Source organism: Streptomyces sp. NBC_00989 (assembly GCF_045162655.1).
GTDB lineage: Bacteria > Actinomycetota > Actinomycetes > Streptomycetales > Streptomycetaceae > Streptomyces.
Window position 1 is genome coordinate 11,249,662 of the sequence record NZ_CP108728.1, and the last position, 115,343, is coordinate 11,365,004.

The window sequence follows — 115,343 nt, forward strand, 5'->3', positions numbered from 1 at the left end:
CGCCGGACAGACCCCGCCGCCCGAGTACGAGGTGCCGCGCACCGAACAGCCGGTCGTCGCCCGCCACCCGGAGACCGACCGCAAGCTCCTCTTCGTCAACGCCCCCTACACCTCGCACATCACCCAGCTGTCCCGCACCGAGAGCGACGCGTTGCTGGAGATGCTGTACGCGCACATAGCCCGCACCCCGCTGCTGCACTGCCGGGTCCGCTGGCAGGAGCGCACCCTCGTCCTCTGGGACAACCGCAGCGTCCAACACCACGCCGTCTGGGACTACTTCCCGCACACCCGCGAGGGTCGCCGGATCGCCGTCAACGGCAGCCGCCTAGAGGCCTGACCCGGTTCCCCGACGGAAGCGAAGGCGCCCCATGTCCACGACCGCCGCCCCCGAGACGTTCCTCGCCGCGCTACGGAATCCCACCTCCGAACCTCCCCCGGAGGCGCGGCCGGCGTGGCTGTGGTCCGTCGCCAGCACCCTCCACGAGCAGTTGCCGACGGACCGGCGGGAGGTATGGGCGACCCATCTGCACGGCGTGCTGGGCGAAGGCTCGGACATGTGCACCTTGCACGCCGTCCACAGCTGGCACGCCGACACGATCCTGCCGCTCCTCGCCGAGACGTCGCACGACGGGGACTGCACGGAGTTCGCGGCTCTGGCCGACCTGCACCGTGAAGCGGCACAGGGGAGGACAGCGGACCAGGACACCTGGAGGACGGCGCTCACCCCGGTGCTCCTGTACCTCTACGACGCGGCGTACGACCGGACGAGCGCGTACACCGAGGCCCACACGGGCGCTCGCGACTACGCGCTGGCCAACGGTTTCTCCGCGTCCGAGGCCGACGGGTACGGCCACGAGTACGCACGGCTGAGCAGCGACGCGAACGCGCGGGCCTGCACCGAGGCCCACGCGGAGGCGGTCGGCGGGGCGCTGGCACGGGCGTACGCGACCGACGGGTGGGAGGCGTACGGCGACACGTATCCGGACGCCCGACTCCGGGCCGTCGTACGGGCCACGGCAGAACCGGGCGACCCGGTCCCCGTCACGCGCCTGGCCGAGGGACTCCTCGCGGCGCTGAAGGCACACGGCGCCGACCGGAAGTCCGCGAGGTGCCTCACCTGACGCGCTCGATGTCCCACTGCCATCCTCCTCCCCGCCGGAGACGAAGCCGCCTGTCGGTCAGTCCGTCGGCTTCCCGTGCAGAACCTCCAACGCGGTGACGGCCACGTGCAGTTGGGTGCGCTCGGCGCCGGCCTCCAGGTCGGCGCCGAGGAGGCGTTCGATGGTGTGCAGACGCTGGTAGAAGGCCTGCCGGGAGAGCCCCACGCGCTTGGCCGCGATCGACTTGTTGCCGGCGGCGTCGAGGTATTCGCGCAGGGTGCCGAGCAGGTCGCTGCCGTGCCGGGCGTCGTGCTGGACCAGGCGCCCGAGCCGATGTTCCACGTACTTCTGGACCCGTACGTCGTCGCGCAGGGAGTAGAGCAGTTCCGGCAGGCCCACGTCGGAGGCGACGTGGAAGGGGCGGGTGCGGGAGGTGGGACCGATGGCGTCGGCGACCTCCTCGGCCTCGCGGAACGACCTTGTGACCTGGCTGAGTTCGGTGACACCCGGGCCGACCGCTACGACGGCGTCGTCCCCGAACGTGGCCCGCAGATCGAGGGCGATGCGTTCCACGACGGGCTGCCACGCACTAGCGCGGGCCAGCGCCATGAGCAGTCCGGTACGACGCCCCGACAGGTCTCCTACGAGGGCTTTGACGCCGGACGTGAGGAGTCCGTCGGCGAGGTGAGCGCTCACCGTGGTGTCGCCGATCCGCGCCCCCGAGTGGTCGACGACGACGGGCAGGAGGCGATGCCCGGTCGTGGGGAGCCCCAGTGCCTCGGCCCGCAACCGTGCCTCGGTCCGACTGCGGTACCGCCAGTGCAGCAGATCGAGCAGGACGGAACTGTGCGCCCGCCGATCCCACTCCGGGGCGCCGGTGAGCCGGGCCAACGTGAGGGCGGTGGCGGCCTGTTCGAGGATCATCGTGTGCTCAGGACCGAAGGGCGGTCCGCCCGTGAGGGGCAGCATGACCAGTCGCCCCCACCGGCTGCTCCGCTCCTCGACCGGCGCCACGAGCCACCCCTCGGGCCCGCTGGCCGCCGCCCGGTCCGGTGTTCCGGCGGCGCGCGAACGACGCGGCCAGGCATCCAGGACCTGCCCGTCCGCGCGCCCCGCCACGGCCCAACTCACCGCGTGGTGGATCAGGTTCTCCAGCACGACCGGACACCCCGAGAGGTCCGAGGCGGTCTGCACGAACTCCTCCGGTTCGGCGCCACGCAGAGTGAGTGACGTGAACAGCTCGTGCACATGCTGGGCGCGGCGCAGCAACTCGCCCTGCGCGTCCAGGATCAGGGCGTGCACGGTCTGGGTCACCTCGATGAACCGCACCCCGCGCGCCAGCACGATCAGCGGCAACTCCCTCTCACTGCACGCCGTGACGAGATCCGGCGGCGCCTGCTGATACCGGCGCCCCAGCTCCACGACCAGCCCCGCCACCCCGACGTCCGCCAACTGGTCGACGTAGCCGCGCAGTTGTGTCGGATCCGAGGGGTGCGGCATGCCCGTGGTGAGGACCAGCTCCCCACCCTCCAGGAACGAGGCGGGATCGAGCAGCTCGGTGACATGGACCCACCGGACCGTGCGCCCCAACTGCCCCTCACCGGCGGCGACCCGGGGCAGCCCGGCCGCGATGACGGGAAGTCGCAGTACGTCGGCGACCGTGAGAAACGGCATGGGCACGGGCTCCCAAGAGACGTAGTGCCGCCGGTCCCGACACGTGGTTCCACCCCACTCTGAGGGGTGGGAAGCGAGTAACGCAAGGGCAGCCTGCGCTGCTCAAACGCCGTTCAGGACGGCGCCCCGAAAGGGGCGCGGGGCTGTGACATGTGCGGCTCCGCCGCGTGGGCGCGAGCAACCACGACGAACCGCCACCCGCCAACGGACCACCCGCCCCCACGGCGAAAGGGCGAGCGCTCCACCGACCTCAAGGCCGCCGAGCAACAAGATCCGCAACCGTGGCGATCGGAGACGTCCGCGAACGCCCGCTCGCCTCATGCGCATCCGCCAGCCGATAAGCCACGTAAAGCCCCCGTACCCCGAGCCACCGCAACGGCTCCGGCTCCCACGTGCCAGGCCGATGCCCGGTCCACGGCAACCGGGTCAACCGGGACTCACGCCCCAGCACCAGATCGGTCAACGTACGGCCGGCCAGGTTCGTAGAGGTCACCCCGTGCCCCACATACCCCCCGGCCCAGCCGAGCCCGGTACCCCGGTCGAGCCCCACCGTCGCCGACCAGTCACGGGGCACCGCAAGCACCCCGCACCACGCATGGTCGACCCGCGCGCCGGCGGTCTGCGGCAGCACCTTGTACAGGGTCTCGGTCAGCTCGCCGATCGTCCGGTCGGCCACCCGCCCGTCGGAGTCGGTCCGCGACCCGAACCGGTACGGCACCCCCCGCCCCCCGATCGCGATCCGGTCGTCCGGTGTGCGCTGGGCGTACAGATGCCCGTGGGCGGTGTCGCCCAGGGTCTCCCGCCCGGCCCAGCCGATCTCCTCCCACACGCCCGGCGCCAACGGCTCGGTGACGATCATCGAACTGTTCATCGGCAGCCAGGCCCGCCGCAGCCCCTTGAGCGACGCGGTGAACCCCTCCGTGGCCCGCAGGACGACAGGCGCGCTCACCGCACCGTGCGCGGTGACCGCCCGCCCAGGCTCGATGACGGTGACAGGGGACTTCTCGTACAGGGTCACACCGAGCCGTACGACCGTCTCGGCGAGCCCGCGCACCAGGGCCGCCGGCTGCAACCGGGCACAGTGTGGCGTCCAGGCGGCCGCCGTCATCCCCTCGATCCGAATGCGTTCTGCCGCCTCCTCCGGCGTCAGCATCACCGAGTCCGTGACGCCCCACTCGTGGTCGCCCTCGGTCTTGTGCCGCAGCCGGGTCGCCTGCGCCGGGGTCCGGGCCACGCGCAGGGTGCCGCCCTTGACGATGTCGGCGTCGATGCCCTCCCGCTCCGCGACGGCGATGATCTCGTCGACGGCCTCGTTCATCGCGCGCTGATAGTCGAGCACCGCGTCCCGCCCGTACTCCTTGGCGAGCCGGTCACGCGCCCCGGGCACCAGCCCCGAAGCCCAGCCGCCGTTGCGTCCGGACGCGCCGAACCCGGCGAACTCGGCCTCCAGGACGGTGATCCGCAGTGTCGGGTCGGCCAGTTTCAGGTAGTACGCGGTCCACAACCCGGTGAGACCCGCGCCGACGACGCACACATCGGCATCACGGTCCCCGGGCAACGCCGGTCGGGGGGTGGGCAGTTCGGAGAACCAGTGGGAGATCCGGCCGTTGACCGGTCCGGGCCGGCCGAGCGTGGTCGCGCTCACGGGGGTGTTCCTTTCGAAGCGGCGGGCGTGCGGGTGCCGGGAGGGTCAGACGCCGAGCAGGCCGGGCAGCTCGGACAGGTCCTTGATCTCCTCGTACGGCTGGAACGCGGCCGAGCCCGGGAAGCCGTACCGGTTCACCCAGATCCGCCGCATGCCCGGGTACCGCTTGGTCGGCATGATGTCGTACTCCCAGCCCTGGGCCGTGTGGATGATGTCCTCCGGGCCGCGCCCGGTCGCCTTCATCAGGTACTCGAAGGCCTGCGGCAGCGGCTTGTACGCCCCGGCCTGCTCGGCGGTCAGGACGTAGTCCCACTCGACGCCCAGCTCGTCGACGGCGTACGAGATGAGGTCGTCCTCGCTGTTGGAGAGGATGGCGATGTCGTACTCGCTCTTCAACCGGCGCAGCGCGTCCGGGACTTCGCGGAACGGCTTGAACTTCTTGATGGCCTCGATCAGCGCCTCGCCGTCCTCGTCCCGGTACTCCAGACCGTGCAGCAGCATGACGTTGCGCAGCGTGCTGCGGACGATCTCCCGGTAGGGGCGGTACGCGTCGACGACGCCCTGGAAGCGCATCACGTACGCGTCGTGGTGGAACTGGTCCGGGTCGACGCCGAGTTGGGCGAGCCGGTCCTTGACGATCTCGTGCGTGGCGGCACGGGTGTCGAAGTTGATGAGGGTGCGGTAGCAGTCGAAGCTGACGACCTTGCGCATGGGTGAACTCCTGGATGGGGGAGGGGTGTTCGGAGAACTCGGTGGCTTCAGGAACGGCTGACGGCCTTGGCCAGACCCACGTCCTTCAGGGCCAGGTCCTTGGTCTCGGGGGCGAGGAAGTACGACACGACGAGCCCCGCCAGCGTGATCACCACCGCGATGCCCAACGTGCCGCGCACGCCCAGGTCGTCGGCGGCGATGGGGAGGAGGAACGTCGACGTGGCCGAGCCGACCCGGCTCATCGCGGTCGCGATGCCGACTCCTGTGGCCCGCAGATCGGTCGGGAACAGCTCGCTCGGGTAGACGAACTGAAGCCCGCTGCCCGCCGCCTCGAAGAACTGGAACGCGGCGAACAGGGTCACCACCAGGAACGCCCAGTGCAGCGGCAGCACCGCCAGCGCGAGCAACGAGACGCTGATGCAGGCGAAGGTGCTGATGAGCAGCGGGCGGCGGCCGATCCGGTTCACGACCACCAGGCCGAGGGCGATGCCGGCCACGGCGAGCGTGGTGATCAGCGCGCTCGCGCCGTACGTGCTCTCCACGCCGAAGGCCGACAGCATCTGCGGCTGGAAGGAGCGGACCGCGAAGGCGGGCGCGACCTGACAGATCCAGAACACGGAACAGAAGACCACGGGGACCGTGTAGCCGCGTTTGAAGATCTCGACGAGGTTGCCGAGACCCGAACCGCCGCGCTGTTCCCGCTGAGGTTCGGCGAGGAGCTCGTCGGCGTCGATGTCGGGGCCGAGGTGTTCGCGTACGACGGCCCGCGCCTCGTCCATCCGGCCGCGCGAGGCCAGCCAGCGCGGCGACTCGGGGATGCCGGCACGGAAGACGAGGAAGACCAGCGCCGGTACCGCGCCGGAGACCAGCATCCAGCGCCAGGCGTCGTCGCCGAGACCGGTCAGCGCCCAGCCGACCCAGTAGCTCACGCCGTAGCCGATCCACCAGGCCAGCACCAGGCCGGACAGGGCCGGGCCGCGGAGCCGGCGGGGGACCAGTTCGGTGGTGAGCGCGGAGGCGATGGGGTAGTCGGCGCCGATCGCGACGCCGATGAGCAGCCGCAGCAACACCAGCTGCCAGGCCTCCGCGACGAAGAACTGCAACGCCGAGAAGACCACGAAGGCGGCGAGGTTGAGGACGTACATCAGATGACGGCCGACCCGGTCGGTGATCGGGCCGAATACCGCACCGCCGATGAACACGCCGATCAGGACGGACGCGGCGACCAGGCCGGTCCACAGGGTGTCGAGGGCGAGCGCCGGGGTGATGAGGCCGAGGGCGACGCCCATCACGCCGAGCAGATAGCCGTCGCAGAACGGGCCGCCCATGGCGACCGCCATGATCCGACGGTGGAAGGAACTGACGGGCGCGTCGTCGAGCGACGAGCCCCCCGAGGTGGTCGAGGACGAGGTCACGGACATGCTTGAGGCTCCTGGGGACGCAGGGGCGGAGGAGGTCGTGCGTCAAGCATTCGAATGCGTACGCCGCTGTACGCCGGAGAGACCGACGGATCACCGAGGTGAGAGCAGATCACCGAGGGGAGAAGGGGGACGGTGAGGCGGTCCGGGGTTGGCAACACCCTGGTTCAGTGCGCGGCCACCGTCAATGAACACCGTGTTCGCTTCGCCACCGGCGGGTGGACAGTGTGTTCCGCGGACGCGGTCCGGTTGACAGACCGTCCACACCGGGCGGGCCGGGCGGACACGTTGACCGTTGCCCCTTCCGGCGCACCGCCCACAGGGTGAGAGATGTCCCCCGCACCTCCTCACGTCGTGGGAGAACCGCCGTATGAGCCACCTGTCCGAGCACCTGCGCCAGGCCACACCGGTCGTCGTCGAACGCGGCGAGGGGGTGCACCTCTTCGGTACGGACGGCCGCCGCTATCTGGACTTCACCGCCGGCATCGGCGTCACCAGCACCGGCCACTGCCACCCCAAGGTGGTCGCCGCCGCGCAGGAGCAGGTCGCCACGCTGATCCACGGCCAGTACACGACGGTCATGCACCGGCCGTTGCAGCGCCTGGTCGAACGGCTGGGCACGGTCCTGCCCGAGGGACTCGACAGCCTCTTCTTCGCCAATTCCGGCAGCGAGGCCGTCGAGGCCGCGCTGCGGCTCGCCCGCCAGGCCACCGGCCGCCCCAACGTCGTCGTCTGCCACGGCGGTTTCCACGGCCGTACGGTCGCCGCCGCGTCGATGACCACCTCCGGCGCCAAGGTGCGCACCGGGTTCGGCCCGCTCATGGGCGGGGTCGTCGTCACACCGTTCCCGCACGCGTTCCACTACGGCTGGGACGAGGAGACGGCGACCCGGTTCGCGCTGCGCGAGTTCGACCAGCTCCTCCAGACCGTCTCCGATCCCGACGACACCGCCGCGATCTTCGTCGAGCCGGTCCTCGGCGAGGGCGGCTACGTCCCCGCCAACTCCGCCTTCCTGCAAGGCCTCCGGGAACGCGCCGACCGTCACGGCATCCTGCTCGTCCTCGACGAGATCCAGACCGGAGTCGGCCGCACCGGCCGCTTCTGGGGCCACGACCACTTCGGCGTCCGCCCCGACATCCTCATCACGGCCAAGGGCCTGGCCAGCGGCTTCCCGCTGTCCGGCATCGCCGCCTCCGAAGAGCTGATGCGGAAGGCCCGGCCCGGTTCGCAGGGCGGCACGTACGGTGGGAATGCGGTCGCCTGCGCGGCGGCCGTCGCCACGCTCGACGTCGTCGAGGAGGAGAACCTCGTCGCCAACGCCGCCACCATGGGCGCCCGGCTGCGCGCGGGCCTCGACGAGGTCGCCGCGAAGAACCCCGCGATCGGCGACGTGCGCGGGCTCGGTCTGATGCTGGCGAGCGAGTTCGTGACGGAGGCGGGCGAACCCGACCCCGGGACGGCAACTCGCGTGATGAAGGCGGCTGTTGACGAAGGAATGCTCCTGCTGCCCTGTGGCCCGTGGGGCAACGTCGTCCGCATGATCCCGCCGCTGATCGTCGACGCGGGCGCGATCGACGAGGGACTGCGCGCCTGGTCGGCCGCCGTCGCGGTGGGCACCGCCGGATGACCGACGCCCGCTCCCTGGTCGACCTGCTGGCCCGGACGGCTCCGGGCCTGGAGGTCGACACGGGGGAAGGGCGGCGCGCCGCGTACGCGTACGACGCGTCCAACTACCGGGTGCCGCCCCTCGCCGTCGCCTTCCCGCGCTCCGCCGAGGACGTGGCCGCGCTCGTACGGGCCTGCCGCGACCTGCGCGTCCCGCTCACCGCGCGCGGAGCGGGCACCAGCATGGCCGGTAACGCGATCGGACCCGGCGTGGTCCTCGACTTCTCGCGCCACCTGAACAAGGTCATCGCCGTCGCCCCCGGCACCCGCACCGCCGTCGTCGAACCCGGCGTCGTCCTCGACGACCTCCAGCGCGCCGCCGCACCGCACGGCCTGTTCTTCGGCCCCGACCCGTCGTCCCACAGCCGCTGCACCCTCGGCGGGATGATCGGGAACGACGCGTGCGGCAACCACTCGGTGCGCTACGGCCGGACGGTCGAGCACGTCGAGGAACTGGAGATCGTCACGGCCACGGGAGTGCGCGCGGTGGCCGGAGCCGGGGGACTGAGCGCCGTCGAGAGCGAGAACGCGGCCGAAATCGCCAGCCTGGACGCCGAGTTGACCCGGCTCGTCGACGCCAACCTCGCCGCCCTGCGCACCGAACTCGGCCGCATCCCCCGCCAGGTCTCCGGCTATCAGCTCCACCACCTCCTCCCCGAGCACGGCCGACACGCGGCCCGCGCCCTGGTCGGCACCGAGGGCACCTGCGCGATCGTCACCCGCGCGACCGTACGACTGCACCCCGTGCCGGCGGCGACCACGCTGCTGGCGCTCGGCTACCGGGACGTCGTGGACGCCGCCATGGACGTGCCCGCGATCCTGCGCCACCGGCCCACCGCCGTCGAGGGCATGGACGAGGCCATCGTCGCGACCCTCCGCCACCGACGCGGCCCGCAGGCCGTCACCGGTCTGCCCGAGGGCGCCGCCTGGCTCTACGTCGAACTCGACGGCACCGACCAGACCGACGCCGACGCACGGGCCGCCGACGTCCTCGCCGAACTCCGCGCCGGGGAACGGATGGTGGCGGGCCGCGTCATCGACGACCCCGCCGAACGCCGCTCCCTGTGGCGCGTACGCGAGGACGGCGCCGGACTCGCCGCCCGCCTCGTCGACGGCGGAACATCCTGGCCCGGCTGGGAGGACGCGGCCGTCGACCCGCACCAACTCGCCGACTACCTACGGGACTTCCGCACCCTCCTCACCAAGCACGACTTCACCGGCGTGCTGTACGGCCACTTCGGCGCGGGCTGCGTCCACGTCCGCATCGACTTCGACCCCGCGACGCCGGAGGGCGCCGCCGCCATGCGCGCCTTCCTCGCGGAGGCCGCCACGCTGGTCGTCTCGCACGGCGGCACCCTGTCCGGCGAACACGGCGACGGCCGCGCCCGCAGCGAACTCCTCGCCACCATGTACAGCCCGCGCATGCGCGCCGCGTTCGCCTCCTACAAGCGGCTGTACGACCCCGACGGCATCCTCAATCCCGGGGTGATCGTCGATCCGGCGGCCGTCGACGCCGACCTCGCGCTGTACCCGATCACCTCCCGTGCACCGGTCAACTCCTATGTGCGGCAAGGGGGTTTCACCTTCCCCGACGACCCGGGCGGCCTCGCCTCGGCGGCGAGCCGGTGCATCGGCGTGGGGCGTTGCCGCAGCGACACCGGCGGAGCCATGTGCCCGAGCTACCGCGCCACCCACGACGAACGCGACTCCACGCGGGGCCGCGCCCGGCTGTTGCAGGAGATGCTGCGCGACGGCCCGGGCACCGTGATCACCGACGGCGGCCGCTCGACGGAGGTACGGGACGCCCTCGACCTATGCCTGTCCTGCAAGGCCTGCGCCGCCGACTGTCCGGTGGGCGTCGACATGGCGACGTACAAGTCGGAGTTCCTGCACCGGCATTACCGACGTCGGCTGCGCCCGCTGAGTCACTACAGCCTGGGCTGGCTGCCCTGGTGGGCGGCGCTGGCCCGCTGGTTCGCGCGGCCCGTGAACGCCGTGCTCGGTGGGCCTTTGGGCCGGCTGGTGGCACGGCTCGGCGGGGTGACCACCGAGCGCGCCCTGCCGCGCTTCGCCCGACGCCGTGACCTCCCGGCGCACCTGCCCCCGCAACCGGCGACTCCGGCCGCCGTCCTGCTCGTCGACTCCTTCACCCGCGCCTTCCGCCCCGACGTCGCCGGAGCCGCCGCCCGCGTCCTGGCCGACGCCGGGGTGCCCGCGACCGTGCGCGACGGACTGTGCTGCGGGCTCACCTGGATCAGCACCGGCCAACTGGGCATCGCCCGGCGGGTGTTGACCCGTACCGTCGAACGACTCGACGCCGAGGGCTCGGGCGAGTTGCCCATCGTCGTACCCGAACCGAGCTGCGCCGCCGCACTCCGCCACGACGCACCCGCGCTCCTCGGCACCGACACCGCACGCCGGGTCGCCGCACGCGTCCACACCTTCTCCGGCGCGCTGACCGAACTCGCCGACCCCGACTGGAAACCCGAGGCCGTCCCCGACCAGGTCACGCTCCAGACCCACTGCCACGAGTACGCCGTCTTCGGCGAGTCCACCCAGAGCGCACTCCTGCGCCGCCTCGGCGTCGGACAGGTCGACGAGGCGAACGGCTGCTGCGGCCTGGCCGGCAACTTCGGCTTCGAAGCGGAGCACTACGACACGTCGATGGCTGTCGGTGCCCTCTCCCTCGCCCCGAAGCTCGCCGCGCTCGACCCGAACGCCACCGTCCTCGCGGACGGCTTCAGTTGCCGTACCCAGGCGGCCCATCTGACCGGCCCGGACGGCCCGCAGGCCCGGCACCTGGCCCAACTGCTCGACCCGAACCCGCCCGGAGGCACCCGCTGATGACCACCACCACGACGTCCACGTCCGCCGTCGACACCGTGTCCGTCGTCGACACCGTCCCCAAGCAGTTGTTCATCGGCGGGAGTTGGCAGGACGCGACCGACGGCGGCCGCTTCGCCGTCGACGACCCGGCGACCGGCGAGCGGCTGTGCGAGGTCGCCGACGCCGCACCGGCCGACGGGCAACTCGCCCTCGACGCGGCGGTGGCGGCACAGGACGCCTGGGCGGCCACCGCACCCCGCGCCCGCAGCGAGATCCTGCGCCGCGCCTACGAGATCATCCTCGAACGGCGGGAAGAACTCGCCCTGTTGATGACTCTGGAGATGGGCAAACCCCTCGCGGAGGCACGCGGCGAGGTCGGCTACGCGGCGGAGTTCTTCCGCTGGTTCTCCGAGGAGGCCGTACGGATCGACGGCGGGTTCACCCGGACCCCCGACGGAGCCAACCGCGTCCTGGTCATGCGGCAGCCGGTGGGCCCCTGTCTCCTCATCACCCCGTGGAACTTCCCCCTTGCCATGGGCACCCGCAAGATAGGCCCCGCGATCGCGGCGGGCTGCACCATGGTCCTCAAGCCCGCCCCGCAGACCCCGCTCTCCAGCCTGGCCCTCGCCGGAATCCTCACCGAGGCGGGACTGCCCGAGGGTGTCCTCAACGTCGTGACCACGACCGACGCCGCCGGAGTGATCGAACCCCTGCTGCGCGGCGGAGGCGTGCGTAAACTCTCCTTCACCGGGTCGACTCAGGTCGGGCGGCTGCTCCTCGCCCAGTGCGCCGACACCGTCGTCCGCACCTCCATGGAGCTGGGCGGCAACGCGCCCTTCATCGTCTTCGAGGACGCCGACCTCGACCGGGCCGTCGACGGCGCCATGGTCGCGAAGATGCGGAACATGGGCGAGGCGTGCACCGCCGCCAACCGCTTCTTCGTGCACCGCGACGTCGCCGAGGCGTTCGCCGCGCGGCTCGCCGAGCGCATGTCCGCACTGTCCGTCGGTCCCGGTACCCAACCCGGCTCCCAGGTGGGCCCGTTGATCGACGCCGCCGGACGCGCCAAGGCCGACGGCCTCGTCCAGGACGCCGTCACACGCGGCGCCAAGGTGCTGACCGGCGGCGAAGTCCCGGACGGGCCGGGCCACTTCTACCCGCCGACGGTCATCACCGAGGTCCGCGCGGACTCGGAGCTGATGCGCGCGGAGATCTTCGGCCCGGTCGCCGCCATCCTCACCTTCGACACCGAGGACGAGGTCGTCCGCGCCGCCAACGACACCGAATGGGGCCTGGTCGGCTACCTGTTCACCCGCGACCTCGACCGCGCTCTGCGCGTGGGGGAGCGGCTGGAGACCGGAATGGTCGGTATCAACACCGGCCTGGTGTCCAACCCCGCCGCGCCCTTCGGCGGCGTCAAGCAGTCCGGTCTCGGCCGTGAGGGCGGACGGGTCGGCATCGACGAGTTCCTGGAATACAAGTACCTCGCCATCCCCGTGGTTCCCGTGGCGGCGGACGGCCGTGGCTGACCTACTCGTCGTCCTGCACCAGGGGACCCTGCCGCCGAACGCCGAGGACATCGAACGCCTCGCGGACACGGTGTACGCCACCGAGGAGGAACTCCCGCTCCTCCTGCCCGGCGCGGACATCCTCCTGTGCTGGCACTCCATCACCCCGGCGGTCGCGGCGAGTTGGCCGAAGAATCCGGCCCTGGCCCCGGGCTGGGTCCACGTGGCCGCCGCCGGAGTGGACTCGCTGCTCTTCCCCGCGCTGGTCGACCACCCGGACGTGGTGCTCACCAACTCACGGGGCGTCTACGACCGGGCCATCGCCGAATACGTCCTCGGCCTGATCCTCGCCCTCGCCAAGGACTTCCCCGGCAGCTGGGAACACCAGCGGCGCCGCGAGTGGCGGCCCCGCGACAGCGAACGCATCGGCGGCCGTACGGCGCTGGTGTGGGGGACCGGGCCCATCGGCCGCGCCGTCGCCCGCATGCTGCGCGCCGTCGGCATGCGGGTCTGCGGCGCCGGACGCACCGCACGCACCGACGACCCGGACTTCGGGACGGTGCACGAGGGCACGAGCCTGCGAGGAGCGCTGGCCGAGGCGGACTACGTGATCCTCGCGGCCCCGCTCACCCCGGCCACCCGCTGCATGGTCGACGCCTCCGCCCTCGGCGCGATGAAACCCGGAGCGCGGCTCGTCAACGTCGGCAGGGGCGGCCTCGTGGACGAAGAGGCGCTCGTCAAGCACCTCGCGGACGGGCGCCTGGCCGGAGCCGCCCTGGACGTCTTCGCGCAGGAGCCGCTGCCCGCCGCCTCACCGCTGTGGGACATGCCCGGCGTGATCGTCTCCCCGCACACGGCGGGCGAAGTCACCGGCTGGCGCGCCGAGTTGGCGGACCTCTTCCTGGAGAACCTCACCCGCAGGGCGGAGGGCCGTCCGCTGCGGAACGTGGTCGACAAGGAGAAGGGCTACGTCAGGGACCCAACCGCCGTGGAGCCGCGCTGAGTTGTCGCCGGGGTCATGGACGGCCACCGGAGGCCAACCCCTGGCGCGGCCTCGGCTTCCCGAAGGTCCCCGTGCCGCCCTTCTCCAACGGCACCGCCTGGTTCCTGCCCTTCGGCGGCGCCTACTACAAAGCCCAAGGACCGGCTGCGCCGAGCCCTCACCACGGGTCCGTCAGTCCTCGTCCCCGAACGGCAGCGAGTCGAGATCCCCGGTGAAGTCCACCACGGTCGGGAACATCAACTCCAGGGTGTCGTCAGGGAGTTCCTGCCGGGCCTCGGGGGCGCCCAGGGTCTGCTCCGTCCAGATGCACTTGCCCGTCGGCGTGTAGCGGGTGCCCCAGCGCTGGGAGAGGGCGGTGATCAGCTGCAGACCGCGACCGCCCTCGTCCGTCTCCGTGGCACGGCGGATACGGGGCATCGTCAGACTGCCGTCGAAGACCTCGCAGATCAGCTCGGCGCCGTGCAACAGACGCAGACTGACCGGACCCTTGGCATGGCGTACGACGTTGCCGACCAGCTCGCTCGCCAGGAGTTCCGTGGTCGGGGTCAGGTCCTCCAGGCCCCAGGTGCGCAACTGCTCCCGGACGTGACGGCGGGCCTGACCGGCGGCGCGTGGGTCTTGGGGGAGCGGCCAGGAGGCGATCTTGTCGCTCGTCAGGGCGTGGAGGCGGGCGACGAGGAGGGCGGCGTCGTCGGCCGTCGAGTGCTCGGCGGGGAGCAGGCCCGCCGTGAGGGTGTCGCAGAGGTCCTCCAGGTCCGCCTCCGCGCCGGACTCGGTCCGGTACGCCGAACTCAACAGGCGGGCCAGGTCCGCCATGCCCTCGTCCATCTCACGCTTCGACGACTCCACCAGCCCGTCGGTGTACAGCACGAGGAGACTGCCCTCCGGCACCTTCAGCTCGACCGTCTCGAAAGGGGGTTCCGCCGCGCCGAGGGGCGGATCGGCAGACAGTTCCGGGAAGTGCACGGTGCCGTCCGGGTGGACCACGGCCGGCGGCGGATGACCGGCCCCGGCGATGGAACAGATCTGCGTCGTCGAGTCGTAGAGCGCGTACAGACACGTCACGTACGACTCCTCGCCCATCCCGGCGACGAGTTCGTTCAGGTGGCTCATGATCTCGTCGGGCGGCAGCTCCAGGTCGGCGAGGGTGTGCAGCGCGGTGCGCAGCCGGCCCATCGTCGCCGCCTCCGGGAGGCCGTGGCCCATGACGTCGCCGACCACCAGGGCGACCTGGCCGCCGGAGAGCGGGATGATGTCGTACCAGTCGCCGCCCACGTCCATGCCCTGGCCCGCGGGCAGGTAACGGGCGGCCGCGGTGCACGCCGGCAGCTCGGGCAGGGCCCGGGGGAGCAGACTGCGCTGGAGTTCGCGGGAACGGGTGTGCTCGGCGTCGTAGAGCCGCGCCCGTTCCAGGGCCTGGGCGACGAGGGCGCTGATCGTGGTCAGCAGGGTGCGTTCCTCGTCGGTGAGCCGGCGGGCGCGGTCGAAGGCGACGACGCAGACGCCGAAGGTGTTGCCGGACGCGGTCAGCGGGAGGAACGCCCACGCCTCCTTCCCCGCCCGTTCCGGCCGGGCGGCCAGCTCCGGGTAGTGGGCCGCGTACTCCTCGGTCGAGGAGAGGAACATCGGCAGACCGGACGCGATCACGTCCCAGCCCGGCTCACCGGGCGTCCGGATGTGGCCGTCGACGGTGGCCAGGAAGTCGTCCGGGTAGCCGTCCGCGCCCACGGTGTGCAGCCGGTCGCCCTCGACGGCCTGCACCAGGAGCCCGGCGGCGGCGAACGGCGGCAGCACCCGGCGGGCCACCGCGGTCACCACGTCCTGCGAGGTCGTCGCCTTGGCGAGGGCGGCCGTCAACTCGCCCATCCGGACCGCGCGGCGGGCCACCGCCAGTTCGGACGCCCGGCGCTCCTCCTCGTGCTGCCGCTTCTCCGTCACGTCGGTGAGATAGAGGGTGACTCCGTCGGGACCCGGGACCAGCCGCAGGTGGTGGCGACGGCCCGTGCCCTCCAGCTGGGCGTCGAAGCCGACGGGCGTCTCCTCGGCCGCGGCCTTCCGGCAGCGGTCCTCCAGGCCGGGGACGTTCCGTACCGTGGGCAGCTCCCACAGCAGGCGCCCGAACAGCTCCTCCTCGGACAGGCCCAGCGTGCGCTCCGCCTCCAGGTTGGCGAAGGTGATCCGCCACTCCTCGTCCACGGCGAGGAACCCGTCGCTCATGTGGCGCAGGGCCCGGCTCAGCGCGTCCCGGGCCGACCGCGACTCGTTGCTCTCCCAGCCCACGCCGATCATCCGGAGGGGCTCGCCCTGCTCGTCGTAGGTCGCCCGGCCGCGGGCCTGCGTCCAGCCGTACGTGCCGTCCAGGCGCCGTACCCGGTACTCGGCCTCGAACACGCCGTGCTCGCGGATCGCCCGGTCCACCGCGTCCAGCGTCGGCGCCAGGTCGTCGGGGTGGACGCACGCCATCCAGTTCTCCACCCTGGCGGTGTAGTCCTCGGGTCTGGTGCCGTAGAGCTCCAGGGCCGCCTCGTCCCAGAGCAGCTCGCCGCCCTGGATGTCCCAGTCCCACGAGCCGACGCTGACCTCCTTCAGAGCCTGCCGAAGCCGCTCGCGGTGGCCGCTCGGCTCGCTCTGGGAAGGTCTGGAGGGCGGGGGCGCCTGCCTCATCCGCTCCTCGGTCCAGGCGACCAGATCCCGGAGGAAGTCCCACTGCCGGGGGGTGGGCTCGCCCTGCCCGCCCATCAGGACCGTGAGCGCGCCGATGCTGCGGTCCCCGCCGGACACCGGTACGGCGGCGAGACCGGTGCCGGGCCAGGCGAGCTCCTGGCCCGTGAGCGTGGCGGACACGGGCACCCACACGCCACTGCCCTGGTGCACGGCCCTGGCCGGGGCCGTCGGGCCCTCCTGGTCGATGATCTCCCACGGGCGGGTGAGAGCGGGCGGCAGACCGGTCGAGGACACCAGCCGCAGCGCGGACATCGGCCCGCGCAGGTGAATCGCTCCCCCGAGCGCGCCCAGCTCGCCCACCGCGTGCTGCAGTGCCAACCGGAACACTTCGCTCTCGGTGACGCCGGGGTCCACGGTGCCGAGCAGAGCCAGACGTGCGTTCATACCGTAAATTTTACCGTTCCCGCCTCATATAACGCGGTGCTGCGCAGGACTCTCACCTTTGACTCCCGCTCTCGCACACGGCTCTCAACAGGCAGCGCTCCAGACCGAGTTGCCCCGGCGTTCCACCCGTGCCGGCTCGGGTGACAATACTCGGCATCCGGGGGAACGGGGCGTCGTGAACGGGGTATGGAACCCCTTGATCATGTCCGGACGTTGTCACCCCGTCAGACTCTCCCCCTCCCACCCGTCAAAGCAGGAGCGGCATGGACATCGGCGTATTCATCCCCATCGGCAACAACGGCTGGCTCATATCGAAGAGTTCACCTCAGTACCTGCCGAGCTTCGAGCTGAACAAGGCCATCGTGCAGAAGGCCGAGGAGCACGGGCTCGACTTCGCGCTCTCGATGATCAAACTCAAGGGATTCGGCGGCGAGACCGAGTTCTGGGACCACAACCTGGAGTCGTTCACGCTGATGGCGGGCCTGGCCGCCGTGACGGAACGGATCAAGCTGTACGCCTCCACCCCGATCCTCGTCCTGCCCCCGGCGATCGTCGCCCGCATGGCCACGACCATCGACTCGATCGCCCCCGGCCGCTTCGGCATCAACATCGTCACCGGCTGGGCACCCGGCGAGTACTCCCAGATGGACCTGTGGCCCGGCGACGAACACTTCGGCAACCGCTACGCCCGCGCCGCCGAGTACGTCACCGTGATGAAGGAGCTGTGGAGCGAGGGCGTCAGCAACTTCAAGGGCGAGTTCTACGAGATGGACGACTGCGTGCTCTCGCCGCGCCCGGCGGACGGGCACATCGACATCGTCGCGGCCGGGCAGAGTCCCACGGGCATCCGGTTCGCCGCCGAGCACGCCGAGTACAACTTCATCCTGGGCAGCGGGGTCAACACCCCGCTCGCGCTGTCGGACACCACGGCCTCGCTCGTGGACGCGGCGGAGGGCACGGGCCGTGACGTCGGCGCACTCTCCCTCTTCATGATCATCGCCGACGAGACCGACGAGGCCGCCCGGGCGAAATGGCAGGACTACCACGACAACGCGGACCACGCGGCGCTGGCGTACATGGCCGGTGAGTCCGCCACGGACACCACCGCCGACGACACCTCCACCGCCCGCACCATCGTGCTGCCCGAAGGCGCGGTCAACTTCAACATGGGCACGCTGGTCGGGTCGTACGAGACCGTCGCGAAGCTGCTCGACGAGGTCGCCGAGGTCGACGGCACCAAGGGGATCATGCTCGTCTTCGACGACTTCCTCGAAGGCCTGGAGAACTTCGGCACCCGCATCCAGCCGTTGATGAAGTCCCGCTCGCTGCCCGCGTGACCGAGCACGCCGTCCGTGGTCCGTGGCGGGTGTTCGCCGCCACCGCGGTCGGCGTGGTCGCCGTGTTCCTCAACATGAGCGGTCTCGCCGTCGCACTGCCCACGATCACCCGGGAGCTGGGGGCAGAACCCGGGCAGGCCGACTGGATCCTGCTCGGCTACATGCTGGTCACCACCGCCCTGATCCTCGTCTTCGGCCGGCTCGCCGACATCGTCGGCCGCCGCAGCCTGTACCTCGCCGGGCTCGTCGTCTTCACGGCCGGGACCGGGCTCGCGGCGCTCTCCCCGTCGGCGGGGTTCCTGATCGCGGCCCGGGTCGTGCAGGGCGTCGGTGCCGCCGCCGTGATCACCAACAACACGGCCCTGCTCACCGACGTGTTCCCCGCGCGCACGCTAGGCCGGGCCCTCGGCTGGAACGTCACGGTCGCCGCGACGGCCCAGGTCGCCGGACCGGTCGTCGGCGGCGCGGCGACCCAACTGCTCGGCTGGCGTGGGCTGTTCGTCGTCTGCGTACCGATCGGACTGGTCGCGCTCGGCGCGTCGGTACTGGCCGTTCCCGCGACCGGAGAGCGGGGCGGCCGGGCCCGTGAACCGTTCGACCTGCCGGGCGCGCTGCTGTCCACGGCGATGCTCACCGCCCTCGTCCTCACCCTCACACCCGGCGTCACATCCACCGTCGCCGACTGGCTGCCGTGGGCCTGCGGCGCCGCGACCCTCGCACTGTTCGCGGCCTTCGTCGTCGTCCAGACGCGACGCTCTCACCCCCTGGTCGACGTGGCGCTGCTGCGCACCCGTGCGATCGCCCTGGTGCTTGCGGCCGTCCTCGCCAACGCGGTCGGGAGCTACGCCGTCGTCCTCCTGGCGTCCTTGCACGAGCAGGCGGTCGGCGGCGCCACGTCCCTGGAGGCGGGGGTGCTGGTGACACCGGTCGCGGCCGGCACGCTGATCACCTCGGCCGCCGCCGGCTCCCTGTTCGACCGCTTCACCCCACGCACACTCACGACCACGGGCATGGCGGTCACGGCATGCGGTCTGCTGGGCTTCTCCCTGACCCTCTCGACGACGACCGTGCCGTTCCTGGCCGTGGCCCCGTTCCTCTTCCTCGTCGGCGCCGGCACCGGACTGTTCATGACGCCCAGCACCAGCGCGCTGATGCTCGGCGTCCCGGCCGACCGACGCGGCATGGCCAACGGCCTGCGCTCGACCACACAGAACGTGGGCTACCTGCTCAGCACGGCCCTCGCCCTCGCGTTCACGACGACGGGGCTGAGCGAACCGGCCCGCCAGGCCGCCTACGACGGGACACTGAACACGCTCAACGTGCTCGCCTCGGGCCAGCTGGACCGCTTCGTCGCCAACATCCGCGCCACGGGGTTCGTCCTCACGGGCATCGTCGCGGTCGGCGGGCTGATCTGCCTGGCGTTCCCCACATCGCTGCGGGCGGCCCCGTACCGCCGACGCCGCCACCGTCAACACCCCACCGGAGAAAGCCACTTCACGAAGGACGTCACCATGACCGATTCCGCACAGGAGGACTACGAGCGCGCCGGGTTCGACGGCCATCTCACCCCCGGCGCGTCCCCGGCCCTGATCCTGGTGGACCCCGCCCGCGCCTACACCGACCCGGACTGCCCGCTCTACGCCGGCGTCGAACCGGCGGTCGACGCGATGAGGCTCCTCCTGGCCGCCGCCCGCCGGGCCGGGATCCCGGTGATCGTCACGCGGGTGCTGCTGCGGGCCGACGGCAGCGACGGCGGTCTCTTCCTCCGCAAGGTGCCGGTCCTGCGGGCGTTCGCGGAGGGCAGCCCCTTCGGCGAGTTCATCGACGGACTGGCCCCGGAGCCGCACGAGCTGACCGTGGCGAAGCAGTGCCCGAGCGCCTTCTTCGGCACCGAACTGGCCGCCCACCTCACGGCCGACGGAATCGACACCCTGCTCATCGGCGGACTGTCGACCAGCGGCTGCGTCCGGGCCACCGCCCTGGACGCCATGCAGCACGGATTCGTACCGATCGTGGTCGAGGAGGCCGTGGGCGACCGGGACCCGGACATCCACGCGGCCAACCTCTTCGACATCAAGCACAAGATCGGCGAGGTGTGGCCGCTCGGGCGGGCCCGGGAGTACCTCGCGTCTGTCGGCTGAGCGTCGGGGCGGTCGGGGCCGGCGGGGACGGCTCGGCGTGCGGTGGTCCGGCGATTCCCGACACCGTGTCCGAGCCGTGTCCGCGACAACCGGTCCGCTCAGTGGAACCGCGCGTGACAGGGCCGGGAGGGGGCGATGACGCTGGGGCGCTCCTGGTGCCGACTGTGGTGGGAGACGTCGTGGAGATGGGCTTGGAGCCGGTGGAGGAAGTCGTCGGCATCGATGGTCGGTTCCAGTGGGAGTTCCCTCCGCCCGGAGGTAGCGGACCCGGTTCGGGTTCCGGACCTGACCCCGGCTCCGCCGCCCTGTCCGTCTGGTACTTCGCCCTGCCGCTCACCTCCGCCCACCGCGGCGGCCACTCCGGCGGCGGTGCCCTCGTGGACGGCGTGGACGGCCAGGAGCGGTACCGGAACGAGGGAACGGTCTACCCCCACTCCGGCCTGGTCGAGATGATCACCTACCAGGAGCGGTACCTCCCCGAACTCTCCTGGAAATACCTCGACTTGAGCCATGTCCCGTGGGACGACGTACGCGCCGCCATCGCCGCGGACCCCCCGGACGTGGCGGCGTTCACCGTCTACACCGCCACCGCGCTGTGGGCCTTCATCGTCGCCGCGGAGATCAAGCGAGTGAACCCCGACGCGGTCGTCGTCTTCGGCAACGACCATGCGGGAATCCTCCACCGCGAAATACTCACCGGCCACTACGGCCGACGGCTCGTCGATTTCGTCAGCACGGGAAACAACGGACCGTTCACCATGCTCGGCCTCCTGTACGCATTACGGGGGCAACTCGATCTGAAACGTGTCCCGTCCCTCGCCTATCGTCGGCATCTCCAGGTGGTCAACCAGCCCGCCCCCACCTATCCGCTCGACCGCCGCATCCTCCCCGACTACACACTCATCGAGGATCAACTGGAGCGGTATTACGACAAGGCGTTCGCCGTCTGGTACGCCCATCACTACGACCTGAAACGCATGGTCACGCTTCCCCTGGACGCCGGCTGCACCTGGGGAATGCGCCCCGGACGCCGATGCAAACACTGCTCGATCCAGGGGCTCACTCCGAAATTCGCCCGGATGGACACGATCGTTCCCGCACTCGAGACGGCGGTCGGCGGCCTCGGCGCCAATGTCTACGCAGCCGGCGACTCCACCCTCGGCTTCTCCAGGGCACAGTGGTCCGGCGACATCGGCTACCTCGACGAACTCGCCGAACGCTGCGCCGCCTCACCGGTCCTCCGGGACCACCGGTTCCTCCTCGCCTACGGCCTGGTCTTCGAGTTCCTCCAGTCGGCCAAGCTGTGCCAGGGCTTCGTACGCACGTGGAACGTCGGCCTGGAGGCTTTCGACCCCAAACTCCTCAAGGGCGACTCCAAGGGCATCAACAAAGGGCCCGACCGGGTTCATGAGGCACTCGAACTGGCCCAGGAGCTGGACTACAAGATCTACGCCTCGGGAATTCTCGGGCTGCCCGGTACGACCCGGAAACAACTCCACGAAGAGGTCGACTCCTGGCTCTCCCTCGCGGAGACCTATCGGGACACCATCACCACCGTGTCGGTCGCGGCCCCCGGTGTGATCCCGGGTTCGCGGATGTACTGGGAGAGTTTCCGCACCCACCCCGAAGTACGTGCCGCGCACGGCGAGATCATTCCGGCCCGCCGCCTCACCGAGTTGTACGTCCACGAGAACACAGAGGTCGAACTCGTGGACGTGGAAGCCGCCATCGCCGATATCGGCCGGGGCGTGATCGCCCTCGGCCGGGAGCGCGGACACATGAAGTTCGGCGGCTACATGCTCGGCGGAGTCGACGACGACGAGGCGGCCGAGCGACGACTGCTCGACGAGATCTGTGCCCGGCTCTGACCCGGGCGACGGGCTCAAGAGGGCGACGACACCGGCGAAGGCAGTGAACATGACCGCGAATACGACCGCGAATACGACTGTGAACAAGGCTCGGACGACGTCCGTACCCGCAGCATGGGCCCCGCGTGTGATCGTCGTCGGCGCCGGTGGCGCGGGCCTGGCCGCCGCCATCGAGGCCGCAGTTGAGGGCGCACAGGTCGTCCTCGTCACGAAGGCCCTCTACGAGCATGCCCGGCACCGCTGGGCATCGGCGGGCGGCTGCACCTGGAAGACCCACGCCTTCAACGCGGCCGTCGCGCCGGACGACAGCGTCGCGGCCCACATCGAGGACACCCTCGCGGGCGGGGCGTTCGCCGGCGACGAGGACATCGTACGGACGCTCTGCGAGGGCGCGTTGGGCCTGGTGGAGTGGCTGGAAGGCCTCGGGCTGCGCTTCGAGAAAGGCGGTGACGGCCGGTTCGCCACCCGCCCCTTCGGCGGCAACGGCGCGCCCCGAGCCGTCCACCTGGAGGACCGGCTCGGCTTCCACATCCAGCGGGTGCTCGGTGACCGACTGGCGCGGCTCGTGCAGGAGGGCCGCGTCGAGGTCCGCTCGGGGCTGCGCGCCACGGAGGTCCTGCTCGACGCCGACGGACACGTACGCGGGTTGGAGATGTTGTCCGTCGAGAGCCTGGAGATTCTGGAGATCGCCGCGGACTCCGTGATCCTCGCGGACGGCGGCGGCACCTCGATGTACGCACCGTCGGCCGCCTCCACGGACAAGACCTGCGACGGTCTGGCACTCGGCCTGTGGGCCGGCGCCGAGGCCATCGACATGGAGTACGTCCAGTTCCATCCCACGGGGCTCGCGTCGGACGTACCGACGTACGACGGCATGCCGGTCGAGGAGGCCGTACGGTTCGACGGCGCGACCCTGCTCAACGGTGACGGCGAGCGGTTCATGCTGCGCTACGACCCGCTGGGCGAACAGGCCACCCGGGACAAGGTGTCGCGCGGCGCCTACCGCGAGATCATGGAGGGGCGCGGTTTCCCGGACGCGACGGTCCGGCTCGATCTCGGCGCCTGCGCGCAGGTCGTACCGGAGCGCTATCCGGCCCTGTACGAACGTCTCTGCCTGATCAGCCCGGGATTCGGCGTCTCGGCGGCCACCTCGGTACTCGCCGTGCGGCCCACCGCCCACTTCCTGATGGGCGGACTCCGGATCGACAGCACGGCCCGCACCACGATTCCCGGCCTGTACGCCGCGGGCGAGACCGCGGGCGGCGCCCACGGCGCCAACCGCCTCGGCGGGAACGGCCTCTCGGAAGCCCTCGTCTTCGGCCGGACCGCCGGTCGGCACGCGGCGACCCACGGCGCCGGTACGGGGTCGCCGACAGAACCGCGGGAACAGCACATCCGGGTCACCGGGCCCTACCGCATGGACGTCTCCCCGGACGGTGCCTGCCCCGAGGTCCTGCTCCAACTCCTGCGCCGGGAGATGTACTTGAAGGCCGGCCCGATCCGTACGGCCCGTGACCTCCTGGCGATGACCGAGACGATCGCGGCGCTGGACGAGCGCCGGGAGAAGCTGGACATCGCCTCCGGGCCTCGGGCGGCAGTCCAGGTGCAGACGTGCCTGGACCTGGAGAACCTCCTGCTGGCCTCCCGGCTGATCGTCGAGTCCGCGCTGCTCCGCGAGGAATCGCGAGGGGCGCACCACCGCGAGGACTTTCCCTCGACGGCCGATCACATCACCGGCAACGCCGTCGTGCACGACTCCGGGAAACTCCTCTGGAAGCCCGTTCGCCGTGGCGGACCCCGGCCTTCCGGCAATGAGGGGGAGCACTCCCCGGACCACACCGGGGAGCACCGACGATGAACCTGGGCAACGGGATCAGCGTGGCCGCGATATCCCTCGGCGTCGTGGTCACTCCCGGGCCGAACATGATGTACATGGTCTCGCGGAGCATCGCCCAGGGCCGCCGCGCCGGGGTGGTGTCGCTGGGCGGGGTCGCGGTCGGCGCCCTGGTCTTCGTGGTGGTGACGAACCTCGGCCTGATGGCTGTGCTGAGAACCGTCCCCGTGCTGTACACGTCCTTCAAGATCGCGGGCGCCGCCTATCTGGGCTGGCTGGCCTGGCAGGCCTTCAGATCGGACGGCGCGTCCGTATTCGCCCCGCGCGAGGTGGCGGACACCTCCACCCGCCGGCTCTTCGTCATGGGGCTGGTCACGAACCTCCTCAACCCCAAGATCGCCCTGCTGTACCTCTCCCTGATCCCGCAGTTCGTGGACACCCGGGCGGGCGACGTCCTGCTCCAGGGCTTCGTCTTCGGCGGCATCCAGGTCGTCGTGAGCGAGTGCGCGAACCTGGTCATCATCATGGCCGCGGGGACCCTGTCGGACTTCCTCGCCGCGCGCCCCGCCTGGCTGCGGGTACAGCGGTACGCCACGGGATCCGCCCTCGGCGTCCTCGCCCTGCTGCTGGCGACGGACCAGTCGCACCCGGGCGCCTCTGCCTGAGGACCGATGACGAACCGTCGGCACCTCCTGTAAGGCACGGGAGTGAAGAACGGCGCAGGAGCGGCCGCATCCCGTACACGCACCTCCGAACTACCCCCGCACGCCCTCCTGTTCGAGGCCGACCCCTGATGAGCTCGTCGTCCGTACAACTAGGGGGAAAAGGACATGCGCCATCGTCTTGCGCAACGGCTCGCCGTACTGTGCGCGTCGGCCGCGCTGCTCATCGGGTCAGGTCTGGCGACCGGTACGACAGCTCACGCGTCATCGTCATCGCTCGGTGGATGCAGGCATCCGTACGTCTGTCTGTACGAGCGTCACGAGGTCATGGTGGGCGCCTACAAAGACGTCACCGGCTACTGGCAGACCTTCAGCCGCACCGACGTCAGGTACGCCTACAACGCCCGGCACCACGGTGTCGCGTACTTCCTCTACAGCAGTGGCTACACCAGCTGCGTCGAACCAGGGCGCCAGGCCTCACTGCGCATCCAGGGCTACGGCAACGTGACCGGCATCCGCATCGGCACCCGCTCGCGCTGCTACGCCTGACCTGTATTCAGGGGGCCACAATTCCCGAGGCCGTTTCCGCCCTGCCATCATGTTCTGCGGAAGGGGTCGGCATGGCACAGGACAAACGGCCTTGGGAGCGATCGCGACAGCCGAGCGGGGCCGCTGATCTGCCCCAGACCGAGGACGTCATCGGCGTGTTCCGGTACAAGGGCGCCGACGTCCTCAACATGAACGACGCGCAGGTCCGCGCCTTCTGCCTGGAGCGGGCCAGGTTCTTCCTCTACGAGGCCCAGGTCAAGGCCGCGGACACCCTTGGCGGGCCCGACCTGAACCTCGCGGCCCAGTACGCGGCGATCGCCGAGGCCTTCAGGTCTTCGTCCGTGCCGCCTGGGGGCCAGGCGGACGGGCCCGTTGAGAGCGCCACCTGAGCCACTGGTGCAGCACCACGGTCAGGAGGCGAGCGGGCCCTGCATCACGAGGGCGAGGCCCTGTTCGGCGTCATGATGCAGGGCGTTGGTGAAGGCCTTGTCGTAGGCGTCGTCCCCGACCGACTTGCGGGCCTGGAGTTCCCACTGGTCGCGGACCTCGGAGAGTTCGGGTGTGCCGTGGTTCGGGTGACCGAGCATGCGCCAGAACGTGTTGCCGGTGCCGGACGTGCGCGCGGCCGCGATGCCGTTGCCCTGGACCGCGTTCGCTCCGGTGAGGAGGTCGAGGGCGAGGGCGATGCCGAGATTGTCGTTGAGGTTGTGCTTGCTGGTGAGCATGGCCCGGGCATGGAGTTCGGCGTCGTGCGCACGGCCCTGGAGGAGGTCTATGAACGCGAGTTGGTGGAACGCGTACGACCGCGCCCAGTGCTCGCCGTACCGGACGCTGAGACGGCGCAGCGCGATGGCCGCTTCGTAGGCCTCGGCCAGCCGGCCCAGCGCGGAGTGGGCGAAGGTCCGGATCACCATGCAGCAGAGCTGCGGCGCACCCGACGGCGGTGACGTGCCGTGGGCGATCAGGGCGTGATCGCACACGTCGTACGCGGCCTCCGGGCGGCCGGCCATGAGGTGGGTGAGGCCGAGGGTGTGGGCGGCGAAGAGCTCGGACTGCGGGGTGCCGTCCTCCCGCGCAGCTTCGGTGCACTCCTCGCCGATGCGCAGGGCGGTCCGGTGGTCGCCCTGGAGGGTGAGCGTGATGCCGAGGGCCCAGAGCGCGCGGGTGCGGGACGGGCCCTTGGGAGTGTCGAGGGCGAGGACGCGTTCGAGATAGTCGCGGGATTCGTGGAGGTGCCCGCAGCAGGGCCAGAACAGGCCCGTACGACCGGCCATCTCGACGGCCGCGTCGGGATCCGCCTCGATGAGATGGTCGAGTGCGGCGCGTACGTCGGCGTGGGTCGCGGAGATCCGCGCGTACCAGGCGACCTGCTGGTCACTGAGCCAACCGGCCTCGGCGTCGGCCAACATGGCGGCGAAGTGCGCGGCATGGAGCCGGGCGAGGGCGTCCTCCTCGCCGAGTTCCGCGAGCCACATGGCTCCGTACTCGCACAGCGTGTCGAGCATTCGGTAGCGGGTGCCCACCTGTTGGAGCACCGACTGGTCGACCAGTCGCTCGAGGAGCCACGGGATGTCGTCGGCATCGAGCGGGCCGCCCGCGCAGACGGACTGCGCGTCGGCCATGTCGAGCGGTCCTCGGAAGACGGAGAGCCTGGCCCACAGCAACCGCTCGAGCGGAGAGCACAGTTCATGGCTCCAGCCGATCGCTGTACGAAGCGCTCGGTGCCGCCTGGGCCACACCGTCTCGTCCACGAGCGTGTCCAGCCGTGAGCCGAGGCGCTCGGCGATCTCCGTGAGACTGCTCTCCCGCAGGCGCGCACAGGCGAGTTCGACCGCGAGCGGGATGCCCTCCAGCCGGCGGCAGATGGCGTCGACGGCTTCGGCGGAGCCGGGGGAGTCGAGCGACACCGCGGGCGCGGCCGTGGCACAACGCTCCCGGAACAGCCGTACGGCATCTCCGTCGCCACCCTCGTCCATGGAGAGCGGCGCCACCTCGATGCGGCGCTCACCCCGGACACCGATGGCCTGTCTGCTGGTGGCGAGGACGGTCAACTGCGGTGCGGCGGCGAGGAGTTCACTCACCAGGAGCAGGCAGGAGGCCAACACGCGTTCGCAGCAGTCGAAGACGAGCAGGATCTGCCGCCCGGTCAGCCACTCGCACAGCGCCTCGACCGGGGCACGCGGATTGTGGTCCAGGAGATCGACGGCGTCGCAGACCGTGGCGGTGAACAACCGGTCGTCGTAGAGGTTGGACAGGTCGACCCACCAGACCCCGTCGGCGTACTGCCCCCGGATCTCCTCCGCGGCACGCAGCGCCAGCCGGCTCTTCCCGACACCGCCACCACCGGTGAGCGTGACGCACCGCTGCTGCGCCAACGCCGTTTTGACTGTGTCGAGTTCGCTGTCGCGGCCGACAAAGCTGGTTGTCATCACTGGGAGGTTGCCTAACACGGTCCCATCCTGCACGGCCCGGGCGAGGGGCTAAACCCTCTCATTGGAAACGGTCACAAGTGATCGGAGTTGACAAATTTCCGATCGGACGGTTTCCGTCGCCGACGAGGTGAAGTGCTGTGGTGGGTGTATCGATTCGGCGGGCCGTCATCGGCCTCGTGGGACGCGCGGTCGCGCGAGGTGGAACGGCTCGGCGGTCGCCGAGGGGTGCGAATGAGGGCACGGATTTTCGGAGCGTGATTCCTCCATCTCCCGCTGACCGGCGGGCAGTTCCCGCACCTCCCTGCTCGACCGGATCCAGATAGAAGTTCGCCTGCGCGACCCGGTCGACCTCGGTGCGCGCGACGACCACACCCCTCACCAGCAAGGGCGTGTCGTCGACAGCGGTGCCGGCCATCAGATTCGTCTGTGGAGGCTCCGGCGTTTACGCCGGAGAGGGAAACGGCCTCCTGCGGAGCAGGGCAGGGGGAGGTGTCGCCCGCAGGGCGAGACCTCGTGCCGTGACCGCAGGTTGGGCCTTAAGAACTCCTAACGAAATGAGTGGGCGCAGGTCCGGGTCACTGGTCAGCTGACCGGACGTGCGTCAAGATCGCTGCATGCTGATGGGACGCGACTTGGAGACGGCAGCGCAGCTGGATCTGGCGCTGTTCTGTGACGACGAGGGCAACAGCGTTCGCATCACGGTGCTCGGCGCTCTGCAGGGTGTGGCTGGAGGGCTCGCCGCGGAGGTCGTCGTTGACACGCCATTCGTCGCCGGACGCGTGAATCTCTCGCTGTGGCGGTCACGGCTGACTTCGTGGGGCGATGCCCTGGATCGTCTTGAGGCCGGCGAGGACATCGCCTGGTTGCATGTCCAGCGTGGACCGTCCATCTTCATCCATCTCAGCAGCGAGCGTGACTGTCCTGAGGTGGTGGTTGAAGACGATCTCGCCTCCATGGTGACCGTTCGGGTGCCGATTGACCTACCGGCCGACTGGATCGCGACCCACCGGTGTCTACTCGGCGCCGTACTCCGTGCTTGGGATGACCACTTGTCACCGGGGTGAGCAGAGCTTCCGCCAGCAGATGAGGGAGCATCCAAGGCTTCCCGCAGTCATGGCTGCGGGAACGGGGCATGTCGCGTTCAGGCATGGGACAGGAGCCCATCCTCCCCGGCTCTGAGCCCAGCCGCATCCGCCAGAGGCGGGTTCGCGCCGGGCACTGAGCAGGTCAGGGCGGCGACGCGAGCGGCGAAGGTGCAGGCGTCGGCGAGGTCTTCGGGGTTCAGTGCGTCGAGTCGGCCGCCGAGGTGTCCGAGGGCGGCGAGTCGGTGGAGCAGGCCGGCGGTGAAGGAGTCTCCGGCGCCGACGGTGTCGACGACGTCCACGGTCGGCGCCGGGACGGCGACGCGGAGACCGTCGAGGGAGGCGAGGGCGCCCCTCCCGCCGAAGGTGATGACGACGAGGCGCGCGCCGGCGGCATGCCAGGTGTCGCACGCCTCCTCGGGGTTGACGCCGGGCAGGAGCAGCGCGAGGTCGTCCTCGCTGAGGCGGAGGATGTCGGCGAGGGCGCACCAGTGGGGGAGCCGTTCGCGGTAGGCGGCGGGTGGTACGAGCAGGGGACGGACGTTGGGGTCGATGGACACGGTGACGTGCTCGCGGGCCTTGGCGAGGTGGTCCTCGATGCGGGTGCCGCCGGGTTGGCGTATGAGGGCCAGGGAGCCGGTGTGCAGGCAGGCCGCGCTCTCCGGCCCCGTGGCGGTGAGTTCTTCGTCGGTCCACTGCCAGTCGGCCGCGCTGTCGGCGTAGAAGGTGTACGTGGCCTGGCCGCTCTCGTCGAGGTCGGCGACGGCGAGGGTGCTGGGCTCGGGGGCGGTCACGCTGCCGGTCAGGTCGACGCCGGAGGCGCTGAGGCGGGCACGGAAGAGGGTGCCGAAGACATCCGTGGAGAAGCGCCCGAGGAAGCGGGTGGGGGTGCCGAGCCGGGCGAGAGCGACAGCGGTGTTGGCGGGGCCACCACCGGGCAGGGCTCGCAGCGCGAGCTCGCTGGCGCTGGACCGGACGGGGTCGGTGAAGGCGTCGGCGACGCACTCGCCGAGGACGGTGACACTGACGGGGGCCTGGGGTCGGGCCATGGTGACTGTCTGCCTCTCTCAGAAGGAGTGCGGGTGCGAGGGCACCGGGATCGATGGCCTGATGCAGCCCTTGCGCAGGTATTGACATGCCGCTCAAGACGGACGTAACTTCCCTGCCACAAGGAAGTAACGCGCGTTATTAAAGCGCGAAACCGGAGGCGTTGTCTCGCTCTCGGCTGGCCGAAAGGAACTGGAAGTGGCCACGAACAGCACGCAGCGCGTGACCATGAGCGATGTGGCGCGCCATGCGGGTGTCTCGCGGACCACCGTCTCCTTCGTCCTCAACGACAAGCCCGGCGCCGCCATCCCCGAGGAGACCCGTCGGCGGATCCTGGCGGCGATAGACGAGCTCGGCTACCGGCCCAACGCCGGGGCGCGGGCGCTGGCCGCGAACCGCAGCGGGTGGTTCGGGCTGATCACCGAGATCGTGACCGGCCCGTTCGCGGGGGAGATGATCACGGGCGCGCAGAGTCGTGCCTGGGGTGACCGGAGGTTCCTGCTGATCGCCGCGAGCGAGGGCGATCCCGCCCAGGAAGCCGCCGCGCTCGATCAGATGCTGGAGCACCGGGTGGAAGGGCTGCTGTACGCCACGACCTGGCACCGCGCCGTCACGCTCCCCAAGGCCGCCCGGGAGGTGCCGACGGTGCTCGTCAACTGCTACGACGCGGCAGGTGAAGTGCCGTGCATCCTGCCCGACGAGGTGTCGGGCGGATACAAGGCGACCCGCCGGCTCCTGGACGCCGGTCACACCCGCATCGGGTTCATCAACCTCGACCCGGCGATCCCGGCCGCCATCGGCAGGCGCGAGGGATACGAACGTGCCCTGCGCGAGGCCGGGATCACCCCCGACCCCTCCCTCGTCATCCCCGGTTGGGCCACCGCCGACAGCGCCTATACCGCCGCCTGTGAACTGCTTGACCGCCCGGCCGGTGACCGGCCGACCGCGCTGTTCTGCGGCAACGACCGGATGGCGATGGGCGCGTACGACGCGATCAAGGAACGTGGGCTGCGCATCCCGCACGACGTGGCCGTGGTGGGGTTCGACAACCAGGAACTCATCGCCGCCTATCTGCGGCCGAAGCTGACGACGCTCGCCCTGCCCTTCGAGGCCATGGGCACCAAGGGCATCGACATGCTCGCCGCTCTCGCAGCGGGGCAGCCGCTCGACACCCATCAGGTGACGATCGACTGCCCGCTGCTCGAACGCTCGTCGGTCTGACTGCGAATCAGTCCGCCGAGGAATCCCGTCCCGTCTTCGTCCTGTGTGTTGAAGAGAGGAAGAGAGTCTCCATTATGGCACCCTCCCGCATATCTTCACGGCGGCCCCGAGCCGTCCTGAGAGCGGTCACCGCTACCGCCGGCGCAGCCCTGGTCCTGTCCGCCTGTACGGGTGGCTCGGGCGCCTCCGGCGCCGGTGACACCTCCGGCAACCAGCTGCTCACCATCCCGCGCGAGGATCTGGCGACGTTCACGCGCAACTTCAACCCGCTCTCCCCGCAGGCCGCCCCCATGACCCTCCAAGCGGTCTACGAGCCGCTGGTCGTGCACAGCATGGCGGATGCCAAGGACACGCCGTGGCTGGCCACCAAGTGGGAGCAGGCAAAGGACGGCAAGTCCCTCACCTTCACGCTGCGCGACGGCGTCAAGTGGTCGGACGGCCAGGCGCTCACCGCCGACGACGTCGTCTACACCTTCCAGCTCCAGAAGAAGGTGCTGGGCGGCTTCGACTACCTGGACAAGGTCACCGCGGTCGACGCCCACACGGTGAAGTTCTCCTTCAACAAGGCGTTCTCGACCGCCTTCTACGAGATCAGTAACCACTACATCCTGCCGAAGCACATCTGGTCCAAGGTGAAGGACCCGGCGAAGTTCACCAACCCGAATCCGGTCGGCACCGGCCCGTACACCAAGATCGAGAAGTTCCAGAGCCAGTCGTACGAGCTGCGCAAGAACCCCGACTACTGGCAGCCCGCGAAGCAGCGGATCGCCGGTATCCAGATGCTCGCCTTCTCCGGCAACGACAGCGCCAACATCGCCTTCACCAGCGGCGAGGTGGACTGGACGCAGTCGTTCATCCCGGACATCGAGAAGTCCTTCGTCGCCAAGGACAAGAAGCACAACCACTACTGGTTCCCGGCCACCGGCGCCATGATCAACTGGCAGTTGAACACCACCAGGGCGCCGTTCGACGACCCGGCCGTCCGCAAGGCGCTCAGCATGGCCGTCGACCGCGACCAGATCACCGAGGTCGCGATGAACGGCTACGCCGAACCCGCCGACTGCACGGGCCTGGCCCGCACGTACGACAAGTGGCGTGACACCTCGCTGGCATCCTCCTGCACCTGGACGAAGTACGACAGCGCCGCGGCGGCCAAGGCCCTCGACGCGGCCGGCTACAAGGAGAGCGGCGGCAAGCGGAAGCTGAAGAACGGCAAGAACTTCACGCTCGACATCTCCGTCGGCTCCGCCTCCTCCGACTGGATCTCGGTCGCCAACATCATCAAGCAGGACCTCGCGAAGGTCGGCATCACCGCCACCGTGAAGACGCCCGACTGGTCGGCGGTCCAGTCTTCGTACAACACCGGCACGTTCGACACCGGCATCGTGTGGAGCAACAACGGCGCCACCCCGTACGAGTACTTCCGCGGAGTGATGTCGACCAAGATGGTCCAGCCGGTCGGCAAGCAGGCCACGGAGAACTACCACCGCTTCGGCGACAAGAAGGCCGACAAGCTCATCGACGCCTTCGCCGCCGCCACGGACGAGAAGACGCAGGCCGCGCAGATGAACGGCCTGCAGGAGCTGTACAACAAGGACGCGCCCGTCGTCCCGCTGTTCACCGGCCCCGAGTGGGGCGCGTACACGGACGCCCGCTTCACCGGCTGGCCCACCGAGAAGAACCCGTACGCCACCCTCGGCAACCGCAACGGCAGCACGATCCTCGTGCTCACCTCGCTGAAGCCCGTCAAGAGCTGACGCCGCCCGCGGACCGGCGGCCGCCCTCCTCCCCGGACGGCCGCCCCCGCGCACCGAGCCACACGTTCACCCCCCATCGACAGGGAGCACGACCCGTGCGTCTCATCCTGCGCAACCTGGGGTTCTATCTGCTCGCCTTCTGGGCCTCCATCACCCTGAACTTCGTTCTCCCGCGCTTCATGCCGGGCGACCCGGTCTCCCGGATGTTCGCGCAGGCCCAGGGCACCATGCAGCCCGACCAGATAGCCCAGTTGCGGAAACTCTTCGGCCTCGACAACCGCCCTCTCTGGGAGCAGTACGTCTCCTACGTCAAGAGTGTCTTCACCGGAGACCTCGGCATCTCCATCTCCCGCTTCCCGACCCCGGTCTCCGACGTGATCGGCTCGCAGATCGGCTGGACCCTGCTGCTCGGTGGCGTCGCGCTCGTCATCGCGGCCGTGCTCGGCAACCTGCTCGGCATCGTCGCCGCCTGGCGGCGCGGCGGCGTCCTCGACTCCGCCTTCCCACCCCTGCTGATCTTCGTCGGCTCGTTCCCGTACTTCTGGCTGGCGATGGGCGCGCTGTACCTGTTCGGGGTGAGCCTCGGCTGGTTCCCCATGCGGCACGCCTACGACGTCGGACTGACCCCCGGCTTCAACGCCGAGTTCGTCTCCAACGTCGCCACCCACCTGGTGCTGCCCGGGCTGACCATCGTGCTGGTCTCCATCGGCGGCTGGATGCTCGGTATGCGCAACACCATGATCGCCACGGCGGCCGAGGACTACATCACGATGGCCGAGGCGAAGGGGCTCAGCCCTTCGCGGATCATGTTCCGCTACGCCGCCCGCAACGCCCTGCTGCCCTCCGTCACCAACTTCGGCATGGCACTCGGCTTCGTCGTCGGCGGCGCCCTGCTCACCGAGGTCGTGTTCGCCTACCCCGGCATCGGCTACCAGCTGCTGATCGCCGTCCAAGGCCTGGACTACCCGCTGATGCAGGGCATCTTCCTGACGATCACGGCGGCGGTGCTGATCGCGAACTTCCTCGTCGACCTCGTCTACGTCCGCCTCGACCCGCGCGTCCGCGTCCGCTGAGGAGGCTGCCGACATGACCGCCATAGACATCGCGACGGCCACCACGCCGACCACCCCCGCGCGCACGTCCCGCCGGCGCGGGCTGCTGCGCCAGCTCGTCGACAGCAAGAAGGCGCTGGCGGGGCTGATCCTGCTCGTCCTCTTCGCGCTGCTGGCGCTGCTCGCACCCGTCCTCGCCCCGGGTGACCCGTCGTTCATCAACTCCTCGGGCAGCCAGGCTCCTTCGGCCGCGCACTGGCTCGGTACGACCGCCAAGGGACAGGACGTGCTCGCCCTCACCCTGTGGGGTGCGCGCAGTTCCCTCTTCGTCGGCTTCACCGTGGGGCTCGTGGCGACCGCGGTCGCCATCGTCGTCGGTCTAGCGGCCGCGTACTTCGGCCGCGTCGTCGACGACGCGCTGACCCTGGTCACCAACATCTTCCTGCTGCTGCCCGGCCTCCCGCTGCTCATCATCCTGGCCGCGTTCCTGCCGCCCGGGACCTCCACCGTGATCCTGGTCCTCGTCGTCACCGGCTGGGCGGGCTCGGCCCGGGTCCTGCGCGCGCAGGCCAAGTCGATCCGCGGCAAGGACTTCGTGGCCGCCGCCGTCGTCACCGGCGAGCGCCCCTTGCGGATCATGTTCCGCGAGATCCTGCCCAACATGGCGTCCGTGGTGATGACCACGCTGCTCGGCTGCGTGATCTTCGGCATCGGCGCCCAGGCCGGCCTGGAGTTCCTCGGCCTCGGCGACAGCAGCGTCGTCAGCTGGGGCACCAACCTGTACTGGGCCAGCAACGACGGCGCGCTGATGACCGGCGCGTGGTGGGCCTTCGTCCCCTCCGGACTGTGCATCGCCCTCGTCGCCTTCGCCATCGCGCTGGTCAACTACGCGGTCGACGAGATCACCAACCCCAGGCTGCGCAACCGCCGTGCCCGCCGTGAGAGGAGGGGCTGAGCCATGGAACCCGTACTTGAGGTGAACGGCCTCCGTGTCGAATACCGCGGCGACGGACGCACCGTCGTGGGCGCCGACGGCGTCTCCTTCTCCATCGGCGCCGGAGAGGTCTTCGGCCTCGCCGGAGAATCCGGCTGCGGCAAGTCGACCATCGCCAACGCGGTGATGCGACTGCTCAAGCCCCCGGCGGAGATCACCGCGGGCAGCATCCGCTTCCAGGGCCGTGACGTCCTCGCCCTGGACGCACGGGAGCTGCGCGCCTTCCGGTGGCGGGAGATCGCCATGGTCTTCCAGTCGGCGATGAACTCGCTCAACCCCGTCCTGACCATCGGCGAGCAGATCGTCGACATCTTCACCACCCACGAGCGGATGAGGAAGCGGGCCGCGCGGGAGCGGGCCGGCGAGCTGCTCCAGCTGGTCGGCATCGACCCGGGAAGGCTGAAGGCGTACCCGCACCAGCTCTCCGGCGGTATGCGCCAGCGCGTGGTCATCGCCATGGCCGTGGCCCTGAAGCCAAGGCTGCTGATCATGGACGAGCCGACCACCGCGCTCGACGTGGTCGTGCAGCAGGAGATCATGGCGCAGATCCGCGACCTCCAGCGGGAGCTGGGCTTCTCCATCCTCTTCATCACCCACGACATGTCCCTGATGATCGAGCTGTCGGACCGCATGGGCGTGATGTACGGCGGACGGATCGTCGAACTCGCCGACGCCAAGGACCTGTTCGCGGGACCGCTCCACCCCTACACCGAGGCGCTGATGAACGCCTTCCCGCCGCTGACCGGCCCGCGCCAGGAGCTCACCGGCCTCTTCGACGCCCCGCGCACCGCCGACAGCTGCGGCTTCCACGTCCGCTGTCCCGAGGACCGCTCGGACTGCTCCATGAACATCCCCGACCTGCGCGAGATCGCCACCGGCCGGTGGGTGGCCCAGAGTGCCCAGGGAGCCTCCCGATGACCGAACCCCTGCTGTCCGTCCGCGGTTTGACCAAGGACTTCCAGGTCGGCACCGTCTTCTCCCGGCGCCGTGTCCGAGCCGTCAACGACGTCTCCTTCGATCTCCCCGCCGGCCGGATCACCGCCCTGGTCGGCGAGTCGGGCAGCGGCAAGTCCACCATCGCCCGCTGCCTCGCCCGCCTCGAACAGCCCTCCGCCGGACAGGTGCTGCTCGACGGCGAGGACATCCTGCGCACCGAGCGGCACCGGGTGTCACGGGCGTACCGCCACAAGGTCCAGATGGTCTTCCAGGACCCCTTCGGCTCACTCAACCCCGTCCACCGTATCGAGCACTTCCTCACCCGGGCGCTCGTCCTGCACGGCCACTCCGCCGCACCGGAGGCGCTGCGCGAGCTGATGAAAACGGTCGGCCTGACCGAGGACATGCTCCAGTCCTACCCGCACGAACTCTCCGGCGGCCAGCGTCAGCGCGTCTCCATCGCCCGCGCGCTGGCGGTGGAACCGCGCCTCATCCTGGCCGACGAACCGACGTCCATGCTGGACGTCTCCGTGCGCGTCGGCGTGCTCAACCTGATGCGGCGCCTGCGCGACGAGCGGAACATCGCCATGCTCTACATCACGCACGACCTGGGCTCCGCCCGCTATCTCGCCGACACCACGATGGTCATGTTCGCCGGCGAACTCGTCGAGGGCGGCGACGCGTTGGCCGTCATGGACGCCCCCGCCCACCCCTACACCCGCCTGCTGCTGTCCGCCGTACCCGACCCCGAACGGACCGGCAGCTACGACCCCGTCGAGCGCGCCCGCCTGCGCGAGGCGATCCTCAACCCCACGTCCTGCCCCTACGGCGACGACGGCACGTGCAGCCGTACCGAAACCGTCCGCCACATCGTCGGCGAGAACGACGGACAGCCCCACTGGGTGCGCTGCCACCTGCGCGCACCCGCCTCCGACATCGCCCGCCGCGTCCTGAAGGCCACCGACCGGCCGGACGGCGAGGCCACCGACGCCACCGAGAAAGCGGAGACCACCGCCGCATGACCCACGAAGTCACCCTCCCCTCCGGCAGCCACACCGCCGAGGGGCTGGCCGAACGCGCCCTGCGCGACCCCCACCGCCCCCGCTTCCACTTCACCTCGCCCGGCGGCTGGCTTAACGACCCCAACGGCCTGAGCCACTGGAACGGCGTCTACCACCTCTTCTACCAGTACAACCCGCTCGCCGCCGCCCACCACCGCATCCACTGGGGCCACGCCACCAGTACCGACCTTGTGCACTGGGCCGATGAGCCGGTCGCCCTCGTCCCCGGCACCACCGGCCCCGACCGCGACGGCTGCTGGTCCGGTGTCCTGGTCGACGACGGGGGAGTGCCCACGCTCGTCTACTCGGGCAGGCACGGCGAGCATGAACTCCCCTGCGTGGCCAGGGGATCGGCCGACCTGCGGTACTGGACCAAGGACCCGGCCAACCCGGTCATCGCCGCCCCACCGGAGGGCACCGACATCACGGCTTTCCGCGACCACTGCGTGTGGCGGGAGGGCGAGGTGTGGCGGCAACTGGTGGGCTCGGGAATCCGGGGCGCCGGCGGAACGGCATTCCTGTACGAATCCGACGACCTGCGCGGCTGGCGCTACGTCGGCCCCCTGCTGACCGGTGACGCCTCGCAGAACCGTGGCGAGCTCGACTGGACCGGCACGATGTGGGAGTGCGTCGACCTCTTCCGGCTCGGCGAGGACGAGGAGACCGGCAGCACCGACGTGCTGGCCTTCTCCGCCTGGGACGAGGGCACCACCCACCACCCCCTGTACTGGACCGGCCACTACAAGAGCGACACGTTCACCCCGACCGCCCTCCACCGCCTCGACTACGGCGGCCGCTACTTCTACGCCCCCCAGTCCACCCGCGACGAGCACGGCCGCCGCATCATGTTCGGCTGGCTCCAGGAGGGCCGCACCGACGAGGCGGCCGCGGAGGCCGGCTGGAGCGGAGTGATGTCCCTGCCGCGGGTCGTCAGGCTCGGTGCGGACGGCCGCCTGGACCAGGCGCCGGTGCCGGAGTTGACCGAGTTGCGGAGGGAGTGCGAGGAGGTGGCGCCGGGCGCGCTGACCGAGCCGTACACCCGACTTGGCGCCGTACGCGGGGACCAGCTGGACATCGAGACCACGCTGCGCCTCGCCCCCGGATCGACCGCCCGGCTCGTGGTCCGCGAGACACCGGACGGCGCGGAACGCACAGTCGTGGAGGTGAGCCGGACGCACGACGGGGGCGGCACTCTCCTGCTGCACCGCGAGACGAGCAGCCTCGATCCGACGGTCGACATCGAACCCCGGTACGGCGAGCTCCCGCTGGGCGAGGACGGCCGGGTGGACCTGCGCGTCCTCGTCGACCACTCCGCGCTGGAGATCTTCGCCAACGGCCGCTCTCTCACCGCCCGCATCTATCCCACCCACCCGGACGAGGCGACGGGCGTCGGTATCGGTGCCGACGGCGACGTGACCCTGGAGCGGTTCGACGCCTGGCAGATGGCGTCGGCCTTCACCGACGGACCCCGGCCGCTGTGGCCGTGACGGTCTTACACACGGCCACGGCCCGCGGGGTGAACGTCCCCCCGGGCCGTGGCCCACCTTCCCCCGCTCTCCTCAGGAGCTGCCATGAGCGTGTCCCGCCGTACCCTCCTGCTCGCCGGAGGAACCGCCGCCACCCTGCTGCCTCTCGGAGGCATCCTCCCCGCAGCACAGGCCGCCGGAGCGACCTCCGCCGCCACCCCGATTCCTGACCCCGTCCCCGTCACCGGCAGCTGGACCCGCACCTCCGACGGAGGCCAGCAGGCGACCGCCGGCCGTCGCGGGCCCGCCCTCGTCCTGTCCGAGCAGCAACTCGCGGCCAAGGGCACGTACGCGGCCCGCGTCACGCCCCAATCCTCTTCCTCCACAGGTGCGTTGGTGTTCAGGGCAGCCCTGGACGGCTCGACCGGGTACGCGGTCGCCCTCGACCCGGGCCGCTCCCGTGTACGGCTCTACGACCTGGCCGGCGGCGACACACTCGCCACCGCTCCACTTCCGGGCGCGCGGGCCGGCAAGCCCCATGACCTCGAAGTGGCAGTCGACGGACCCGAGTTGACGGTGCAAGTCGACGGCAAGCGGCTCCTCCACATCGAGGACCACCGCCACGACACCGGCTCGGTGGGCCTGCTCGCCCAGGGCGGCAAGGTCACCTTCGGCCCGCCCTCCCTCTCCTCGGTCACCACCGACCTCACCGGCTGGACCACGAGCGGCGGCACCTGGACGGCGAGTCCGCTGGGCTGGCGCGCGGCCCCGACCCAGGGAGCCATCGCCCGCGCCATCACCACGACCAAGTCGTACGACACCGCGCTCCAGGCCGACCTGCTCCTGCACGACGCTTCCGCCATCGCCTCACTGCTGGTGCGCACCGACGCCACGGCCACGCACGGCTACGGCGTCCAGGTCGACGCGGACCAGGGCAGGCTGAGGCTCTACCGCATCGACGGCAACGTCACCCTCGGCACGTACGCGACCACCATCAAGGCCGACACGGTCTACCGCCTGCGCCTCGAAGCCGAACGCGACGAACTGCGCGTGCACTGGCAGACCAACTTCCTCTCTCCCGACGGCTACAGCCCCGTCGTCACCGCCCAGGACTCCACCCACGCCAAGGGCCGACTCGCCGTCACGGCATCGGCCGGAGCAGTGTCCTTCGAGAACATCGCCGCGGCCGACCTCGCCACCGACCTCCAGGGCTGGACCGCCCGCTCCGGCACCTGGACCCCCGACCTGCGCGGCATCCGCGGCGAGGACGGCCTGCGCACGGCCCCCTTCACCGACGGCGACCTGGTGGCGAGGGCAGACATCACACCCGGTGGCCCCTCCTCCTCGGCCGGCCTCGTCCTGCGCGCGTCCGCGAACGGCTCCGGCGGCTACGAAGCCCGCCTGGAAGCCGGCCGCAACTCCGTCGTCCTGCTGGACCGCTCCTCCGGTGCCCGCCTCGCCTCCGCCGCTGGCCCGGTCCGGCGCATCGCCTCCGGCGGCACCTACCGCGTCGAGGCCCGAGCCACAAGCAAGACCATCGAGGTGTACGTGGACGGCGTACGGGCGCTGAAAACCCGTGTGTCCCGCACCACGTGCGCCACCGTCGGCACCACGGCCGCGCACGGGACGTCGTACTTCCAGAACGTCGAAGTCCACAGCACCGCCGACTACTTCACCGAGCCGTATCGCCCCACGTACCACTACTCCCAGCTCACCGGCTCCACCAGCGACCCCAACGGCCTGGTCCGCTACGACGGCGAATACCACCTCTTCCACCAGGACGAGGGCCGCTGGGCGCACGCCGTGAGCACGGACCTTGTCCACTGGCAGGCCCTGCCGATCGCCCTGCCCTGGAACGACTACGGCAACTGCTGGTCGGGATCGGCGGTGGTGGACGCGGACGACACCTCCGGCCTCTTCGACGGTGGCTCGGGCCTGATCGCGTACTACACCAGCTATCACCCGGACAAGCCGGGCGGAAATGCCGGCGTGCGCATCGCCTACAGCGGGGACAGGGGCCGCTCGTGGCAGTGGCACGGCGGCTCGACCCCGGCCGTGCAGAACCCGGGAGGCCCCGACGCCGGCTGGACCTTCCGCGACCCGAAGGTCATCCGCGACGAGGCTCACGACCAGTGGCTGATGGTCGTCTCCGGCGGCGACCACATCCGCTTCTTCACCTCCACCGACCTCCTCACCTGGACCCAGGTCAGCTCCTTCGGCTACGGCGACTGGGCCACGCCAGGCGTCTGGGAGTGCCCCGACTTCTTCCCGCTGCCGGTCGACGGCGACAAGGACAAGGTGAAGTGGGTCCTCACCCTGAGCACAGGTGCCGTACGCGCCACGAACGGCTCGGCCGCCCAGTGCTTCACGGGTGAGTGGAACGGCATCGCTTTCACTCCCGACCAGAAGGCCGGCACGGTCCTGCGCGCCGACTCCGGCCGTGACTACTACGCCGCCATGTCCTTCTACGGCCTGCCCGACGGCCGCCGCGTCTGGCTCGGCTGGATGAGTAACTGGGACTACCCCTTCAGTGCCCCGACCGGCGGCTGGAACGGCCAGTTGAGCACCCCCCGCGAACTGACCCTCACGGACACCGCCGACGGCGTACGCCTGGCACAGCGCCCGGTCCCGGAGCTGGTCACGCTGCGCACGTCCACCACGACCCGCAAGAACCTCGCCGTCGGCCCCGGCTCCGCGAACCCGCTCGCGGGAGTCCGGGACATCGCCTACGAGATCGAGGCGGAGATCACCCTCGGCACCGCCACGGAGATCGGCTTCCGGCTCCGGACCGACGACGACCAGCACACGACAGTCGGATACGACGCCGAGGCGCAGGAACTGTTCGTGGACCGCTCGGCATCGGGCCTGAGCGACTTCACGCAGTACTTCACGGGCCGCACCACCGCGCCGATGAAGACGACCGACGGCCGCGTGACCCTGCGCGTGTACGTCGACTCGTCGTCGGTCGAGGCATTCGGCGCGGACGGACAGGCCACCGTGACCAGTCTGGTCTTCCCCGGCCCGGACGCCGACGGCATGGCCTTCTACGCCAAGGGCGGCACCGCACACGTCGACTCGCTCAAGGTGCACAGGCTGGCCAGCACCTTCCGCCTGGTGGATCGGGTGAAGCCGCTGGTGGCCGCCCCGAGAGGTGGTGAATTCCGCTCGGACCTCGGCAACCTGACGATCACCCCCGCCGGCCGCTGGTCGACGGACAGCGCGGGCCGCGCCGGAACCTTCGACCAGGACTCCAACGCGATCTCGTCCCGCACGGCGACGGACCTGGACCTCACCACCCAGGTCCGGCTCGGCGGCCCCGACCCGGACACGGGCGGAGCCCTCTCCCTCCTCTGGCGCGCCTCCTCCGACGGCGCCGACGCCTACTGCCTCAACATCGACCCCGACCTGCGCGTGATCCGCCTGGTCGCCAAGGCCAACGGCTACTTCGACGACAGCGCTGCCCTCGCCCGCGTCCCGGCCCTGGTCCGCCGCGGCACGACGTACTCCGTCCGCATCCTCACCGAGGGCGACCGCATCCAGGTGTTCCTCAACGGCACCCGGATCATCGACGTGACGGACACGACGTACACGAGCGGACACATCGGCCTCAACGTGTTCGGAGGGAGGGCGACGTACCAGGACACCTACGCGAAGGAGCTGTGACCGCCGGTCATGCCGACAAGCAACCGTGACCGTGGAGGCTCCGCCCTCCGAATATCCGGCGGGCGGAGCCTCCGCGAGCGCGAGAATCAAAACGCTCAGGCCGAGACGGAGCCGCAAAAGCCCTGGCGGCCTGCCCCTCCTCGCCCGTCACCGAACGGGTCACCTGCGGGGAACACGAAAACGCTGCGCATGTGATGGAGCGTAGGCGGTGCGTCTTCGCGGCGACTACGGATATTCAGAGCTACGTCCTGTCCGGCGGATCATGGGACTTTTCGACAGGTCGTTCGTTGGTTCGGTCATGGGTCGGGGGGATCTGACGAATCGCGAGTGGTCGCTGCTAAAGCCGTATCTGCCGCCTTCAGGTGGCCGGGGAGGCCGGTGGAACGACCACCGCAGGTGCCTCAACGGGATCCTGTTCCGGATCCGCACCGGTGTCCCGTGGCGGCACCTGCCGGATCGTTACGGCTCCTGGAGGACCGCCTACGAACGGCATCGCCGCTGGTCGGCGGACGGCACCTGGCGTCATGGTCCGCCGGACAGGCCCTAGTGCCAATGCCGTGACTCTGTTGGTGATCTTGCCGGGGTCAGCTGGGGGCGGTGCAGAGGGTGTGGAAGTGGCTGGGTGTCCGGCGGGGGCGGGTCGGTTCGTTGATCCAGTCGGTGATGCGGGTGACGTTGCAGGCCAGTGCGGTCAGGACGTGTCCGATGTGCGTTTTCGGCAGGCCTCGGTCGCGGGTTCGGCGCAGGCCGTAGGTGCGGACGTTCTGGGAGAGGGTGGCTTCTATGCCGGCGCGGATCGCGTACCTGCGCTGCCAGTCCCCGGTGCGCTGGTCGAGACGGTTGCGCTGCTGGATCTCATGCAGTTCGCGGGTGGGCAGCAGCGCGAGTGAGCACGGACCGCTGACCGCGTCGGTGCACTGGGGACGCACGGGGCAGGCCAGGCAGGTGGCCCTGTTGAACTAGACCTGGATGTAGTTATGTCCGTTGATGCGCAGGGGCCGCCACTCGCGGCTGAGGTTGCCCTGGGGTAGGTGCGGTGCTCCCAGTCGATCGTGAAGGCGGCTTTGTCGAATCCGGCCCCGTTTTTGGCCTGATGACTGTGGTCGGGTGCGACCGGGCCGAGCAGGGTGATGCCGTGCACCCGCCGGGCGCGTTCGATCTGCACGGGGCCGACGTAGGCGGCGTCGACCGCGTGCTCGGCCGGGGGCAGGTCGATCGCCGCGAGGTCGTCGTGGATCTGGGCGGTGAGCTTGCCGTCCTGGACCGGGGCGATCGTGATGGCCACGTGAACGACCGCCTCCGGCAGGTCTGACGTGCACGTTTCGGTGAAATGGGTGCGGTAGCCGGACCAGACGGTGTCCCGTTTGACGCAGTAGTGCGCATCAGCGTCGTACGGGGAGTCGAACCGCAGCGACGCGGGTGGCAGCGTGTGGCCGTCGCGCCAGCGCAGACGCCCGCGGGCGTCCCGGTAATAGTGGTGCACCCAGACCCGGCGCAGGATCTCCACCTGCGTCAGCGTCCGGAGCCTTCTCGGGGCGTCGGCCGCTCACGCGGCGGCCTGGATCTTCTGCCCGTCCCGGCCGAAGGCCTCTGCCAGGGCGGTGCCCCCGGCCTTCCCGCCGGGCACTTTGCCGATCTCCACCTTGCGCCCGTAGCGCTTGTCCCACTCCGGCTCGACCAGCGGCAGCAGCCAGTCCGGGTCCGCCTGGGCGAGCTGTTCCAATGCGGCCCGCAAACTCTCGCCGACCAGCTCCAGCCCCCTGAGGGTGCGCCCCGCCGCGAGCACGTGGGTCGCGGCGGTGCGCTGCCGTCCGCCGGATTTGAGGAGTCCGGCCTCGGTCAGCCGGTGCAGCATCACCTGCAGCAGCCGGTCCGCGGCGTCGGCCTCGGCCAGCCGGGCCCGGAACTCGCACAGCACCGAATGATCGAAGCCGGGATCATCCAGCTCCAGGCCCAACGCGTACTTCCAGTCGATCCTGGTGCGGACCGCGCTCGCGGCCGCACGGTCGGACAGGTTCTCCGCGAACTGCAGTACCGACACCAGCGCCAACTGCCCCGGCGACAAGCCCGGCCGCCCGTCCCTGGGGAACAGGTCCGCGAACTTCTTGTCCTTGAACACCACATCCAGCCGGTCCCGCATCAGCATCGCCGGCGTGCCCTTCGGGCACGCCGCCCGCGCTGTCAACACCGTTCGCGCCGGGATCCGTTGGTAACTCCTGGCCCGCAAGGACATCTCCGGCCCTCTCCCCGGAACCACCCCGCCTCACTCCAGCAAACCGCCGAACAGACGACCTGTCAGCATCCCCGGCAAGATCACCAACAGAGTCGCGGCATTGCCTCTAAGTCCCCTTCTCGGGCTGGGAAGTTCGGCCTCAATGCAAGGCTGAGACCGACTAGTCGAGCATGTCGAGTACGGCTGCTGTACGAGTGACGTCGAACCCCGGTGCGTAACTCACGCGCCGGGGTTCGACGTCATGGCTCACCGAGTCATCGGCACCAGTTGGTGCCGGTCAACCGCAGGTCACGGTGATCGGCGTGCGCGCGCTCCGCGCCGGGAGCGTGACGGTCAGCGTGCGGGTCGCGCTGTCGAAGTGGTAGGCGTGGGAGGGGAGTTGGATCCCACTCACCCGGACGGTGCTCGGGGCGGTGACGCCGAGGAGGGAGACGGTCCACTGCCGGTTCTTGATCTGGCCGCGGAAGGCTCCGGTCGGGGGATCGATCGTCACCGTGTGCCGGGTGCCGTTCTCCCGGTACCGGATCTTCGTGACGGCGCTGTGACCGTGCCCGGTGCGTGCGGTTCCGTCGTCCTCGTAGAGGGTGGAGGAGCCGGAGGCGCCCGCGGCGACGGTGAGCGTGACCTTGGTCAGCGGGGCCTTGTCGTTGCTGGTGACGTCGTTCGTGCGGGTCGGGATGACGGCACCCGCCCGGACGAACACCGGCATGGTGTCGAGACCGGAGGTGATGTTCTGGGTGGTGCCGCCGGCGTAGGTCTGCCCGGTGAAGTAGTCCGTCCACTGGCTGCCCGGCGGGAACCACACCGAGGTCGTCGCCGTGCTGCCGGGCGTGGTGACCGGGGCGACCAGCATGTCGGGGCCGTAGAAGTACTCGCTGCCCGAAGTGGCGTAGGCCTGAGGTTCGTTGGGGTACTGGAGGTACATCGGGCGGGTGACCGGGACGCCGGTCGTGTTGGCCTGCCGCGCGAGCGAGTACGTGTACGGCACCAGGTTCTCGCGGAGGTTGAGGAACTTGTCGGCGGAGGCGCGGGCGGCCGTGCCGTACTGCCAGGGCAGCCGGTCGCTGTGGTTGCTGTGCAGGCGGTCGATGGGCTGGAAGGTGCCGAGCTGGACCCAGCGGGCGTACATGTCATCGGGGAGTTTGTGCGTGGTGTGGGTCGTGCCGTCGGCGGTGTAGGTCTCCGAACCGGTCAGGTTCGTCGTGTCGTTGTGGCCGCCGATGTCATGGCTGATCGCCGACATGCCGGTGGCGGCCGCCTCGCCGGGGGTGTAGCCGACCTCGGCCTTCAAGGTGCCCCAGGTGGAGGAGGTGTCGCCGGTGAAGTGGACGGTGGTGCGCTTGTCGGCCCATGGCCCGGTGGGCAGCCCCTGCTGACCGCTGTAACCGCCCGCCTGGAGCGAGCCGTAGGCGCGGGAGACGGCGAATCCGCGGCCGATGTTCTTGTCGGCGTCCGTGGCGTACTGCTGGTTGATCCACGCGTCGGGGGTGACGCCGGGCAGTGAGGACTGGGTGGCGTCGCAGCACCAGTCCAGCCACCAGAAGTCGTTGCCCTGCCGGTCCATGGTCTGATGCAGGTCCATGTACGCCTTGAGCTGGTCGGGGTCGCCCCAGTCGAAGGTGTAGCAGTCACCGGAACCGCTGCTCGCCGCGGACGCACAACCTCCCTTGTGCAGCTTGCCCTTGGCGGTCGCCTGGGTCTGCGCGAACTGCGGGTCGCTGCTCAGGATGCTCGGATGGATGTTGAGCGTGTTGTGCAGCCCCTGGGAGGCGGCCCAGTCGAAGAACCCCTTCGGATCAGGGAACTTGGACTGGTCGATCTCCCAACCGCTCCACGTGTTGGGCGACTTGAAGTCCGTGTCGGTGACGAGCACGTCCAGCGGCACGCCTTCGGCGCGGAAGGCGGGCAGGATCCTGTCCTCGTAGTCGGCGGCGGTGCGGTCGATGTACTCCGAGTACCAGACGCCGTACGCCCATTGGGGAAGCAGTTCGGGCGGGCCGGTGAGGGTGGCCAGGTCGGTCAGGGCCCGCTGGTAGTCGTGGCCGTAACCGAAGACATAGCCGTCCTGGTACGGCGCGCCGCCGTGGGACGGGCGTTGGGTGACCTGGTGGGTGCCCGTGTCGTACAGGGCGGAGGCGGTGTCGTCGAGGAGGTACCAGCCGTCCTTGTACAGCAGGCCGGGTGTGGTGGCCGGCGCGCCGTTGTCACCGTTGACGCCGTCGAGGCTGCGACGGTAGCCGCCGAGTGCCAAGTGCGGTTGCGGAGCCGGGGAGTTGGACGCGGTGACGGAGGCCGTGTCGAGGTTGACGTGACAGCTCGCGGCGTCCGGACAGCCGACGGTGATGTCGTTCGCCCCGGCCTTGAGGGTGACGGGGACGGTGGCGGTGCTCCACGTGTCCCAGCTGCCGGTGACGGGCAGCGACAGGGTCCGCGTGGTGCCGCCGGACGACACTGTGGCCGTACGGGTCTGGTAGAGCCCGTCCCGGCCGGTGGCGTTGGCGTAGCGGACCTGCAACGCGTAGGTGCCGTCGGCCGGTACGCCGACCACGTGCGTCAACGCGCCTGCCCCTTGGTTGAGTTCGGCGAGAAATCCGCTGCCGGAGTACTCGGCGTGATCGGTGGCGGTGATCGCCGTACCCGAGACGCGGCCGTCCTCTGCCTCACAGTTCACGCCGTATCCACAACTCGTGATGGCGGTGGTGGAGGTGGACGGGAATCCGCTGCCCTGGTTCACCAGGGCGACGCTGTCGAGGTTGACGTCCCCGGAGTCGGCGGCGCTCCTCGTCAGCGTCAACGTGTGGTGCCCGGCGCCGAGTTGGACCGCGCTGCTCGCGAGACCCCAGGTGTCCCAGTTCGCGGTCTTCGGCAGGCTGAGCGTGCGGCTCGCACCGCCGTCCACCGACAGCGTGAGGGTGCGGGTGGTGTTCTGGCCGTCCCCGCCGACGGAGTTGGCGTAGCGCGCGTCGAACGTGTAGGTACCCGCCGCGCTGACGTCGACGTCGGCCGACACGGAGTCGCCCGTCCCCTCGAAGCCTGCGAGGAACCCGGACCCGGTGTAGCCGGTGTGGTCCGAGGCGACGCCCGGCCCGCTGTGGGGCAGTTGCTCGGCCTCGCACAGGGCGCCCAGGCCGCAGGTGAGCCGGTGCCACGGCGTGGCGTCGACCGCTGACCCGCCGGCCGACAGATGCACGGAGAGGTTCTGGGCGTCGAACGGCCCTGAATCCACCTGGTACTTCAGGGTGAGCGCGCTCGTGGTGATGGTCAGCCAGCCGTTGGACGTACTCAAGGTGTACGGGGGCGGCGTGAACGCGGTGCGGCCGATCGCGTTGAACGTCGCGCTGTCGGTGAACTTCCCGTCCTGCGCGTACTCCGTGCGGATCAGGGTGGGGGACAGGACCTGAAAACGTGCGTTGCCGGAAGTCACCGACGCTGTGCGGTGGTTCGGCGCCGCGTGCGCCGAGGCCGCTCCGGTACCGGTCACGAGCATGGCGGCGAGGGTGCTGATGAGGGCGAGGACCGTGACGCGTCTTCGCGGGAAGCGTGTGGTGCGTATCGCCGATCGTCTTCTCACGGACAGCTCCGTCCTGGAGTGGGGCCACTTGGGCCCGTGGTGGAGGTGTGCCGGTTCCCGTTCGCGCCCGGTGGAATCTGCCTCCGGTAGACATCGTTGTCAACCCTTGCGGCTGAGGGTTCCTGTGCGCGCCGGTTCACTCGGGAGGGGTTCTGGGCGGGAAGGGAGCTCGAACAGTGCGCGTTCGGAGCGCAACGGCTGATGCGCGCCGTGCAGTGGGTCGGCAAGGAACCTCATACGGCCCTGTGGATGGCGCGCACTGGCGGGAGCCTCGCCATCGGCTGTCACGTCCTCGGCGTTCTGGCTCTCCGAAGCAGTCGGCGCGCTTGTCGGGGTGAGGCCGGAGACATGGCGCGGAGCGCCTACGCCCGCGCCCGCCTCCTGGAGCGCGCGGGCGCCGAGCCTGGCGACGAACCCGCGCGGATCAGCTACCGCATGTCGGCCCGGATGTCGGCCGACGCCGCCGAGAGTCTCCGGGACCGGAGCCTGATCCCACCTTCGTGCATGCGTGATGGAGGAGGTTCGGTGCGAAGGCCGGTTCACGGATGAACCGGCCCCCGCATCAGGCGTGTCCGAGGACGAGCGTCAGCAGTAGAGGTTGCTGCCGGGGCTGACGCCGAGGATCGCGGTGAAGCGGTTGTAGGCGTCGACGCGGCTCTGGACCTGCGCGGGGTTGCGTCCGTCGCATTCCAGGGAGCCGTTGATGGAGCGGATGGTCTGGCCGAAGCCGGCGCCGTTGACCATGGCGTTGTGCGGGGTCATCGTGCCCGGGCCGGACTGGGTGTTCCAGTACCACAGGCCGGTCTTCCAGGCGACGGCCGAGTCGTTCTGGACCAGCCAGGGGTTGTTGAGGAGGTCGATGCCCAGGGCGTCGCCGGCGGCCTTGTAGTTGAAGTTCCAGGACAACTGGATGGGGCCGCGGCCGTAGTAGGCGGCCTGGCCGGCCGGGCAGCCGTAGGACTGGCTCGCGTCGCAGTAGTGGGGGTAGTTGGCGGTGTTCTGCTCTACGACGTAGACCAGTCCGCCGGTCTCGTGGTTGACGTTGGCGAGGAAGGCGGCGGCCTCCTGCTTCTTGACCGTGTCGGAGCCGGTCTTGGCGAAGCCGGGGTAGGCGGACAGGGCGGCGGTCAGGCCCTGGTAGGTGTAGAAGCCGTTCCGGCTCGGGAACATCTGGTTGAACTGGGCTTCACTGACGACGAAGCCGGAGGGGGTGGTGCCGCCGCCGCTCGCGGGGGCGCTCCACTTCTGGTTGGCGCCGCCGGAGCAGGTCCAGATCTGGAGCCGGGTGCCGTTGGCCGAGTTGTTGCCCGTGACATCCAGGCACTTGTTCGCCTGCGGGTTGACGATGTCGTTGGCGGAGCTGACGGCCCACTTCTGGGCGGCGCTGCCGTTGCAGTCGTAGAGCTGGACCGTCGTGCCGTCCGCCGTGCCGCCGGAGGTCACGTCCAGACACTTGCCGAGGGCGCGCAGAGTTCCGTCACCGGGGTTGGACCAGGTCTGGGCGCTGGTGCCGTTGCAGTCGTAGAGCTGAACGGCGGTCCCGTTGGCGGAGTTCGCACCGGCGACGTCGACACACTTGCCGGCCAGACCGGTGATCCGGCCGTCCGCCGCACGGGCGGGGGAGACGGTGAACAGGGCGGACAGAACCGCGGCGAGCAGGATGACGAGGGTCGGTCTGCTCAGAGCCGTGAGTCTGCGGAGACTCGGTATGAAGTGGGGGGTGACCATGGGTTTTTGCTCCTGTGGTTGAGAGGTGGAGGTGGAGGTGGAGGTGGCGTTGGCCGAGGGCGATCGGTCGGCGTCGGGCTGCATGCGAGCCAGGCGTGGCGCAGTCGTCAGCCCAGAACCGTCTGGGTGACGACGATGTGTCCGGCGTCCGGGTCGAGGACGCCTCCGAGGCGGCCGAAGGCGCCGTCGGTCAGATCGAGGCACTTCGGTTCCTGCGGGGTCTGGGCGAACGTCCCGCGGTCATTGATCCGTACGGTCAGGGAGCGGCCGTTGGCGACATTCGTGACCTGGACGCGTGTACCGAAAGGCAGTTGGGGCTGGCGCGAGAGCGAAGTGGCCGCCGTGTCCGCGTTGTTGTCGAAGACCTCGCCGCTGGCCGTCAGAGCACCGGCGGGCTGAGGGCCGTAGTGCGTGGCCCAGCACTGCTCCCCGGACTGTTGCGCGGGGGTGTTCCACTTCTGGTTGGCGCCTCCGGTGCAGCTCCAGATCTGGATGCGTGCCCCGTTGGCGGAGGAGTTGCCGGAGACGTCGAGGCACTTGTTCGCGGCCGGGTTGACGATGTCGTTCGCGGTGGTGACGGTCCAGCGCTGGTTCGCGCCTCCGGTGCAGGTCCACAGCTGGACCTTGGCGCCGTCGGCGGTCGAGTTGCCGGTGACGTCGAGGCATTTGCCCAGGGCGCGGACGGTGTTGTCCGTACCGACCGTCCACTGCTGGGCGCCGGTGCCGTTGCAGTCGTAGAGCTGAACCGGTGTGCCGTCGGCGGAGGCGGCTCCGGCGACGTCGAGACACTTGCCGGCGAGGCCGGTGATGGACCCGGTCGTCGCCGCTGCCGGCGCCGCGGTGAGGAGGCCCATCAGCAGGGCCAGTAGGGCGAGGACGGGGGCGCCGCGTAACGCGGTGCGGGGGAGGGGAGAACGAGCGGTTATGGGGGTGCCGAGGCCCTCTCGAGCGGTTCGGCGCACGCGGAAGAGGGCACGGGCCTCAACTGGGCGCGATCCGAAGGGAATTGACCACTCGAAAGTAAAAGTCTAGACCAATTTGGTCAAGGTGTGTGCATGGCAGTATTCGCCGGCGCCGTTCTTTCCCGTGGAGTTCACGATGTTCGTGACAGGTGTCATGAATGGTCGTGACAGATCCCGTGTCAGCGCGGTGTTTCGGGCAACGCGACGAGCAACCGCCTGTCGGTCACCACGGCCAGCGACAGGGTGCGATAGCCGACCGACTCGAACAGGATGGTGATCTTGCCGTCGCCCTCGCTCATGACCTCGCCCTGGCCCCACTGGTCATGGCTCACGCGGACACCCGGCAGGTAGGTGTCGTTGTCCGCCGTGGGGCGTGCGACGGTCTCCGCCGCGCGGACGGCGCCTGCTGACGCGTCCGCGCGTGCACCGGCCCGGGTCCACCAGCGGCCGCGAGCGGCCGCCTTGTCCGGCCGTCCGGCGTCCCCGGACCGCTTGCGCCTCAGCCCACTCGCGGGCACGGTCACCAGGTCCGTGCAGTTGCCGCACGCCCCGCACGGGACGGGCGCGGAGTCACCGAAGTATCCAAGGAGGAACTGCCGCCGGCAGCCGGTTGTCTCGCAGTATCCGCGCATCATGTCGATCCGGGACTGTTCGAGCTTGCGGTGGTTGGCGTGGAGAGCGAGGGCGCTCCGCACAACGGCGTCGACAACGTCGTCCGCGGAGGCGTCGTCGGTGTCGGCCGTGCCGGTGAAGCGGCTGCCGTCGCGTCCGGTACGGACGGCCCCGGTCTCCTCCAGCAGGTTCAGTACGGCCGACAACGCCGTAGCGCTGAGTTCGCAGTCGGCCCGGAGCCGGGTCGCGCTCACGGCGCCCGCGTCGCCGCGCAGACGCTCGGCGACGCGGCGCAGGGCGTCGGCGTCGGGAGCGCCGGCGGCGAAGAAGCGTTGCAGGCCCAGGTCCTGAGTGCGGTAGGCGAGGATCGCCCTGGCCGGTGCGCCGTCGCGGCCGGCCCGGCCGATCTCCTGGTAGTAGGCGTCGAGCGACCCGGGGACGGACGCGTGCAGCACGAACCGTACGTTCGCCTTGTCGATGCCCATGCCGAACGCCGAGGTCGCCACGACCACGTCGAGTCCACCGGCGCTGAACCGGTCCTGGGTCTCGCGGCGTTCGGCGGCGGACAGGCCCGCGTGGTAGCTCGCGGCGGCCAGTCCGAGATCGCTCAACTGCTCGGCGTAGCTGTCCGCCGCCTTCCGTGTCCCCGCGTAAAGGATTCCCGGCTTCTCCTCGACGGCCGCCCGTTCCACGACGAACCGCTCCTTGGCGGCCGCGTCCTGAAAGGTCGACACGTCCAGGTGGATGTTGGGACGGTCGAAGCCGGCCACTATCTCCACCGGGTCGCTCATGCCGAGACGTTCGGCGATGTCCCGCCGTACCGGGGCGGCCGCGTTCGCGGTCAGGGCGAGCACCGGCGGGTTGCCGAGCCGCTCACGCGCGTGGCGCAGCCGCAGATAGTCCGGCCGGAAGTCGTGCCCCCAGGACGACACGCAGTGTGCCTCGTCCACCACCAGCAGCCGGGGACGGACGGCGGCGAGCCGGTCCGTGACGTCCGGCTTGGCCAGCTGCTCGGGAGCGAGGAAGATCACGTCGACCGAGGAGGCGCTGATGCGGGCCCATGCCGTCTCGTTGTCGCTTCTGCGCTGGGCGGAGTTGATGGCGGCGGTGCGCAGCGCGCCGGATCCGAGCAGACTCTGCATCTGGTCGCGCTGAAGCGCGATCAGCGGCGACACGACCACGACCGGACCGCCGAGCAGGACCGCGGGCACCTGGTACACGGCGGACTTGCCCGCGCCGGTCGGCATGACGGCGAGTACGTCACGCCCCTGCATCACGGCCTTCATCGCGCTGAGTTGGGCCGGGCGCAACTGCTGCCAGCCGAAGACCCGACGGGCGGTGCCGCGCAGACGACGGGACGTGAGTGTGAACATGGTTCTCCTTGAAGCGTGGGCGTCCAACCGCCGTGTGCCTGGCGGCTACCCCGGTTCGCCGGGATATCGCGTCGTGCGATCCGGTCACCCAAATCGAGATCCCCACGGCACGCTCGCAGCGCCCACGGTCCGACCGTTGACGCGATGGGGCCGTGTCTCCCGACTCCCTTGGAAATGAGGGGCGTCGGCGATGCTCGTAGACTCATGACGTGGCATTCATGAGCACCCCGCACCACTGCTTCCTGTGATCGGAAGGAGTTGAGGGCGATGCCGGACGGCGTCGCCCTCCTTGGTGTGCCTTCCGCGTGAACCGCGTTCCCAACGCTGCCTCCCGTCCTCGCTGAGGCAGTGACGCATTGAGCGCGTGTGCAGGCACGGTCTCTTCCCTTCCCCCTCGCCAGGAGTGCCTCGTGCCCATGTCGCTTCCCCCTGCCCTCGAACTGTCCCTCGGTCTGCTGCGCTGCCCAACGTGCCGTACGCGCCGCCTGCACCCTCACGACCGCGCATTGCGCTGCCGGGTGGGCCACACCTTCGACATGGCCCGTCACGGCTACGCCGGTCTCCTGACGGGCACCCGCGCCACCAGCGGCGACGACGCACCCATGGTCCAGGCCCGGGAGCGATTTCTGTCCACCGGCACCTACGCGCCCATCCGCGAAGCCGCGGCCCGCCTGGCGGCCGAAGCCGTGTCCGAGCGGGCCACGGTGGTGGACGTGGGATGCGGCACGGGCTACTACCTGGCCGGCGTACTCGACCAGTTGCCCGGCGCCCTTGGCCTGGGTCTGGACACATCGGTGCGCGCGCTGCGCTCGGCGGCCCGCGCCCATGTCCGAGCCGCGGCGGTGGCCTGGGACGTCTTCCGGCCCTTCCCGCTGGTCGACGGGGTGGCAGATGTCGTGCTGAATGTGTTCGCCCCGCGCAACCCGGCCGAGTTCCACCGCGTACTGCGCCCCACCGGCCTGCTGATCGTGGTCCGTCCCACCGCGCTGCACCTGGCCGAACTGCGCGGCCGGTTGCCCGCGATGGTGACGATCGACCCGGCCAAGGAACAGCGCCTGCACACGGCGCTGGATCCCTATTTCAAGGCCACGGTCACCAGACCGGTGAAGTACCCCACGCCCCTGTCCAGGCCGGATGCCCTGGACCTGGTGGCGATGACACCGAGCGCACACCACGTGAGCCGTGCCGACTTGAACGGTGAGGGCCTTCTGCCCGACCAGGTCACTGTCTCAGTGCTGGCCACCGCCTATGAGCCGCGGTGACCACGAGCGGGCGCGTACGCCTGCTGGCCGACGAACAGTCGGCGCGCCCGGTGCCCTGCCTTCCCTACGTACGACGTGGGGAAGGCAGGGCGCGGGACGGGCGTCGTACCGCGTCTGTCTGCTCGTTGGTATTCCTGGCGACGGAACCCGGAGGCACCAGCTCGCTGCGTTGGCCGCGCGGTGGCTCGATGAATGCGACGGCCGGAACGCCGAAGTGCGGGGCCGCGCCGGCAGCCGCGCTCACCTCGTGCACAGCCGTAGCCAGTCAGCCGTGCGGGGTGTCCCAGTCACCGAGGCCGGTCCAGGTGCGCTCGATATGTGGCAGGGCCGTACCCGAGGTGCCTCCGACGAAAGACTGCGGCGGCCTACGGCACGGTGGCGCCGGAGACTGTCGTGGTCACGAGGTTCTCCTCGCGCGTGCCGTCCAGCTCAGCGCGGCGGCTCTGGCCAGGTGCAGGTGGGCGCGTTCCTCGGGAAGTCCCGGCCCGCGCGTGCGGACGTGATGGAGATGCAGCAGGTCCGGGAGCAGGTCCTGCGGGGTCAGCGTCCCCGCCCTCTCGAGCGCGCCGCGGTAGGCGGCCAGCGCGGCGCGGCGCGCGGTCCAGCTCGCGGCGACGCGGGCGTCCAGCACCGGGGTGCCGGGGGCCTGGGGCGTGCGGGAGGCGGTCGTCAGGGCGATGGTCTGGTCGTAGACCGCTCGGGGAGGGGCGCTCCTGTCCGTGTGGGTGTGCCCGACCAGCCAGCGCATCGCCTTCGCGTCGTCCCCGAGCAGGCCGGCGGCGATGTCCACCATGCTCGCGGCGGTCACCGCACGAGCGTCGGGAGCGCCCCGACCGGCCTGCGCGGTCAACTGGGCGAGGACGGCGGCCGAGTCGGCGGCGAAAAACTCCTCGGCCGCCTGCATCGCCGTGGGGCCGCCGAAGCGCGCGGTCTGCGGGTAGTAAGTGTCCAGGCTTGTGTGGGTGATCAGGCCCGCGTGCCGAAGCCGCCGGGTCCACTCGCCGATCTGTCCGACGGCGATGCCGAGTGCACCGGGCGCGCAGCTCAGACGGAGACATAGGTGGTCCTCGGGATCGCGGTCCCGAACGAACCACCAACGGGGCTCGCCCAACTCCCCGAGCAGGGACGGCAGATGACGGGTCAGGAGCGGATCCTGCTGGTCCCGGTGCCCGTGCAAGCTGACGGAGAGCAGGTCGCCGCAGCCGGGCAGGCGGCCGTGTTCCCGAGTGACGACGTCGCGCGATCCGCGGACCGGGGCGCGGGCCTGGTCCGCGGCGGTCAGGGGGATGACGATCTCGTGGGTGTGCCCGCCGGTCCAGCCCAGGTCCCCGGGCTCCGGTGCGGCACGCAGCAGCGCCCTGCCTTCGCGCTCCACGTGGGTACGGAGCAGGACCCGGTGGGAGGGTTCCGCCAGGTCCAGGTTCATGCGCCGGTCCCCGTCGCCCAGGTACACGTGCTCGGGCAGGAGGACATCACGCCGCCACTCGGCCAGCGCCTTGTCCCACTGCGGCCACGGTGTCCGCGCGTCGGGCAGGTCGTCGTCGGCGAGTGTCCAGCGGGCCGGGGACAGTACGGTGCGCCCGTAGCGCAGTGCCGGGAGGAACGGCAGGCCGGAAACGGCGGCTCCCCACGAGAACCCGGTGCACGGGACGGCCAGTGCCACCGGTGCCTCGATCAGGAAGCGCGCCAGCGGATGGGTGTGGTGGTTCAGATCCACCGCGTTCAGCAGCATCGTGTGCACCGGGCGGCGACGGGAGACCGAGACCAGGTGCAACTGCTCGGCGTCGGCGGTCACCGCCAGGTCCGTCACGGGCAACTGGTCCGTGTCCGGGCCGTGGTAGTCGCCCAGAGGGATCACCAGCTCCGCGACCTGTGGGGTGTGCGCGACGTTCGCCGAGCGTATGTACAGCGGGGTGGTACTGATCTGCGCGATCAGCGCGTCCCGTTGTACGCCGGGCAGGCTCGCGTACACGTCGGTCATCCGGCGTCGGTCGTCGGCGTCGAACAGGTGGAGAAACCGCCCGGTGGCGGTTCCGGCCGCACGGGCCACCCCGACGACGTGCAGTGTGAACTCCCCTTGTTCCAGGGCGGATACGCTCGCGGCATGGATCCGCAGGGTGACCTCGGTGCTCGGCTGCACGGGCCGGCCAGGATCCGCCACCGCCAGGTCGTCGATCGCGGCATCATCGAGCCGGACGTGCTGGCGGCGTCGCATCGCGGCGGTGTACGCGAGCCCCAGTAGCCGGCTGTCACGGGCGGTCAGCGTCGGGCCCGTCGTCGCGGCTGTGGACCCGAGGTAGCCGGACGGGTAGCCCAGGAGGTCGATGGCGTCCAGGACGGGTACGACCGCTCCCGGGCCGTAGCGGTCAAGGAAGCGGCCGTGCCAGGCAGCCCACCCGGGGCTCAGTACCGCCCGTGGCGCCAGGCGGGTGAGCACCGCGGCGGCCGATGCCGCCTCCTCGGCCACCGCTTCCGGGATCACCAGGTCCCAGTCCAACCGCAGGTCGAGGGCGAGCCTGGGGTTCGCGGCGTCACAGAGTCGCGTCATCGCGGCGGTCACCCGGGCGCGTTCGGCGCGGGCGCCCGCAGGGGTGGACGTCGCGTCGTCGTGCCGTGCCAGTCCCGCCGCGACCTCGCGCAACTCGGAGGCTTCGGCAGCGGGCAGGTGTTGTACCTGTCCGAGCAGGACAGCGATCGGGTCGGAGGCCGTGACCGCGGGACGCAGACTGGTGATCAGGAATCGCTGTCGTACCAGATTCGCGAGCAGGTTCTCGATCGCGGTGGGCGAAGCGGCCGGGAAACCGGCGGAGAGAGCTTCGGCGAGAACTGTCCACAGAACCGGCACCCGCGCGCCGTCCATGGCCATGCGGACCGGCCCGGTCGCGCGTATCCCGACGTGCACGGGGTCACCGTCGTGCGCACTGCTTGCGCGGTGTTCGACCATCAGGCGTCCGTCGCGCTCGAACGCGAGGCTGGAGGCGAGCAGCGTCAACTGGGGCCGGAGCGCACGGTGTTCCTCCAGCCGGTCGACAAGCGCAGCGGTCCACGCCGCGTCCGGTCTGGTGACCGGCCGGTGCGCGGTGCCCGCACGCAGCAGGGGAGTGGCCCTGGTGCGGGCGGCCGCGACGCCGGCGAACAGGCCGAACGGAGTGGCACGTGAGCGGGCGCGCAGCAGATAGCGCAATACCGAAAGCACCGTGCGCCGCACGGCGAGATCCGGCACCGGCTCGCCGACGCATATCTGATGCACCCGTCTCGCCAGGTCCGGGCTGGAGAACTCGACCGCGGTGGCGAAATCCGTTGCCTGCCACATCAGTTGAAGCCATGCCCGCCACGACTCCTGGTGCGCGGACGGGCCGGTCAGGTCCGGCCAGACCACCGGGTGATCGGGACGCCGGACCGCCGCCCGGACAACGGCCGCATCGACATGGCGGTACAAACGGACCCTCCAGCAGCGCAACGGCGTTGTCCCCCATTTTCCAGAACCGCCCGGTGCCGAGGGTGGTTATGAGCCATGGTCATTCCGGCTGCTGCTGCGCCACCCGGTGCCTCAGAGTCTCCGTGAGCCGCTGACCTGGCCGAATGTCGTCCAGGCCGAACGACGACGTATGGGCTGTTGACGCACGTGCGGTCTCGCTAGCGTGGGCGCCATACACGGCAAGCGGCACATTCCCATCACGTCTGCGAAGGGAAGAAAACCATGACTGCTGCAACTCCCGAGAAACTCACCGATGAGGAATTCGGTGAGCTCGAAGAACTCCAAGTGATCGATTCCAGCGAGCTCAAGCTCGGCGCGGCGTACCACACCTACACCTACATCGCGGCGGAGAGCACGGAGGACATCCCCGGCTAGCGCGCCCGGGAGCCGAGGCAACTCTCCGACGGACGAGACCAGTGGGACGAGGAGGTGGGTGGTGCCGTCCAGCCAGTCGGCGGACCGTACCCGCACCGACGTCCTGTTGATCTTCCCGCCGCAGACCGAGGCCCGGTTCTTCCCGTATCTGAGCCTGCCGTATCTGACCGGCCACTTGAGGCGCCGGGGCCGGCGGGTCCACCAGGCCGACCTGAACATCGCCGTGCTCCACGAGTTGCTGCGTCGTCCCGCGCTGCTGGACGACGCGGTCCGCGCCCAGGAGGCGGGCGACGGCGGTACGGCGGTGAGCGCCTGGTATCACCGGGCGATGGCCGACGTATTCGCCGCGCACACAGGCGAGTTGCGTGCTCACGTCCTGCACAAGGAGCCGGCCGGCGAGCTGGGCCCGGACCGCGCGGTCCGGCTCGCCACCCTGGCCCTCGAACTGCTGGTCCGCGACACCTTCCTGGTGCGGACGTGGGAGGATCTCGGCCGGCTCGACGAGGCCGTACGCCGGGCCGCGGACCGGCCGCCCGCAGAGTCGGACGTACCGGTCGTAGCGCTGCACCACCTGGTGACCGGGCTGCTCGGCCGCCATCGCCCCCGAGTGGTCGGCCTGTCCGTGGCGTTCTTCAGCCAGCTCGCACCCGCGCTGCTGATCGCCGCCTGGATCCGGCGGCTCGTGCCGGACATCCGGATCTGTCTGGGCGGTCAGCAGGTGATGCTCCGCCACGACAGCCTCGCCCGGCTGCCCGGAGTCCGGGAAACGGTCGACGCCCTGTGCCCGACCGCCGGGGAGCAGCCGCTCGAACGCTGGCTGGACGCGCTGGACGGAACGGTTCCGATCACCGCCGTACCCGGCATGACCTGGCTGCCACGCTCCGGGGCCGGGCCGCGCACAGGCCCCCCGGTGACCCTGCGCTTCCGTGATCTCGGACCTCCCGACTTCACCGGACTGCCGTTCCGCTCCTATCTCAACGACGCCCTGGAGCTCGCGATCGTCTCGTGCGTCGGCTGCTACTGGGGGCGGTGCGCGTTCTGCTCGTACGGCAACCGGTCGCTCCCGCAAGGGAGTTACCAGCAGGGCACCGCCACCCAGATCGCCGAGGCCGTGGAGGCCGTGGTCCGCGCCACGGGCACCCGGTACGTGTCGGTCGCGGACGAGAACACCAACCTGAGGCTGATCCAGAGGGCGATGCGCGCGGTACGCGAACGCGGCATACGGGTCCGGTTCGGCGTGCGCAGCCGACTGGAACCCGCCCTGACCGAACCGGAGTTCTGCCACGACCTCGCCTCGGTCGGCTGCGCGATGATCTCGGTCGGCTACGAGGGCACCTCCCAGCGCCTGTTGGACCGGGTGGACCGGGGCGTGCGCGCGGCCGACTACCAGCGGATCCTCGACAACCTCGACGCGGCGGGCATCACCGTCCGGTTCACCGTGATGGGCCAGGTCCTGGACGAGACGCCGGACGAGTTCGAGGCGTCCCTGCGCTTCCTCGTCGACAACGAGCGGCGGATCGGCATCGACGCGCTGGAGCTGATGGTCGCGGAGCCCGGCAGCAGACTCGTGGGCAGCCCGGAGGACTACGGGCTCGCCCTCGACACCTCGGACCGCCTCGTCGGCAACCCCGAGCTGAGCTACCTGTCCGGCCGCGTCGGCCACTCCCTGTCCGTCCCCGGCGGCCCGACGCGCACCGAGGCACTGGACCGGCTGGTGCGGATCTTCGACACCGTCAGACCGGGCCGGGCGAAGGCCTCGGCACCCTCGCACCCCGCCCCGAACGGCCATCGCACGCCCACCGTCACGGCCCTGCGCCCGCACACGTGGGTACGCACCGTGCCCGCGTACGCCGACGACCGCACGGCAGACCGCGTCACGCTCGCCGACCTCGTCCGGGAGCGGTTCTACGCACTTCCCATCAACGACGTGGAACAGCGCGCCGACGGTCTGCTCACGGCCCGCACCGACCGTGGCAGCCGACTGCTGGCCCGTCTGGCCGACGCGGCGGCGGGCACCCCTGACCCAGCGCATTCAGCCAACCCGGCCCCCTCAGCCAGGAGTTCGTCATGACGCACCCGCCGCGCACCGCACCCGGCGGCGCCCGAACCCTCGCCGTCACCGAAGTCCCGCGCCGGATGGGCCTGGGCGTCCTGATGGACATGCCGTGGGGCGGCGGACGCCTCGGCAGGCGGGGCATCGGATTCGTGGAGAGCGACGACGGCGGCGGAGACATCACCGACCGGGTCCGCGCCTTCCTGCACCGCCACGGCGGCGACTTCGCCTACTCGGCCCTCGCGTTACAGCCGCGCTCGCGCGCCCGTGTACAAACGGCCGACTACGTGCGCGCGTACGACCGCTTCTTCGAAGCGGTACCCACCGGGACGGCCCGCGCCTTCCACCAGACCGAGCTGAACATGGGCACACCCGAGCGCTACGACCGCCGCCCGGCCGCCGAGTTCACCAACGAACTGGCCGCCCGCTACGGCTTCTCCTGGGTGGTCGAGGACCTGGGCATCTGGAGCCTGCGCGGCATACCGATGCCCTATCCGCTCCCGCCGCCGCTGACCGGGCCGGGCCTGGAGATCGCCACCCGGAACGTGGCGGAGGCGGCCCAGCTGCTCGAACCGCCGCTGCACGTCGAGTTCCCCGGCTTCACCGAGGGCGGCTCGTTCGTCCTCGGGCACATGGACGCCTTCGAGTACTTCGCCCGGCTGGCGGAGGACGCCGACGTGCGGGTGACGCTCGACGTCGGCCACCTGCTCAGCTACCAGTGGCTGAGGGGACGTACCGGAAAGAGCATGTACGACGGGATCGAGGCACTGCCCCTCACCCGTTGCCGCGAACTGCACCTGTCGGGCTGCCAGATCGTGGGCGGCAAGTTCCGCGACCTGCACCACGGCGTCCTGCTGGACGAGCAGTTGGAGCTCACCGCGTATCTGCTGCCGCGCTGCCCGAACCTGCTCGGGGTGTCCTACGAGGACCCGATGTACCGCGAGGACGGGCAGTTGGTCGAGAAGTCCCGGCGGAACTACGCGCGGCTGCGGGACCTGGTCGCCGCCTGGCAGCGCGGGGAGGCGGCGTGACCACGGTGGAGCCGGACGCGTCGCTGGACGGCGAGCAACTGACCGACCTGCTCATGCGGTTGCTGCTGGACGCGGACCTCCGGGCCCGCCTCGCCGAGGAGGGCGCCGAGGCCGTGGCGGCGGATCCCGGCGAGCTGGAGTGCCTGGCCTCCGTCGACCTGGCCGAACTGGACACCACAGCACGGCGGTTGCGCTCCCAGGTCTGGCGGCCCGGCAGCGGCGGCAGCCTCGCGACCACGTTCCCGCGCAGCCTGCGGCTGCTCCAGGACACCGGTGCCACGGAGTCCGACCTCCTCACCGGCTTCCTCGGCTCAGCGCACTTCGCCCGCTTCCGGCTGATCCCGTACACCGCACCCGGGTTGTCGGCGGAGGAGGCGTTCGCGTCCTACCTGCTGGATGGCGCCGATGCAGGTGCGCTGCGCGACACGGTGACCCACGAGCTGATGATCGCCCTGTTCACCGCGCTGACGTGCGAGCAGCCGCTGTCGTTCGTGATCGAGGCGGAGGGAATCGTCCCCACCGACCGAGGCCACGCCGCCGTGCGCGCGTATGCGGCGGCGTCCGTGGCCACTTGGGGGCCCACCACCAGTGGGCGTCCCTCCGAGGAGAACCAGGGCGCGGACGCAGTGCACTACGCGTACTTCACCACGTCCGCCGGGCTGGCTCACGGCGTGGTGTCCGGGCGGGTGGCGGCGGCCTTCGAGGCCGAACCGACTGACCGGCGCGAGACCGCGCGGCGGGCACTGGCCCGCCGCGGACTGTGGTGACAGGGAGAGGAACCGCCTTGCACATCGTGTTGGTGGACATGCCGTGGTCGTCCCTTGACGCACCGTCCCTCGCCCTCGGCATTCTCAAACGCCGCATCCTCGACGTCTTCCCCGACGGCGCCGCGGACGTCGAAGTGGTGCACGCCAACCTCGACTTCGCCGACTGGGTGTCCGCTCGTACGGAATACGGCTTCGAGGAGTACGACTTCTGCGCGACCTCGTACTTCTCCGGGCACAGCGAGTGGATCTTCTCGGCCGCGCTCAACGGTCAACCCCGTTGGCGGGTCGCCGAGTTCACGGAGCACTTCGGCGAGAAGATGCCGGAGCACATGCTGGCCAAGGCGCGCGAACTGCACGAACTCGCGCCGCTGTTCGTCAGGGAGACAGCCGCCAAGATCGCCGCCACGGCACCGGACGTGGTCGGCTTCACCACCACGTTCGCGCAGAACGCGGCGGCCCTCGCGGCGGCCCGGGTGGTCAAGGAACTGTCGCCGAGCACCACCACCGTCTTCGGCGGCGCGAACTGCGACGGCCCGCAGGGCGCCGCGCTGCACCGCAACTTCCCGTACGTCGACTTCGTGGTGCGCGGCGAAGGAGAGATCGCGTTCCCACGGCTGCTCGCCGCGCTCCGCGACGGCGACGCCGCCGACCTGGCCACCATCCCCGGCCTGTGCCGCCGCGACCCGGACGGCCTGTCCGTGGCCCATCCCATGGACGCCGCCCCGCTGCCCCCGGGAGCACTCGTCACCCCCGACTACGGCGACTACTTCGAGCGGCACGCGCGGTCCACCGCGGGCGGCTGGGTGGAGCCGCGACTGGTGGTGGAGGCCTCGCGCGGCTGCTGGTGGGGCGAGAAGCACCACTGCACGTTCTGCGGCCTCAACGGCTCGTTCATGGAGTTCCGCAGCAAGGACCCGCGGCGGTTCGTGGACGAGATCCTCGGCCTCGTCGAGCTCCACCGCGTACTCGACGTGTGGGTCACCGACAACATCCTCGACATGGCCTACCTCAACTCCATGGCCCCGCTCCTCCAGGAGAGCGGGTACGACCTGCGGCTGTGCTACGAGATCAAGTCGAACCTGCGGCGCGACCAGCTGGCGACGCTGTTCGCGGCCGGAGTCAGCTATGTGCAGCCCGGCGTGGAGAGCCTCAGCAGCCGGGTGCTGAAGCTGATGGACAAGGGGGTGAGCGGCTGCCAGAACGTACGGCTGCTGCGGGACGCGGAGACCGTCGGCGTCAACCTCAGCTGGAACTACCTCTACGGCTTCCCGGGGGAGACCGAACAGGACTACGACGAGATCGTCGACCAGCTGCCCGCACTGCACCATCTCGGCCCGCCGGCCAACTCCACCCGCCTGAAGGTCGAGCGGTTCAGCCCCTACTTCGACCGCCCGGAACTGGGCTTCGGCGACCTGCGCCCCGCCTCGCACTACCACCACATCTACGACCTGCCGGAGGCTGAACTCGCCGACCTGGTGTACATCTTCGACTCACCGCACCAGGGCATCGCCGGCCCATGCCTGGACCGCCTGCGCACGGCCGTCGCCGACTGGACGCGGGCGTATCCGCGCAGCCGCCTGACCCACTGCGACCTCGGCACACACATCGTCCTGGTCGACACCCGGCCGGACTTCTCCTGGCGGCTCCTCGACCTCACCGACCCGTTCGAAGTGACGGTGTTCCGGCTGCTCGACACACCGCACAGTCCGGCGGCGCTGCTGCGCAAGGCGGCTGCCCGGTGCGCGGCCGCAGGGGAGTCGGCCGGGGAGGTGACGGACGAGCGCGTCGCCGGACTGCTGGCGCGCTGGCGCGCCCTCGGCCTGGTCTTCGCCGAGGGCGGCCAGTACGTGCAGGTCGCGCCCGCGGTGGCCAACCAGGACCTGCTGCGGCTCGACGGCGCCGGACTGCACGGGGACGGCGCGTCGCTCGTCCCTGCTCTGACGGCCCCGGCCGCAGGAGACACCCGATGAGCCCGGAGCTGACCCTGTGGAGGGACCGCGATCCGGCCGCCATGTGTCTGCCGGACATCTACTACGGCACCCTCGAGCGACCGCCGGACGATCCGGTGGACGCCGTCGCCCAACTCGCCTCCGCCGGCGTCCAGTTCGTCCAGGTGCACGAGCCCGTGGACCTCACCGATCCGGACGGCGTGTCCGCGGTCGCGGTCCTCCTCCTCGTCCGGGAACTCACCAGCCACGGCATCGCGGTGGACTGGACACTGCGCATGCCGGACCCCGCCCACTGGCGCGCGCTGAGCCACCTGCATCCCCCAGCAGCCGTCTTGCGCAGCTCCACGGGACAGGATAACGAAGACCACGTGGTCACCGAGTGGCGCGACTCGTTCCACATCGCGAAGTGCGGCTACCGCCGCGGCCCCGGATTCCTGGAGATCCGCGACCACCGCTGGGGCTCCTTCCGACGCCTGGTCGTCAACGCCCCCCGGAGCACGGCGTTCCAGAGGCTGCTGGACGGCGTCCCCGTGGTCGCGTCGGCGTCGACGGAGCGGGTTCTGGAGCGTCACCTGCGCGAGAACCTGGTCCATCGCGCCGGGCGCTACTTCTGGTGGACGCCGTACCGCCTACGACGCTGGCCGCTCAGCACGACGATCCCGTAGGAACCTCTCGACCCACCGTTCCGTCAACTCGTCGGCCTGACGCCTGATCCCCGGAGCCGGCACGGATGCGGGCGCGCCGACACCGAGGAAGTCCAGGCATGCCAGCAGACCTGCCTCGTAGTCCGCGACCATGTCCTCGTAGACGACGGTCTGCGGGACGACACCGTGCCGTCCGAAGTAGTCCTCCCAGACCGACGCGTCGCGGTCGAGCATCCGCAGATGGCGGCGGATGTCCTCATAGCTGTACCGGGGAGCGGCGCGCGAGCTCCCCTCAGGCAGAAAGGTCCCGTCCAGGATCCAGACACCGGTCTGCTCGGCCATGGTGTACGACACGGCCTGCCGCAAACGGTCCCTGCGTTGGATCCAGATGTACCGGGGTGCCTGGAGGATGTCGTACGGGTCGACCTCCAGGCCGGCGAGGTGCCCCGCGTGGATCCGCAGCCCGAACACGCCGTTGGGGCTGGTCCGGTACGTCATCAACTGCCGTACGTAGCCCGCCGCCAGCTCCTGCGGATCGTCGGAGTCGAATCCCCACCGCTCGAAGTAGTCCAGCACGAAGGCGTCGGCGAAGTAGTCCTCGGCGAACCCGGCCAGCCCGGTGTGCCACAGGGCGCGGGCGAGCATGTTGCTGCCGCACCGGGGGGTCGACGCGAGCACGTAACGGACCGGCGGCAGACCGGTGAAGGGCGGGAAGTCGAACTCCGGACCGTTGGTCCGATAGCGCAGCACCATGCGAACACCTTCGCGCTCGGCACCCGTGGTTGTCACCGGCTCCGTCCCGTTCCCGGCGCGGTGCACACACCGACGACTCCCACGGAGGGGGCGTCCGCATCACACCTGCGGTGGACCACGCGGCCGCCCTCATGGAGCTGGAAGCCGGCTCGGCGGCACGCGTCCACGACGGCCAGGACCCGACCGAGCTGATCACCTGGTTCATGGCGCTCGGCAGACCGGTCAAGGCGGGCGTGCCGGGACCGGATTTCAGCAACCCGGCTTCGATCAGCAGCTGCCGCGTCACCTGCAACAGGCGGCCGTCGACTCGACGACAGTGCCGCCCACGTCTTCACCGCGGGCCCCGCGGCCGGCGACGCCATGCGCAACCGCTGCACGGGGCGTCCGGCCGTTCCCGGGGGAGAGGGGAAGCTCTGCGCGGAGTCCCTCGTACTGGTTGCGCGGGGCTCGGCGGTGGTTGGGGCCGCCCCACGGTCGAATTGCCGCGGCGAAAGCATCGGCGGTGCTGAGGCGATTCAGGGCCGGTGGATGTCGAGATCGCTGTGACCGCTCCGTCCCTGGGGCAGATGGCGACGACTTCCCCTTCCCCGGAGGACGATTGTGCGAGCGAGTGAGATCACCGAGATTCTGGACCGGCCGATCAGCCGGGAACTGCTGGCACGTGACGTGGCCCGGCTGGCGTACACGGCCAAGGACGGCACACCCCGGAACATTCCGATCGCGTTCACCTGGAACGGCTCGGAGATCGTCATGTGTACGACGAAGAACGCCCCGAAGCTCCCGGCTCTGCGGGAGAACCCCATGGTCGCGCTGACGATCGACACCGAGGTGCACCCGCCCAGGATCCTGCTGATCCGCGGTCGGGCGGAGCTGGATGTCGTGGACGGCATCCCGGAGGAGTACCTGCGGATGAACGGCTCCTACGAGATGACGCCCGAGCAGCGGGTCGAATGGGAGGCCGAGATCCGCTCGCTCTACGACGGCATGGTCCGGATCGTGGTGACGCCGACGTGGGTGAAGCTGATCGACTTCGAGACGACCCTGCCGAGCGCGGTCGAGGAACTGATCAGGCAACGGGCCGAGCGCGAGCACGCCTGATCATCGCGTGCGGCACCGCGCGTGGATCAGCGGGCGATCGAGATCGCGAAGGGCGCGAATCCGCTGGACCGGATCACGTGCGGTACGAAGAGGATCGCGGACTCGACAGCCCGGGAGGTCTCGATCCCGCCGAGGTCCGTGATCCACTCCTGCTGCCAGCCGAGGTCAAGGAGAAGCCCGCGCACGATCTGCTTGGCCTCCGGGTCGGTGCCGGAGAGAAAAGCGGTGGGCGTCTGAGCGAGTGCGGCGGGCGCGGTCATCACCGAGTGAAGCATCGTGTTGAGCGTCTTGACGACGGACGTCTCGGGCAGTGCCTCCTGGAGCTGCTCCGCGAGACTCGAGCCGGGGTAGAGCAGGTCGGCGGGCAGTCCGTCCGGTCCGTCGACGGTGGCGTTGGAGACGTCCACGAGGATCTTGCCCCGCAGCTCCGCGCGCAGTGCGGCGAGTCTCTCCAGCGAGCCGGCGCCCGGTGTGGCGTTGATGACGATGCGCGCTGTTCGTACGGCGTCCGCGACGGCGCCCGGCGAACGGGTCGCCACGGTCACCTCGTGCCCGGCCCGGCTGAGGGCGGTGGCCAGGCTGCCGCCGACGCGGCCGCCGCCAAGAACGGTGATGTCACTCATGCTGAACTGGTCCTCCTGGTCATTCTGTTTCTCGAAAGCGCTCAGCGCTCAGCGCTCAGCGCTCAGTGCTCAGCGCTCAACGGGAGAGCGCGGCGACCGCATCGGCGTGCACGTCGGGTGTGGCGGCCAGGAAACTCTCGCTCTCCGGAGTCCAAGGGCGGCCCTCGACGTCGGAGATCCGTCCGCCGGCCTCGGTGACGAGCAGAGCCCCCGGAAGCAGGTCCGCGCGGGCTCCGGCGAACTGCCAGAAGGCCTCGATCCGGCCGGCGGCCACGTTCAGCAGGTGCAGGGTGGCGGGCACGGATGTCCGCACCACGAGCGCCGCAACGAGCATCTCGGTGATCGACGCGCCGACGCGCCGCACGACCTTCTCGTCCTCGTCCGGCCTGGCCTGGCTCGTGGCCACGATGCTCAGACCGAGTTCCGGGGTCCGGGACACGCGCAGCGGCCGGCCGTCGAGGTGAGCGCCGGCGCCCGCGAGCGCGGTGTACGTCTCGCCGGTCATCGGCAGGTGGACCACGGTGAGCACCGGCCGGTTGTCGCGTACGAGGGTCGCGGTCACCGCCCACTCCGGCAGGCCGTGCAGGTGGTTGACGTTGCCTTCGGCCGGGTCCACCACCCACCATTCGCCTGCCGGGAGGGCGCCGCCCGCCAACTCCTCCTCCACCCAGCGGGCGTCCGGACGCAGGGCGGTGAGACGCGGGCGCAGGACGTCGAGGACCGAGTCGTCGTTGGCGGCGAGCGCACGCATCAGCTCGTCGCGGGTCCGGTAGGGGACCACGTCCCCGAAGCGGTCCCGCAGAGCCGCACTCGCCGTGCGTACGGCGAGCTCGGTCTGTGCGAGCAGGCCGGCGTCGGAGGTGACGGCGGAGTCGGCGGCTGTGGCATCGCCGGTGTTCCGCATCGATTCGGGCATGGCGGTACTCCCATCTGAGCAAGGGGATTGAGGTCGACCGGGCGAGAACCTGGTTCGTCCGCGCCCGCAGTTCGACGGTAGGAGAGGCCATGATTAACATCAAGTGCATGTAAAGCACGCCTAGGATGACTCCCATGCAATTGGATCTGAATCTGCTCGCCGCGCTAGACGCTCTCCTGGAGGAGGGCAGCGTGGCCGGCGCCGCCGACCGCCTGCACGTCACCGCCCCCGCGATGAGCCGCAGCCTCGGCCGGATCCGGCGTACGACGGGGGATCAGATCCTGGTGCGCACCGGACGCACGATGACCCCGACGCCGTACGCGATCGCCGTCCGGGAACAGGTGCACGACCTGCTCCAGCAGGTCCAGGGCGTGCTGGCGCCGAGCCGTGAACTCGACCTCGCGACACTCGAACGCACCTTCACGCTCCGCTGGCACGACGCGCTTGTCGCCCTCAGCGGGCCCGCGCTTCTGGCCGCCGTGCGCGAGCAGGCGCCCGGCGTGCGGTTGCGCTTCATCGCGGAATCGAGCATCGACACACCTGAGCTGCGCCGCGGTGAGGTCGACCTCGCCGCGAACGCCGACCGCCCGACCGCACCCGAGATCCACGCCGATCGGGTGGCCGAGACCCAGCAGGTCGTCGTCGTGCGGCGGGGGCATCCGCTCACCCGCGTCAAGACCGTCACCGCCGCGCGGTACGCCGCGGCGGAGCACGTCAGCGTCTCGCGGCGCGGCAGGCTCGGAAACATCCTCGACGACGCCCTCGCGCGCCTCGATCTCACGCGACGTGTGGTGGTCACCGCGCCTACGGAAAGCGCCGCGTTCGAATTCGCGCGGGCATCCGATCTCGTCATCACCGCCCCCGAATCCACGGCGCGTTCGGCCGCCACGGATCTCGGCATGGTCCTGCTCCCTCTCCCGCTCGACCTTCCACCGGCCCCGGTGTACCTGTCGTGGCATCAGCGTTACGACACCGAACCCGCGCACATGTGGCTACGAGATCTGGCGCGGACCGCGCTGACCGATGCGGTGGGCGGAGAGGGGCCGACGGCACGGTGACACCCCTGTACACATGAGCCGGCCGCCGTTGAGCCGGGCGATCAAGCAGCTGGAGACCGAGGTCGGCGCTCTGCTGTTCCACCGCTCGCCGGTCGGCGTCGCGACCCTCACCGTCGGCATCCTGGGCGACGGCACTGATCGGGCAGCGAGCAGGCCGGCGGCCGCTTGTCGTCGAAGCCGTCCCGGCAGCGACATCCGTATCCGGGATACGGACCTGACCGACCCGACCTGCGGCCTGCGCGCCGGACCGGTCGACGTCGCCCTGACGCGGGCGCCGTTCGACGAAACCGCCCTGACCGTGCGGGAGTTGCGTACCGATCCGGTGGGTGTGGTCCTGCGCGCCGATGATCCGCCCGCCCGCCGAGGCCGGCTGCGGCTGGCTGACCTCGCCTATCGTCGCTGGTTCCAGCTCCCGCATTGAACCGACCCGGCGCGGCAGTCGTACTGGAGCGGCGGCGAGCCGCGCGAGGACCCGGTGGTCCCGCCGACCGACATGGCGCCCAGCCGGGTGGTCGCGGTGTGGAACGAGGCCGACACCAACCCGTTGATCCGATCGTTCATCGAGATCGCGACAGCCCGGAGCGGGCATGGCCAGTGGATGGGACGAAAACTACTGGCCAACCAGAGATGAACTATTTAAAGCCATCAGATGTACAACCCTTCACTTCCTCCCCGTGTCGAACCGGCGTGCAACGGCGCCGCCGTCGCGGGAGGTCCTGTGGGGGGATTTCATGTCCAAGATGGTCCGTTGGCTGTGTGCTGTCCTGCGCGTGCCGGGGAAGGCCGACCTGCTGCTGGTGTTCCTCTTCGCCGCAAGCTTTGCCGCGTTGCCTGTCTTCGCGCTGCTGCCGTCCCTGTGGGGCTTTGCCGCCGCGTCAGCCGTCAGCTACGTCGTGGACGAGGCCTTGCACGTCCGGGCACCCCGGTTTGTCCGCAGGCTCGCGGCACTGGAGGTCGACCGCACCTTGCGGTTCGCCTTCAGAACGCTGATGCTGCTCGCCCTGGCCGAGCACACGGAGGCCCCGGATCGGGTGCTGGTCGCCGGACTCGCCGTCTTCGGCGCCCATTTCGCGCTGGTGATGCTGTACTCGGCGGTGCACCACGCGATCAGTCGGCGGCGGGTGCTGCCGGTGGCCGTGCGCAACCTCGACATGAGCGGGTCCGGCATCCAGAAGCAGCCGGCCGCCTATCTCTTCCGGCGTTTCCTGCGCAAGGTGCTGCACCTGGACCTGCCTGCCCACGTGGGGCTGCTGGTGGCGCTCGCGGCCGGGACCTGGGTTCCGGCGGTCATCGGCTACACGCTGACGGCCGGGTCGGCAGTGGCAGCCGTCGTGGCCCTGCTGATGGAGTTCCGCCGGGCCCGCCGGATGCCGGGAAGGGGCGAGGTGATCGCCGAGGTCAACCGGCAACTGGCGGGCTACCGGCCCGAGGTGGCCCTGTACTTCAGCTTCGCGTCTGTGTCCCGGGACTTCATGTACCAGGTCAACATGTGGATCGACACGCTGGAGCAGCTCGACCGACGCCCGCTGATCATCCTGCGTGAGCAGGCCTCGTTCCGGTACCTGAGCCGCACACGGCTCCCGGTCGTGTGCGTGCCCAAAGCCGATGACCTGGCCGAGCTGGAACTGCCGGACGTCCGGGTCGTCCTGTACCCGGGCAACGCCGGCAAGAACGTGCACATGTTGCGCGTCGCCGAGGCCAAGCACGTCTTCATCGGGCACGGCGACAGCGACAAGCTCGCCAGCAGCAACCGTGTCAGCAAGGTGTACGACGAGATCTGGGTGGCCGGACGGGCCGGGCGGGACCGTTACCAGCGGGTGCGGCACGCCATCAGCGACGAGGCGATCGTCGAAGTGGGACGTCCGCAACTGTCCTCGATACGGCTGCACGCCGACCACAGGCCGGGCCCGCTGCCCGTCGTGCTGTACGCCCCCACCTGGGAGGGCTGGAGCGACGACGACTGCCACACCTCCCTCATCCCGATGGGCGTGCCTCTGGTCGAGAAGCTCCTCGCGCAGAACGTACGGATCATCTACAAGCCGCACCCGCTCACGGGCCGCCGCTCTCCCGAGGCCGCCGCCGCGGACCGGGCCGTCCGCCAGCTGCTGAGCAACGACAACGAGCGCCGCGAGAGACCGGAGGCGCAGGCCGTCCTCGCCGCTGGGCCGCGGCTGCGGGACATCCGCGCCCGGATCGACGAGCTGGCCGGAAGGCACAGCGGCGACTACACGCAGCAGACCCGCGACGCGCGAGTTCCCGACCGCGGCGACACCGCCGAGTGGCACACCCTGTACGCCGAGTGGCACCGGCTCTTCTGGGAGAGCCACGGACCGGTCCGGCATCATGTGATCTCCGGTCAGTTGCCCACGCTGTACGAATGCTTCAACCAGGCGGACCTTCTCATCAGCGATGTCTCCTCGGTGGTCGCCGACTTCGTCGCCAGCCTCAAGCCGTACGTTCTGACCAACGCCCAGAATCTGCCCGACGAGGACTTCCGCGCCGCCTACACCACCGCCGGCGGTGCCTATCTCCTTGACCGCGACTGCGCCCGGCTGCCAGAGATCCTTCGCTCGGTCCGCGAGCCGCGCCACGATCCGATGGCGGTGCACCGTGGTGAGTTCAAGGAGTACGTGCTGGGCGCGGACGTCCCGACCTCCATGGAACGCTTCAACACGGCCGTCAACGCCCTGGCCGACAGGGCCGTTGAGGAACGGGGCGAGCACCGGGAGGACGGACACCATGACACGGTCGGGGTTCTGGCTTAGTCGCACGACGCCCGGTTCGTGATCACGCGAGGCCGAGGAGGGCCGGCCGGGGTAGCGGATCACGGGAGTCGAAGGCGGATGTCGGCCGCGATTGGACAGCCGGTGGAACAGCCGTGTGTGGCCCTCCATCAATGGACTCCTGCGGCTCCTGAAGCGATGGATGGTGGGCCGTAAGCGCACGCAGCAGCCGATCGGGGCAAGGGCGTCGATGAGCGGCTGCGTCGGTCGCGTGCGGGAGAGGACGGGGGGCTCCGCGGAAGCCGTTGAGATGGTCCGCTGCCGTGGTCGTTCTCTCCCCCCCGCCCGGCAAGCAGCTCCTGATCGACCACGCGGCCTGGTTGTCGGCAGCGGTGAAGTCGACAACGGACATGCGGACACTGGTTCGAGATACGGGGCAACCGGGACCGTCCCTCATGGGTCTAGCCACCGATGACACACCATCAGGTTTCGTCGTACACGGGGAGGCGGCGAACCCATTGTCCCAAGGGGGGACTTCATGCGCATGCGCCCGGCTGTCGCCGTCACTTTTCTGACGGTCGCTCTTTCCGCGTCGGTACTTCCGGCCACCGCCCACGCGGCGGACAGGGCCGCTGCCGACGGCACCACGTTCTCGAACGTCGCGGTCAACGGTGGCAAGGACATCGTGCTCGGCCTGACCACCAGAAAGACCGTCACGATCACGTGGACGGCCCGGGACCCGGAGGGCGTGGCCGCGTCCTGGGCCTACCTGTGGCACGGTCCCAACACCGACGACGCCGACGGCATCCTGCCGCTGTACCCACCGGAGGGAACGTGCGTGGTGTCGTCGGCCGACCCGGCCACCACCGTCTGCAAGGTGAGCTTCGCCGTGGACGCCCGGCGGGACTTCGACCACAACGGCCTCGCCGGTACCTGGAAGGTGCTCGCCGGGGCACAGGACACCACCGACGACTGGACGGAGACCGACGTCGCCGGAACGGTCGACGTCAAGCGGTATGCCACGGTGACCGTCAACGCCTCACCCGAACCCGTGAAGAAGGGCAGGACGATCACGGTCACCGGAAAGCTGACCCGCGCGAACTGGGAGAGCGGCAACTACACCGGTTACCAGGGCCGACCGGCCCAGTTGCAGTTCCGTAAGAAGGGCAGCTCGGTCTACACCGCGCTGAAAACCGTCACCAGCGGCGTCGGCGGCAAACTGAAGACCACCGTCAAGGCCAAGACCGACGGCTACTTCCGCTACGTCTTCACCGGTACTCCCACCACCGGCCCCGCCACGGCGACAGGCGACTTCGTCGACGTCAGGTGACGAACCGCGCCCGCCCTCCCCAGTCGGCGCGGCCACACGGGGCCGCGTCGAGGCCGTGGCGTTCGGGCCGTGCACCGTTCGGACCAGGGAACTCGGCCACCACGCCCGGGGTTCGATGTCGATCACGAGGGCGGGCGGCGGTCTCCTTGGCGGCGGGTGCTTTCGGGGCGGCCCGCAATGCCTCGGGCTCGGCCACCGCAGGGTCCCCAACTCGTGCGGGTCGAGCCGGGGCTCGGCCCGCACAAGCTGCTGTGCGGGGGCACAGGTGGCCTCGTGGGCTCAGCCCGCGTAGGTCGCGAAGAGTTTGGAGAACTGGTACGGGGTCTGCGGGATGTTCGTGCACTGGCTCAGGGCGCCGGTGCAGGCGTTCCCGTCGCGGGTGACGTCCCAGAAGCCCAGTTCGCCGAGGTGGTTCTGCTTGGCGAAGGTGAGGACCTGCTGTGCGTCGGCGACGGTGAACACCTCGCTGGCGGTGTCGTTCTGACCGAGCATCGGAGTGAGGCCCACCATGGCCCAGGTCTGGGCGGTGGTGAGGGTCGGCCATACCGAGGCGATCTGGGCGCGGGTCGAGGTCGCGGCCTGGATGGCGTAGGTGCCCATCTTCCCGGAGGGGTTGGGCGCGGCGCTGTCGCCGTAGTCCATGGCCATCAGGTTGACGGTGTCGACGTTCAGGTTGTGCGACTTGGCGGAGTTGAGGATGTAGACGCCGTCCGCGGTCAGGCCGCTGGGCAGGACCGGGAGAGTGAGCGTGACCTTGAGGTCGCGGCCCTTGGCGCGCTGCGCGGCCTGGACGGCGGCGACGGCCGTCGAGCGCCGGTCGATCGAGGCGTGGTCGACCGCCGCGGCGCCCTCGATGTCGAAGTCCACGCGGTCCAGGGCGTAGGCGTCCACGACCTTCTGGTACTGCGCCTGGAGCGCGGTCGTGCTGGTGCAGGCGAGGGCGAGTTCGGTGCCCGACGCGCCGCCGAAGGACGGCCGGACGTCACCGCCCATCGCGCGCAGCGAGTCGAAGTCCGCCCGGTCCCAGGCCGCGCCCGGGTCGAAGGAGTTGAACCAGCTCGCGTTGCAGCCGGTCGACCCGGCGGTGATGAACCCGAGCGAGAACTGACGCAGCCCGGTGTTCGTGGCGATCTGCGTGAGGTTCGGCGTCGGGTAGGCACCGAGGTCGATGAAGGGGGCCGCCACGCCGGGCGTGGTGCCGCTGCCCGCGGTCGCGGTGAGCGTCGCGGAGTGCGCCGACTGGTTGTTGGAGTCGTCGAGCGCGGTCACCGAGAAGCTGTGACTGCTGCCGGGGAGCAGGCCGATCACCTTGAACGTGGTGCCGGTGCCGGAGGTGGTGGCGATGACGTCGCTGCCCTCGTAGACCCGGTAGCCGACCACGCCGACGTTGTCGGTCGAGGCGTTCCAGCCCAGCGTGACGCTGCCGGGGCCGGTGGCCCGGACGGCGAGTCCGGCGGGCGTCGAGGGCGCGACGGTGTCGGCGGGGACGCCGGCGCAGGGGCCGTTGTTGATCAGGCAGGCGCTCGGCGGGACGACCGAGCCGGTGTAGCTGAAGTCCATGCCGACGACGGGCGCGGAGTCACCGGGGGCGAGCGGGGCCTCCCAGGTGGGGGAGGTGATGGTGTACTGCGTCCCGCTGTGGGTGACCGTGCCGTTCCACGAACTGGTGACGGCCTCGGTCGCGGGCAGGGTGAAGGTGATGGTCCACGAAGTGACCGTGTGGGTGGACTTGTTGGTGACCGTGTAGCCGCCCTCGAAGCCGGCACCCCAGGTGGAGGTGATGCCGAAGGAGGCGATCAGACCGGTGTTGTCGGCCGCGTGGGCGGCCGGGATGGTGATCATGGCCGTGCCGCCGACCATCAGGGCGGCGGTCAGTGCGGCGAGCGGCGACGCACGTCTCATGCGGATGCTCCTCCGTGGGGCGAGGCCGCGCACGGCGTCGCGCCGGTACGCGGATTGCGGTGCCCTGAACGCCCGTTGCACGGCGGAGAGGCGCGGGTGGGGAAGAGCCGTGCGACGTGATCAGGGCAGGGTGAGGCAGGGGAAGACCGTCGAACGGCGGGTCGTGAAGTTAACCGGAAACTTTCCTTACATCTGCCTGCGGTACGAAGCGTGGCTGGCTGCGTCGGCCGGCGTCAAGAGATCTGGGAAAGATTCGTCTAGACCAATTCCGGTCTCGGGGGTGTGAGTTGCCGCCGGAGGAGGCGACCCAGGGAAGCGCGTCGAGGCGATCGATGTCCTGCGAGACCGAATTGCGCGCCACCCGGCCGGTGTTGCCGAACTTCCGAAACGCGATCTGGGTGTCGCGCTCGTCGTCCGCGACGGTTCGGGCCTTCACCGTCGGGTGGATCGGCGCCTTCTCGATCCTCCGGCACCGGGTCCCCATGGTGATCGAGCCGGAAGACCGGGACGTAGACCTGCCTGACCTGGCCGACAAAAGGAACGCCGAGTCGACGCCGGCCCGCGGGAGGGGGAGTCCGTGCCCCCTCCCGCGGATGGTCACCGTAGTCCGCCGTACGCGGCCATGATGATCTCCATGCCGCGGTTGTCCTCCTGCTGTTCCCGGTCGATCATCTGGTTCATCACGTAGGCCACCGTCATACGTGATTCAGGGTCGCTCGCGACCAGCGAGCCGCCCCATCCGCCCCAACCGAAGGTGTTGCCGAACTTGCCGAAGCCCACGGTCCAGGACATCGGCGTGCGCAGCACTCGGTCCTCACCGTGGAACACCTCATGCCACGCGGGCTCGCAGCCCTGAGGGGACAGCAGCCGCACGCCACCCGCGGAACCCCGGTTCGCCAGGACCGACTGGACGAGGGCGACGGACCGAGCGTTGCCGAAGCCGTTCACCGCGGGGATCTGCGCACGGCGCCAGGCCACAGAGTTGGCATCCCTGACCCGGACCGCGGCACCGGTGTACTCCCGACGGGTACCGTCCGGTCCGAGCGGTGCGCCGGCGGCGAACTCGTCGGTCAGTGACGGCGGCGGGATGAGCGGTGCGACGCGGTGGTCGTCGTCGGCGGACAGCCCGATGTGGAAGTCCGCGCCCAGTGGCTTTGCCACTTCCGCGGCGAAGAAATCGCCGAGGCTACGGCCGGTGACGCGGCGGACGATCTCACCGATCAGGAACCCGAAGGTGAGCGCGTGGTACCCGGCGGCCGTGCCCGGTTCCCATTCGGGGGCCTGCGCGGCCAGCCCTGCCGTCACGCTCTGCCAGTCGTAGAGGTCCTCGACCGCCGTCAGCCCGGACAGATCCGGCAGCCCCGCGGTGTGCGACAGCACGTGACGCACCAGCAGACGCTCCTTGCCCGCCACGGCGAACTCGGGCCAGTAGGCGGCCACCGGCGCGGACAGATCGAGCCGTCCCTGATCGGCAAGGACAAGCGCGCACAAGGCGGTCATGTTCTTTGTCGTCGAGTTCACGCCCGTGAGGGTGTCGCGCTCCCAGGCGACCGTGCGGTCCGCGTCGGCGTACCCGCCCCAGAGGTCGACCACCGGCTCGCCGTCGAGGTGGACGGCGACCGAGGCACCCACATCGTCCTTGCCGAGCGAAGCCGCGAGGGCCTCCTCTACGGCGGCGAACCGCGGCTCGCACATCCCCTTAACATCAGTCATGTACGCAAGCCTCAGCCAACGCCGAGGCCACCCGCCCGACAATTCCCGCACGGCTTCTGTCGGGCCGAGCGCGACGAAATCACCTACACCTGAAGACGGCCCGGCCGGCCGTATCGGCAGCCGGTCTCGCGGGCTCGGGAACCCCTCGAACGGCAGATGTGTCGCCACAGCGCACCCGGCCGCAGGAGCTGCCACAGCCGAGTGCTCGTTCCCACGGGGAGACTCAAGGAAGAGGGACGGAGACACGTGCTGGAGCGCCTGAATCAGGCACTGGACCACCTGGAGGCCTGCCTCGACCAGGAGGTCGACGTGGCCGAGGCGGCCCGGATCGCCGCGGTGTCGGAGTACCACTTCCGGCGGCTGTTCTCCGCCCTTGCCGGGATGCCGCTCCCGGTCTACGTGCGGCGCCGGAGGATGACGCTCGCGGCGGCCGAGGTGCTGGCCGGGGAACGCACGCTGCTCGATGTCGCGGTGCGGTACGGCTACGGCTCGGGCGAGGCCTTCGCCCGGGCGTTCCGGTCGGTGCACGGCATCGGTCCGGGCGAGGCCCGGCGCACGGGCGCACTGCTCACGGCACAGCCGCGCATGTCCTTCCGCGTCGTCGTCGAAGGGAGTACGACGATGCGGTACCGGATCGTGGAGAAGGAGGCGTTCCGGATCGTCGGCAGGAAGGCCCGGGTCCCGCTGGTGCACGAGGGGGCCAACGCGGTCGCCACGGCGCACATGGAAAGCCTGGACGAGCGGGCGATCGTACGGATGAAGGAGCTGGCCGACCGGGAACCGGAGGGGATCCTGTCGGCAGCGGTGTACCTGACCGACAGTCGGGAGGAGGGCGCCGAGGCGGACTACTGGATCGGCGTGGCCACAGGCCCGGAGACGACCGTCGAGGAACTCGGCGCCCTCGACGTGCCGGCCGGGACCTGGGCGGTCTTCGACAACGACGGGCCCTATCCGAGCGCGCTCCAGGAACTGTGGCGGGACGTGTTCACGCAGTGGTTCCCCTCGAACCCGTACACAAGCCGGCCAGGTCCGGAACTCCTGCGGACGCAGCCGGTGGAGATCGGTGAAGAGACCCACTCCCAGCTGTGGATCCCGATCGAGCGGAGCAGCGGGAACACGCCCGCGTGAACACCGGTCCGCCGACCGGCGGGGATGCTCCAGCTAGTCAGCGCCGCGTCCTGACCTTGACCTCGCGGCCGGGCGAGCGGCCGACCCGGAGCGATCGCGGGCCCGTCCCCGCCTGCGACGGCAGTCCGACGGGCCGACTGTGACGCAGGCCATGCTTCCCGTCATCCGATCTTGGAATGCGCGAGTGCATGCCGCGGCTATAGCGCTCGTAGACTTTCCCTGCCCTTAGGGGCGCATCGGGCAACGGTGGCCGACGCGACAGGCTACAGAAACAGGGCGAACGGGACGCATCGCGGTCCTGCCCATTTCCCCCGCATCCGCACGCAAACCGCCGCCCGTGAAAGGTACTCGCGCTCCATGCCACTGGCCCTGCTGGCCCTTGCCCTCGTCGCGTTCGGTATCGGTACGACCGAGTTCGCCACGATGGGACTGCTGCCCCAGATCGCCGACGGTGTCGGCGTGTCCGTGCCGCACGCCGGCAACCTCGTCTCCGCCTACGCGCTCGGTGTCGTCGTCGGGGCACCCCTCCTGACCGGCATCGGCGCGCGCATCGCTCACAAACGGCTCCTGCTCCTGCTGTCCGCCCTGTTCGTGGTCGGCAACGTCGCCTCCGCTCTCGCCCCGAACTTCGGCCTGCTGTTCGCCGCACGGTTCCTGGCGGGCCTGCCCCACGGAGCCCTGTTCGGTGTGGGCGCTGTCGTGGCCTCCCGGCTGGTCGCTCCCGAACGAGCCGGGCGGGCCGTGTCGAGGATGTTCCTCGGACTCACCATCGCCAACATCGTCGGTGTCCCGGCCGGCACCGCCCTGGGGCAGCATCTCGGCTGGCGCTACGCCTACTGCGCCGTCGCCGTCATCGGCCTTGTCGCGCTGGCCGCGTTGGCTGCGTTCGTTCCTCACCAGCCTCGCGGTAATCAGGCCGGCATCCGGCATGAGCTGCGGGCGATGGGTAATCGGCAGGTCGTTCTGGGTCTGGCCACCGCCGTCGTGGGATTCGGTGGGTTCTTCGCTGTCTACAGTTACCTGGTGCCGATCCTGACCCACTTGACCGGTCTCTCCGATTCCTCGACGACGTGGGTTCTCGCGCTCTACGGCATCGGAATGACGCTGGGCACGCTGATCGCGGGTCCGCTCACCGACCGGGCCCTGCGCCCGACGTTGTACGGGGGCCTCTTCCTGCTCGGTGCGACGCTCGTGGCGTTCTACTTCACCGTCCACAGCACCGTCCCCGCCCTGGTGACCCTCGCCTTCATGGGCGCGATGGGCGCTCTGGTCACCACCCCGGTGCAGATGCTGCTCATGGCCAAGGCGAAGAACGCCCCGACGATGGCCGCGGCCTCCAACCATTCCGCCTTCAACCTGGCCAACGCCGGTGGCGCGTGGCTCGGCGGCCTGGCCATCTCCGCCGGCTGGGGCTGGGCCTCGCCGGCCCTGGTCGGCGCGACGCTCGCCGCGGCCGGCCTCGGCCTCGCACTCCTCGCGGGCTTCACGGACCGCGATACCGGCAGCTCTGCACTGATCACTTCCTCATCGGCCCAGACCCCGTCAGAACTCCCGTCGACGACGTCTCAAACGTGGACGAGTAGCGACGCCTGAAATTGATCACCCTTCGCAGGCCCGGTTCGACAAGCCGGGCCTGCGAAGGGTGATCAGCGTCGAGGACTGGGCGGAGGGCCGCCGGCTTCACCGGACTGGGCGTGGTCTGGCGCGTGGGCGAAGCTGGTGTCTTTGTGGGGCTGGTGTGGGCCTTCCTCGGGCTTCTGATCCGTGGATTCGAGGAGGCGGCGGAGACGTCGGATCTCGGCGATCAGGCGGGGAACGTCCTGGCGGGCATTGGCGACGAAGTGGGCGTTCTCGTCCCAGCGCTCGTCCGCGACGTCGACGTACCGTGGCTGCTGGACCAGGGTGGCGGCCACGATGTGGCGGTGGTCGAAGTCTGGCCAGCGTTCACCGGTCCCGGTGTCGGGGACAGTGCTGATGGCGACGAGGCTCATGGCGAAGTCGTCGTCGAGTTGGCGCACGTGCCAGGGGCCGGGAGTCGCGGCCCCGGCAAGTTCCTCGATCTCGGATAGTTCCTCGTCGGTCATCGGATCGGGTGTGTCCATCAGGCTGCCCGCTCGTCGCGCTCAACGAGGCGACCGTGTTCACAACGGGCTCCGGCGCGGACAAGGGCAACGAGGTGGGGCGCGTTCACGGCTCGCCGACGGGCCCGGGCGGATTCGATGACTTTGAAGAGCACGGCAAGTTCTGGGGCGCGGCTGCCGGCGTCCTTGGTGACCTTGGTCCGAAGCCGCACGGTGGCGAAGGGCGACTCGATCGGGTTCGTGGTCCGCAGGTGGATCCAGTGCTCGGTGGGGAAGGCGAAGAACGCGGGCAGCTCGTCCTCGTCGTCCGTGGTCCGTTTCACGACCTTGAGGTACTTCGCCTGGTAGGACGGTGAGAAGTCGAGAACGGCTCTGGTCGCGTGGTCCTTGTCCTCGGCGTGGTGGATCTCCTGGATCGCCCGCTTGGCCGCGGGCTGTACCGACTTCGGCAGCGCGTCCGAAACGTTGGCCGTCTTGTGGACCCGGCATCTTTGATGGCGGGTGTCGGGGATGACCTCGCTCAGCGCGTCCCAGAAGTCGAGCGGGCCGTTGCCGACGGCCAGGACCGGGGCCCGCTTGCCCCGGCGGGCGCAGCCGCGCAGCAGTCCCGCCCATGCCTCGGACGACTCGCGGTATCCGTCCGGCACCGCGATCACCTCTTTCGTGCCGTCCGCCCGCACCCCCATCAACACCAAGACCGCGGCCTTCGCCTCCTCCAGCCGTATCCGCAGGTGAACGCCGTCTGCCCAGACATACACGTAGTCCGTGGTGGACAGTTCACGGTCCTGGAAGGCCGTGTGGTCGGCCTGCCACCGGGCGGTCAGCCGCGTTACCGCGGCAGGCGAGAGGCCGGCCGAGGAGCCGAGGAACTGCTCCAGCGCGGGCACGAAGTCACCTGATGACAACCCGTGCAGGTAGATCAGCGGCAGCACTTCCGCGACCTTCGGGGACTTCCTGGCCGAGGGCGGAAGGATCGCCGAGGAGAACCGCTTGCGCTCCCCGGTCACCTCTTCAACCCGCTTGTCATTCAGGCGCGTTGAGGCCCGCACCTCGACCGACCCGGCGGCCGTGGCGACCGACATGGTCCGGTGGTAGCCATTACGGACAACCGGGCGGCGCCCACTGCCAACCAGCTCACTGGTCAACTCGGCTATGTAGCTGCTGACTTCTGTGCGCACGGGCGTGCCTTTCCGACCGACGTGCCAACGTCGGCCTACTCGATGACCATCACAGGATCATTCGGGAAGGTACGCCCTTCGCGTTGCCTCCCCGACACCGATCCACAGGTCTTGAGCATTGCTCCAGCCGACGATCCGCTGGAGAGTCGAGCAGACCAACGGGATCTTGATGCAGCACCGCAGGCTGGTCAGCGACTACGAACGCCGCAGAGGCGACCCACGGCAGACCCTCGGTGCCCGCTTTCACGTCTGGAGGTCCGCGGGCGGCAGATCGCAGTGGAAGCGGAGACCGCTCACGAGCAGATCGCGCAGCTGACCCCGCTACCGGACGGATTCGCCCGAGCCGCCGAGCACATCACGATCACCCGCAAGACGCTCCCAGATCATGGCCGCGTTCGCCGAAGCCGTCGGTCCACTACGGGCGAGGAACGTGTGCGAGGCGATGGACCTGAACCTCGTGCCGAACAACATCAACAACGTTCGTTTCAAACTGAAGTGCCTGAGCGGGCGCGGAATCCTCGATGAGACCGACCAGGGACTGTTCACCAGGCCGCGACCGTAAGCGCCCGGCAAACCCACCACCGGCCCACTCACGTCGTTCTGTCAGCCTGCCGAGGAAATCCGTTGCGAGTGACCGGCATCGGATGTCTGATTGATCGGCCACCGATCACGGGACGGACCATGACGACGTCGCTGCCCACCCCCTCGTTGCACACCGCTCGGCTTCGACTGCGTGCCTTCGAAGACGCGGATGCCAACGACCTCTTCACACTGCACAGCAGCGCCTACGTACTGCGCTACTGGGACGCGCCACCGTGGAGCGAACGCGTGCGCGCCGAGAAGTTCATCACGGCTTGCCGGCGGATGGCACAGGAGGGCACCGGGGCGAGGCTGGCCGTAGATCGCGTCTCCGACGGGGCGTTCATCGGCTGGTGCAGCCTGAACAGGTGGAATCCGGACTACCGCAGCGCGTCGCTTGGCTACTGCTTCGACGATGCGGCGTGGGGCCACGGTTACGCGACCGAGGCCGCGCGCGCTCTGCTGCGGTGGGCATTCGACACGCTGGACCTAAATCGCGTCCAAGCTGAGGCCGATACGCGCAACGTTGCTTCTGCCCGCGTGCTGGAGAAGCTCGGCTTCGTGCGTGAAGGGACGTTGCGGGAAGACTGCGTCGTCAACGGCGAGGTCTCCGACTCTTGGGTCTACGGGCTGATCAGGCGGGAGTGGCAGCCATCGTCCGAGCCGGTTCCCGCCCCTGAGTCCCATCGCCCGGCACCTGGTATCGACCACGCCCGGAACCACTGATCACTGCGCCTCATCCAAACTCAACGGCCAACCCGGCAAGGCGCTGGACACGCTCCTGTCCCATCGAGAGTCTGGCCGTGAAAACGCTCCGCAGGTCTGCTCCGGCTCAGATGTCCCCCGTCACGTGATCCTCTCCAGTGCCGACGCGGGCATGTATGCGCGTCAGGGAGGCGACGCCGAGCAGCACTGGGCCGGATCGTGCGGCCCGGGGGTCGTCAGGCAGGCCTCCAACCGTGTCGCTCCACTGCCGGCTGCAATCAGATCCGTGTAGACGAACGAGTCACGCCTACCCAGGTTCGTGACGGTGACGCTCTGGGTGGGCCGACCAGGTGCCGCCAGGGTGAGCATGTCTCCGTCGACGGCGTTCCACACCCCGGCCCAGGCGGCGTGGCGCAGGGGGTTGTATCGGATCTCCAGACCCACTCCGGTAGGAGTCTGGACACGTAGGAGTGTCTGTGGTTGTACCCCGTACGACTCTTGCCCTGGGTCGTGCCCGTCGCACGAGGCTCCCGAACACGCGACGTGGAAGCCGCCCGCAGAGGGCGCTCGTCACCGGACGAGGAGTTCTGGACACTCACCCGCCGGGCCCTGGTCGAGCGGTCGACGGCCAGGCCTTCCCGGTCGACAAGTACGTCGCCGGAGAACGACCCCCACACGTACCGGACCCGATCGCCACCCGCGGCCACGGCGAGCAGCTCGTACATCTGCTCCACCCCGACCACGAACGCGATCGTCAGGTCCCGCCTGGGGCTGGGGCGGTTCCCTGTTCGGCGTCGACGAGCCCGTCCCGGTCGAGTCGTACGTGTCGATGAGGATGTTCGCCATCGTCTTCGGCCTGTCCATGGACTACGAGGTCTTCCTGCTCTCCACCAACGTGGTCATCAAGATGCTGGGCCTGGGCCTGGGCGTCAGCGTCATCGTCGATGCCACCCTCGTCCGGCCAACGTTCTACGGGCCGGGCTGGTCCGTCGCAACGCCAACCCGGCGCAACGAGAAACCCCCGGCTTCAGCCGAGGGGGAGTCACGAACCTCGGATCCCCCCTACGATCACGGATTCCACGCTACGAGGCGAGCAACACCGTCTCACTGGTCACTCATGGGGCGCTGTGAAATCGCAGCTCAGGGGCCGTCTCTTCCCGCGGTTCTGTCATTTTCCCCGTAGGGCTGGCTTCCAGCCCGTCGCGGCGGAGAGTCTTTGCGGCGCCATCGACATAGCCAGGGGGCGGTGGATGCGGAGCTCTTCGGCGCCAAGTCCCCATGCCGAAGCACACAGTTGCGTCGTGATCGCGGGGGGCCGATCGTAGCGCCCTGGTGCGCGCACACGAAGGAGGATGGCCCAGCAACTCGCGACCGGGGTGGCGGCCCTCGGACTGATCGGGGGCGTGACGGCCGTCGGCGCGGCCCCGGCCGAAGCGGCCACGACATCGGCCACAGCAGCCTGTGTATTCGTGAACGGCACGACGGGCAAGGAGGACACCAACACGCCTGGGCTCCCCGAAATCTCCGGCGGCTCGACGTTCACCAAGCCGAGTACGTCCACCTGCCATGACTTCAACCTGGGGAGCGTGCTCAGCCGGCTACGTCAGGTACTCCGGCGGCTCCATCGTCCTGTGCTCCGACGTGTTGTCCGGCACCGTGGAGGCTGTGACCTCGACCAGCGGCTCCGGCAAGAGCATCGAGATCATGGACCGACCTTGCTCAACACGCTGCTCTGGCAGGTGCCGGTCTGCCAGAGCACTGGCGTACGCACTGTCGCGGCATCCGACCTTCGGTCTCGGCGAACACGGGGACACGGTCACGGAGAAAGAAGGAGTGGCGGATACCGCGCTCGCGTAACCACCGCCGCAAGTGGTCGTAGCTGTATCCCCTGCGTGGTGCCCGCAGGGCATGCGCCGTCGGCGTCCCCCCGGCGGAGCGACCAGCGGTGTGCCCTTCACCCGTGGGATCAGTGCCTGGCTGTCGTGGGTGTCGGCGGCCGGGATGCCGATGGACAGGAGCAGGCCGGTCCGCCTCGTGATCAGGTGGATCTTTGACCCGTACGTCCCCGCTCTGCGGGAGTCGGGCCTGTCGGCTCGCCCCTTTCAGGTTCCGCATGGTGACCGAGTCGGTCGCACGGCGGGACCAGTCCAACTCGCCGCGGGAGCCGAGCTCGTCGAGGACCGGACGGTGGCGCCTGGCCCACACGCGGGCCTTTGTCCACTCGGAGGAGCGCCGGTGGGGCGTCGCGCCGGAAGGTCCGAACGCCACCGCATGCGGCTCATGGAGAAGAACGGAACGGTCGCAGGCACCGCCCGCGTGAGACGTTCGATCGTCCCGGGGTGGACAACACCGCGAAGGAGGTCAAGGTTCGCATCAGCTCGCGGAGGTCGTGCTCCGGCTGACGCGGGTGCCGACAGGGATCGCCTTCGGGATTTCGGCGACCTCGTCCACGACCACGAGCAGCCGACACAGGGCCGCAGGGGATGCGGCCGAGCCCAGTTCGACGGAGTAGCTGATGCCGGTCGAAGACCGGTTGTCGGTGTTGAATCCCCCGGCTGCGCTGACGCGTACACCGATGCGCGCGATGTCCATTCCGGCGGCCTTGCGGTTCGGGGTATCGAGCATGCAGCCAGCCGCGGCCAGGTGGAGCAGGTGTGCCCCGGTGAAATCAGCCACCGCGAAGACACCTTCCGAGGTCCATCCGAGCGGGAAACGGACGGAGCGCTCGTCGATCGAGGTCTTCCACAACCGACGGCGGCGCCACTCAGCACTGGGCTACCGCACCCCGATCGAGTACGAGCTACTCTCCGAACAGGACACCATCCCCGCCGCCAGCCAGCCACCACAGCTGGAGCCCGAACCGTGGGGCAGGTCAGCTGGTTTGCCGTCCGGGCCCCGAAGCGGTCTTGTGGCCTGGCTCGCCCTGCCTGCCCGGGATGGGCAGTCGGGCAGGGCGAGCCGCGGGGTGGACGGATGTCAGGTCAGGACGAGTTCCAGGACCGTGACGGAGAGCGGCGGCAGGGTGCTGGTGAAGGCTGCTGCCGCGCCGGTGACGGTGCTGGTTCTGGGGACCAGCGTGGTGGGTTCGGTGAGTGTGTTGGTAGTGGTGCGCGCGGGTCCGGTCAGGACCGTGGCGGTGACGTTTTTCTTCACGCCCTTCGCCAGGCCCTTGAGTTCGACCGGTACGTTCACTTTCTCTGTCCCGGAGTTGACGACCGCGAGGTAGAGACGGTTCCCCGAGCGGGTGGCGACTGTGGCGATGGCCGGCAACGCACGTGCGGTGGCCGGCAGTACGGTTCTGCCCAGCCTGCTTGTCAGCATCTGCTGTGCCCAGTAGCTGGGTGACACATAGCTGGTGAGGTTGTCGTAGGCGATCAGGTTGGTGGCCCAGACGTTGTTCTTGACGTGGGAGAAGAGCGGGGCGTAGCACTCCATGAGGACCTGGTCGGAGTTGCGGATCAGCCCGGCCAGCCATGCGGCGTCGCCCAGCGCGGCGTTGAGGTCGGGCGTGGGGCGGCCCTCCTGCGCGGCCCACTCCCCGACGAAGACCTTGGTCGAAGTGCGGTCCCGGTTGTCGTACTTGTGGGTTGCTGCCTGGGCGGCGGACGGCGCGAGGTAGTAGTGCTCGTCGATCAGGTCCGGCGTGCGGCTCGTGACCGTTGTGGTGGCGATCAGCTTCAGGTGCGGGTACTTCGCCTTGATCGCGTCGTGGAAGGCCGCGAAGCGCTCGTCGTAGGACCCGGAGGAGTCGAACCAGTCCTCGTTGCCGATCTCCACGAACTCCAGCGGGAACGGCTCGGGGTGGCCGTCCGCCGCGCGCTTCGCGCCCCACGTGCTGTGGGCGGGGCCGGTGACGTACTCGATCTCGTCGAGGGCGTCCTGGACGTACGGAGTGAGGGCGTCGCCGGTGACGTGCTCGCCCTTCAGCGTGTAGCCGGCGAAGACGGCGAGGACCGGCTGGGCGCGCATGTCCTCGACCCAGTGCAGGTATTCGAGGAGTCCGAGCCCGTCCGTGGACCAGTAACCCCAGGCGTCGTCCATGTGGCCGGGGCGCTCCCAGGCCGGACCGATGGTGTTCTTCCAGTTGAACCGCGTCGCGAAGGTGTTGCCCTCGACGAAGTTGCCGCCGGGGAAACGCAGGAATTTCGGCGTCAGGGCGACCAGTTTCTCCATCAGGTCGATGCGTAGGCCGTTGGGGCGGTTGTTGTAGGTGGGCGGGAAGAGGGAGACGTACTGGAGCCAGAGGGTCTCGCCCGCGGCGGAGGGGTCGTCGGTGGTCACGGTCAGCCTCGCGTCACCGACCACAGGAGTGTGCGGGCCGGTGTGCAGGGTGAGTTCGAAGGGGCGGTCCGGGAAGGCGGTACCGACGTGGTGCAGTCGTGCGGAGGCGTACACCGTCGAGCCGTCGGCCGACTCGACGGCCACCGTCAGGGGGCCGATCCGGTGCGACGCCTTGGCGAACAGTCGCGCGGTGTACGTGGTTCGGGGGCGCACGGGGATGCCCCAGAATCCGTCGTTGGCCACTCCGGCCCGGTTGTCGGCCCCGGTACCGCTCGGAAGTACGACCTTGAGGGAGCGGTTGAGGGCGTCGTTGAGGGGCGTGGTGGTGTCGAGCGCGAGGGTCGTCCCGCCGACGGCGGACCAGTGGACGGCCGAGGTGTCGCTGGCCATCATCGAGCGGTTCTGTACCAGTTCGGCGTAGATGCCGCCCTCGCCGGAGTGGTTGATGTCCTCGAACATCAGGCCGGGAAGGATGGGGGACACCGCGTGCGCCGGGTTGGCGACGTCCACGCTCAGCAACGGTGTCGTGGACTCCACCGGCACCCCGGCCAGCGTCGCGACCTGGTCGGAGGTGAGGGCGGTCGGGAACATCCAGACGTCGTCGATCAGGCCGTGCCACTGGTCGACGTGCCCGCCGCCGTAGAGGGCGCGGCCGATGGCGGTGTCGCCGTTGCCGGCCCAGCCCGCGGTGTAGTCGGTCTCTCCCTCCAGCACGCCGTTGACGTAGAGGCGGGTGACGCCGGCCGACGGGTCGCTGACTCCGACCAGGTGGGTCCAGGTGCCGGTGGTGGGCGCGGAGGCGGCGGCCGCCACGGCGGCACCCTGCGTGGCGTCCGAGGCGAGCCGCGCGAAGGCGAAGGTCCCGGTGTCGTCGCGCAGCCCGAGGTAGAAGGCGCTGACGGCCTGGCCGTCGATACTGACGGCGGTCTGGTAGCCGCCCAGCTGACTGAGGTTCACCCAGGCGGCCACCGAGAACGCTTGGGAGGTGTCGAGGGCGGGGCCGGCGGCCGCGGCGTTGCCGCCCGCGACGAGGCTCAGGCTGTGGGCGCCGATCTTGCCCGTGTCCCAGGCGGCCGCGCCCAGGAGGGCGGCGGTGTGAGCGTTGCCGGACGAGTCTGCGGCGGAGGATCCGGAGCCCTCGTCGAAGGTCCAGTGCGCGGCTGCGGCGGGCAGGTCCGAGGCGGTGGCGTCCGCTGTGGTGCCGGAGTGTTCGGCGGCTCGTGCCGGAGAGGCAGCGGCGAAGGTTCCGGCCAGGGACGCGGCGCCGAGGGCGGTGAGGACGGTTCTGCGGGGCAGTCCGTTTTCTGGGGGCATGCGGGAGTTCCTTTGCGAGACGGATCGATCGGACAGGGCGCGGTGAGGCGGGGAGCTGATCGGGGGAGGAGTGGTGAGTGCCTCTCCGCGGCGGGTTCCGGGTGAGTGCGGGCGGGTGGTGAGTGTTCGTCTTGGGATCGACGGCAGGACGGGGTCTCCGCAGGGGGAGTACACCGGGCGGCGGCTGAATGTGCGTCAGGCCCGGGCGAGGATCAGCGTGTTCCGGGCCGGCTGCGGAGAGGACGGCTCGGACCGTGTGGAGGTCCGTCCGTCGATCGCGCTCCGGGTTGGGCCGATGGTCCGCCGTTGGGGAGGTCGGCGGACCATCGGTGGGTCGGGTTTCCGCTCAGGAGGCGATGTCCCACTGCTGGCAGGTGTTGTCGAGCTGCTGCCACTGGCGCACCACGGTGCCGTTGGCCGTTCCGCAGTTCGTGACGTCCAGCGTCATGCCGGTGTTGACGTTGGAGATGGTGTAGTGGCTGCCGACCTTGGTGACGTCCCACTGCTGGCAGGTGTTGCCGAGCGAGGCCCACAACTGGACGGCCGTGCCGTTGCTCTGCCCACAGTTCTTGTCGTCCAGGACCGTGCCACTGTTGACGTTGGTGATCGTGTAGTGGCCGTTGCCCGCGGCGGCGAACTTCCACTGCTGGCAGGTGTTGCCGAGCGAGGACCAGAGGTCGACCGAAGTGCCGTTGGCCGTACCGCAGTTCACCGCGTCCAGGACCTTGCCGGAGTTGGTGTTGGTCAGGCGGTAGGCGGTGCCGGTGACGGGGAAGCTCGCGGTCGGGGTGGTGTAGGCGACGGAGGTGACGTTTGCCTGTACGGCGTTGTCGGTGGCGTCGGTCGGGTAGCCGGAGGTCATGACGCCTTCGAAGAAGGAGCCGTCGGACCCGTTGCTGTTGTCACCGCCGGTGCCCAGGACGATGGCACCTTCCTTGTGCATCGGGTTGTATCCACTGGTGGTGGGCAGGGCCCCGTTGTAGAAGGTGCTCAGTGAACCCGACTGGGCGTTGCCGCCCTTGATCGCGTAGGCCGAGGTGCCGTTGTTCTTCTCCATGGCGGTGACGTAATCGCTGGAGATGCCGCTGTTGCCCGAGTAGGCGCCGTTCGCCCCGAAGAACAGTCCGTTCTCCAGGTCCGCCTCGACCCAGGGGCCGGAGCCGGTGCACGAGAACCAGCACTCCGTACCGAAGTTGATCGCGTCCATGTGTCCGTTGCCGGTGTCGTCGCCGGACGTCTCGGCGTTGCCGTAGTCGAAGCAGCACCGGTTGTTGACGTGGTGGCCGCTGGTCACCATGTACGCGCCCTCGGGGGAGCTGCCGGTGGCGATGCCCGTGGTGCTGTTGTCGCGGTAGCCGACACCCGCGGAGACGAAGACGCCGTACGCCGCGTGGCCGCCGACCGTGACCGGCAGCGCGTTGGCGATCGCGCCGACGTCCTGGCCGCCGTTGCCGCCCGGGCCCTCGATGGTCAGGTCGTTGTGGTTCGAGCTCTGGTCGTAGATCTTCGTGATGACGCAGGTCGTGCCGGAGCAGAAGGAGTCCTGTGCCGCGGCGTTGGCGTAGCCGCCGGTGCTGAGGACGCCGATGTCGGCGGTGGTGGAGTCCGAGGCACGCTTGACCTGGTAGAGAGCGCCGTTGTAGGAGGCGTAGAGGGCTCGCGTGGTGCTGTGGGCGGCTGCACAGGGGGTGCCGGCGGAGGCATAGATGTCACACGGCAGGGACGAGGCCGCCTGGGCCGCGCCCGCGGTGCCGATGGCTCCGACCAGGATGCCGGCGAGAAGTGCGAGAACCGCGCCGACCACCCTCAGCCGGAGCCCTCTCAGTTGCCTTGCTATCACTGTGAACCTCTTCCGTGTCGCGTTCTTCTGAAGCCCGGCGCCGCATGCGCAGGGAGCAGGGGGACGCCGGTATGCGGTGCTCTGCATGCCGGGAGCTGCCGCCGGGACGTGGCGTGGGTGCTGAAACGGGGCCTGGCCAGCACGATCGGCGGGAAATGTGAGCGCTAACAATCAAGACTCCCAGATGCCGTCACTCATCCGAGTTCTACGGGGACAGGGGTCCTCGCGGCCTGTGTCTTCCTCTGTTCGAGTACGTCCGCAAAGGGTGATATCTGCATGTCGGAAGGGCTGACCCGGTCTGGAGGCGGGGCGTTGTACAGGTGTCGACCTCGCACGGCCGATAGTGATCGACTGGTCTCGCGACTCCGCCTTTTTTACGCGGGGATGAACGGGCGGTCAACAGTGACGGGCAGTCAAGAGTGTGGAAACAAATGCCCTGGATTTCATGGGGTGTTGTCCGCGGCCCCGGTGGAGCGGAGCTTCTCTCGGCGATGGCTTACCAGGTCAGCGGGGTTCGCGAGCATCTGACAACGCTGTCCGAAACATCCGAAAGCGAGCAGTTGCGATCCTTGACCCCTCCGGAATGTGTGCGCTAACAATTCTCCACGACAGGCCGTTTCCGACCGGAGAAGCAACCGATCGGAAACACGACAACAGGTGAGGAGGCGGCGGATGGACGGGGAACGCGCACCGGTGATGGCGGACGTGGCCCGGATCGCGGGCGTCTCGCACCAGACCGTTTCGCGGGTCCTCAACGACCACCCGAATGTACGGTCCGCCACCCGCGACCGTGTGCTCGCCGCGGTCCGCGAACTCGGCTACCGCCCCAACGCCGCCGCCCGCAACCTCGCCACCCGCCGCACCCGCACCCTGGGTGTGATCAGCTTCAACACCACGCTGTACGGGCCGGCCTGCATGCTCTACGGCATCGAGCAGGCGGCCAGGCAACACGAGTACTTCGTCACCGTGGCCGCGGTCGGCACGCTCGACCGCCGTTCGGTGCTGGATGCTGTCGACCGGCTTCGGGACCAGGGCGTCGAGGGAATCATCGTGATCGCGCCGCAGACCTCGGCCGTCGGAGCGCTGGCGAGCGTGCCGTCGGACGTGCCGTTGGTCGCGGTCGGCTGCGGCACCCACGCCAAGCTGGCATCGGTTGCCGTGGACAACGAGGCGGGTGCCGAACTGGCCACCTCCTATCTTCTCGACCTCGGACATCGCACCGTGCACCACATGGTCGGTCCGCGTTCCTGGCTCGACGCGCAGGAGCGCGAGGAAGGATGGCGCAACACCCTGGAAAAGCGGGGTGCTCAGGTGGTCGAACCGCTGGGCGGCGCCGACTGGACGGCCCGTACCGGATTCGAGATCGGCCGACGGATCGCCGCCGACCCCGAGGTCACCGCGGTGTTCTGCGCCAACGACCACATGGCCCTCGGCCTGCTGCGCGCTGTGCAGCAGGCCGGGTGCCGGGTACCCGAGGACATCAGCGTCGTCGGTTTCGACGACATGCCGGAGACCGAGTACTTCGGCCCGTCACTGACCAGCGTCCGCCAGGACTTCGACGAACTGGGCCGGCGCGCCCTGCGCGCGCTGATCGAGATCGTCGGTGACCCCGACGCGGGGTTCCCTGCGGTCGATGAGAGACCTCACATCGTCATCCCACCCAGTCTTGTGGTGCGCACCTCGGCGACCCGTCCCCGGCACTGACCGGCGCCTCGATCGCACCACCGGCCTGCACAGAGAAAAGGAAACGAGATGGGCCCCTTCCCGTTAGCGTGACCGCCGACCATCCGGCCGCGGGCCCCCGATCACCCGGGCGCCGTCGCACGTGAGTGCCGCAGGCCGAACGACCGCTCTTCCCTGACCACTTGGGGCGCGAGGCCCGGGAAGTGATCCGTCCTCCGGCCGGATGGGCCCAAGGCCCTGACGTCCCGTCAGGCATTCGTGCATCACCGCCTTCGTCGCACTCGCCATGGTCGGCCTTCTCTCGCCGACAGTCGACCACTCGCCCGTCAGGGCTCCCTGACCGGACTGCCACCGCTCACCCCCGCCCGCCTCCGGCGCACCGTCATGCCCAACAGCCGGAGCGGGCCGGCCGAACAGTGCTCCGGCCGTTCCCGATCCGCCCACACCGCAACCGGCCGTGGGCCCTCGCTACCCCGACACGCCCAGAAAGGCGCTGATCAGTCATGATTCGTACCAGAAGGTCCCGCACGGTGGCCGCCGCGGCCGTGGTGCTCATCTCGCTCGCCGCGGCCGGCTGCTCCAAGAACGCCACCGGCTCCTCCGGCTCGGACTCGGCGAGCCCCGGCGCCGCGCCGGTCGCGCTGGCCGGCTCGGTCACCTTCAACCAGACCAACCTCGCCAAGCTCGACGCGGCACTGAAGTCGGCGCTGGCAGGCAAGGACCTGTCCAAGGTCGACATCGCGATGGTCGTGAACGTGGCCGCCGACTACTGGAAGGCCGGCCAGGTCGGCTTCCTCAAGGGCTGCTCCGACCTCGGCATATCGAAGAGCAAGTGCACTTACTTCGCCCCGCCCAACGGCAAGTTGACCGAGCAGAACTCGGAGTTGGAGACCCTGCGCTCGCAGGGCGTCACCGGCTACTCGATCTCGGCGATCGACCCGACCTCGGCCGCGGGCACCATCCACACCGACGTCCAGAAGGGCATCGGCGTCCTCGCGATCGACTCGCCGCTGCCCGGCACCGACGCCGCCTCGCTCTACCTGGGCACCCCGAACTACACCGCCGGCTTCCAGGCCGGCACCGCGATGAAGCAGGTCCTCGGCGGCAAAGGCAAGGTGGCCATCCTGGTCGGCTCGCTCACCGCGTCGAACGCCACCCAACGCATCGCCGGCTTCGAGGCCGCGCTCAAGGGCACCAAGATCACTGTCGCCCAGAAGGTCAACGACAACCTCCAGGCCAGCACCGCGACCTCCGACGCCGAGACCATCCTCGCCAACAACCCGGACGTCACCGGGCTCTACGGCGTCTACTCCTACGACGGCCCCGCGCTGGCCCAGGCGGTTACCTCGGCCGGCAAGACCGCCTCGGTGCACATCGTGTCGGACGACTCCGACGCCCAGACGCTGAAGTTCATCAAGTCGGGTGTCATCTCCGGCACCGTCGTGCAGATGCCGTACCAGCAGGGCTACACCGGGGCGTACATCCTGGCCGCGGAGAAGGTGCTGGGCAAGTCCGCGACGATGGCGCTCGTCAAGCCCTATCTGGAGAAGGACGGTTCGACCCTCAGCTCCGGTGTGGGCCTGGTCACCAAGTCCGACCTGAGCGCGTACCAGTCCCTCGAGTCGCAGCTCGGGATCGGCTGAGCATGACGGCCACGGAGAACGCCCCGGGCCGCGCCGTCACGGCGCGGCTGCGGGGAGTGCACAAGTCCTACGGACCGGTGCGCGTCCTCGACCTGCCGGAGCTCGACCTGTACGCCGGCCAGGTCATCGGCGTGGTCGGCGAGAACGGCGCCGGAAAGTCCACGCTCATGGGCACGCTGGCCGGGTCCGTCCACCGGGACGGCGGCGAGATCCTGATCGGCGGCGAGCCCCTCGCCGCCGGGTCCACCGAGGCCGCGGGACAACTCGGTATCGCCATGGTCTCCCAGGAGTTCCCGCTGGTCGGACAGTTGTCAGTGGCGGAGAACCTGTTGCTGGGCCGCCGCCCGCGAAAGTCGAAACGCCGGGTCCTGGTCGACGGTGCCGCGCAGCGCGCCGAGGCGAAGGCGATGCTGGCGGAGATCGGCCTGTCCGCCGAGACGATCCCGGTGAGCCGGGAGGTGCGTACCCTTCCGGTGCCGACCCGGCAGATGATCGAGATCGCCAAGGCCTGGGGCCGCGAGCCCAAGCTGCTCATCCTGGACGAACCGACTTCCTCGCTGGGGCCGGTCGAGGCCGAGATGGTGCTGGGCCTGGCCCGCCAACTGGCCGACCGCGGCGGCACGGTGCTGTTCATCGGACACCGCCTGGACGAGGTGCGGGAGATCAGCGACCGCGTCCTGGTCCTGCGCAACGGCAGGCTGGTCGCCGACCTCGAACCGGCTGAGGCCACCGAGGAACGGCTGATCCGGGACATGGTCGGCGGCGAGGTCGCGCAGGGCGAGCCGAAGGCGCCGCCCGCGACCAGCCCGGTCCTGCTGCAGGCCGAGGGCCTGACCGCGGACGGTCTCGGCCCCGTCGACCTGGAGGTGCGCGAAGGCGAGATCCTGGGCGTGGCCGGGCTGATGGGCTCGGGCCGCAGCCGCCTGGTCCACACGATCGCGGGCGCGCAGCCCGCGACGGGCGGCCGGATGCGGCTGGGCGGCGAGCCCTACCGGCCGCGCGGCGCGGGTGACGGCGTGGCGGCCGGGATCGCGCTGATCCCTGAGGACCGCAAGGAACAGTCGCTGGTCCTGTTCGCGTCCATCCGGTCCAACGTCGTCATCTCGGTGCTCAAGCGGATCAGTACGCGTGGCCTGCTGGGGCCGGGCCGTGAGCGCGCCGAGGCGCGGAAGATCACCGAGAACGTCAACGTGCGGATGCAGTCGGTGGAGCAGCCGATCGGCTCGCTCTCCGGCGGCAACCAGCAGCGCGCCATCTTCGGCCGGGCGTTCGCCGCCGAACCGCGTCTGCTGCTGCTCGACGAGCCGACCCGCGGCGTGGACGTGGGAGCGAAGGCGGAGATCTACAAGCTGATCGACCGGGCGGCGGAGCAGGGCATGGCGCTGGTGGTCGCCTCCTCCGAACTGGAGGAACTGCTGTGGATCTGCCACCGCATCGCGGTGATGAACCACGGCCGGGTGGTCACGGTCATCGACCGGGCCGACGCCACCAAGGAACGCATCATGACGGCCGCGGCCGGCACCTCCTCCCTCCAGGAGGCGGAACCCGAGCACGGAAAGGCCGACGATCCCGATCCGGGAAACCCCGACCAGGAACAACTGACGAACGGAGCCCCAGCATGAGCGCGCAGAGCACGCTCGCACCCGAAGAGGCCGCGCCGCGTTCCCGCCCGGCCGTCGCCGGCCTCGCCCGCAAACTCGCCGCCTCCCCGGAGGCCGGCGTGATCATCGCCTGCGTGCTGGTGTTCGTCGGGATCGCGGCCAACGCGGAGACGTACACCGCGGTGGGCAACCTCCAGGTGATGGGCCGCGACCTGTCTCAGGTCGGCATCCTGGCGATCGGCGAGTCGCTGGTCATCCTCACCGGCGGCATCGATCTCTCGGTGGGCGCACTGGCCGGTCTGGCCGGCATCCTGGCCGCCTGGATGAACGTGAACGAGGGTATGCCCGCGCCCCTCGCGATCCTGTTCACGCTGGTGATCTGCGGTGGGGTCGGTCTCTGGCACGGCATCATGGTCACCCGCCTGAACGTGCCGCCCTTCGTGATCACCCTGGTCACCTACACCGTCGCGCAGGGCATGGCGCTCGCGATCACCAGCGGCTCGCCCATCAACAACCTCTCGCCAATGTTCAGCAACCTGAGCCAGTACTACATCGGCGAAGTGCCGGTCCCCGCCCTGTTCTTCGTCGGCGCTGCCGTCATCGCCTGGTTCGTGCTGGAGCGCACCTACGTGGGGCGGCAGATCTACGCGGTCGGCGGCAACAAGGAGGCCGCCCGGCTGGCCGGCATCCCGACCGCCCGCCGGATCACCTCCACCTACGTCGCCAGCGCCGCACTGGCCGGCGTGGTCGGCATCATGGTGATCGGCCGGATGAACGTCGCGGACCCCTCGGTCGGCGCCGGCTGGGAACTGACCGCCATCGCCGCGGCGGTGGTCGGAGGCATGTCGCTCTCCGGCGGTGAGGGCCGCATCGCCGGCATCGCGGCCGGCGCGATCCTGCTGGAGTTCATCACCAACGGCCTGCTCGCGCTCAAGGTCAGCCCGTACGACCAGCAGGTGGTCCAGGGAGCGGTCCTCGGCATCGCCATCCTGCTCGACCGGGCACGCGCTCGTTACTTCGGCAAGAGCCGTAGCTAGTACGTCGGTCGACGACGCCGATCCCGGCGCGTTGCCGCCGCCTCGGCATCTTCGAGGAGTCAGACGGTGATCGAGATACCGAACTTCTTTGGGAAGGGACTGTTGGTGAACGCCGGAGACCAGACGGCAGGGAACTTGGAACCCTGCGTCGTAGGAGTCGACTACGGGACGCTGTCCGGACGGGCCGTCGTCGTCCGCGTCCGGGACGGCGCGGAACTGGGGACGGCCGAGCACGCCTACCGGCACGCGGTCCTGGACCGGCAACTGCCCGACGGCACCCCGTTGCCGCCGGACTGGGCCCTGCAGGTGCCGTCCGACTACGTCGACGTGCTGCGCGTCGCCGTGCCCGAGGCGCTCGCGGCAGCCGGTGTCCGGCCGGAGCAGGTCGTCGGTATCGGCACGGACTTCACCGCGTGTACGGTGCTGCCGGTCCTCGCGGACGGCACGCCGCTGTGTGAGCTGCCGGAGTTCGCGGGCCGTCCGCACGCCTATGTCAAGCTGTGGCGCCATCATGCCGCTCAGGGGCAGGCCGACCGCATCACCGCCCTCGCCGAGGCGCGCAAGGAGCCCTGGCTGAGGCGGTACGGCGGGAGGATCTCCTCGGAGTGGGAGTTCGCCAAGGCCCTCCAGCTGCTCGAGGAGGACCCGGATCTCTACGCGTTGACCGAGCGCTGGATCGAGGCCGCCGACTGGATCGTGTGGCGGCTGTCGGGCACCTACGTCCGCAATGCCTGCACCGCCGGGTACAAGGGGCAGCTCCAGGACGGGAGTTACCCCTCCGGCGACTATCTGGCCGCGCTCAACCCCGCGTTCGCCGGTTTCGTGAGCGGCAAGCTGGACCAGCCGGTCGGCCAGCTCGGCGACCGTGCCGGCGGGCTGACGGCGGAGGCGGCGGCGTGGACGGGCCTGCCGGAGGGGATCGCGGTGTGCGTGGGGAACGTCGACGCCCATGTGACGGCGCCTGCGGCCACGGCGGTGGAGCCGGGCCGGATGGTCGCGATCATGGGTACCTCCACCTGCCATGTGATGAGCAGCGACCGGTGGGCCGAGGTGCCGGGCATGTGCGGGGTGGTCGAGGGCGGCATCCTGCCGGGGCTGTGGGGATACGAGGCCGGGCAGAGCGGTGTCGGTGACATCTTCGGCTGGTTCGTGCGCACCGCCTTCCCCGCGTCGTACGCCGAGCAGGCCGCCGCGCTCGGCCGTGACCCGCACGAACACCTCACCGCCCTGGCATCCGAACAGCGGGTGGGCGGGCACGGGTTGGTCGCGCTGGACTGGCAGAGCGGCAACCGCAGCGTGCTCGTCGACCACGACCTGAGCGGTGTCCTGCTCGGGCTGACCCTGGCCACCCGCCCCGAGGACGTCTACCGGGCGCTGCTGGAGGCCACCGCCTTCGGCACCCGCACCATCATCGAGGCGTTCGAGACGTCCGGCGTGCCGGTGCGCGAACTGATCGTCGCGGGCGGCCTGATGAAGAACCCGCTGCTGATGCAGATCTACGCCGACGTCACCCGCCTCCCCCTCGGTGTCATCGACTCGGCGCAGGGCCCCGCGCTGGGCGCGGCGATGCACGCGGCGGTCGCGGCCGGCGTGTACCCCGACATCCGGGCCGCCGCCCACGCCATGGCCAAGGCCCGCCCCGCCGCCTACCGGCCCGACCCGGAACGCGCGGCGGCCTACGACCGCCTGTACGCCGAATACCGGCTGCTGCACGACTACTTCGGCCGCGGCGCCAACGAGGTCATGCACCGGCTGCGCCACCTCCGCGCCGAGGCCTCCGCCTGAGCGGCACACCCCCCGCCCGGCGGTCAACTCCCGGCACCCCCCTGCCCGGTGGTCAACGCCCGGCGGTCAACTCTCTTTGAAAGGAACCCTCATGGACACCGACCACGCGCCCTACCCGGGTCAGGAGATCTGGTTTCTCACCGGCAGCCAGGGCCTGTACGGCGGCGACATCCTGCACCAGGTCGCCGAACAGTCCCAAAGCATCGCCGAGATCCTCGGCGGCCCGGGGAAGATCCCGGTCCGCATCGTGTGGAAGCCGGTCCTCACCGACGCCGACGCGATCCGCCGGCTGTGCCAGGAGGCGAGCGCCTCCGACACCTGCGTGGGCGTGATCGTGTGGATGCACACCTTCTCCCCGGCCAAGATGTGGATCGCCGGACTCACCGCCCTGGACCGGCCGCTGCTGCACCTGCACACCCAGTACAACCTGTCGCTGCCCTGGCCCAGCATCGACATGGACTTCATGAACCTCAACCAGGCCGCCCACGGCGACCGGGAGTTCGCCCACATCGAGTCCCGCCTCAACATCGACCGCAAGATCGTCGCCGGTCACGCCACCGACCCACGGGTCGTCCGCCGGGTGGCGGCCTGGGCGCGGGCTGCCGTCGGCCGCCACGCCTCACGCACCCTGAAACTGGCCCGCTTCGGCGACAACATGCGCGACGTCGCCGTCACCGAAGGCGACAAAGTAGAAGCCCAACTACGGTTCGGCTACTCGGTGAACACCTACGCCGTCAACGACCTGGTCGCCGTCGTCGACCAGGCCGGGGACAAGGAGACCGCCGAACTCGCCGCCGAATACGTCGAGTTGTACGACGTCGTCCCCGCACTGCGCCCCGGCGGCATCCGCCACGACTCCCTCCTCTACGCGGCCCGCCAGGAGATCGGCCTGCGCACCTTCCTCACCGAAGGCGGCTTCACCGCGTTCACCACCAACTTCGAAGACCTGGGCGGACTGCGCCAGCTGCCCGGCCTCGCCGTCCAGCGCCTGATGGCCGACGGCTACGGCTTCGGCGGCGAGGGCGACTGGAAAACCTCCGCGCTGCTGCGCACCATGAAGGTCATGGGCGCCGGCCGGCCCGGCGGCACCTCCTTCATGGAGGACTACACCTACCACCTCGGCCCCGGCACCCCACGCATCCTCGGCGCCCACATGCTGGAAGTCTGCCCCTCCATCACCACCGACCGCCCCAGCTGCGAAATCCACCCCCTGAACATCGGCGACCGCGAGGACCCCGTCCGCCTCGTCTTCAACGCGGCCCCCGGCCCCGCCGTCGTCGTCGGCCTGGCCGACCTCGGCGACCGCTTCCGCCTCACCGCCAACACCGTCGACGTCGTCACCCCCAGCGAACCCCTGCGCCGCCTCCCGGTGGCCCGCGCCGTGTGGAAGCCACGCCCCTCCCTCGCCGAGTCCGCCGAGAGCTGGCTGCTCGCGGGCGCCCCGCACCACACCGTCCTCAGCTCCGCCGTCGACACCGAGACCCTCACCGACTACGCCAACATGACCGGCGTGGAACTGCTGACCATCGACGAGACCACCAGCACCGGACACCTCGCCAAGGAAATCCGCTGGAACGCCGCCTACCACCGCCTCGCCCAGGCCCTCTGACACCCATGATCCTGACCGATCTGCAAGGAGAGCACCGATGACCGCACGACTCCGTGCCGGCCTGCGGCACGAGGTACTCGACGCCAACCTGACCATCCCCCAAGCCGGTCTCGCGACGCTGACCTGGGGCAACGTGAGCGGCGTCGACCGCGAGGCAGGCGTGTTCCTGATCAAACCCTCAGGGGTGCCCTACACAGACCTCGCCCCCGACGATCTGGTCACCGTCCGCCTGTCCGACGGCAAGATCGTCGACGGCAACCTCCGCCCCTCCACCGACACCGAGACACACCGCTGCCTCTACCTCGCCTTCCCCTCCATCGGCGGCATCACCCACACCCACTCCACCCACGCCGTCGCCTTCGCACAAGCCCGCCGTGACATACCGGTCCTGGGCACCACCCACGCCGACACCTTCAACGGACCCATCCCCTGCACCCCCGACCTCACCCCCGACCAGTGCACGAAAAACTACGAATACAACACCGGCCAAGTCATCGTCGACATGCTCGACGGCGACAACCAACGGGCCACCGAGGTCCCGGCCGCCCTCGTCGCCAACCACGGCCCCTTCACCTGGGCCACCACCCCCCGCACATCCCTCGAACACGCCATCATCTGCGAAGCCGTCGCCGACATCGCCATCAACACCCTCGCCCTGGCCCCCACAGCCCCACCACCACCGCACCTCCTCGCCCGGCACTACACCCGCAAACACGGCCCCGACGCCTACTACGGCAACCCGGACACGACGGCCGCACCGGGGGTCGTAGCGCCGGGAGTCGGTGCTTGTTGATCAACATGCTCGGGCCTGAACGTGGCGATGCCGGTGTCCCACCACAGTGCACCCGCGGCACCCGGCCACTGACCCGCCCGCCCATGGTCCCCCTCGGCCGTGGCGACCAGGGCCGAGGGGGACCTCACGCAGCCGGTCCTGCACGGCGGTGACATCGGCGCGCCGGTCCTTCTGCGCCTGCCGGGATCTTGATCCCGGCAGGCAGGTCTCATTCCGCCTCGACGGCTCGATGTACCTCCGTCTGTCCGGCGGGGCGAGCAAGGTCATGGGGAACAAGGCTCTCGACCTCCCGCCCCAGCTTGACCAGCTCGTCGTATCGCTGCCGGGTCACACTGCCGACCATCCCGGTCATCCGGACACCACCCCCACGAGCCCCGAGGACAACACCCTCGCGTGCCGTCAACTCGCCCTGGAAACACGTCACTTCGCACCATCCGAACGCCTCACCCGACAGCGAAGGGCGTACGGCCCCGGCGCCCGAAGCGGCCCTGCGTCCACCGAACGCGCAGGCTCACCCCCCGGACCGCGTGCGCCGCGCGTGCCAGGTCCGTTTGCGGCAGGCGGGAGAGCAGTACACCGCCGAGACCAGGCGATCGACCTCGACCGTCCACACCGCCCCGCACCGCGGACACGAGGCCGTCACGCCGGCCTTCACCGCCTCGGTCCTCGACCGAGCCCGACGCATCCGCCGCCAGTGCCTGGAGCGGCACGCCGCCGAGCAGAACACCGCCGTCGCCTTCACTGTCGGCATCAGCGGACCGCCGCACCCCCCGGCACAACCGCGGACCGGTGTCGTCACCTGCGACCACGATCGGGCGTAACCGGGGCATATCCAACCCGCCCATGTCGTCGCCGTACGACTTCTTCTCAGGGTGAGCTGATCCCTGACGCTGGCAACGAAGCCTACGAGCCTGCCTTCACGCGGGCGACATCCCACAGTCGCACCTTGGCCTTGTCGCCGTCGCCTGTGGCGATGGTGCGGCCGTCCGGGGACCACGCGACGGAGGACAAGCCTCTTTCGCTCGCGGTGAATTGGGTGATGACCTTGTGTGTGGTCACATTCCACAGCAGTAGCCGGTTCTCGCCGTTGTCACCGACGGAGGCCAGGATGTTCCCGTCCTTCGGGTCGAAGGCCACTCCTGTCACGTTCGAGCTGACCGACCGGGGGTCCCTCTGCAAGGTACCCAGGGGCTTGCCTGTGGCCACGTTCCAGAGCCGGATCGTGCCGTCGATGCTGCCGGAGGCGAGCGTTCGTCCGTCCGGGCTGAACGCCAGAGTGTTCACCCCGTACGTGTGGCCGGTCAGGACGCGCCGCAACTTGCGGTCGGCGACGTCCCACAGGCGCACGGTCTTGTCGGTGCTCCCGGTGGCGAGTGTTTTGCCGTCGGGGCTGAACGCGACGCTGCACACGCACCGAGGCCAGTCCCCTTGGACGCGGATCAGTGTGGTGAGCAGCTTTCCCGTGGCCGCGTCCCACAGTCTGGCGGTGCCGTCCCAGTCGCCGGTGGCGAGGATCTTGCCGTCAGGGCTGAGGGCCACGCCGGCCACCGCTTCCGTGTGGCCGGTCGTCGTGGCAACACTGTCCCCGGCAGGAAGCTGCCATACCTGTGCGTTGCCGCCCGTGCCTAGGCCGTTGGTGGTGCCGGCAGCAAGGGTCTTGCCGTCGGGGCTGAACGCCACGCTGGTCACAGCCTTGCTGGTAGTAGTGATCGATGTGAGGGACCGATGGGTAGCGGAATCCCACAGCTGTATCGCCCGGTCACCGTTGCTGACAGCGGCAAGCGTTTTGCCGTTGGGGCTGAAGGCCAGGTCGTTGACGGAACCGCTTGCACTGCTGCGGACGGTCAGGACGGCACTGGCCCGGTCCAGCACGATTTTGGGGGCGCCCGTGGAATCGGAAGAGCCGCTGCCGTCGGAAAAGTCCGCAAGGAGCCCGGGGCCGAACGCGAGGACAGCCACGACCACCGCGACCAGAACCGCAAAACCGGCGGTGATGGCTCTGCCACGGGGGGTGCGGGGTATGAGGCGTGACGCCCAACGGGCGGTCGCGGTGGGAGTTCTGACGCTCGGCGCGGTAGGTGGCGCGGACCTGGCGAGTGGACGGCTGGGTACGGGGGAGCCTTCCGGGTGTTGGACCGGGCGGCTTGCCTGTGGCGGGGGAGTCGGTGGCGGTGGTTCAGGCGCCCGCTCCTGCGCCACCGGCTCCGTTGGGCCGGGCTCCAGCCCGTGCTGTTCTGCCAGAGTCTCTGGGGATATCGGTTGTAGGGCCCGCACGCGCTCGGCGGCGGCAGCCGAGACGAGCCTGCTGTCGTCGTCCACCAATCCTTGGAGCCCATCGAGGGCGTGTCGTCGCACGAGGTCGTTACCGATCCGGTGCAAGTGCGCGAGCCCGTCGACGGCACCGAGGCGATCGGTGGCGATGGGGCTGCCCAGCGCATGGCGCAGGTGTGCCGGCAGGGACCAGTTGATGTTCCGGGCGATGACGATGCGGCCCTCGACATTGTCTTGCTTCTTGGGCCGCTGCTGCGGCATCTCGTCGACGACCCGGTCGTGGACGTAGCCGTACAACTCGTCGAGGGTGATGTCACCGTCGCCGTCGAGGTCCGCGCTGCCGTCGCGCAGACCCTGTACCAGGTAGCGGGTGAACACCGACTGCACCGCCTGACCGTGCGCCTGGTTCCCTTCGAACGAGTACTGCGTTGCGTCCGACGCGGTCAGCACCGTGCGGCCCCGGCCCTGGAACCGTTCCAGCGCGTGCACCGCGGTGTCGGCCTTGGAGATCCTGCCTGCCGGGAACGCCCCGCTGTAACAGCAGTCCAGAATCAGTACCTTCTGCCGTGAGACGCAGCCCTCCATGGCCTGGTCGATCTGCTCGGCGGACAGTGCGGTGAACAGTAGGCTGTCGCGGCGGGTGTTCGTCATCGCCAGGTAGAGCAGGCCGTTGTCATCCTTAAGGCCGTGGCCGGTGAAGTAGAGCAGGGTCAGATCGTCGCGGCGGCGGTCGCGGTAGAAGTCGCCGATGGCCTCGCCGATCCGGTGATGCGGTTCGTTGACCATCGTGGTGACCTCGAACCCGGCGATGGCCGGGTCCCTCAGCACCTCGGCGAGCGCCTCCGCGTCGTGCGCCGGAGCGGCCAGCCGCCGCAGCCCGGTGTCCTGGTAGTCGTAGGTGGCGATCAGCAGCGCCAGCCGGCGTCCCATGGCTAACTGCCGGTGTGGCGGCGGATGTACGCGTCGATGAGGTCTCGCCGCTCGGCAGCGGACACCCGCTCCAGTTCGATCGTGTCTCCGTCGATGGTCAGTGAGACGCGATGCTGCGCGGAAGACCGGCCAAGCCAGTCGCGCAGGGTCTCGATGAGCGCGGTGAAGACGCCACCGGACGCGCTCAGTGCTACGACCATGGCCCCGAGAGTGACCGGATCGGTGCCCTTCGCGCCGTCAGGAACCGGGCCGCCGGGCCCAGGACGGATCGAGTCGACGTCCAGTTCGGCGATCTCGGCCCGCAGTTGGCGTGCCAGTCGTTCCCCCGCCTCCGGGTCCAGCTCGGGGTCGGGCGAGAGGACCAGCAGTACGTTCACCGCGCCGTCCGCCCGCTGATCCGTGTGGCCGGCTCTCATCGAAGCGTTGTCCTTCATTCGTCCCCCGGTGGCAAGTTGTCACGAAACTGCCCCTCACAGTGTGGCGGCATGCGACTGCCGACGGCAGCCCGTCGGGACAACTCGCCGAGTCGACAGGGGAAGTGGCGGTCGTCTGCTACGGCCGTGACCGGGAAGGTTCGCCGGGTTGGTGCCTTCGGATTCTCATCGTGAGGGTGTGAGTGAGGCCAGTGCGGTGGGTTGTACTGCGCCGGCGGCGGCCGAGCCGAGTAGTAGTTCGGTCAGGTTATGGGGCTGTGCCTGCTCGCCGGTTGGAGCCGCTGCTGCGATCCGGTCGAGCCGGAAGCCCCGGCCGGCCCGGCGTGTGCGGCACCAGGCGATGAGGTACCAGCGGCCGTCGGCGGTGAGCAGTCCGGCCGGTTCCACGACGCGGTTGCTTTCGTGTCCTGCCGCGTCGGTGTAGGACAGCCGCAGCACCATGTTGTTGGCGAGGGCGTGCTCCACCGCGGTACGGATCGCGGAGTCACCGTGCGTCGGCAGGGTAACGATCCGTGCGGCGAGTTCTTGGGCCGCCGCCGAGGCGGGGCCGTCCATCGAGGCCACGATCTTCTGAGCCGCCGTGCGGGCCGCGCCGGCGTACGGGGTGGAGGCGTCGGCCGCGGCGAGCGCGGCGGTCAGCGCCGAGGCTTCATCGGCGGTGAGGTGGATCGGGGGCAGGGTCATCTCCGGGTCGATCGACCAGCCGCCGCCTCGCCCGGGTATGGAGCGCACCGGGACACCGGTCTGCATCAGTGTCTGAAGGTCGCGCTGCACCGTGCGTGTGCTGACCTCGAACCGCGTGGCGAGCGCCGCGACCGTCAGCGGCCGCGGCGCCGCCGCGCGCAACTCTTCCACCAGCGCATACAGCCGGTCAGTGCGGTTCATGCCGCCGACGCTACCGTCACGCGGAGGCCAGGAAGCCCCGCTCTCGCCGTAGTTCCCGCTCGGTGATGGTCAGGGGGAACAGAGTGAAGCCGTGCATAGCGCCGGCGACGACGCCGAGCTGCACAGGCGCACCCGCCGCCTGCCACCGTGCGGCCAGGAACAGCGAGTCGTCCAGCAGAGGATCTTCGGTGCCGACGACGATCCGGGCGGGCGGCAGCCCGGCCAGGTCCGCGAACAGGGGCGAGACCTCCGGGCTACGGCGCTGCTCTTCCCCCATCCCCGGTGTGAACAGGTCGTAGCCGCCCCGAAGCGTGTCGGTATTGCTCAGCAGCTGTCGGGGGCCAAACCTCCGCTGGCTTGGTGTCATCGACAGGTCGTAGGGGCCGAAGAGCAGGTGAGCTGCCCGGAACGCGCCGGTGATGCCGTGCCGGTCGCGAAGGCGCAGCAGCGTCACGACGCTGAGGTGAGCACCGGCCGATTCACCGCCGATCAGCAGCCGGTCGGTACCGAACTCGGCCGCGGCGTGCTTCACCAGCCACCGGGCAGCCGCTTCGCAGTCGTCGGGCCCGGCGGGGAACGGGTGTTCCGGCGCGAGGCGGTAGTCCACGCTCACCACGGCCAGCCGTGTCTGCTCGGCGAGCCGCCAAAGCCGCTCGTCCTGTCCGTCCGCGGACCCGAACGCCCAACCGCCTCCGTGGATGTGCAGGTACACGCCGTCGACTTGGTCCGGCACGAAGACCCGTACCTTCACTGTGCCCTCAACGACGCGGTCTTGGCCGTGCGGCAGTCTTACCGGTGGCGTGTCGCCGCCGAGCCGGTTGCGCCGCAGGAGCGCCAGCGTGGCGGCGCTCGGCGCCTGCCCGCGAGCTGGACGGCTCGCGGCGGCAGCCTCAAATTGCTCGTTGAACCCCAGGGTCTCGGGGAGGCAGTCCTCATCGGTGATCGTCATGCCCTCGACAGTCTCAGCGGCCCGCGACAACGCCCTGTCACCCTTTCCTTGTGAACTGCGTCATGCTTCTGCCGCCGCGACGGCGACGGTTCGTTGGAAGACGTAGGTCCTCTCACGGGAACCGCGCCCGTGCTGCTGACCGGCGACGAACATCGCGCCGCCGCTCGCCTCGCCGCCGAGGTCGGCATCGCCGCGTACCGATCGACCTTCGGGACGCTGCTGTGTCTGTATCCCACCATCGTCGTAGCGCTGGACGCCCACGACCGCCGCTTGACCGATCCGGGAGCCCTTCACGCCAGCCACGCCGCCCTGAACTGGTAAAACGGGTTGGTGGGGTGACATTGCGGGGAAGCGGGGAAGAAGGGGTGGCAGCCGATAGGAGGTTGTCGTGGAGGGTCGAGATCTGGAACTGGGCGAGGTGCTGGCTGCTGCGGAAGCGGCCCCGCCCGGTGAGTCTGTCGATGTGGTGGCACGTGACCTGCAGAAGCGGTTCGGTGCGGAGCATGTGTCCTTCCTGTTCGTCGACCTCATCGGGCAGCGGCTGGTACGCCTCGCCGCGGTTGGCGGCGAGACAGACGACCCCGGTGAGTCGCTCGACCTGCGGGGCAGCGTGTACGACGGCGTTCTGCAGAGCCAGCGCCAGCAGGTGGAGGCGGACGGTCAGGGCGGGCGGCGTGTCATCACGCCGGTCACCAACCGCGGCGACTGCATCGGCGTCCTGGAGGTCACTTTGCAGTGCGTGGATGACACCGTGCTGCGACAGGTCCGCGAAGCGGCGCACGCGCTGGCCTACATCATCGTCACAGATCGCCGTTTCACCGACCTGTACCACCTGGGCCGGCGTACCACCGAGACAAGCCTGGCCGCGGAGATCCAGCACCAGCTGCTTCCCTCGGCGCCCTGCTGTGAGGCGGAGCAGTTCACCCTCGCCGCCGGGCTGGTGCCAGCCGACGACATCGGTGGCGACACCTACGACTACACCCTTGACCGTGACACCCTGCACCTGTCCATCACCGACGCCATGGGCCACGACACGAACTCAGCTCTCCTGGCCACTCTGTTGGTGAGCGCACTGCGCAGATCACGCCGCAGTGGCTGTGACGCCCTCAAGCAAGCCCACCACGCCCACCAGGCCCTGCTGAGCCACAGTCGCGGCCTGGCCACCGGGCAGCTGCTGTGTGTCGACCTCGACACCGGCCGGTGCGACCTGGTCAACGCCGGTCATCCCTGGCCGCTGTTGATGCGTGATGACGCCGTCGAAGTGGTGCACCTCGCCGTCAACCTGCCCTTCGGTGTGGCGGCATCCGCCTCCTACCGCCTCCAGGAACTGCAGTTGCGTCCCGGAGACCGCCTGGTCCTGCTCACCGACGGAATGCAGGAGCGCGGTGCTGCTGCCGTCGACTTGGCCTCGCTCGTGCACGACACCCGTCCTCTGCACCCGCGCGAAGCCGTCCGGAGCCTGACCGCCGCAGTGCTCGCCGCCTGTCACGGCAACCTCAGGGACGATGCCACGGTTTTGATAGTGGACTGGCACGGTGATCGCCGCGGACCGGCGGGAACAGACCTCCCGTAGCGGTGATCCGCCGCAACGGTCCGGTCAGTGAGTCAGGCATGAACGCGGTCGCTGGTTGCGCAGAGCGCGTGTGACCGTGGATATGAGGGCGACTCAGCTGGAGGGGGAGGTTGAGATGGCAGCCGTGGGGGCTCTTCGTGTCGTGCGGAGGGGCGTCTTGCTGCTGCACTCCGGGGCAGGCGTACCTGGAGGCCCGACCTTTGGAGTCCCGTTATGACGACCTCTCGCCAACCGTGGCCCCTGCCCGAGGAAACGCCCGACGTCGATGTGGCCCGTCTTCGGCAGGAGAACGCCGAGTTGCGCCAGGCAATTGACTCCCGTGCGATGGTCGACCAGGCCGTCGGAGTCCTCATCGCGACGTACGGCATTCCGGCGGCTGTCGGGTTCGAGGTGCCGCGCGAGGTCTCCCCGCACACCAACAGCAAACTGCGTAGGGTCGCGGAAGCCCTGATCGGCTGCGTGTTGGGCCGACCGAGCCGGAGCCGCTGGGCCGGGAGCTGGACGCGGCAGTGCGGCGGCGCTCGCGATACCAGGATGCGCCGGATTACGCGGGCGCGGAGATCAGCGGCGCAGGGCCTGCTCGACGGTGGGATGGCAGCTAATGATCTCGTCGACGCCGAAGGTGCGCAGCACGCGCAAGACGGGCTCCTGGGCGCCGGCGATACGCAGACCACCCCTGAGCTGCGCTCACGCGCTTGCAGGCGGCGATGAAGACGTTGATCCCGCTGGAGTCCATGAAGGTCACGTGACTGAGGTCCACCACGACCCGCACCGGCGCCGACTCGCCATCCTCGGGCAGCAGCGCTTCGCGGTAGACGCCCTGGACATGGTGGTCGATCTCGCCCCGCACAGTGACGACACGGACGCCGTCCACCACGCAGTGCTCGACTGACGGCCTCTGCGGCCGGCCTGCTTGCTCGATTTTGGTCACCGTCTCTTCGGCTGCACTTGTGCTGTCCCTGGTCGAGGCGTGCGCAAATGAGATGGTCCGCGCCTACGTTGCCACCCTGCGCGCCGCACCGCCGCAGGTGCCACCCCCACCGCCGACCGTGCGGCGGGTCACCGGCTGGGTCGCCTGTCACCCCTCAACCCTGAGCGAAGACGAGCACGCCGCGTTGAAGGACGTCCTGGCTCGCTGTCCAGAACTGGATGCCGCGGCCGAACATGTCCGCGGTTTCGGCGAGATCCTGGCTCACCGGCTGGGCCCCACGCTTCCCGCATGGATCGAAGCCGTCGATGCCAGCGAGCTGCCCGGCCTCACCAACTTTGCCCTTCACCTGCTCTGAGACCTCGACGCGGTGACCGCCGGCCTCACCTGTCAACGGCCTCTTGATCGTCCCCGCTGGCGGCCGTGAGGCATCCCCGCAGGTGGACGACATGATCGCCCCGCTTGCGGCCAGATATTCTCCCCGCCTTCGATTCACGTGGATCAGCTGAAGGGCTTCACTCCCTTTCCGGTGGTGGCCTCGGTGAACCGGAACGAATCACCCTGAGTGACCGTGACGTGGGCGTGGTGGAGGAGTCGGTCGACGGTCGCGGTGGCCAGGGTCTTGGGCATGATCTCGTCGAATCCGGACGGATGGAGGTTGCTCGAAACCGCGATCGAGCGCCGTTCATATGCGGCATCGACCAGGCGGTAGAAGCCCTCGGCGGCGTCCTCGGAGACGGGCAGCAGGCCGATGTCGTCGACGATTATCAGGTCCGAGCGGACGATCTTCGCGAGGGCCCGGGCGATGGAGTCGTCCGCGCGGTGCCGGCGGACCAGCATCCCCAGGTCCTCGATGGTGAACCAGGCGACGGTCAGGCCGGCCTCGACCGCGGTCTGCCCGAGGGCCTCGGTGAAGTGCGACTTTCCCGTCCCCGACGGTCCACAAATACAAAAATTCTCCCGTCGGCCGACCCATTCCAGGCTCTTGAGGGCGTCCTGAGTGGCCCGCGGTATGGACGACTTGGTCTCGTGCCAGTCCCCGAAGGTCTTGCCGGTGGGGAACCCGGCCCGCTTGCGGCGAGTGTGCAGGTTGGCCCGGTCGCGGCCGGCGGCTTCCTCCGCCAGCAGGACGCGGACGACCTCGGCGGGATCCCAGCGTTGGGCCTTCGCGGTGGGGATGATGTCGGTCAACGAGCGGCGGATGTGCGGCAGTTTGAGCCGTCTGGTGAGCTCGATGGCCTCGGAGAGCGGGTCGCCGTTCGTGCCGAGAACGGTGCGGATCGGGGTGGCCATCAGACGTGGTCGCTTTCGTCGTGCTCGGAAAGATCAGGAGTGCTCGGGGCGGGGGCGCCGAGGGCGGACCAGGCAGAGGTGCCGGGCTGCAGCGAGTGGGCCTCACTGCGGCGGACCGGCTCGGCCAGGCCGTGAACGGCCTGGTAGTCGAGGATCGACAAAAGGTCCTTGTCCGCGAAGCGGGAGGTGACCGCGGCGGTGCCGAGCGCCCGGTCAACTTCCGCTATGGAGTAGAGCTTTGAGAGCGCGACGGCCTCGGCCATCTTCGCCTTGATCCGGCGAACCCCGGCAGCCCCGGCCTCGACCAGCCAGCTCGCAGCACCTGGGCCGAGCTGGAGGAACGCAGCTTCCTCTGCGGAGGTCGCCCTCGGAGTGCGGTCCCTTTCCTTGTCTTCGCGCGGCGGGTAGTGGGCATCCTCCAGGACCGGCGAGCCGGGCTCGCCGCGCGGGTGGCGGGCGACCTCGTGGGCCGAGCCGGTCTCGTCGACGGCGGTGACGATCAGCTCGTCGCCGTGGAAACGGGCCCAGACCCGGGTGTCGATCAGCTCGTGCGGGACTGAGTAGCGGACCGCGTCGACCGAGATCGTCGACTCCCAGGTCACCCGGCGGGTGGTGCCGAAGGCGGCGGTGAACGGCCGCCTCGGCAACGGATGCAGACGCTGTTGTTCCTCCGCGAGCCGCTCGACCGGCTTGCGTCGAGTCGCCTTGTGCGTGCGGGAGTTGACCTCCTCGCAGAACTGCCGGCAGGCGGCTTCCAGCTCGCCGAACGTCTTGTATTGTTCGCGCAGATTGACGTCCCGGGGCACCAGATCGGCCTTCGCGATCTTCACCGTGGACTCGGATCCGCCCTTGGTTTCCGGGTCCGCCGGCAGACACGTACGAATCGTCGTGCCGTAGTGCCTCGCGACCTCGACGATCTCCGGGTTGCGGACCGCGATCCCGGCGACGTGGTCGATGGTGACCGTCTTCTCGTTGTCCGTAAGGACATAGGCCGGGACCCCGCCGATCCTGCGGAAGGTGGCGTCCAGACATGCGGTGATCGTCGGCAACGTCTTGTCCCAGATCGGGATGACGACGCGGAAACGGGACCAGGCCACCCATGCGCAGAACAGCGTGGTCTTGCGGCCCTTGATCACCGGCCCGTCGCCGAAGTCGTACTGAATCCAGAGCCCCGGCTCGGTCACCCACGGCCGGTAGACCCTGCGCAGACCGGCCCTGAACTGGGCTTTCGCCTCGGCCACCGTGCGGCGGGTGGTGCGTTCCCCACCGGTGAAACCCATCGCGGCGATCCTCTTGTGGACCACGTCCGCGCGGATACGGCCTTGCGAGCGGACCACCAGCTCCTCGATCTTCGGCAGATAATCGTCGATCGCGCGAGCCCGGTGACGGCGCTGGTCAGGATGCTGACCGGCCGCCCGCATCTTCACATAACGGGCCACCGTGTGGTGGTCGCACCCGGCCAGCTCGGCCGCCGCACGGTAACTGCCTGTGAGGTCGTATGCCTCAAGGATCTCCATGATCTCCCTGCTGTTCTTCACCCGCTCCAGCGTCGCCGAGCGGGACTACTCGGGGCGAGCGGGGAGAAATATCTGGCCGTACGCGGGGATTCCCGAGGCCACAAAATGCGCCGTAGATGGCCGCCACCGGGGAGCTTACGGAGGCCGCCGTCACTCACCCTGCACTGGAGCTCCGGTGGTACGGAAGGCGCCGTGAACCGCATCAAGAAGATCAAGAGGTAGCTCTACGGCCGTGCCGGATTCGAATTGCGCCGCAAGCTGATCCTGCTCCCATAGCGTCGCGCCCAGACTCTGCAGCCAACCCTGGTCACGTCAGCGAGCGTGGTGGGCTGAGAAGATCACCGCGAGACCACAGATGCCGTCGAGACCGCGAAGGACAGAATGTCGGAGAGACCGCCCATAGATCGGGCCGAGGAGCGACTTCAACATGAGCTGACCCGTGGACAGCAGCCCCTCGCCGAACTGGACTTGAACGAGGTGTGGTTCAGATTCGTGCGCTTCGGCTCCCAGCGCTTCGACACCGCGGACACGCCGGACGCTGATGGCCTTCTCTTCCAGTACGGGACTCACGCCTTCGAGGGACCGCCCGTCTTCACGCTGGACCTGGCCCGGCAGTTCGAGATCAACGACGCTTCCGGCGGGCATGATCATTACATCCAGCTCCACTGCGAATTTCGATACGAGCCCGTCCCTCAACTTCGGGCCCTGGGGCACTTCGAGTCCTGGTTCTTCCACGAGACGAACGACGAACTCGACCGCTGGGCCGACGGCCTTGACCGTCAGGAATTCTGGACAATCATCCGCAACTTCCATCCCAAGGAACTCAGGGTCTACCAAGAACAAGTGTGATCACAGCCGTGAAGCGACCTGCCCGATGACGCTCCGCGATCACTCCCCAAGATCTGTGCCAGAGCCTCGGCGGGGTCTGGCACAAGTTCCGGATGCTGTTGGTGATCTTCACCGATCGCGTGTGGTGCTGAACATCAGCTTTCGGCAGAGGAGTTGGAATGGGCTGGTGGGTCGGGTTGGTCGTGACGGTGCAGCGCCGGGTGGGAAGCAGTCGCTGAGCCTGATGATGTTGGTTCCGACGGCGGTCAGAACGTGTTGCACATGCGTCTTGGCGATTCCCCGGTAGCGGCAGTTGCGCAGGCCGTGAGCATGGACGGTCTCGGAGACCGTGGCCTCGCAGCCGGCCCGCATCGCATATCGCTCGCGCCAGGCGCTCGTCTCCTGCTCCTGGCGCGCCTGATTCTGGATCTCCTCCAGGGGGCGCGGAAGGAGCATGACGTGTCGGCCTCTGTTGACCGTGTTGCCTGTGCACAATGCGCGGTCCTCGCAGGCTCGGCAGACAGCCGTCGGGAAGCGCACCGAGTACTGCGGACGGCCGTCCAGATAGGTCTCATTCCAGGGAGAGCTGGTTTCGCCGCGCGGGCAGGTGAGGGTGTGCTGCTCCCAGTTGGGGCGGAAGTCGCGTTTGTCGAAGCCGGGATGCTCTCGATTGCTGGACACCGTGCGAATGGGTCCGGTGAGCCTGATTCCGTATCCGGTGAGCGCCGTGTGAATGGTAGAGGGACTGATGTAACCTCCGTCGACCAGATGCTCCACGGGGCGGAACCCGCCGGCCGCCAGGCCCTCATGGATCCGCGGGAGAGCATCGATGTCCTGCTCCGGCGCGGGAGCCGTGACAACCTGGACGATCACGTTCGGGCCGGTGCCGTCACACGTCTCCGTCTGGTGATCGCGGTAGCCGATCCACGATCGGGCCCCGGATGAGACGACCTTCCGGCTGAAGCGGGCCTCGGCGTCATGCGGGGTAATGATCTCCACGCTGGCCCATGGCACCCGCGCGACCGCGGGATCCGGCCGCCCCTGGGCCTCCGCGACGGTAGAGCGGCGTGGAGTCTCCCGCCTGGACCGCCGGTCATGTGTGGACTTCGGCTCACGCCAGCGCAGTTGCCCCTCTTCGTCGAACCAATACTGCTGTAACCACACCTGCCTCAGGACCTGCACCGCTGGCAATTCCCGCAGCCGGTGTGGCGCATCATCGCCGTACACGGCGCTCAACAGCTGGACGCCGTCTGCACCAACCTGAAGGGCGTACTCCAGGCGGTCCTCCGCGCTGCGCGGTAGCCGCTCGTAGCGCACCGGCCGTCCATAACGTCGCGCCCAGTCCGCGGTGACCAGCGGTGCAAGCCAGTCCTCACCGGCCTCGCTGAGTTCCTCCAGCCCGCTGCGCATCGTCTCACCGACCAACTCGACTCGGTTCAGCGTGCGCACGGCGGCCAGCACATGCGTCGAGTCGGTCCGAACTCGGCCGCGCCGCCCCACCAGACCGGCGGCCACCAGCCGGTCGACCACCACCGCCAGGAGGCGATCCGCCCGATCGCCCTGGGCCATCCGGTCCCGAAACTCGCTGAGCACCGAATGATCGAACCCCGGGTCGTCCAACTCCATGCTCAGGCAGTACTTCCAGTCCAGCCTGCAGCGGACCGCCTCGGCTGCCTGCCGATCAGTGAGATTCTCCGCATACTGCAACACCGAAACCATGGCCAGACGGGCCGGCGACAGCCCCCGTCGGCCGTTGCCCGGGTACCAGTCGGCGAAGTCATCGTCCGTGAAGAGCTCGTCGAGCCGGTCGCGTACCCACATCGCCGCCGTGCCCCGCGGGTTACTCGCCCGCGCCACCCGCACCGTCAACGCCGGGATCACCCGCCCCGAACTCACGCCCATAGCCATCGCGGTCCCCCTTCGACCGCCGAAGCCGCCCCGCTCCCACCAGCGGAGCACAACCCCCAGCGCAGTAGGAGCAGCACCCGAACGATTCACCTCTCCGGATGAAGATCACCAACAGCATCAGTTCCGTGACCAGTAACGCAGTGTTATGCGTCGATGTCGAAGAGCGGGATGTCACCGGACTCTGGCGGCGGGGCCAGGATTGTGTGAAGGCGACTGATCGTTGCGAGCCATCGGCTCGCGTCAGCAGGGTCAACCCAGTTTGCGGCAAGTCCGGACTCGTCATCGAGGATGCGGGTGAGGGCTTCGGCTGTGAGTGTCCGAAGATCGACGGGGAAGGCTGGCATGGCCTTCTCCGGTCCGTAGGCTGTGTCGATCGGCTCGCCGCCTGGGCACTGCGCCGCGATCAGCGCGGCGGCGGCAATCGCCTCTTCTGCTTCTGAGAGGTAACCGGTGGCGCTGACCGTGCGCACGAGGACACCGCGGATCAGCACCTCGCGTTCGTCGGGGTTCGCATGGTCCAGCGCGATGGCGAAGTCCGCAGCCGTGTCGTTGTCGAAGGGGCCGGTGTCCCAGGTACCCACGGTGTTCTCCTTGACTGGTTGTGCGGTGATCCTCGCACCAGCCACTGACAGCGCGGTCACTTGGCGAGCAGGTGTCGGCGTACACGTGAACGTGGCTCTGGCAAGGTTTTCGGATGCTGTTGGTGATCTTTGGTGAGAATGGTCAACTGCCACGTTTTGCGGTGCTGTTCCGGCAGAGCCGCTGAAACGGGGTGAGCCGCCGTGCGGGCCTGGGTGGTGCAGTTCCTGGTGGAAAGCATCCGCTGAGTTGGACGACGTTGGCCCTGGCAGCGGTGAGGACGTGCTGTACGTGCACTCTCGCCAGCCCTCGGTAGCGGCATTGGCGCAGGCCATGGGCGTGGACAGTCTCGGATACGGTGGCCTCGCAGCCTGCGCGCACCGCGTAGCGGGTGCCATGCAAGGGTTTCTTGTTCGATGCGCGCGCGGTTCTGGATCTCCTGCAGCGGGCGGGGCATCAGGATGAGGTGGCGGCCTCGACCGTCGGCATTGCCGGTGCAGGACTGTCGATCCGCGCATTCTCGGCATGCGGCGCGGGGGAAGAGCACTGAGTGGCTTGACCGACCGTCGAGGCGGGTCGTCTTCCAGGGCGGGCTGGTCACTCCGCGTGGGCAGGTCGCGGTGTGGCGGTCCCAGTCGATGTGGAAGTCCTTCTTGTCGAAGCCGGGGCGGTGCTGTCGGGGAGAGACCAGCCGGACCGGGCCGAGCACGGTAACGCCATAGGCTTGACAGAGCCACTTCAGGGAGTACGCGGACAACTCGTCGCATCCGCGCGGGGCTACCGCGAAGTGCAAGGACGGCTCGTACTCCTACGGTGCCCACGCGCGCGGGATCTGCCCGCACTACCGGGGCGTCACGTACTGGTACCGGTAGACGGCACATGGCTCTATCGGTGAGGCCTGCGTTTTGACGCCGCTCGGGTGCTTGCGGTGGCGCATTGGGCGTGCTGTGCGTGGTGAGGGGACGCCGGTGACAGCAGGTGTCATGCCTGGACGGTGGGGCGAACGTTGATCTCGCCGATCTCGACGTCGCCGGGCTGCTCGATGGCGAAGGCCACCGCGCGGGCGACTGCGGCCGGCGGGATGCCGATCGCGTCCATGTTCTTGCGCGTCTGCTCGCGGATGCGCGGGTCTGCCATCGACTCGGCGAGATCGGTGCGGACGTATCCCGGCGAGATGGCTGTCGTGCGCACCACTCCGTCGGTGGACTCCGTGCGCAGCCCCTCGTGGACGGTGCGCACCGCGTTCTTGGTCGCGGCGTAGACGGCCATCGAGGGGGACACGCCGGACAGGCCGGCCACGGAGATGATGCTGACCAGATGGCCCGAGCCTTGCTCGCGGAAGGCGGGCAGCGCGGCGGCGATGCCGTTGAGCGTGCCGCGAAGGTTGACGTCGATCATGGCCGACCAGCCTTCGGTGTCGAGGTCGGCCAGCGGACTGATCGGGGCGATGCCGGCGTTGTTCACCAGCACGTCGATACGGCCGTACTGGTCGATGGTGGTGGAGACCAGGTGCTGCAGGTCCTCCGGCCTGGTGACGTCGACGACGCATGTGGCGGCACGGCCCCCGTCCTCCCGAATGGACTGCGCTATGGCGTCGATGCGCTCGCTGCGGCGTGCTGCGAGGACGACCGAGGCGCCGCGCTCCGCGAGCAGGCGAGCCGTGGCTTCGCCGATGCCACCACTTGCTCCGGTGATGGCGACGATCTTGCCGTGAAGAGAGAGCACTGCTGCCTCCAGGTAAAGTGGACACGTGTCCGGTGTGTGGTCCCACCCTACCGGACACGTGTCCACTTGTTAGCGGCGGAACATCAGGAGATGCCCTATGAGCGCGCCAGGACGCCGTCCGGATGCGGTGCAGAACCGGACCCGCATCGTCGAGGCCGCCCGTGCAGCCCTCGCCGAGTCCCACCATGTCCACCTCAACGAGATCGCCAAACGCGCCGGTGTGGGCCAGGGAACGCTCTACCGGAACTTCCCCAACCGCGAAGCCCTCCTTGCCGAGGTCTACCGGCGCGACGTCGAAGAACTCGTGACCGCCGCCCCCGTTCTGCTGGCGGAACACGAGCCCGTGGAAGCC

At 69.6% G+C, this 115,343-nt stretch carries 85 protein-coding genes and 8 pseudogenes (2 of these 93 only partly in view); 56 read left to right on the forward strand and 37 right to left on the reverse strand.

Annotated elements, in window-relative coordinates:
* Together OG714_RS50785 and OG714_RS50790 are read left to right on the forward strand one after the other, a co-directional pair.
* On the forward strand, positions 1-337 hold the final stretch of the coding sequence (locus tag OG714_RS50785) for a TauD/TfdA dioxygenase family protein (RefSeq protein WP_406131284.1). It extends 542 nt beyond the left edge of the window; only the last 337 of its 879 coding nucleotides appear in the window; its start codon lies off the left edge, out of view; it ends in the stop codon at positions 335-337.
* A 31-nt stretch (positions 338-368) separates the two neighbouring features.
* Positions 369-1,121, forward strand: a complete 753-nt coding sequence (locus tag OG714_RS50790; RefSeq protein WP_406131285.1) for a hypothetical protein — start codon at positions 369-371, stop codon at positions 1,119-1,121.
* A 57-nt stretch (positions 1,122-1,178) separates the two neighbouring features.
* Here the strand turns inward: OG714_RS50790 and OG714_RS50795 are convergent, their stop codons facing one another.
* From OG714_RS50795 to OG714_RS50810, 4 genes are all read right to left on the reverse strand, one after another.
* Positions 1,179-2,774 (reverse strand): PucR family transcriptional regulator, encoded by a 1,596-nt coding sequence (locus OG714_RS50795; protein ID WP_406131286.1) that lies wholly within the window; start codon positions 2,772-2,774, stop codon positions 1,179-1,181.
* Positions 2,775-3,024: 250 nt separating this feature from the next.
* Positions 3,025-4,419 carry an NAD(P)/FAD-dependent oxidoreductase gene (locus OG714_RS50800; RefSeq protein ID WP_406131287.1) on the reverse strand — a complete coding sequence of 465 codons (1,395 nt, stop codon included), beginning with the start codon at positions 4,417-4,419 and terminating at the stop codon, positions 3,025-3,027.
* A 45-nt stretch (positions 4,420-4,464) separates the two neighbouring features.
* Positions 4,465-5,130, reverse strand: coding sequence for an HAD-IA family hydrolase (locus OG714_RS50805; RefSeq protein ID WP_406131288.1), 666 nt, complete (start codon positions 5,128-5,130; stop codon positions 4,465-4,467).
* Between the two features lie 47 nt (positions 5,131-5,177).
* Complete coding sequence (locus OG714_RS50810) at positions 5,178-6,551, reverse strand: MFS transporter (RefSeq protein WP_406131289.1); 1,374 nt, start codon at positions 6,549-6,551, stop codon at positions 5,178-5,180.
* Between the two features lie 367 nt (positions 6,552-6,918).
* Here OG714_RS50810 and OG714_RS50815 point away from each other — a divergent pair, with 367 nt between their 5' ends.
* Genes OG714_RS50815 through OG714_RS50830 form a run of 4 tightly spaced genes read left to right on the forward strand, consistent with a single transcriptional unit; the run spans position 6,919 to position 13,550 of the window.
* Positions 6,919-8,175 (forward strand): aspartate aminotransferase family protein, encoded by a 1,257-nt coding sequence (locus tag OG714_RS50815; protein WP_406131290.1) that lies wholly within the window; start codon positions 6,919-6,921, stop codon positions 8,173-8,175.
* Complete coding sequence (locus OG714_RS50820) at positions 8,172-11,057, forward strand: FAD-binding and (Fe-S)-binding domain-containing protein (RefSeq protein WP_406131291.1); 2,886 nt, start codon at positions 8,172-8,174, stop codon at positions 11,055-11,057. Before OG714_RS50815 ends, OG714_RS50820 begins: the two co-directional genes overlap by 4 nt.
* Positions 11,057-12,568 (forward strand): NAD-dependent succinate-semialdehyde dehydrogenase, encoded by a 1,512-nt coding sequence (locus tag OG714_RS50825; protein ID WP_406131292.1) that lies wholly within the window; start codon positions 11,057-11,059, stop codon positions 12,566-12,568. The genes OG714_RS50820 and OG714_RS50825 overlap by 1 nt, the downstream gene beginning before the upstream one ends.
* The gene (locus OG714_RS50830) at positions 12,561-13,550 is read left to right on the forward strand and encodes a D-2-hydroxyacid dehydrogenase (protein WP_406131293.1); all 990 of its coding nucleotides are present in this window, start codon (positions 12,561-12,563) and stop codon (positions 13,548-13,550) included. Before OG714_RS50825 ends, OG714_RS50830 begins: the two co-directional genes overlap by 8 nt.
* A 171-nt stretch (positions 13,551-13,721) precedes the next feature.
* Here OG714_RS50830 and OG714_RS50835 read toward each other — a convergent pair whose 3' ends face one another.
* The gene (locus OG714_RS50835; RefSeq protein ID WP_406131294.1) at positions 13,722-16,658 is read right to left on the reverse strand and encodes a SpoIIE family protein phosphatase; all 2,937 of its coding nucleotides are present in this window, start codon (positions 16,656-16,658) and stop codon (positions 13,722-13,724) included.
* A 263-nt stretch (positions 16,659-16,921) separates the two neighbouring features.
* Here OG714_RS50835 and rutA point away from each other — a divergent pair, with 263 nt between their 5' ends.
* From rutA to OG714_RS50870, 7 genes are all read left to right on the forward strand, one after another.
* Entirely contained in the window at positions 16,922-17,995 is a 1,074-nt protein-coding gene (gene rutA, locus OG714_RS50840; protein WP_406131295.1) for a pyrimidine utilization protein A, read from the forward strand.
* Positions 17,992-20,136: an MFS transporter gene (locus OG714_RS50845; RefSeq protein WP_406131296.1), complete on the forward strand. Its 2,145-nt coding sequence runs from the start codon at positions 17,992-17,994 to the stop codon at positions 20,134-20,136. Before rutA ends, OG714_RS50845 begins: the two co-directional genes overlap by 4 nt.
* 155 nt (positions 20,137-20,291) lie before the next feature.
* Complete coding sequence (locus OG714_RS50850; RefSeq protein WP_406131297.1) at positions 20,292-22,004, forward strand: B12-binding domain-containing radical SAM protein; 1,713 nt, start codon at positions 20,292-20,294, stop codon at positions 22,002-22,004.
* A gap of 49 nt (positions 22,005-22,053) precedes the next feature.
* Complete coding sequence (locus OG714_RS50855) at positions 22,054-23,862, forward strand: L-aspartate oxidase (protein WP_406131298.1); 1,809 nt, start codon at positions 22,054-22,056, stop codon at positions 23,860-23,862.
* The gene (locus OG714_RS50860; protein ID WP_406131299.1) at positions 23,859-24,503 is read left to right on the forward strand and encodes a LysE family translocator; all 645 of its coding nucleotides are present in this window, start codon (positions 23,859-23,861) and stop codon (positions 24,501-24,503) included. Before OG714_RS50855 ends, OG714_RS50860 begins: the two co-directional genes overlap by 4 nt.
* 165 nt (positions 24,504-24,668) lie before the next feature.
* The gene (locus OG714_RS50865; protein WP_406131300.1) at positions 24,669-25,049 is read left to right on the forward strand and encodes a hypothetical protein; all 381 of its coding nucleotides are present in this window, start codon (positions 24,669-24,671) and stop codon (positions 25,047-25,049) included.
* A gap of 71 nt (positions 25,050-25,120) precedes the next feature.
* The gene (locus OG714_RS50870; RefSeq protein WP_406131301.1) at positions 25,121-25,438 is read left to right on the forward strand and encodes a hypothetical protein; all 318 of its coding nucleotides are present in this window, start codon (positions 25,121-25,123) and stop codon (positions 25,436-25,438) included.
* A gap of 21 nt (positions 25,439-25,459) precedes the next feature.
* On the opposite strand, the gene OG714_RS50875 is transcribed toward OG714_RS50870, so the two are convergent.
* Positions 25,460-27,478 carry an ATP-binding protein gene (locus OG714_RS50875; protein WP_406131302.1) on the reverse strand — a complete coding sequence of 673 codons (2,019 nt, stop codon included), beginning with the start codon at positions 27,476-27,478 and terminating at the stop codon, positions 25,460-25,462.
* Positions 27,479-28,095: 617 nt separating this feature from the next.
* Here OG714_RS50875 and OG714_RS50880 point away from each other — a divergent pair.
* The gene (locus OG714_RS50880) at positions 28,096-28,545 is read left to right on the forward strand and encodes a DUF5959 family protein (RefSeq protein WP_406131303.1); all 450 of its coding nucleotides are present in this window, start codon (positions 28,096-28,098) and stop codon (positions 28,543-28,545) included.
* A 77-nt stretch (positions 28,546-28,622) separates the two neighbouring features.
* Here OG714_RS50880 and OG714_RS50885 read toward each other — a convergent pair whose 3' ends face one another.
* A complete protein-coding gene (locus OG714_RS50885; protein WP_406131304.1) occupies positions 28,623-29,612 on the reverse strand; it encodes a carbohydrate kinase in 990 nt (329 codons plus the stop codon).
* 196 nt (positions 29,613-29,808) lie between these two features.
* Here OG714_RS50885 and OG714_RS50890 point away from each other — a divergent pair, with 196 nt between their 5' ends.
* The 9 genes and pseudogenes from OG714_RS50890 to OG714_RS50930 all read left to right on the forward strand — a co-directional run.
* Positions 29,809-30,831, forward strand: a complete 1,023-nt coding sequence (locus OG714_RS50890) for a LacI family DNA-binding transcriptional regulator (protein ID WP_406131305.1) — start codon at positions 29,809-29,811, stop codon at positions 30,829-30,831.
* A gap of 74 nt (positions 30,832-30,905) precedes the next feature.
* The gene (locus tag OG714_RS50895) at positions 30,906-32,588 is read left to right on the forward strand and encodes an ABC transporter substrate-binding protein (protein ID WP_406131306.1); all 1,683 of its coding nucleotides are present in this window, start codon (positions 30,906-30,908) and stop codon (positions 32,586-32,588) included.
* Between the two features lie 95 nt (positions 32,589-32,683).
* Complete coding sequence (locus OG714_RS50900; protein WP_406131307.1) at positions 32,684-33,661, forward strand: ABC transporter permease; 978 nt, start codon at positions 32,684-32,686, stop codon at positions 33,659-33,661.
* Between the two features lie 13 nt (positions 33,662-33,674).
* Positions 33,675-34,595 carry an ABC transporter permease gene (locus OG714_RS50905; RefSeq protein WP_406131308.1) on the forward strand — a complete coding sequence of 307 codons (921 nt, stop codon included), beginning with the start codon at positions 33,675-33,677 and terminating at the stop codon, positions 34,593-34,595.
* A 3-nt stretch (positions 34,596-34,598) separates the two neighbouring features.
* Positions 34,599-35,552, forward strand: a complete 954-nt coding sequence (locus OG714_RS50910; RefSeq protein ID WP_406131309.1) for an ABC transporter ATP-binding protein — start codon at positions 34,599-34,601, stop codon at positions 35,550-35,552.
* Entirely contained in the window at positions 35,549-36,592 is a 1,044-nt protein-coding gene (locus OG714_RS50915) for an ATP-binding cassette domain-containing protein (protein ID WP_406131310.1), read from the forward strand. The genes OG714_RS50910 and OG714_RS50915 overlap by 4 nt, the downstream gene beginning before the upstream one ends.
* Positions 36,589-38,118: a glycoside hydrolase family 32 protein gene (locus OG714_RS50920; RefSeq protein WP_406131311.1), complete on the forward strand. Its 1,530-nt coding sequence runs from the start codon at positions 36,589-36,591 to the stop codon at positions 38,116-38,118. Before OG714_RS50915 ends, OG714_RS50920 begins: the two co-directional genes overlap by 4 nt.
* An 84-nt stretch (positions 38,119-38,202) precedes the next feature.
* Positions 38,203-41,760: a GH32 C-terminal domain-containing protein gene (locus OG714_RS50925; protein WP_406131312.1), complete on the forward strand. Its 3,558-nt coding sequence runs from the start codon at positions 38,203-38,205 to the stop codon at positions 41,758-41,760.
* A 298-nt stretch (positions 41,761-42,058) separates the two neighbouring features.
* A pseudogene (locus OG714_RS50930) lies at positions 42,059-42,280 on the forward strand (transposase); the annotation flags it as partial.
* A 64-nt stretch (positions 42,281-42,344) separates the two neighbouring features.
* On the opposite strand, the pseudogene OG714_RS50935 reads toward OG714_RS50930, so the two are convergent.
* Positions 42,345-42,707: pseudogene (locus OG714_RS50935) on the reverse strand (transposase); the annotation flags it as partial.
* Between the two features lie 89 nt (positions 42,708-42,796).
* Between OG714_RS50935 and OG714_RS50940 the strand changes: the two are divergent.
* Positions 42,797-43,072 carry a hypothetical protein gene (locus OG714_RS50940; protein WP_406131313.1) on the forward strand — a complete coding sequence of 92 codons (276 nt, stop codon included), beginning with the start codon at positions 42,797-42,799 and terminating at the stop codon, positions 43,070-43,072.
* Positions 43,073-43,306: 234 nt separating this feature from the next.
* On the opposite strand, the gene OG714_RS50945 is transcribed toward OG714_RS50940, so the two are convergent.
* From OG714_RS50945 to OG714_RS50965, 5 genes are all read right to left on the reverse strand, one after another.
* Positions 43,307-43,906 carry a transposase gene (locus tag OG714_RS50945; RefSeq protein WP_406131314.1) on the reverse strand — a complete coding sequence of 200 codons (600 nt, stop codon included), beginning with the start codon at positions 43,904-43,906 and terminating at the stop codon, positions 43,307-43,309.
* A 364-nt stretch (positions 43,907-44,270) separates the two neighbouring features.
* Positions 44,271-47,480 (reverse strand): TIM-barrel domain-containing protein, encoded by a 3,210-nt coding sequence (locus OG714_RS50950; protein ID WP_406132217.1) that lies wholly within the window; start codon positions 47,478-47,480, stop codon positions 44,271-44,273.
* Between the two features lie 669 nt (positions 47,481-48,149).
* Positions 48,150-49,292 (reverse strand): glycoside hydrolase family 19 protein, encoded by a 1,143-nt coding sequence (locus OG714_RS50955; RefSeq protein ID WP_406131315.1) that lies wholly within the window; start codon positions 49,290-49,292, stop codon positions 48,150-48,152.
* 107 nt (positions 49,293-49,399) lie between these two features.
* Complete coding sequence (locus tag OG714_RS50960; protein WP_406132219.1) at positions 49,400-50,146, reverse strand: lectin; 747 nt, start codon at positions 50,144-50,146, stop codon at positions 49,400-49,402.
* A gap of 287 nt (positions 50,147-50,433) precedes the next feature.
* Complete coding sequence (locus OG714_RS50965) at positions 50,434-52,239, reverse strand: RecQ family ATP-dependent DNA helicase (RefSeq protein WP_406131316.1); 1,806 nt, start codon at positions 52,237-52,239, stop codon at positions 50,434-50,436.
* Positions 52,240-52,649: 410 nt separating this feature from the next.
* Between OG714_RS50965 and OG714_RS50970 the strand changes: the two genes are divergently transcribed.
* On the forward strand, positions 52,650-53,501 hold the full coding sequence (locus OG714_RS50970; protein ID WP_406131317.1) for a putative RNA methyltransferase: 852 nt from the start codon (positions 52,650-52,652) through the stop codon (positions 53,499-53,501).
* A 397-nt stretch (positions 53,502-53,898) separates the two neighbouring features.
* Here OG714_RS50970 and OG714_RS50975 read toward each other — a convergent pair whose 3' ends face one another.
* Positions 53,899-56,880 carry a lantibiotic dehydratase gene (locus tag OG714_RS50975; protein ID WP_406131318.1) on the reverse strand — a complete coding sequence of 994 codons (2,982 nt, stop codon included), beginning with the start codon at positions 56,878-56,880 and terminating at the stop codon, positions 53,899-53,901.
* Between the two features lie 321 nt (positions 56,881-57,201).
* Between OG714_RS50975 and OG714_RS50980 the strand changes: the two genes are divergently transcribed.
* From OG714_RS50980 to OG714_RS51005, 6 genes are all read left to right on the forward strand, one after another.
* The gene (locus tag OG714_RS50980; RefSeq protein ID WP_406131319.1) at positions 57,202-57,354 is read left to right on the forward strand and encodes a hypothetical protein; all 153 of its coding nucleotides are present in this window, start codon (positions 57,202-57,204) and stop codon (positions 57,352-57,354) included.
* Between the two features lie 61 nt (positions 57,355-57,415).
* Positions 57,416-59,425, forward strand: coding sequence for a B12-binding domain-containing radical SAM protein (locus OG714_RS50985; protein WP_406131320.1), 2,010 nt, complete (start codon positions 57,416-57,418; stop codon positions 59,423-59,425).
* Positions 59,422-60,438: a DUF692 family multinuclear iron-containing protein gene (locus OG714_RS50990; protein WP_406131321.1), complete on the forward strand. Its 1,017-nt coding sequence runs from the start codon at positions 59,422-59,424 to the stop codon at positions 60,436-60,438. Before OG714_RS50985 ends, OG714_RS50990 begins: the two co-directional genes overlap by 4 nt.
* On the forward strand, positions 60,435-61,205 hold the full coding sequence (locus OG714_RS50995) for a hypothetical protein (RefSeq protein WP_406131322.1): 771 nt from the start codon (positions 60,435-60,437) through the stop codon (positions 61,203-61,205). The genes OG714_RS50990 and OG714_RS50995 overlap by 4 nt, the downstream gene beginning before the upstream one ends.
* A 26-nt stretch (positions 61,206-61,231) precedes the next feature.
* Complete coding sequence (locus tag OG714_RS51000) at positions 61,232-63,175, forward strand: RiPP maturation radical SAM C-methyltransferase (protein ID WP_406132220.1); 1,944 nt, start codon at positions 61,232-61,234, stop codon at positions 63,173-63,175.
* A complete protein-coding gene (locus OG714_RS51005) occupies positions 63,172-63,819 on the forward strand; it encodes a DUF5825 family protein (RefSeq protein WP_406131323.1) in 648 nt (215 codons plus the stop codon). The genes OG714_RS51000 and OG714_RS51005 overlap by 4 nt, the downstream gene beginning before the upstream one ends.
* Here OG714_RS51005 and OG714_RS51010 read toward each other — a convergent pair.
* The gene (locus OG714_RS51010; protein WP_406131324.1) at positions 63,784-64,551 is read right to left on the reverse strand and encodes a Stf0 family sulfotransferase; all 768 of its coding nucleotides are present in this window, start codon (positions 64,549-64,551) and stop codon (positions 63,784-63,786) included. The genes OG714_RS51005 and OG714_RS51010 overlap by 36 nt on opposite strands.
* Before the next feature lie 600 nt (positions 64,552-65,151).
* On the opposite strand from OG714_RS51010, the gene OG714_RS51015 reads away from it, so the two are divergent.
* On the forward strand, positions 65,152-65,649 hold the full coding sequence (locus tag OG714_RS51015) for a pyridoxamine 5'-phosphate oxidase family protein (protein ID WP_406131325.1): 498 nt from the start codon (positions 65,152-65,154) through the stop codon (positions 65,647-65,649).
* A gap of 26 nt (positions 65,650-65,675) precedes the next feature.
* Here OG714_RS51015 and OG714_RS51020 read toward each other — a convergent pair whose 3' ends face one another.
* The gene (locus OG714_RS51020; RefSeq protein WP_406131326.1) at positions 65,676-66,272 is read right to left on the reverse strand and encodes an NADPH-dependent F420 reductase; all 597 of its coding nucleotides are present in this window, start codon (positions 66,270-66,272) and stop codon (positions 65,676-65,678) included.
* Between the two features lie 76 nt (positions 66,273-66,348).
* Complete coding sequence (locus tag OG714_RS51025) at positions 66,349-67,188, reverse strand: inositol monophosphatase family protein (RefSeq protein ID WP_406131327.1); 840 nt, start codon at positions 67,186-67,188, stop codon at positions 66,349-66,351.
* A gap of 134 nt (positions 67,189-67,322) precedes the next feature.
* Here OG714_RS51025 and OG714_RS51030 point away from each other — a divergent pair, with 134 nt between their 5' ends.
* The 4 genes and pseudogenes from OG714_RS51030 (at position 67,323) to OG714_RS51045 (ending at position 72,299) form a co-directional block, all read left to right on the forward strand.
* The gene (locus OG714_RS51030; RefSeq protein WP_406131328.1) at positions 67,323-68,246 is read left to right on the forward strand and encodes a LysR family transcriptional regulator; all 924 of its coding nucleotides are present in this window, start codon (positions 67,323-67,325) and stop codon (positions 68,244-68,246) included.
* Positions 68,212-68,877 (forward strand): annotated as a pseudogene (locus OG714_RS51035) (LysR family transcriptional regulator). Before OG714_RS51030 ends, OG714_RS51035 begins: the two are co-directional and overlap by 35 nt.
* Before the next feature lie 100 nt (positions 68,878-68,977).
* Entirely contained in the window at positions 68,978-71,011 is a 2,034-nt protein-coding gene (locus OG714_RS51040) for a hypothetical protein (protein ID WP_406131329.1), read from the forward strand.
* Between the two features lie 496 nt (positions 71,012-71,507).
* Positions 71,508-72,299: a hypothetical protein gene (locus OG714_RS51045; RefSeq protein ID WP_406131330.1), complete on the forward strand. Its 792-nt coding sequence runs from the start codon at positions 71,508-71,510 to the stop codon at positions 72,297-72,299.
* A 279-nt stretch (positions 72,300-72,578) separates the two neighbouring features.
* On the opposite strand, the gene OG714_RS51050 is transcribed toward OG714_RS51045, so the two are convergent.
* Both OG714_RS51050 and OG714_RS51055 read right to left on the reverse strand, forming a co-directional pair.
* Positions 72,579-74,201, reverse strand: a complete 1,623-nt coding sequence (locus tag OG714_RS51050; RefSeq protein WP_406131331.1) for a cellulose binding domain-containing protein — start codon at positions 74,199-74,201, stop codon at positions 72,579-72,581.
* A 597-nt stretch (positions 74,202-74,798) separates the two neighbouring features.
* Entirely contained in the window at positions 74,799-75,914 is a 1,116-nt protein-coding gene (locus OG714_RS51055) for a serine hydrolase domain-containing protein (protein WP_406131332.1), read from the reverse strand.
* Between the two features lie 246 nt (positions 75,915-76,160).
* Between OG714_RS51055 and OG714_RS51060 the strand changes: the two genes are divergently transcribed.
* Positions 76,161-77,042: a GyrI-like domain-containing protein gene (locus OG714_RS51060; RefSeq protein ID WP_406131333.1), complete on the forward strand. Its 882-nt coding sequence runs from the start codon at positions 76,161-76,163 to the stop codon at positions 77,040-77,042.
* Positions 77,043-77,399: 357 nt separating this feature from the next.
* On the forward strand, positions 77,400-78,635 hold the full coding sequence (locus OG714_RS51065; RefSeq protein WP_406131334.1) for an MFS transporter: 1,236 nt from the start codon (positions 77,400-77,402) through the stop codon (positions 78,633-78,635).
* Positions 78,636-78,688: 53 nt separating this feature from the next.
* Here OG714_RS51065 and OG714_RS51070 read toward each other — a convergent pair whose 3' ends face one another.
* Entirely contained in the window at positions 78,689-79,144 is a 456-nt protein-coding gene (locus OG714_RS51070) for a hypothetical protein (protein ID WP_406131335.1), read from the reverse strand.
* Positions 79,144-80,301, reverse strand: coding sequence for an IS256 family transposase (locus OG714_RS51075; protein WP_406131336.1), 1,158 nt, complete (start codon positions 80,299-80,301; stop codon positions 79,144-79,146). Before OG714_RS51075 ends, OG714_RS51070 begins: the two co-directional genes overlap by 1 nt.
* Positions 80,302-80,686: 385 nt before the next feature.
* On the opposite strand from OG714_RS51075, the gene OG714_RS51080 reads away from it, so the two are divergent.
* Both OG714_RS51080 and OG714_RS51085 read left to right on the forward strand, forming a co-directional pair.
* Positions 80,687-80,863 carry a hypothetical protein gene (locus tag OG714_RS51080; RefSeq protein WP_406131337.1) on the forward strand — a complete coding sequence of 59 codons (177 nt, stop codon included), beginning with the start codon at positions 80,687-80,689 and terminating at the stop codon, positions 80,861-80,863.
* A 119-nt stretch (positions 80,864-80,982) separates the two neighbouring features.
* Positions 80,983-81,606: a GNAT family N-acetyltransferase gene (locus OG714_RS51085; protein ID WP_406132221.1), complete on the forward strand. Its 624-nt coding sequence runs from the start codon at positions 80,983-80,985 to the stop codon at positions 81,604-81,606.
* A gap of 162 nt (positions 81,607-81,768) precedes the next feature.
* Here OG714_RS51085 and OG714_RS51090 read toward each other — a convergent pair.
* Positions 81,769-82,098 (reverse strand): annotated as a pseudogene (locus tag OG714_RS51090) (DUF2690 domain-containing protein); the annotation flags it as partial.
* A gap of 253 nt (positions 82,099-82,351) precedes the next feature.
* Here OG714_RS51090 and OG714_RS51095 point away from each other — a divergent pair.
* Positions 82,352-82,546 (forward strand): annotated as a pseudogene (locus OG714_RS51095) (hypothetical protein); the annotation flags it as partial.
* An 872-nt stretch (positions 82,547-83,418) separates the two neighbouring features.
* Here the strand turns inward: OG714_RS51095 and OG714_RS51100 are convergent.
* The 4 genes and pseudogenes from OG714_RS51100 to OG714_RS51115 all read right to left on the reverse strand — a co-directional run.
* A pseudogene (locus OG714_RS51100) lies at positions 83,419-83,847 on the reverse strand (IS5/IS1182 family transposase); the annotation flags it as partial.
* Between the two features lie 111 nt (positions 83,848-83,958).
* Positions 83,959-84,261 carry a hypothetical protein gene (locus tag OG714_RS51105; RefSeq protein ID WP_406131338.1) on the reverse strand — a complete coding sequence of 101 codons (303 nt, stop codon included), beginning with the start codon at positions 84,259-84,261 and terminating at the stop codon, positions 83,959-83,961.
* A 300-nt stretch (positions 84,262-84,561) separates the two neighbouring features.
* Entirely contained in the window at positions 84,562-87,180 is a 2,619-nt protein-coding gene (locus OG714_RS51110) for a LamG-like jellyroll fold domain-containing protein (protein WP_406131339.1), read from the reverse strand.
* Positions 87,181-87,526: 346 nt separating this feature from the next.
* Entirely contained in the window at positions 87,527-88,984 is a 1,458-nt protein-coding gene (locus OG714_RS51115) for an arabinofuranosidase catalytic domain-containing protein (RefSeq protein WP_406131340.1), read from the reverse strand.
* Positions 88,985-89,692: 708 nt separating this feature from the next.
* Here OG714_RS51115 and OG714_RS51120 point away from each other — a divergent pair.
* From OG714_RS51120 to OG714_RS51155, 8 genes are all read left to right on the forward strand, one after another.
* Entirely contained in the window at positions 89,693-90,724 is a 1,032-nt protein-coding gene (locus OG714_RS51120) for a LacI family DNA-binding transcriptional regulator (protein ID WP_406131341.1), read from the forward strand.
* A 482-nt stretch (positions 90,725-91,206) separates the two neighbouring features.
* Positions 91,207-92,346: a substrate-binding domain-containing protein gene (locus OG714_RS51125; RefSeq protein ID WP_406131342.1), complete on the forward strand. Its 1,140-nt coding sequence runs from the start codon at positions 91,207-91,209 to the stop codon at positions 92,344-92,346.
* Between the two features lie 2 nt (positions 92,347-92,348).
* Positions 92,349-93,968, forward strand: a complete 1,620-nt coding sequence (locus OG714_RS51130) for a sugar ABC transporter ATP-binding protein (protein ID WP_406131343.1) — start codon at positions 92,349-92,351, stop codon at positions 93,966-93,968.
* The gene (locus OG714_RS51135; protein WP_406131344.1) at positions 93,965-94,984 is read left to right on the forward strand and encodes an ABC transporter permease; all 1,020 of its coding nucleotides are present in this window, start codon (positions 93,965-93,967) and stop codon (positions 94,982-94,984) included. The genes OG714_RS51130 and OG714_RS51135 overlap by 4 nt, the downstream gene beginning before the upstream one ends.
* Before the next feature lie 105 nt (positions 94,985-95,089).
* The gene (gene araB, locus OG714_RS51140; protein WP_406132222.1) at positions 95,090-96,769 is read left to right on the forward strand and encodes a ribulokinase; all 1,680 of its coding nucleotides are present in this window, start codon (positions 95,090-95,092) and stop codon (positions 96,767-96,769) included.
* A gap of 91 nt (positions 96,770-96,860) precedes the next feature.
* Positions 96,861-98,378, forward strand: a complete 1,518-nt coding sequence (gene araA, locus OG714_RS51145; protein ID WP_406118858.1) for an L-arabinose isomerase — start codon at positions 96,861-96,863, stop codon at positions 98,376-98,378.
* Between the two features lie 37 nt (positions 98,379-98,415).
* On the forward strand, positions 98,416-99,171 hold the full coding sequence (gene araD / locus OG714_RS51150; protein ID WP_406131345.1) for an L-ribulose-5-phosphate 4-epimerase AraD: 756 nt from the start codon (positions 98,416-98,418) through the stop codon (positions 99,169-99,171).
* Positions 99,172-99,722: 551 nt separating this feature from the next.
* Positions 99,723-99,992, forward strand: coding sequence for a hypothetical protein (locus OG714_RS51155; protein WP_406131346.1), 270 nt, complete (start codon positions 99,723-99,725; stop codon positions 99,990-99,992).
* An 82-nt stretch (positions 99,993-100,074) separates the two neighbouring features.
* On the opposite strand, the gene OG714_RS51160 is transcribed toward OG714_RS51155, so the two are convergent.
* The 4 genes from OG714_RS51160 to OG714_RS51175 all read right to left on the reverse strand — a co-directional run bounded on the left by OG714_RS51160 (position 100,075) and on the right by OG714_RS51175 (position 104,640).
* A complete protein-coding gene (locus tag OG714_RS51160; protein WP_406131347.1) occupies positions 100,075-102,372 on the reverse strand; it encodes a caspase family protein in 2,298 nt (765 codons plus the stop codon).
* A 2-nt stretch (positions 102,373-102,374) separates the two neighbouring features.
* The gene (locus OG714_RS51165; RefSeq protein ID WP_406131348.1) at positions 102,375-102,788 is read right to left on the reverse strand and encodes a hypothetical protein; all 414 of its coding nucleotides are present in this window, start codon (positions 102,786-102,788) and stop codon (positions 102,375-102,377) included.
* Positions 102,789-102,971: 183 nt separating this feature from the next.
* Positions 102,972-103,691, reverse strand: coding sequence for a helix-turn-helix transcriptional regulator (locus OG714_RS51170; RefSeq protein WP_406131349.1), 720 nt, complete (start codon positions 103,689-103,691; stop codon positions 102,972-102,974).
* A 16-nt stretch (positions 103,692-103,707) separates the two neighbouring features.
* On the reverse strand, positions 103,708-104,640 hold the full coding sequence (locus OG714_RS51175; protein WP_406131350.1) for an alpha/beta hydrolase: 933 nt from the start codon (positions 104,638-104,640) through the stop codon (positions 103,708-103,710).
* A 129-nt stretch (positions 104,641-104,769) separates the two neighbouring features.
* On the opposite strand from OG714_RS51175, the gene OG714_RS51180 reads away from it, so the two are divergent.
* From OG714_RS51180 to OG714_RS51190, 3 genes are all read left to right on the forward strand, one after another.
* Positions 104,770-104,961 carry a hypothetical protein gene (locus tag OG714_RS51180; protein ID WP_406131351.1) on the forward strand — a complete coding sequence of 64 codons (192 nt, stop codon included), beginning with the start codon at positions 104,770-104,772 and terminating at the stop codon, positions 104,959-104,961.
* 67 nt (positions 104,962-105,028) lie between these two features.
* On the forward strand, positions 105,029-106,213 hold the full coding sequence (locus tag OG714_RS51185) for a PP2C family protein-serine/threonine phosphatase (protein WP_406131352.1): 1,185 nt from the start codon (positions 105,029-105,031) through the stop codon (positions 106,211-106,213).
* 213 nt (positions 106,214-106,426) lie between these two features.
* A complete protein-coding gene (locus tag OG714_RS51190) occupies positions 106,427-106,924 on the forward strand; it encodes an ANTAR domain-containing protein (protein WP_406131353.1) in 498 nt (165 codons plus the stop codon).
* On the opposite strand, the gene OG714_RS51195 is transcribed toward OG714_RS51190, so the two are convergent.
* Positions 106,812-107,144, reverse strand: a complete 333-nt coding sequence (locus tag OG714_RS51195; RefSeq protein WP_406131354.1) for an STAS domain-containing protein — start codon at positions 107,142-107,144, stop codon at positions 106,812-106,814. The two genes, OG714_RS51190 and OG714_RS51195, sit on opposite strands and share 113 nt — an antisense overlap.
* Positions 107,145-107,163: 19 nt before the next feature.
* On the opposite strand from OG714_RS51195, the gene OG714_RS51200 reads away from it, so the two are divergent.
* Positions 107,164-107,499, forward strand: coding sequence for a hypothetical protein (locus OG714_RS51200; RefSeq protein WP_406131355.1), 336 nt, complete (start codon positions 107,164-107,166; stop codon positions 107,497-107,499).
* Positions 107,500-107,642: 143 nt separating this feature from the next.
* On the opposite strand, the gene istB is transcribed toward OG714_RS51200, so the two are convergent.
* Both istB and istA read right to left on the reverse strand, forming a co-directional pair.
* Positions 107,643-108,434, reverse strand: coding sequence for an IS21-like element helper ATPase IstB (istB, locus tag OG714_RS51205; protein ID WP_329556472.1), 792 nt, complete (start codon positions 108,432-108,434; stop codon positions 107,643-107,645).
* On the reverse strand, positions 108,434-109,972 hold the full coding sequence (istA, locus tag OG714_RS51210) for an IS21 family transposase (protein WP_406117846.1): 1,539 nt from the start codon (positions 109,970-109,972) through the stop codon (positions 108,434-108,436). The genes istB and istA overlap by 1 nt, the downstream gene beginning before the upstream one ends.
* Positions 109,973-110,332: 360 nt before the next feature.
* On the opposite strand from istA, the gene OG714_RS51215 reads away from it, so the two are divergent.
* A complete protein-coding gene (locus tag OG714_RS51215; protein ID WP_406131356.1) occupies positions 110,333-110,800 on the forward strand; it encodes a hypothetical protein in 468 nt (155 codons plus the stop codon).
* Positions 110,801-110,908: 108 nt separating this feature from the next.
* Here OG714_RS51215 and OG714_RS51220 read toward each other — a convergent pair whose 3' ends face one another.
* From OG714_RS51220 to OG714_RS51230, 3 genes and pseudogenes are all read right to left on the reverse strand, one after another.
* The gene (locus OG714_RS51220; protein WP_406129590.1) at positions 110,909-112,687 is read right to left on the reverse strand and encodes an IS1182 family transposase; all 1,779 of its coding nucleotides are present in this window, start codon (positions 112,685-112,687) and stop codon (positions 110,909-110,911) included.
* Between the two features lie 143 nt (positions 112,688-112,830).
* The gene (locus tag OG714_RS51225; protein ID WP_406131357.1) at positions 112,831-113,268 is read right to left on the reverse strand and encodes a DUF4259 domain-containing protein; all 438 of its coding nucleotides are present in this window, start codon (positions 113,266-113,268) and stop codon (positions 112,831-112,833) included.
* A gap of 142 nt (positions 113,269-113,410) precedes the next feature.
* A pseudogene (locus OG714_RS51230) lies at positions 113,411-113,975 on the reverse strand (transposase).
* A gap of 61 nt (positions 113,976-114,036) precedes the next feature.
* On the opposite strand from OG714_RS51230, the pseudogene OG714_RS51235 reads away from it, so the two are divergent.
* A pseudogene (locus OG714_RS51235) lies at positions 114,037-114,138 on the forward strand (DUF3761 domain-containing protein); the annotation flags it as partial.
* Positions 114,139-114,247: 109 nt separating this feature from the next.
* On the opposite strand, the gene OG714_RS51240 reads toward OG714_RS51235, so the two are convergent.
* Entirely contained in the window at positions 114,248-114,991 is a 744-nt protein-coding gene (locus OG714_RS51240; RefSeq protein ID WP_406131358.1) for an SDR family oxidoreductase, read from the reverse strand.
* A gap of 97 nt (positions 114,992-115,088) precedes the next feature.
* Between OG714_RS51240 and OG714_RS51245 the strand changes: the two genes are divergently transcribed.
* On the forward strand, positions 115,089-115,343 hold the beginning of the coding sequence (locus OG714_RS51245; RefSeq protein WP_406131359.1) for a TetR/AcrR family transcriptional regulator. 306 nt of this gene lie beyond the right edge of the window; only the first 255 of its 561 coding nucleotides appear in the window; it begins with the start codon at positions 115,089-115,091; the stop codon falls past the right edge of the window.

Excerpts from the sequence above, each read along its gene's own strand:
- OG714_RS50790 (WP_406131285.1), top strand. The coding sequence starts at position 369 with ATGTCCACGACCGCCGCCCCCGAGACGTTCCTCGCCGCGCTACGGAAT.
- OG714_RS50795 (WP_406131286.1), bottom strand. The coding sequence starts at position 2,774 with ATGCCGTTTCTCACGGTCGCCGACGTACTGCGACTTCCCGTCATCGCG.
- OG714_RS50805 (WP_406131288.1), bottom strand. The coding sequence starts at position 5,130 with ATGCGCAAGGTCGTCAGCTTCGACTGCTACCGCACCCTCATCAACTTC.
- OG714_RS50810 (WP_406131289.1), bottom strand. The coding sequence starts at position 6,551 with ATGTCCGTGACCTCGTCCTCGACCACCTCGGGGGGCTCGTCGCTCGAC.
- OG714_RS50815 (WP_406131290.1), top strand. The coding sequence starts at position 6,919 with ATGAGCCACCTGTCCGAGCACCTGCGCCAGGCCACACCGGTCGTCGTC.
- OG714_RS50820 (WP_406131291.1), top strand. The coding sequence starts at position 8,172 with ATGACCGACGCCCGCTCCCTGGTCGACCTGCTGGCCCGGACGGCTCCG.
- OG714_RS50825 (WP_406131292.1), top strand. The coding sequence starts at position 11,057 with ATGACCACCACCACGACGTCCACGTCCGCCGTCGACACCGTGTCCGTC.
- OG714_RS50835 (WP_406131294.1), bottom strand. The coding sequence starts at position 16,658 with ATGAACGCACGTCTGGCTCTGCTCGGCACCGTGGACCCCGGCGTCACC.
- rutA (WP_406131295.1), top strand. The coding sequence starts at position 16,922 with ATGGACATCGGCGTATTCATCCCCATCGGCAACAACGGCTGGCTCATA.
- OG714_RS50855 (WP_406131298.1), top strand. The coding sequence starts at position 22,054 with ATGACCGCGAATACGACCGCGAATACGACTGTGAACAAGGCTCGGACG.
- OG714_RS50860 (WP_406131299.1), top strand. The coding sequence starts at position 23,859 with ATGAACCTGGGCAACGGGATCAGCGTGGCCGCGATATCCCTCGGCGTC.
- OG714_RS50865 (WP_406131300.1), top strand. The coding sequence starts at position 24,669 with ATGCGCCATCGTCTTGCGCAACGGCTCGCCGTACTGTGCGCGTCGGCC.
- OG714_RS50870 (WP_406131301.1), top strand. The coding sequence starts at position 25,121 with ATGGCACAGGACAAACGGCCTTGGGAGCGATCGCGACAGCCGAGCGGG.
- OG714_RS50875 (WP_406131302.1), bottom strand. The coding sequence starts at position 27,478 with ATGACAACCAGCTTTGTCGGCCGCGACAGCGAACTCGACACAGTCAAA.
- OG714_RS50880 (WP_406131303.1), top strand. The coding sequence starts at position 28,096 with ATGCTGATGGGACGCGACTTGGAGACGGCAGCGCAGCTGGATCTGGCG.
- OG714_RS50885 (WP_406131304.1), bottom strand. The coding sequence starts at position 29,612 with ATGGCCCGACCCCAGGCCCCCGTCAGTGTCACCGTCCTCGGCGAGTGC.
- OG714_RS50895 (WP_406131306.1), top strand. The coding sequence starts at position 30,906 with ATGGCACCCTCCCGCATATCTTCACGGCGGCCCCGAGCCGTCCTGAGA.
- OG714_RS50905 (WP_406131308.1), top strand. The coding sequence starts at position 33,675 with ATGACCGCCATAGACATCGCGACGGCCACCACGCCGACCACCCCCGCG.
- OG714_RS50910 (WP_406131309.1), top strand. The coding sequence starts at position 34,599 with ATGGAACCCGTACTTGAGGTGAACGGCCTCCGTGTCGAATACCGCGGC.
- OG714_RS50915 (WP_406131310.1), top strand. The coding sequence starts at position 35,549 with ATGACCGAACCCCTGCTGTCCGTCCGCGGTTTGACCAAGGACTTCCAG.
- OG714_RS50920 (WP_406131311.1), top strand. The coding sequence starts at position 36,589 with ATGACCCACGAAGTCACCCTCCCCTCCGGCAGCCACACCGCCGAGGGG.
- OG714_RS50925 (WP_406131312.1), top strand. The coding sequence starts at position 38,203 with ATGAGCGTGTCCCGCCGTACCCTCCTGCTCGCCGGAGGAACCGCCGCC.
- OG714_RS50945 (WP_406131314.1), bottom strand. The coding sequence starts at position 43,906 with ATGCTGATGCGGGACCGGCTGGATGTGGTGTTCAAGGACAAGAAGTTC.
- OG714_RS50950 (WP_406132217.1), bottom strand. The coding sequence starts at position 47,480 with ATGCTCGTGACCGGTACCGGAGCGGCCTCGGCGCACGCGGCGCCGAAC.
- OG714_RS50955 (WP_406131315.1), bottom strand. The coding sequence starts at position 49,292 with ATGGTCACCCCCCACTTCATACCGAGTCTCCGCAGACTCACGGCTCTG.
- OG714_RS50960 (WP_406132219.1), bottom strand. The coding sequence starts at position 50,146 with ATGGGCCTCCTCACCGCGGCGCCGGCAGCGGCGACGACCGGGTCCATC.
- OG714_RS50965 (WP_406131316.1), bottom strand. The coding sequence starts at position 52,239 with ATGTTCACACTCACGTCCCGTCGTCTGCGCGGCACCGCCCGTCGGGTC.
- OG714_RS50980 (WP_406131319.1), top strand. The coding sequence starts at position 57,202 with ATGACTGCTGCAACTCCCGAGAAACTCACCGATGAGGAATTCGGTGAG.
- OG714_RS50990 (WP_406131321.1), top strand. The coding sequence starts at position 59,422 with ATGACGCACCCGCCGCGCACCGCACCCGGCGGCGCCCGAACCCTCGCC.
- OG714_RS51005 (WP_406131323.1), top strand. The coding sequence starts at position 63,172 with ATGAGCCCGGAGCTGACCCTGTGGAGGGACCGCGATCCGGCCGCCATG.
- OG714_RS51010 (WP_406131324.1), bottom strand. The coding sequence starts at position 64,551 with ATGGTGCTGCGCTATCGGACCAACGGTCCGGAGTTCGACTTCCCGCCC.
- OG714_RS51020 (WP_406131326.1), bottom strand. The coding sequence starts at position 66,272 with ATGAGTGACATCACCGTTCTTGGCGGCGGCCGCGTCGGCGGCAGCCTG.
- OG714_RS51025 (WP_406131327.1), bottom strand. The coding sequence starts at position 67,188 with ATGCCCGAATCGATGCGGAACACCGGCGATGCCACAGCCGCCGACTCC.
- OG714_RS51030 (WP_406131328.1), top strand. The coding sequence starts at position 67,323 with ATGCAATTGGATCTGAATCTGCTCGCCGCGCTAGACGCTCTCCTGGAG.
- OG714_RS51040 (WP_406131329.1), top strand. The coding sequence starts at position 68,978 with ATGTCCAAGATGGTCCGTTGGCTGTGTGCTGTCCTGCGCGTGCCGGGG.
- OG714_RS51045 (WP_406131330.1), top strand. The coding sequence starts at position 71,508 with ATGCGCATGCGCCCGGCTGTCGCCGTCACTTTTCTGACGGTCGCTCTT.
- OG714_RS51050 (WP_406131331.1), bottom strand. The coding sequence starts at position 74,201 with ATGAGACGTGCGTCGCCGCTCGCCGCACTGACCGCCGCCCTGATGGTC.
- OG714_RS51055 (WP_406131332.1), bottom strand. The coding sequence starts at position 75,914 with ATGACTGATGTTAAGGGGATGTGCGAGCCGCGGTTCGCCGCCGTAGAG.
- OG714_RS51065 (WP_406131334.1), top strand. The coding sequence starts at position 77,400 with ATGCCACTGGCCCTGCTGGCCCTTGCCCTCGTCGCGTTCGGTATCGGT.
- OG714_RS51070 (WP_406131335.1), bottom strand. The coding sequence starts at position 79,144 with ATGGACACACCCGATCCGATGACCGACGAGGAACTATCCGAGATCGAG.
- OG714_RS51080 (WP_406131337.1), top strand. The coding sequence starts at position 80,687 with ATGGCCGCGTTCGCCGAAGCCGTCGGTCCACTACGGGCGAGGAACGTG.
- OG714_RS51085 (WP_406132221.1), top strand. The coding sequence starts at position 80,983 with ATGACGACGTCGCTGCCCACCCCCTCGTTGCACACCGCTCGGCTTCGA.
- OG714_RS51110 (WP_406131339.1), bottom strand. The coding sequence starts at position 87,180 with ATGCCCCCAGAAAACGGACTGCCCCGCAGAACCGTCCTCACCGCCCTC.
- OG714_RS51120 (WP_406131341.1), top strand. The coding sequence starts at position 89,693 with ATGGACGGGGAACGCGCACCGGTGATGGCGGACGTGGCCCGGATCGCG.
- OG714_RS51125 (WP_406131342.1), top strand. The coding sequence starts at position 91,207 with ATGATTCGTACCAGAAGGTCCCGCACGGTGGCCGCCGCGGCCGTGGTG.
- OG714_RS51130 (WP_406131343.1), top strand. The coding sequence starts at position 92,349 with ATGACGGCCACGGAGAACGCCCCGGGCCGCGCCGTCACGGCGCGGCTG.
- OG714_RS51135 (WP_406131344.1), top strand. The coding sequence starts at position 93,965 with ATGAGCGCGCAGAGCACGCTCGCACCCGAAGAGGCCGCGCCGCGTTCC.
- araA (WP_406118858.1), top strand. The coding sequence starts at position 96,861 with ATGGACACCGACCACGCGCCCTACCCGGGTCAGGAGATCTGGTTTCTC.
- araD (WP_406131345.1), top strand. The coding sequence starts at position 98,416 with ATGACCGCACGACTCCGTGCCGGCCTGCGGCACGAGGTACTCGACGCC.
- OG714_RS51160 (WP_406131347.1), bottom strand. The coding sequence starts at position 102,372 with ATGGGACGCCGGCTGGCGCTGCTGATCGCCACCTACGACTACCAGGAC.
- OG714_RS51165 (WP_406131348.1), bottom strand. The coding sequence starts at position 102,788 with ATGAGAGCCGGCCACACGGATCAGCGGGCGGACGGCGCGGTGAACGTA.
- OG714_RS51170 (WP_406131349.1), bottom strand. The coding sequence starts at position 103,691 with ATGAACCGCACTGACCGGCTGTATGCGCTGGTGGAAGAGTTGCGCGCG.
- OG714_RS51175 (WP_406131350.1), bottom strand. The coding sequence starts at position 104,640 with ATGACGATCACCGATGAGGACTGCCTCCCCGAGACCCTGGGGTTCAAC.
- OG714_RS51190 (WP_406131353.1), top strand. The coding sequence starts at position 106,427 with ATGACGACCTCTCGCCAACCGTGGCCCCTGCCCGAGGAAACGCCCGAC.
- istB (WP_329556472.1), bottom strand. The coding sequence starts at position 108,434 with ATGGCCACCCCGATCCGCACCGTTCTCGGCACGAACGGCGACCCGCTC.
- OG714_RS51215 (WP_406131356.1), top strand. The coding sequence starts at position 110,333 with ATGTCGGAGAGACCGCCCATAGATCGGGCCGAGGAGCGACTTCAACAT.
- OG714_RS51220 (WP_406129590.1), bottom strand. The coding sequence starts at position 112,687 with ATGGCTATGGGCGTGAGTTCGGGGCGGGTGATCCCGGCGTTGACGGTG.